75 protein-coding genes, 1 tRNA gene, 1 other RNA gene and 1 pseudogene are annotated in these 98,264 nt (G+C 72.4%); 31 read left to right on the forward strand and 47 right to left on the reverse strand.

The genetic code is table 11. The features are described 5' to 3' along the window. Positions 1-91: 91 nt before the first annotated feature. Positions 92-394 carry a hypothetical protein gene (locus ACIRO3_RS32365; protein WP_404142786.1) on the reverse strand — a complete coding sequence of 101 codons (303 nt, stop codon included), beginning with the start codon at positions 392-394 and terminating at the stop codon, positions 92-94. A 112-nt stretch (positions 395-506) separates the two neighbouring features. Further along, positions 507-2,855, reverse strand: a complete 2,349-nt coding sequence (locus ACIRO3_RS32370; RefSeq protein WP_404142907.1) for an immune inhibitor A domain-containing protein — start codon at positions 2,853-2,855, stop codon at positions 507-509. 461 nt (positions 2,856-3,316) lie between these two features. Here ACIRO3_RS32370 and ACIRO3_RS32375 point away from each other — a divergent pair, with 461 nt between their 5' ends. Further along, positions 3,317-3,610 (forward strand): hypothetical protein, encoded by a 294-nt coding sequence (locus ACIRO3_RS32375; protein WP_361771692.1) that lies wholly within the window; start codon positions 3,317-3,319, stop codon positions 3,608-3,610. 96 nt (positions 3,611-3,706) lie between these two features. Here the strand turns inward: ACIRO3_RS32375 and ACIRO3_RS32380 are convergent, their stop codons facing one another. Next, complete coding sequence (locus ACIRO3_RS32380) at positions 3,707-4,480, reverse strand: RDD family protein (protein ID WP_404142788.1); 774 nt, start codon at positions 4,478-4,480, stop codon at positions 3,707-3,709. A 112-nt stretch (positions 4,481-4,592) separates the two neighbouring features. After that, the gene (locus ACIRO3_RS32385) at positions 4,593-6,026 is read right to left on the reverse strand and encodes an RDD family protein (protein ID WP_404142790.1); all 1,434 of its coding nucleotides are present in this window, start codon (positions 6,024-6,026) and stop codon (positions 4,593-4,595) included. A gap of 272 nt (positions 6,027-6,298) precedes the next feature. Between ACIRO3_RS32385 and ACIRO3_RS32390 the strand changes: the two genes are divergently transcribed. Continuing rightward, the gene (locus tag ACIRO3_RS32390) at positions 6,299-6,778 is read left to right on the forward strand and encodes an SsgA family sporulation/cell division regulator (RefSeq protein WP_404142792.1); all 480 of its coding nucleotides are present in this window, start codon (positions 6,299-6,301) and stop codon (positions 6,776-6,778) included. A gap of 58 nt (positions 6,779-6,836) precedes the next feature. Here the strand turns inward: ACIRO3_RS32390 and ACIRO3_RS32395 are convergent, their stop codons facing one another. Continuing rightward, positions 6,837-8,219, reverse strand: coding sequence for an FAD-binding oxidoreductase (locus tag ACIRO3_RS32395; RefSeq protein WP_404142795.1), 1,383 nt, complete (start codon positions 8,217-8,219; stop codon positions 6,837-6,839). Between the two features lie 96 nt (positions 8,220-8,315). Here ACIRO3_RS32395 and ACIRO3_RS32400 point away from each other — a divergent pair, with 96 nt between their 5' ends. Beyond that, a complete protein-coding gene (locus tag ACIRO3_RS32400; protein ID WP_404142798.1) occupies positions 8,316-9,959 on the forward strand; it encodes a tetratricopeptide repeat protein in 1,644 nt (547 codons plus the stop codon). 48 nt (positions 9,960-10,007) lie between these two features. Here the strand turns inward: ACIRO3_RS32400 and hppD are convergent, their stop codons facing one another. Continuing rightward, positions 10,008-11,168: a 4-hydroxyphenylpyruvate dioxygenase gene (gene hppD, locus ACIRO3_RS32405; protein WP_361771698.1), complete on the reverse strand. Its 1,161-nt coding sequence runs from the start codon at positions 11,166-11,168 to the stop codon at positions 10,008-10,010. Between the two features lie 132 nt (positions 11,169-11,300). On the opposite strand from hppD, the gene ACIRO3_RS32410 reads away from it, so the two are divergent. From ACIRO3_RS32410 to ACIRO3_RS32445, 8 genes are all read left to right on the forward strand, one after another. Further along, on the forward strand, positions 11,301-11,771 hold the full coding sequence (locus ACIRO3_RS32410; RefSeq protein WP_267803306.1) for an Lrp/AsnC family transcriptional regulator: 471 nt from the start codon (positions 11,301-11,303) through the stop codon (positions 11,769-11,771). A gap of 30 nt (positions 11,772-11,801) precedes the next feature. Further along, positions 11,802-12,449 (forward strand): ABC transporter permease, encoded by a 648-nt coding sequence (locus tag ACIRO3_RS32415; RefSeq protein ID WP_404142802.1) that lies wholly within the window; start codon positions 11,802-11,804, stop codon positions 12,447-12,449. Beyond that, positions 12,442-13,704: a betaine/proline/choline family ABC transporter ATP-binding protein gene (locus ACIRO3_RS32420; RefSeq protein ID WP_361771700.1), complete on the forward strand. Its 1,263-nt coding sequence runs from the start codon at positions 12,442-12,444 to the stop codon at positions 13,702-13,704. The genes ACIRO3_RS32415 and ACIRO3_RS32420 overlap by 8 nt, the downstream gene beginning before the upstream one ends. After that, positions 13,701-14,567: an ABC transporter permease gene (locus ACIRO3_RS32425; RefSeq protein WP_404142806.1), complete on the forward strand. Its 867-nt coding sequence runs from the start codon at positions 13,701-13,703 to the stop codon at positions 14,565-14,567. The genes ACIRO3_RS32420 and ACIRO3_RS32425 overlap by 4 nt, the downstream gene beginning before the upstream one ends. Then, positions 14,568-15,545, forward strand: a complete 978-nt coding sequence (locus ACIRO3_RS32430; RefSeq protein ID WP_404142808.1) for a glycine betaine ABC transporter substrate-binding protein — start codon at positions 14,568-14,570, stop codon at positions 15,543-15,545. A 73-nt stretch (positions 15,546-15,618) separates the two neighbouring features. Continuing rightward, positions 15,619-16,233: an ArsR/SmtB family transcription factor gene (locus ACIRO3_RS32435; RefSeq protein WP_404142811.1), complete on the forward strand. Its 615-nt coding sequence runs from the start codon at positions 15,619-15,621 to the stop codon at positions 16,231-16,233. A 63-nt stretch (positions 16,234-16,296) separates the two neighbouring features. Then, positions 16,297-16,539, forward strand: coding sequence for a hypothetical protein (locus ACIRO3_RS32440; RefSeq protein WP_404142813.1), 243 nt, complete (start codon positions 16,297-16,299; stop codon positions 16,537-16,539). Beyond that, positions 16,536-17,882, forward strand: coding sequence for an MFS transporter (locus ACIRO3_RS32445; RefSeq protein ID WP_404142815.1), 1,347 nt, complete (start codon positions 16,536-16,538; stop codon positions 17,880-17,882). The genes ACIRO3_RS32440 and ACIRO3_RS32445 overlap by 4 nt, the downstream gene beginning before the upstream one ends. On the opposite strand, the gene ACIRO3_RS32450 is transcribed toward ACIRO3_RS32445, so the two are convergent. The 4 genes and pseudogenes from ACIRO3_RS32450 to ACIRO3_RS32465 form a co-directional block, all read right to left on the reverse strand. Further along, a complete protein-coding gene (locus ACIRO3_RS32450) occupies positions 17,812-18,609 on the reverse strand; it encodes a S16 family serine protease (protein ID WP_366149724.1) in 798 nt (265 codons plus the stop codon). The two genes, ACIRO3_RS32445 and ACIRO3_RS32450, sit on opposite strands and share 71 nt — an antisense overlap. A 185-nt stretch (positions 18,610-18,794) precedes the next feature. Continuing rightward, entirely contained in the window at positions 18,795-19,436 is a 642-nt protein-coding gene (locus ACIRO3_RS32455; protein WP_053684560.1) for an IclR family transcriptional regulator, read from the reverse strand. A gap of 394 nt (positions 19,437-19,830) precedes the next feature. Beyond that, positions 19,831-21,615: a DEAD/DEAH box helicase gene (locus ACIRO3_RS32460; protein WP_361771707.1), complete on the reverse strand. Its 1,785-nt coding sequence runs from the start codon at positions 21,613-21,615 to the stop codon at positions 19,831-19,833. A 504-nt stretch (positions 21,616-22,119) separates the two neighbouring features. Continuing rightward, positions 22,120-23,565 (reverse strand): annotated as a pseudogene (locus ACIRO3_RS32465) (MFS transporter); the annotation flags it as partial. 168 nt (positions 23,566-23,733) lie between these two features. Between ACIRO3_RS32465 and ACIRO3_RS32470 the strand changes: the two are divergent. Beyond that, positions 23,734-23,805, forward strand: a tRNA-Cys gene (locus tag ACIRO3_RS32470). Between the two features lie 77 nt (positions 23,806-23,882). Here ACIRO3_RS32470 and ACIRO3_RS32475 read toward each other — a convergent pair. The 10 genes from ACIRO3_RS32475 to ACIRO3_RS32520 form a co-directional block, all read right to left on the reverse strand. Continuing rightward, complete coding sequence (locus ACIRO3_RS32475; RefSeq protein WP_404142820.1) at positions 23,883-24,986, reverse strand: S8 family serine peptidase; 1,104 nt, start codon at positions 24,984-24,986, stop codon at positions 23,883-23,885. Between the two features lie 128 nt (positions 24,987-25,114). Then, positions 25,115-26,284 (reverse strand): type VII secretion-associated serine protease mycosin, encoded by a 1,170-nt coding sequence (mycP, locus tag ACIRO3_RS32480; protein ID WP_404142823.1) that lies wholly within the window; start codon positions 26,282-26,284, stop codon positions 25,115-25,117. A 21-nt stretch (positions 26,285-26,305) separates the two neighbouring features. After that, complete coding sequence (locus ACIRO3_RS32485) at positions 26,306-27,748, reverse strand: hypothetical protein (RefSeq protein WP_404142825.1); 1,443 nt, start codon at positions 27,746-27,748, stop codon at positions 26,306-26,308. Continuing rightward, positions 27,748-28,182, reverse strand: a complete 435-nt coding sequence (locus ACIRO3_RS32490) for a hypothetical protein (protein WP_404142828.1) — start codon at positions 28,180-28,182, stop codon at positions 27,748-27,750. Before ACIRO3_RS32490 ends, ACIRO3_RS32485 begins: the two co-directional genes overlap by 1 nt. A gap of 249 nt (positions 28,183-28,431) precedes the next feature. Next, positions 28,432-30,768, reverse strand: a complete 2,337-nt coding sequence (locus ACIRO3_RS32495; protein WP_404142830.1) for a xanthine dehydrogenase family protein molybdopterin-binding subunit — start codon at positions 30,766-30,768, stop codon at positions 28,432-28,434. Further along, positions 30,765-32,780: a 2Fe-2S iron-sulfur cluster-binding protein gene (locus ACIRO3_RS32500; RefSeq protein ID WP_404142833.1), complete on the reverse strand. Its 2,016-nt coding sequence runs from the start codon at positions 32,778-32,780 to the stop codon at positions 30,765-30,767. The genes ACIRO3_RS32495 and ACIRO3_RS32500 overlap by 4 nt, the downstream gene beginning before the upstream one ends. Beyond that, positions 32,777-33,715 (reverse strand): FAD binding domain-containing protein, encoded by a 939-nt coding sequence (locus ACIRO3_RS32505; protein WP_404142836.1) that lies wholly within the window; start codon positions 33,713-33,715, stop codon positions 32,777-32,779. The genes ACIRO3_RS32500 and ACIRO3_RS32505 overlap by 4 nt, the downstream gene beginning before the upstream one ends. Before the next feature lie 235 nt (positions 33,716-33,950). Continuing rightward, positions 33,951-35,597: a beta-N-acetylhexosaminidase gene (locus ACIRO3_RS32510; protein WP_404142839.1), complete on the reverse strand. Its 1,647-nt coding sequence runs from the start codon at positions 35,595-35,597 to the stop codon at positions 33,951-33,953. 165 nt (positions 35,598-35,762) lie between these two features. Then, positions 35,763-36,047: a DUF3039 domain-containing protein gene (locus ACIRO3_RS32515; RefSeq protein WP_053679372.1), complete on the reverse strand. Its 285-nt coding sequence runs from the start codon at positions 36,045-36,047 to the stop codon at positions 35,763-35,765. A 29-nt stretch (positions 36,048-36,076) separates the two neighbouring features. Next, entirely contained in the window at positions 36,077-36,637 is a 561-nt protein-coding gene (locus ACIRO3_RS32520; protein WP_267802598.1) for a YqgE/AlgH family protein, read from the reverse strand. Positions 36,638-36,900: 263 nt separating this feature from the next. Here ACIRO3_RS32520 and murA point away from each other — a divergent pair, with 263 nt between their 5' ends. Further along, complete coding sequence (gene murA, locus ACIRO3_RS32525; protein WP_053679376.1) at positions 36,901-38,241, forward strand: UDP-N-acetylglucosamine 1-carboxyvinyltransferase; 1,341 nt, start codon at positions 36,901-36,903, stop codon at positions 38,239-38,241. 138 nt (positions 38,242-38,379) lie between these two features. Here murA and ACIRO3_RS32530 read toward each other — a convergent pair whose 3' ends face one another. The 8 genes from ACIRO3_RS32530 to ACIRO3_RS32565 all read right to left on the reverse strand — a co-directional run bounded on the left by ACIRO3_RS32530 (position 38,380) and on the right by ACIRO3_RS32565 (position 48,212). Next, positions 38,380-38,661, reverse strand: a complete 282-nt coding sequence (locus ACIRO3_RS32530; RefSeq protein WP_007264399.1) for an HU family DNA-binding protein — start codon at positions 38,659-38,661, stop codon at positions 38,380-38,382. A 339-nt stretch (positions 38,662-39,000) separates the two neighbouring features. Continuing rightward, positions 39,001-40,404 carry an NAD-dependent malic enzyme gene (locus tag ACIRO3_RS32535; RefSeq protein WP_053679378.1) on the reverse strand — a complete coding sequence of 468 codons (1,404 nt, stop codon included), beginning with the start codon at positions 40,402-40,404 and terminating at the stop codon, positions 39,001-39,003. 457 nt (positions 40,405-40,861) lie between these two features. Continuing rightward, positions 40,862-43,168 carry a HelD family protein gene (locus ACIRO3_RS32540; RefSeq protein WP_404142843.1) on the reverse strand — a complete coding sequence of 769 codons (2,307 nt, stop codon included), beginning with the start codon at positions 43,166-43,168 and terminating at the stop codon, positions 40,862-40,864. A 128-nt stretch (positions 43,169-43,296) separates the two neighbouring features. Next, the gene (locus ACIRO3_RS32545) at positions 43,297-43,866 is read right to left on the reverse strand and encodes an ABATE domain-containing protein (protein WP_361771744.1); all 570 of its coding nucleotides are present in this window, start codon (positions 43,864-43,866) and stop codon (positions 43,297-43,299) included. Positions 43,867-43,929: 63 nt separating this feature from the next. Next, positions 43,930-44,451: a GNAT family N-acetyltransferase gene (locus ACIRO3_RS32550; protein WP_404142910.1), complete on the reverse strand. Its 522-nt coding sequence runs from the start codon at positions 44,449-44,451 to the stop codon at positions 43,930-43,932. Positions 44,452-44,525: 74 nt separating this feature from the next. Next, positions 44,526-45,674 carry a uroporphyrinogen-III synthase gene (locus tag ACIRO3_RS32555; RefSeq protein ID WP_404142846.1) on the reverse strand — a complete coding sequence of 383 codons (1,149 nt, stop codon included), beginning with the start codon at positions 45,672-45,674 and terminating at the stop codon, positions 44,526-44,528. A gap of 104 nt (positions 45,675-45,778) precedes the next feature. Further along, entirely contained in the window at positions 45,779-47,149 is a 1,371-nt protein-coding gene (locus tag ACIRO3_RS32560; RefSeq protein WP_366146898.1) for a nitrate/nitrite transporter, read from the reverse strand. A 97-nt stretch (positions 47,150-47,246) separates the two neighbouring features. Further along, entirely contained in the window at positions 47,247-48,212 is a 966-nt protein-coding gene (locus tag ACIRO3_RS32565) for a LysR family transcriptional regulator (RefSeq protein ID WP_404142849.1), read from the reverse strand. Between the two features lie 84 nt (positions 48,213-48,296). Here ACIRO3_RS32565 and ACIRO3_RS32570 point away from each other — a divergent pair, with 84 nt between their 5' ends. Then, on the forward strand, positions 48,297-49,556 hold the full coding sequence (locus ACIRO3_RS32570) for an MFS transporter (protein ID WP_404142851.1): 1,260 nt from the start codon (positions 48,297-48,299) through the stop codon (positions 49,554-49,556). A gap of 107 nt (positions 49,557-49,663) precedes the next feature. Here ACIRO3_RS32570 and ssrA read toward each other — a convergent pair. From ssrA to ftsE, 5 genes are all read right to left on the reverse strand, one after another. Continuing rightward, positions 49,664-50,052, reverse strand: a transfer-messenger RNA (tmRNA) gene (gene ssrA / locus ACIRO3_RS32575). 84 nt (positions 50,053-50,136) lie between these two features. After that, entirely contained in the window at positions 50,137-50,622 is a 486-nt protein-coding gene (gene smpB / locus ACIRO3_RS32580; RefSeq protein ID WP_053679392.1) for an SsrA-binding protein SmpB, read from the reverse strand. Between the two features lie 18 nt (positions 50,623-50,640). Next, complete coding sequence (locus ACIRO3_RS32585; protein ID WP_404142854.1) at positions 50,641-51,828, reverse strand: S41 family peptidase; 1,188 nt, start codon at positions 51,826-51,828, stop codon at positions 50,641-50,643. A 67-nt stretch (positions 51,829-51,895) separates the two neighbouring features. Then, positions 51,896-52,918 carry a permease-like cell division protein FtsX gene (ftsX, locus tag ACIRO3_RS32590; protein WP_361771723.1) on the reverse strand — a complete coding sequence of 341 codons (1,023 nt, stop codon included), beginning with the start codon at positions 52,916-52,918 and terminating at the stop codon, positions 51,896-51,898. Between the two features lie 9 nt (positions 52,919-52,927). Further along, on the reverse strand, positions 52,928-53,617 hold the full coding sequence (gene ftsE / locus ACIRO3_RS32595) for a cell division ATP-binding protein FtsE (RefSeq protein ID WP_053679398.1): 690 nt from the start codon (positions 53,615-53,617) through the stop codon (positions 52,928-52,930). 222 nt (positions 53,618-53,839) lie between these two features. Between ftsE and ACIRO3_RS32600 the strand changes: the two genes are divergently transcribed. Then, positions 53,840-54,028 (forward strand): hypothetical protein, encoded by a 189-nt coding sequence (locus tag ACIRO3_RS32600; protein ID WP_404142857.1) that lies wholly within the window; start codon positions 53,840-53,842, stop codon positions 54,026-54,028. A gap of 226 nt (positions 54,029-54,254) precedes the next feature. Here the strand turns inward: ACIRO3_RS32600 and prfB are convergent, their stop codons facing one another. Then, complete coding sequence (gene prfB / locus ACIRO3_RS32605; RefSeq protein WP_404142859.1) at positions 54,255-55,364, reverse strand: peptide chain release factor 2; 1,110 nt, start codon at positions 55,362-55,364, stop codon at positions 54,255-54,257. A 315-nt stretch (positions 55,365-55,679) separates the two neighbouring features. Between prfB and ACIRO3_RS32610 the strand changes: the two genes are divergently transcribed. After that, positions 55,680-56,729, forward strand: a complete 1,050-nt coding sequence (locus ACIRO3_RS32610; protein WP_404142862.1) for an isopenicillin N synthase family dioxygenase — start codon at positions 55,680-55,682, stop codon at positions 56,727-56,729. 82 nt (positions 56,730-56,811) lie between these two features. Here ACIRO3_RS32610 and ACIRO3_RS32615 read toward each other — a convergent pair whose 3' ends face one another. Continuing rightward, positions 56,812-58,062, reverse strand: a complete 1,251-nt coding sequence (locus tag ACIRO3_RS32615; RefSeq protein WP_404142865.1) for a serine/threonine-protein kinase — start codon at positions 58,060-58,062, stop codon at positions 56,812-56,814. Between the two features lie 181 nt (positions 58,063-58,243). Continuing rightward, positions 58,244-59,998, reverse strand: coding sequence for a serine/threonine-protein kinase (locus tag ACIRO3_RS32620; protein WP_361771726.1), 1,755 nt, complete (start codon positions 59,996-59,998; stop codon positions 58,244-58,246). A gap of 455 nt (positions 59,999-60,453) precedes the next feature. On the opposite strand from ACIRO3_RS32620, the gene ACIRO3_RS32625 reads away from it, so the two are divergent. The 5 genes from ACIRO3_RS32625 (at position 60,454) to ACIRO3_RS32645 (ending at position 69,638) form a co-directional block, all read left to right on the forward strand. Next, positions 60,454-63,450 carry an FHA domain-containing protein gene (locus ACIRO3_RS32625; RefSeq protein ID WP_404142868.1) on the forward strand — a complete coding sequence of 999 codons (2,997 nt, stop codon included), beginning with the start codon at positions 60,454-60,456 and terminating at the stop codon, positions 63,448-63,450. Between the two features lie 171 nt (positions 63,451-63,621). Then, positions 63,622-65,022: an ABC transporter substrate-binding protein gene (locus ACIRO3_RS32630; RefSeq protein ID WP_404142871.1), complete on the forward strand. Its 1,401-nt coding sequence runs from the start codon at positions 63,622-63,624 to the stop codon at positions 65,020-65,022. A gap of 93 nt (positions 65,023-65,115) precedes the next feature. Beyond that, positions 65,116-66,381, forward strand: a complete 1,266-nt coding sequence (locus ACIRO3_RS32635; protein ID WP_404142913.1) for an ABC transporter permease subunit — start codon at positions 65,116-65,118, stop codon at positions 66,379-66,381. Beyond that, positions 66,378-67,223 carry a carbohydrate ABC transporter permease gene (locus ACIRO3_RS32640; RefSeq protein WP_361771729.1) on the forward strand — a complete coding sequence of 282 codons (846 nt, stop codon included), beginning with the start codon at positions 66,378-66,380 and terminating at the stop codon, positions 67,221-67,223. Before ACIRO3_RS32635 ends, ACIRO3_RS32640 begins: the two co-directional genes overlap by 4 nt. A gap of 126 nt (positions 67,224-67,349) precedes the next feature. After that, on the forward strand, positions 67,350-69,638 hold the full coding sequence (locus ACIRO3_RS32645; RefSeq protein WP_404142874.1) for a CDP-glycerol glycerophosphotransferase family protein: 2,289 nt from the start codon (positions 67,350-67,352) through the stop codon (positions 69,636-69,638). Positions 69,639-69,661: 23 nt separating this feature from the next. On the opposite strand, the gene ACIRO3_RS32650 is transcribed toward ACIRO3_RS32645, so the two are convergent. Then, positions 69,662-70,273, reverse strand: a complete 612-nt coding sequence (locus ACIRO3_RS32650) for a TetR/AcrR family transcriptional regulator (RefSeq protein ID WP_404142876.1) — start codon at positions 70,271-70,273, stop codon at positions 69,662-69,664. A 147-nt stretch (positions 70,274-70,420) separates the two neighbouring features. Here ACIRO3_RS32650 and ACIRO3_RS32655 point away from each other — a divergent pair, with 147 nt between their 5' ends. Next, a complete protein-coding gene (locus tag ACIRO3_RS32655; protein ID WP_404142878.1) occupies positions 70,421-71,338 on the forward strand; it encodes an ABC transporter permease in 918 nt (305 codons plus the stop codon). Positions 71,339-71,345: 7 nt separating this feature from the next. Further along, entirely contained in the window at positions 71,346-72,155 is an 810-nt protein-coding gene (locus tag ACIRO3_RS32660) for an ABC transporter ATP-binding protein (protein ID WP_404142915.1), read from the forward strand. 68 nt (positions 72,156-72,223) lie between these two features. Here ACIRO3_RS32660 and ACIRO3_RS32665 read toward each other — a convergent pair whose 3' ends face one another. The 3 genes from ACIRO3_RS32665 to ACIRO3_RS32675 form a co-directional block, all read right to left on the reverse strand. Beyond that, complete coding sequence (locus tag ACIRO3_RS32665) at positions 72,224-77,191, reverse strand: NAD-glutamate dehydrogenase (RefSeq protein ID WP_404142881.1); 4,968 nt, start codon at positions 77,189-77,191, stop codon at positions 72,224-72,226. A 395-nt stretch (positions 77,192-77,586) separates the two neighbouring features. Continuing rightward, positions 77,587-78,258: an HAD hydrolase-like protein gene (locus ACIRO3_RS32670; protein ID WP_361771749.1), complete on the reverse strand. Its 672-nt coding sequence runs from the start codon at positions 78,256-78,258 to the stop codon at positions 77,587-77,589. Between the two features lie 38 nt (positions 78,259-78,296). Then, complete coding sequence (locus ACIRO3_RS32675; RefSeq protein ID WP_404142884.1) at positions 78,297-78,797, reverse strand: DUF6912 family protein; 501 nt, start codon at positions 78,795-78,797, stop codon at positions 78,297-78,299. A gap of 356 nt (positions 78,798-79,153) precedes the next feature. Between ACIRO3_RS32675 and ACIRO3_RS32680 the strand changes: the two genes are divergently transcribed. Then, complete coding sequence (locus ACIRO3_RS32680; protein ID WP_053679423.1) at positions 79,154-79,546, forward strand: Rv3235 family protein; 393 nt, start codon at positions 79,154-79,156, stop codon at positions 79,544-79,546. A 372-nt stretch (positions 79,547-79,918) separates the two neighbouring features. On the opposite strand, the gene secA is transcribed toward ACIRO3_RS32680, so the two are convergent. Next, on the reverse strand, positions 79,919-82,696 hold the full coding sequence (secA, locus tag ACIRO3_RS32685; RefSeq protein WP_361786748.1) for a preprotein translocase subunit SecA: 2,778 nt from the start codon (positions 82,694-82,696) through the stop codon (positions 79,919-79,921). Between the two features lie 226 nt (positions 82,697-82,922). On the opposite strand from secA, the gene ACIRO3_RS32690 reads away from it, so the two are divergent. Both ACIRO3_RS32690 and ACIRO3_RS32695 read left to right on the forward strand, forming a co-directional pair. Continuing rightward, positions 82,923-83,507 carry a GNAT family N-acetyltransferase gene (locus ACIRO3_RS32690; protein ID WP_404142887.1) on the forward strand — a complete coding sequence of 195 codons (585 nt, stop codon included), beginning with the start codon at positions 82,923-82,925 and terminating at the stop codon, positions 83,505-83,507. A 77-nt stretch (positions 83,508-83,584) separates the two neighbouring features. Then, positions 83,585-84,760 carry a DNA glycosylase AlkZ-like family protein gene (locus ACIRO3_RS32695; protein WP_366000720.1) on the forward strand — a complete coding sequence of 392 codons (1,176 nt, stop codon included), beginning with the start codon at positions 83,585-83,587 and terminating at the stop codon, positions 84,758-84,760. Positions 84,761-84,822: 62 nt separating this feature from the next. On the opposite strand, the gene ACIRO3_RS32700 is transcribed toward ACIRO3_RS32695, so the two are convergent. The 6 genes from ACIRO3_RS32700 to mtrA form a co-directional block, all read right to left on the reverse strand. After that, on the reverse strand, positions 84,823-85,602 hold the full coding sequence (locus ACIRO3_RS32700) for a response regulator transcription factor (RefSeq protein WP_361786739.1): 780 nt from the start codon (positions 85,600-85,602) through the stop codon (positions 84,823-84,825). Positions 85,603-85,793: 191 nt separating this feature from the next. Then, the gene (gene hpf / locus ACIRO3_RS32705; protein WP_366000718.1) at positions 85,794-86,489 is read right to left on the reverse strand and encodes a ribosome hibernation-promoting factor, HPF/YfiA family; all 696 of its coding nucleotides are present in this window, start codon (positions 86,487-86,489) and stop codon (positions 85,794-85,796) included. Positions 86,490-86,853: 364 nt separating this feature from the next. Further along, the gene (locus ACIRO3_RS32710) at positions 86,854-87,657 is read right to left on the reverse strand and encodes a ComF family protein (protein WP_404142890.1); all 804 of its coding nucleotides are present in this window, start codon (positions 87,655-87,657) and stop codon (positions 86,854-86,856) included. Positions 87,658-87,773: 116 nt separating this feature from the next. After that, entirely contained in the window at positions 87,774-89,624 is a 1,851-nt protein-coding gene (locus ACIRO3_RS32715) for an LpqB family beta-propeller domain-containing protein (protein ID WP_361786730.1), read from the reverse strand. Continuing rightward, positions 89,614-91,575: an MtrAB system histidine kinase MtrB gene (gene mtrB, locus ACIRO3_RS32720; RefSeq protein ID WP_404142893.1), complete on the reverse strand. Its 1,962-nt coding sequence runs from the start codon at positions 91,573-91,575 to the stop codon at positions 89,614-89,616. The genes ACIRO3_RS32715 and mtrB overlap by 11 nt, the downstream gene beginning before the upstream one ends. 13 nt (positions 91,576-91,588) lie before the next feature. Next, positions 91,589-92,278, reverse strand: a complete 690-nt coding sequence (gene mtrA, locus ACIRO3_RS32725) for a two-component system response regulator MtrA (RefSeq protein ID WP_200904315.1) — start codon at positions 92,276-92,278, stop codon at positions 91,589-91,591. A 234-nt stretch (positions 92,279-92,512) separates the two neighbouring features. Between mtrA and ACIRO3_RS32730 the strand changes: the two genes are divergently transcribed. The 5 genes from ACIRO3_RS32730 to ACIRO3_RS32750 are packed head-to-tail and all read left to right on the forward strand — an operon-like array spanning position 92,513 to position 98,075. Next, positions 92,513-93,862, forward strand: a complete 1,350-nt coding sequence (locus ACIRO3_RS32730) for a glycerophosphoryl diester phosphodiesterase membrane domain-containing protein (protein WP_404142896.1) — start codon at positions 92,513-92,515, stop codon at positions 93,860-93,862. A gap of 7 nt (positions 93,863-93,869) precedes the next feature. Continuing rightward, complete coding sequence (locus ACIRO3_RS32735; protein WP_404142899.1) at positions 93,870-94,550, forward strand: DUF4129 domain-containing protein; 681 nt, start codon at positions 93,870-93,872, stop codon at positions 94,548-94,550. Then, positions 94,547-95,806 carry a DUF4350 domain-containing protein gene (locus ACIRO3_RS32740; RefSeq protein ID WP_404142901.1) on the forward strand — a complete coding sequence of 420 codons (1,260 nt, stop codon included), beginning with the start codon at positions 94,547-94,549 and terminating at the stop codon, positions 95,804-95,806. The genes ACIRO3_RS32735 and ACIRO3_RS32740 overlap by 4 nt, the downstream gene beginning before the upstream one ends. After that, positions 95,803-96,765, forward strand: coding sequence for a MoxR family ATPase (locus tag ACIRO3_RS32745; protein WP_366000712.1), 963 nt, complete (start codon positions 95,803-95,805; stop codon positions 96,763-96,765). Before ACIRO3_RS32740 ends, ACIRO3_RS32745 begins: the two co-directional genes overlap by 4 nt. Then, a complete protein-coding gene (locus ACIRO3_RS32750; protein ID WP_404142904.1) occupies positions 96,765-98,075 on the forward strand; it encodes a DUF58 domain-containing protein in 1,311 nt (436 codons plus the stop codon). Before ACIRO3_RS32745 ends, ACIRO3_RS32750 begins: the two co-directional genes overlap by 1 nt. Positions 98,076-98,264: the final 189 nt, after the last annotated feature.

The raw sequence follows: 98,264 nt of genomic DNA on the forward strand, positions 1-98,264 counted from the left end.
CGAGTACGTCCAGTACACGGGTGCCCCTCCGCCTTGCCAGGCACGGCACCGGACACCGCGACCCCGACCGACAAGATCCGAAAGAGACGACCTAGCCGCCCAGGAGGGCGCGTATCGGGTGCCAGAGTTCCTGCGCCCGGTCGGGGGCGGAGCGCCACAGGAGGCCGTCGGGGTGGTGCAGGACGGCGGTCACCTCGTCCGGGGTCGGGGCCTGGTCGTTGCCCCGCAGGTAGACGGCCCGCATGCCGAGGTTCCGCAGCCTGGTCAGGGCGCGGGCCCGGTTCGCGGCGTGCACCAGCACGCGGACATTTCCACCCTCACCGGACGGCCTGGGCAGCGTGAGCGCGACCACCACGCTCCCGCCTGGCAATCTGACGAAACCTCCACCGGGCATGATCTTCAGCTCCCCCGTCAATAAGAAACTCAGCCCCCGCATCTAAACGCGATCGGCCGCCGCCCGCTAGAGGGCGACGGCCGATCATGCTTTGACCTGCGGCTTTACCGAACTACTTGACGGCGGGGCCGACCTCGATCGTCATCTGGAGACCATCGTAGGTCTCCTTGGCGATCTTGATCTTGGTGTTGGTGTCAGTGACCTTCACCGAGCCGGTCGGGTTCTCGTCGTAGTAGTACTTGCCCTTGTGGTCGTCGAAGACCATGTTGGCGGCCTTCGGCTTGATGAAGAGCTCCTGGTCCGCCTTGTGCAGCGTGAACGCGTCCGTGGAGTAGGCGCTGAACGTCGCGTCGTACGGCTGGATCTTGTTCCGCAGCAGCGTGCCGTCGGTCCACTTCATGGGCTTGGCGTTGGCGTCGATCGGGAGGATCAGACCCTGGCCCGGGTGCTGACTGGTGTTGTTGTCCTTCTGCGAGGTGTCCCACTGCCAGATGAGCAGGCCGTCCTGGTACGGGTAGTGCTCGACCCACTTGGGACGGGCGGCCGAACCGAAGTTGTACGGGCCGACCTTCAGCGTGGCGTCCGAGGACACGTAGCGACGGTTCTCCGCCAGGTAGTACTGCGCGTACTCCTTGGTGAAGTCGGCGCCGACCCGCGAGAAGCCCTTGCCGGTCCAGCCGTTGTCGCCGTTCTCGGCGCCGTCGGTGAACAGCGTGGCGCCGTCCGCGGTGATGTTGACGGCGTCGGCCGTGAAGCCCTTGCCGCCCGCGCCGCCGTCCGTCTGGTAGCGGAAGCGGACGTCGACCTTCTTGCCCGCGTAGGCGTCCAGCGGGTAGTTCAGGTTCTGCCAGGCGCCCGAGGCACCGGTCAGCGAGGGGTTGCCGCCGGCGTCGACCGGGATGGCCGTGCCGTTGGCGGTGCCGGCGAGGGCGGTCCAGTTGGCGCCGCCGTCCGTGGACACCTCGGTGTACAGGAAGTCGTACTCCGCCTCGATGTCCCACCAGCCCTTGAGGGAGAGGGCCGCGGAGGACTTGCCGGTCAGGTCGACCGAGCGGGTCAGGGTGTTCTTGAGGTCGTCACCCATGTTGCTCCACCACTGCGAGGAACCCTCGGCGGGAGCGACGATCTCGGTCTTGACCTTCTTCTTCGGCAGCTCGACGACCAGCGCCTGCTTGTCCTTGGTGTTGTACGCGGAGACGCCCAGCTTGTGGGTGGACTTCGTCGCGGCCTTCGCCTCGCCGTAGTTCAGCCAGCCCAGCTGGAGCTTGTCCCAGGCCGTCATGTCGCCCGGGAGGTCGCCTATGGACTCCTTGCCCGCGCCGAGCCAGGAGCCCGCGGACATCAGGGACCAGAAGCCGACGCCGTTCTCGCCGCCACCGGAGGTGTCGTAGAGGTCCGGCAGGCCCAGGTCGTGGCCGTACTCGTGCGCGAAGACGCCGAGGCCGCCGTTCTCGGGCTGCATCGTGTAGTCGCCGACCCAGATGCCGGTGCTGCCGATCTGGGTACCGCCGGCCTTGTTGTTCGCCGGACCGGTCTTGCCGGCGTCCGTGCCGTAGGCGTACCAGCGGTGCGCCCACAGGGCGTTGGTGCCCTGCACGCCGCCACCGGCCGACTCGTCCTCGCCCGCGTGGACGATCTGGAAGTGGTCGATGTAGCCGTCGGGCTCGTTGAAGTTGCCGTCGCCGTCGAAGTCGTTGCGGTCCCACTGGTCGTACTGCGCCAGCTGGGCCTTGATCTGCGCGTCGGTCTTGCCGGCCTTCTTCTGTGCCTCGGCCCAGGCGCCCACGCCGTCCTTGACGGTGTCCCAGACGTTGGCGCAGTTGGTCTGACCGCAGTAGTTCGAGCCGTAACGGGCCTCGTTGTACGGGATCTTGACCCAGTCGGCGACCTGACCGTCGACCGAGTAACGGCCCGAGGAGGTCTTCTCGTAGTAGGTCTTCAGCGAGTTCTTGCCGGCACCGGTACCGAAGTACAGGTCCTGGAAGTGCTTCTGGCTGTAGTCCTTCTGCCAGGCCGTGCTGTTGTCCAGCTTGCGGTCGGGCTGGGCGATCTGGTTGTGCAGCGGACCGGGGGTGCCGCCGTACTTGGGCGCGGGCGGCTTGGGGCCACCCGGACCGTCCGGGTCGAACATGGTCGTGCTGTCGACCTGGTCGCCGAACTCGACGAGGATCGTGAAGATCTTGTCGGTCTTCTCGCGGCCGAGCTCGACGTACTTCTTGTCGTCGAGCTTGACGACCTTGGAGGCGCCGCGCTGCTCGACGTTCTTCTTGCCGGACAGCACCTGGTCGAGGGCTGCCTCGCGCGCCTGCGCCTGCTGCTTGCTGAACGGTCCTTCGAGGTCGTGCTTGACCTGCTCCTTGGCGGGAGCGGACGGGTCCTGACGGTCGACCGCGGGGGCGTCCCTGCGGTCGACTGCCTGGGCGGCGGTGAAGAAGGCGCCGGTGGCCGCGGTGGCCCCCATCGTCACGGCGATGGCGACGGTGCGCAGGGCGAACCTTCTGGCGGAGTTGCTGGTCACTTGATGTCGTTCCCCTCCCGCGGCCGCAACGTAGGTCGGAACGTCTCCGAAGGAGCGGGGGGTTCCGCGCGGCGCGCGTCTCAAGTGACGACATTTGACCGGAGAGTCTCAAGAAAAGACAGACCTTGACTTGTTCCTTACAACTGCACTATGCGGTCAGGCAGTTCCGCTATTCGGACGTTCCCCGGCCATAGGGGGGCGAAGGGCACGCTTCGCGCCTCCGGGTCGGCCTTGAGGATGAACGGAGTATGACCCCGTGCGCCCCCCGTGCACCGGTACGGGACCCCGTCCGCGTGAGGCGACGCTTACCGACAGTTCCCCTCGGGCATCCCCACTCGTAGAGTCCCTTGACGCGCGATCGGGTCGAGCCGACTCCCCCTCCCCCCTTGAGGACGGAAATCGCCATGCCGCGTCCGACTGCCGCACAGCTCGCCTACGGGTCCGCCACCGTCGTCGTGTCGACGATCGCCATGCTGCTGCTCTCACAGACGAGCACGGGCATCGGCGTCGCGGTCATCTCCGCGGCCGCCCTCGGCCTCGGCCTGCTCGTCGCCCTCACCGTGCCCAACCCCCGCCGCCGCGGCCGGCACGCCGCCGGCGGGCCCGGGAACGCCCCTGCGGTCACCGCGGACGAGACTGCGGCCGCCCGGGTGCCTGAGCCCCGGGCGGCCGCCGCCGAACACCCCGTGCACCACTGAAACGGTCCGGGCACGGTCGCGCGGGCGGCCGTCCCCGGAGGGACGACCGCCCGCGCGGGCGGTGCTCGTGGGCGGGGCCTCGCGGCCCCGTGCGGCTCAACCCGACCGGACGACCACGGTCTTGGCCACCTTGTCGTGCAGGGCCTGCTTGTACGGCTTGTCGACGAGCATCGAGATGATCAGGGCGATCGGCCAGAGGCAGAAGCAGCAGACCAGCGTCGGGATCCAGAGCACCGCCGCGCGGGCCAGGGACGCGTTCGAGGTGGGCACGGAGCCGTCGTTGAGCATCGCGACGCGCAGGCCCAGCGTCTTCTTGCCGATGGTCTGGCCGTTCTTCTTGGTGAACCACCAGTCGTAGCCGACGTACGCGATGATCGAGATGAGCGTCCAGATCAGACCGCTGCCGCCGTAGGACTTGCTGATGACCTCGGTGACGTCCTCGCCCTTGTCCGTGTCGACCATGTAGCGGCGGTTCCCGAACGGCAGTTGGATCAGGAACAGCGGGACGGTGACGATGAGCAGGTCGATGACGCGGGCGCCGAGCCGCTTGCCGAAGTCGGCCAGCGGGGGCATCCCGGCGAGCGGGTCCGGCATGCCGTACGGGTCGCCTCCTCCGGCACCGCCGCCGTAGGGGGGCGGCGGCGGGGGCGGGTAGCCACCACCGCCGGAGCCGCCGCCGTACGGGGGCTGCGGGGGCGGGCCCCCGCCGGCGCCGGGGCCGCCCGGACCGGAGGGTGGCGGGTACCCGCCACCGGCGGGCGGCGGCGATCCGTACGGTGACCCGCCCGACGGAGGAGTCGGTTCCTGCGGCTTCTTGAGGAACGGGTCGTCCTCGGGCGGCGGGCCCGGCGGCGGCTGGTCGGTACTCATGGCCCGAGTCGAACCCGGGTACGGCGGCCCCGCAACGGGACGGCGTCCGTTCGGGGTACCACGGCCCACCGGCGCCCCACCGGCGCCCCCGGCAAGATCCGAAAGAGACGGCCTAGCGGGCCACGTACGTCTTCGCCGCCTTGTCGTGCCAGGCCTGCCGGCGGGGGCGGTCGCCCAGGCACCGCAGGCCTCCCGGCAGTCCGAGGAGCGCGCACACCAGCCAGCGGCGCAGGGCGGCGCCGACGGTGGGCGGGCGGAGGGTGGCGACGGCCAGGACCCGGACCCCGCACAGCTTCTTGCCCGGGGTGCGGCCCCACCGGGCGGTGGGCAGGGCCTCGTAGAAGACCCCGAAGAGCAGGACGGCGGCCAGGACGAGGGCCAGGTACCCGCAGACGGTCCCGTCGAGCAGCCACACGGTGGTGGCGCGGCCGGTCTCCCGCGCGGCCTCCACCTTGGCCTCGACGTGGGTCGTGACGGCCGGCACGAAGGGCACGGCGGCGCCCGCCGCGACGGCGGCGTACACCAGCGAGTCCAGGACGCGGGCCAGCAGCCGGCGCCCCAACCCGGCGGGGCGTACGGCACGTTGCGCCATCCGCTCGAAGACCGCCCGGTCCGTGCGGCGGGGCGCGGCCGGGGCCTCGGGGGCCGCCGGGGCGGGCGCCGGGGCGGGGACGGGCGCCGGGGTCACGGAGGCTGCCGGGCTCGCCGTGTCCCGGGCGGCCGGGGGTGCGACCCGTGCGGCCCCGTCGGCGCCCCTGACGGGGGCTTCGGGGGCCGCCGGGGGTCTCGGGGTCGCCGAGGACCGCCGGGCCGCCGCGACCGCCGCCTCGGGCAGACGGGGGGCCGCGGCCCCCGCGGTGGCCTCGGGCCAGGACGAGGTGAGCCCCGAGCCGGGTCCCCCGCCGCCGGGCGCGGCGGGCCAGTCGGTCTCGGGGACCGCCGCCCGGACGGCCGCCGGAGCGGGTTCGGGTACGGGGGCCGGCTCGGGTACGGGGGCCGGCTCGGGCGCGGAGGCCTGCGCGGGCACGGGGGCGGGCGCGGGCACGGGCCCGGGCCCGGGGGCCGGCGCGGCGGGGGCCGCCGCGGGCGACCGGGCCGACAGGATGCCGACGCCCTCCCCCGACGCCTGCGCGGGGAACCGTTCGGCGGCGGCCACGGCCGGCGTCCGGGCCGACGACGCCGCCCCGGTCCCGTACTCGGGCGCGCCCTCCTCGCGGTTGCCCCAGGACACCCGGACGTCGCGCGGGCCGCCGAAGCCGGCCTGGTGCGCGGGATCGGCCTGCCACCCGGCCGCGTCGGCCGCCTCGGCCGCCGGTCGGGACCCTCGTTCGGGCACCGGTTCGGGTCGGCGGCGGGGCTCGGGCGGCGCCTCGGTCGCGGAGGTCTGGTCCAGGAACACGGGGCCGGTCTCCTCCGCGGGGGCGGGACGGCTCGTACCGGGCACCCAGGAGGAGCCGTTCCAGTACCGGACGAACCCGGGGATGGACGGATCGGGGTAGTAGCCCTCTCGGGCCGCGTGCTCGCCGTCACCAGGGGAGGCCGTCAATGTCCCCAACTCCGATCGTGGCTTGAGGCTTGTGCAGGGCAGGACCATAGCCAAGAACCCCGGGCCGACAGGTCCGGTAACGGGAGATTCCAAGCCTTTGAGCGAACGTCACTCCAACCGAACGTTTTCGGTCAGACGACGGCTTTCGGCCAATCTGCGGCGCGATGACCGAAGTCGCGTCATGACCGGGCACCCGGCGCCTCTCTGCGGGTGTGGGGTCTCTCCCGCCCCCACACGCCGAAGGCGTCGAACCGCACCGAAGTGAGGCCGTCATGCACCACCCCGTCATCGAGCGCGAGTTGGAACTGAAGCTGGTCCTGTCCCCGGAGCGCAGCATCCCCGTCCCCGCCAGGCTTCTCTACCTGACGGACGACCCGTTCGCCGTGCACGTCGTCTTCCACACCGGCTCCCACACCCCGGTCAACTGGACCTTCGCGCGGGAACTGCTCGTCGAGGGGGTGTTCCGTCCGTGCGGTCACGGGGACGTCCGGATCTGGCCCACGAAGATCGACACCAAGCCCGTGTTGTGCATGGCGTTGAGTTCCCCCGACGGTGACGCGCTGCTGGAGGCGCCGGCGGGCGCGGTCTCCGCGTGGCTGGAGCGGACCCTGCGCGAGGTGCCGCCCGGCAGCGAGGCGGAGCGGCTCGGCCTGGACGCGGCGTTGGCCGAGCTGCTCACCCCCACGCCGGCCGACGACCTGTGGCTGCGCGACCCGTGGCCCTCGGACGAGTCGGCGGACGGGGACCTGTGACGCCCGGGCCGTCCCTCGCGCGCCCGGCCACCGCCACCGCACGGGATCGCGGGAGGGGTCAGAAGAGCTTGCCGGGGTTGAGCAGGCCCAGCGGGTCGAAGGCCTGCTTGACCCCGCGCTGGATCTCCAGCCCCACCGGACCGAGTTCCCGGGCGAGCCACTCCTTCTTCAGGACGCCGACCCCGTGCTCGCCGGTGATCGTCCCGCCCAGTTCCAGACCGAGTGCCATGATCGCGTCGAAGGAGGCGCGGGCCCGCCGGGCCTCGTCCTCGTCGGCGGGGTCGAAGCAGACCACCGGGTGGGTGTTGCCGTCGCCCGCGTGCGCGCAGACCCCGATGAGCAGGTCGTGCGTCCGGGCGATCTCCGCCGTGCCGTCCAGCATCTCGGCGAGCCGCGAGCGGGGCACGCACACGTCGTCGATCATCGTGGCGGGTCGCAGGGTCTCCAGCGCGGTCAACGACATGCGGCGGGCCTGCAGGAGCAGTTCCGACTCCGCCTCGTCCTCGGCGGGCACGACGGCCGTCGCCCCGGCCGCCGTGCACAGCTCCCCCACGGCGGCGAGGTCCTCGGGGGCGTGCGGGGTGTCGAAGGCGGCCAGCAGCAGCGCCTCGGTGGTCTCGGGCAGGCCCATCTTCCCGAGGGCGTTGACGGCGCGGACGGTCGTCCGGTCCATCAGCTCCAGCAGCGAGGGCGTCAGCCCGGCCTCCATGACGGCGCAGACGGCCGCGCACGCGGCGGCGGCCGAGGGGAACTCGGCGGCGAGCGCGAGCTGCCGGGGCGGCGCGGGGCGCAGTGCGAGGACGGCCTGGACCACGACGCCGAGGCTGCCCTCGGAGCCGACGAAGAGCCGGGTGAGGTCGTAGCCGGCGACGCCCTTGGCGGTACGCCTGCCCGTGCGCAGCAGCCGCCCGTCGGCCAGCACCACGTCGAGGCCGAGCACGTACTCGGCGGTGACCCCGTACTTGACGCAGCACAGGCCGCCGGAGGCGGTGCCGATGTTGCCTCCGATGGTGCACTGTTCCCAGCTGGAGGGGTCGGGCGGGTAGTACAGGCCGTGTTCGGCGACGGCGCGCGACAGGACGGCGTTGACGACGCCCGGCTCGACCACGGCGATCCGGTCGACGGTGGAGATCTCCAGGATCCGGTCCATCTTGACCAGGGACAGCACGATGCAGCCGTCGGTGGCGTTGGCGGCCCCCGACAGGCCCGTGCGGGCGCCCTGGGGAACCACGGGGACGCGCAGGGCGGTGGCGGTGCGCAGGACGTGCCGCACCTGTTCCACGGTCCGGGGCAGGACGACGGCGGCCGGGGTGCCGGCGGCGCAGAAGCTCGCCATGTCGGTGGCGTAGGAGGCGGTCACCCGGGGGTCGGTGAGGAGCGCTTCCGGGGGGAGGCCTTCGAGGAGGCGGGTACGGAGTCGGGTGGAGAGGTCTTCGTCCATGAGGCCAGCGTGGCACCCGGGGCCATCGGTGTGAACACGGCCGCGACCCTCTTCGGACACCTCGGCGAGCTCTTCATATTGACGCACAGTGAGCACATGGACCGTATCGACGAGGAAGCGCAGCAGCCCGCGCCGCCCGTGACCTTCACCGGCCGCAAGACGCTCGTGGCGGCCGCGGTCGCCGTGGTCCTGATCGCCGGGGCCCTGCTGATCCGCCCGGCCCGGACCGGTGACGACGCCCGCCCCCCGGGGCCCAGCGAGCGGGCCGCGTCCGCGGTCGGCCTGGGCACCCCGGCCGCGGCGGTGGACCTGACGGCCCTGGTCGCCGACCGGGAGAAGCAGGTCTCCCGGCATCCGGACGACGTGGCCTCGTGGGCCGTCCTCGGGTCCGCGTACCTGGAGCAGGGCCGGCGCACGGCCGACACGGCCTGGTACCCGAGGTCGGAGAAGGCCCTCAAGCGGTCGCTGGAGCTGCGGCCCGCCGAGCAGGGCAACTTCGACGCCATGACGGGCATGGGCGCGCTCGCCAACGCGCGCCGGGACTTCGGGACCGGCAAGAAGTGGGGCGAGTTGGTGCGGGCCCAGGCGCCGCGCCGGTGGACGGCGTACCCGGTGCTCGTGGACGCGTACACGGGCCTGGGCGACTACAAGGCCGCGCAGAAGGCGCTGGAACGGTTGGAGGAGCTCCACTCGGGGCTGGCCTCGAACCTCAGGGCCTCGCAGGTGTACCGGGACCGCGGCTGGCGCGAGGACGCGGTGGTGGCGCTGGAGCAGGCGGGGGGCGCGGCGAAGACCCCGGCGGAGAAGGCGTACGTGCTCTTCCGGCTCGGGGAGCTGTTGTGGGAGCGGGGTGACGCCGCGGAGGCGCTGGGCCAGTACGAGGCGGCGCTGCGGACGGACCCGGCGCGGGCGGAGGCGCTGGGCGGCCGGGCGCGGACGCTGGCGGCGCTGGGGCGGGGCGGTGAGGCGGTGCGGGACTACCGGCTGGCGCTGGGCCGCACGCCGGTGCCGCAGCTGGCGTTGGAGCTGGGCGAGCTGTTGGAGTCGCTGGGGCGGGCGGACGAGGCGAAGGTGCTGTACGACGCGCTGGGCACGATGACGAAGCGGGGCGGTACGCACGGGGTGAACGAGTCGGTGGTGCTGGGCCTGTACGAGGCCGACCACGGCGACCCGTCGGCGGCGGTGCGGCGGCTGTCGCAGGAGTGGTCGCTGAGCAAGAGCATGCAGGTGGCCGACGCGCTGGGGTGGGCCCTGCACCGGGCGGGCGATGACGCGGCGGCGCTGGAGTACGCGAAGAGGGCGACCGAACCGGGTCTGCGCAGTGCGGAGTTCGCCTTCCACCGGGCCATGATCGAACGGGCTCTGGGCGACGAGGCGGCGGCGCGGCGGCACCTGCAGGAGGCGATGCGGACCAATCCGCGGTTCTCGCCGGTGCGCTCGCCCCTGGCGAAGGAGGCGTTGGAGGCGGTGGGCCGGCCGCCGCAGGGCGGGCCGGAGAACCTCGAACCGCGCACCCCCTGGGTGGAGCCGGAACTCCCGAAGCCGAACAAGCCGAAGCCCGCGCCCGCCAAGCCCGCCCCGGCGAAGCCCGCGCCCGCGAAGCCGAAGTCGCAGCCGGCCAAGCCCGGGGGGCCGAAGCCCTCGAAGGCGGCTCCGGAGGCCGAACCGGCGCCGAAGCCGGAGCCGGCGAGGCCCGCCGCCCCGCGGCCGGAACAGGAACCGAAGCCGGAGCAGGACTGACGATCGTCCCCGGCGGGGCCCGAGGGCCCCGCCGGCGACGTCACGGTCCTACAGGTTGCCGCGCTTCTCCTGCTCGCGCTCGATCGCCTCGAAGAGGGCCTTGAAGTTGCCCTTGCCGAAGCCCATCGAGCCGTGCCGCTCGATGATCTCGAAGAAGACGGTCGGCTTGTCCTGGACCGGCTTGGTGAAGATCTGGAGCAGGTAGCCGTCCTCGTCGCGGTCGACCAGGATCTTCAGCTCGCGCAGGGTCTCGACGGGCACCCGGGTCTCGCCGGCCCAGTCGCCGAGGGTGTCGTAGTACGAGTCCGGGGTGTCGAGGAAGGCGACGCCCGCGGCGCGCATGGTGCGGACGGTCGCCACGATGTCGTTCGAGGCGAGCGCGATGTGCTGGACGCCGGCGCCGCCGTAGAACTCCAGGTACTCGTCGATCTGCGACTTCTTCTTCGCGATCGCGGGCTCGTTGATCGGGAACTTCACCTTGAGGGTGCCGTCCGCGACCACCTTCGACATCAGGGCCGAGTACTCGGTCGCGATGTCGTCGCCCACGAACTCCTTCATGTTCGTGAAGCCCATGACCTTGTTGTAGAACGCCACCCACTCGTTCATCCGGCCGAGCTCGACGTTGCCCACGCAGTGGTCGACGGCCTGGAAGGTCCGCTTGGCCGGCGGCGCGACGAGCGGTTCGACGGCCACGTAGCCCGGCAGGTAGGGGCCGCTGTAGTCCTTGCGCTCCACCAGGGTGTGGCGGGTCTGGCCGTAGGTGGCGATCGCGGCGAGGACGACGGTGCCGTGCTCGTCCTTGACCTCGTACGGCTCGTCGAGGCCGCGGGCGCCGTGCTCGACGGCGTAGGCGTACGCGGCGCGCGCGTCCGGGACCTCGATCGCGAGGTCGATCACGCCGTCGCCGTGGTCGGCGACGTGCTCGGCGAGGAAGCGGCCGTGGTCGGTGCTCGCCTTGATGACCGAGGTCAGCACGAAGCGCGCGCCGCCGTTGGTGAGCACGTAGGAGGCCGTCTCGCGGGTGCCGTTCTCCGGTCCGGAGTACGCCACGAGCTTCATGCCGAACGCGGTCGAGTAGTAGTGCGCGGCCTGCTTGGCGTTGCCCACGGCGAAGACGATCGCGTCCATGCCCTTCACCGGGAAGGGGTCGGCCTCACGCGCGGTGTGCGGGGTGGTTTCGGTTTCGAGGTTCGCCAGAGACTCAGTCATGAGCGCAGAGTCCCGCCGATCCACAAGCTGCGCAACAGTTTCGATTTTCTATGTACAGAATGCCCGATCCGGCCGCAGGATGGCTGAGAGATCTGTGCAGTATGACCACCCGCCGGCCGATCTGGGGGCACCATGGGAATCGACGAACTCGACGGGCGTCTCATCGTCCTGCTCGCCCGCGAGCCCCGGATCGGGGTCCTGGAGGCCTCGCGCCGGCTGGGGGTCGCGCGCGGCACGGCGCAGGCGCGGCTCGACCGGCTTCAGTCGAATGGAGTCATCCGCGGTTTCGGTCCACAGGTCGATCCGACGGCCCTCGGGTACCCGGTCACCGCCTTCGCCACGCTGGAGATCAAGCAGGGCCAAGGGGCCGACGTACGGGCCCACTTGACCGGGGTGCCCGAGGTGCTGGAACTGCACACCACCACCGGTCACGGGGACATGCTGTGCCGGCTCGTGGCCCGCTCCAACGCGGACCTTCAACGGGTGATCGACCGGGTCGTCGCGTTCGATGGGATCGTGCGGGCCTCCACGGCGATCGTCATGGAGAACCCCGTGCCCTTGCGGATCATCCCGCTGGTCGAGCAGGCGGCCGACGACGACTGATCCCCGGACAGACGGGCGAGGTGAGGCGACGTGAGCTTCTGGAGCTACCTGTCCAGCCGACGACAGCAACTCCTCGTCGACGCCTTCCAGCAGGTCAGCCTCGTCTTCCAGTGCATGGTGATCGCGACGGCCCTCGGCATCGCGATCGGCGTGCTCACCTACCGCAGCGGCTGGGGCGCCGGCCTCGCCATCACCTCCACCGCCACCATCCTGACGGTCCCCTCGCTGGCCATGATCGGTCTGCTGATCCCGATCGTGGGCCTCGGCGTCGCACCCGCGGTGATCTCCCTGACCCTGTACGGGCTGCTGCCCATCGTCCGGAACTCGATCGTCGGCCTGCGCGGGGTCGACCCGACGCTGGTCGACGCGGCCACGGGCATCGGGATGTCCCGGTCCGCCCGGCTGCTGCGGGTGGAGCTGCCGCTGGCCTGGCCGCCGATCCTGACCGGCATCCGGGTGTCCACCCAGATGCTGATGGGCATCGCCGCGATCGCCGCGTACGCCTCGGGCCCCGGTCTCGGCAACGAGATCTTCCGCGGGATCGCCTCGCTCGGCAGCGCCAACGCCCTCAACCAGGTCCTGGCCGGGACGATCGGCATCGTCATCCTGGCCCTCCTCTTCGACGCCGCGTACGTCCTGCTCGGCCGTCTCACCATCCCGAGGGGAATCCGTGTCTGAGCCGACGTCCGAGCCGACCCCGAGCCCGAAGGCAGCGACCTCCGGCGCGACCATCCGGCTGGAGAACCTCACCAAGCGCTACCACGGCAATCCCAACCCGGCCGTGGACGACGTGTCGATGGACATCAAGGCGGGCGAGACGGTCGTCTTCGTCGGCCCCTCGGGCTGCGGGAAGTCCACCACGCTCAAGATGATCAACCGGTTGATCGAGCCCTCCTCCGGCCGGATCCGGATCGGCGACGAGGACGTCACCGACATGGACCCGGTCAAGCTGCGCCGCAAGATCGGGTACGCGATCCAGTCCTCCGGGCTCTTCCCGCACATGACGGTCGCGGACAACATCGCCCTGGTGCCGAAGATGACCGGCTGGTCCAAGTCGCGGGTCAAGGACCGGGTCGAGGAGATGCTCGACCTGGTGGGCCTGGACCCCCGCGAGTTCCACGGCCGTTACCCCCGCCAGCTCTCCGGCGGCCAGCAGCAGCGGGTGGGCGTGGCCCGGGCGCTGGCCGCGGACCCGCCGGTGCTGCTCATGGACGAGCCCTTCGGCGCCGTCGACCCGATCACCCGCGACCACCTCCAGGACGAGCTGATCCGGCTCCAGCACGAGCTGCACAAGACGATCGTGTTCGTCACCCACGACTTCGACGAGGCCATCAAGCTCGGGGACCGGATCGCGGTCCTGCGCGAGCGGTCGCACATCGCCCAGTTCGACACCCCGGAAGCCATCCTCACCAACCCCACCGACGACTTCGTCTCCGGGTTCGTCGGCGCGGGCGCCGCCCTCAAGCGGCTCAACCTCACCCGCGTGCGCGACGTGGGCATCGCCGACTTCCCGACGGTGTCGGTCGACGACCCGCTCCAGTTGATCTTCAGCACGCTGCGCGGCGGCCGGCACAACGAACTGCTGATGCTCGACCGGGGCGGTCGCCCGTACAAGTGGCTGCGCCGCGGCGACCTGATGCGCGCCAAGGGATCGCTGGCCCGGGCCGGGCAGTTGGTGCACGACACCGTGACCCGGGACGCGACCCTGCACGACGCCCTGGAGGCTGTCCTCACGGACAGCGGGGGGCGGGTCGCCGTGACCGGGCGGCGCGGCGAGTACATCGGTGTCGTGGACATGGAGACACTCATGAACTCGGTGCACGAGATGCTGGAGGCCGACCGGCTCACCGCCGCGGAGCACGCGCACGACCTGGAGGAACTGCGCCACCACCGGACGGAACAGGAGCTGGAGGGCGGTGCGGGCACCTCATGACCACCGCCTCCCCGCAGCGCCCCCCGGGCGAACGTCCCCCCGGCGAGCACGAGGTCAAGGGCCTCCCGTTCCGCGACGAACTCGCGGAGGACCTCGACCGGCCCCCCACTCCCCCGCCTCCCGGTCCGTTCCGCCGGATCGGTTGGCGCAGGCTGGTGGTACCGCCCGTCGTCCTGGCCCTGGTGGTGCTGGCCCTGTACCTGTGGATCACCAACATCCCGCTCGACGTCATCGAACGGAACTCGCTGGGCGGCGGCAACGTCCGGCTCCGGCTGTGGCAGCACATCCAGCTCACGGCCATCTCCACCTTCTGGGTGCTGATCATCGCGATCCCCCTCGGCATCGCCCTCACCCGCGGCGCACTGCGCCGCGCCTCGCCGTTCGTGACCGGTCTCGCCAACATCGGCCAGGCCACCCCGGCCATCGGCCTGCTGGCCCTGCTGGTGATCTGGCTGGGCATCGGGCCGTCGACCGCGATCATCGGGATGGTCGCGTACGCCGTCCTGCCGGTGCTCTCGAACACCGTGGCCGGGCTCCGGGCCATCGACCCCCTGCTGGTGGAGGCGGCGCACGGGATCGGCATGTCCTCGACGGGCACCCTGCGGAAGGTGGAGTTGCCGCTGGCCGTCCCGCTGATCCTGGCCGGCGTGCGGACCGCGCTCGTCCTCAACGTCGGCACCGCGACCCTGGCCACCTTCGGCGGCGGCGGGGGCCTGGGCGACCTGATCACCTCCGGGATCCAGACGCAGCGGATGCCGGTGCTGATCGTGGGGTCCGTGCTGACGGTGGTCCTGGCCCTGTTCGTGGACTGGCTGGCCTCCCTCGCGGAGACGGTCCTGACGCCGCACGGCCTGGAGGCGTAGATGCGCACCTTCCGCGTACGGACCGCGACGGTCGCGGTCGCCACCCTGCTGGCGCTCGCCGGCTGCGGGCTCAAGAGCGGTTCCCCGATGGTGGACGACGTCCGTCCCGGGTCGGTCGGGCGGGGCGAGCCCCTGACGGGCGCCTCCCTGACGGTGACCTCGAAGAACTTCAGCGAGAACATCATCCTCGGCCAGATCCTCGGCCTCGTCTTCAAGGCGGCGGGCGCGGAGGTGCTGGACCGCACCAACCTGCCCGGCTCGATCAGCGCGCGCGAGGCCGTCCGCAAGGGCGACGCGGACGCCATGTACGAGTACACGGGCACGGCCTGGATCACGTACCTGGGGAACACCGAGCCCATCGACGATCCGCGGGGGCAGTGGGACGCGGTGCGCAAGGCGGACCTGCGCAACGGGGTGGTGTGGCTGCCGCCGGCCACGCTCAACAACACCTACACGCTGGCCATCAGCAAGAAGAACAACGCGAAGTACAAGCTGAGGACGATGTCGGACGTGGCGGCGCTGGCCCGCAAGGACCCGTCGGCGGTGACCTTGTGCGTGGAGAACGAGTTCGCCTCGCGGGAGGACGGGCTGCCCGGCATGGAGAAGGCGTACGGGATGCGGATCCCCACCGGCAACATCCGGAAGATGGACGCCGGGATCATCTACACCCAGGTCTCCGCGTCCGACTCCTGCCTGTTGGGCGAGGCGTTCACCACGGACGGCCGGATCAAGGCCATGGACCTGGACATCATGGAGGACGACAAGCGGTTCTTCCCCAACTACAACGCGGCGCCCGCCATCAACGCCAAGACGTTCGCAGAGCACCCCGTGATTGCGAAGCTGCTGGCGCCGGTGACGCAGCGGCTGACGACCGAGGTGGCGCGGGAGCTGAACGCCAAGGTGGACGTGGAGGGCCAGGACCCGCACGCGGTGGCGAAGGACTGGCTGCTGAAGGAAGGGTTCATCGAGGAGGGTTAGCCGCAGGGAGTTCCAAAGAGAACGTTGCAAAGAAACCCTTGCATAGGAATCTTTGCAACTCTATCGTGGAGCCATGCCCGAGAAGAACGCCCAGAACCCGCAGCCGATCGAGCCCGTCGAGCCCGTCGAGCCGCAGGTCCGCATGCTCGACGCGCACTCCCTGCGCGGCCTCGCCCACCCGCTGCGCATCCGCCTGTTGGGCGCCCTGCGCCTGCACGGCCCGGCCACGGCCTCCCGACTCGCCGAGCGCCTGGGCGAGTCCAGCGGAGCCACCAGCTACCACCTGCGCCAACTGGCCGCGCACGGGTTCGTCGAGGACGCGCCCGAGCACGGCAAGGGCCGCGAGCGCTGGTGGCGGGCCTCCCACGACGGCACGGGCTTCGACGAGTCGCTGATCCACGCCGCCGATCCGCAGACGCGGGTCGCCGCGGACGTCTTCCTGTCCGAGATCACGAAGATGCACGCGCAGGAACTCGCCACCTGGATGAGCGAGGCGTCGAGTTGGCCCCAGGACTGGCGCGCGGCCTCGGACATCAGCGACTTCACGCTCCGGCTGACGGCCGGACAGTCCCTCGAACTCATCCACAAACTGCACGACCTGATCAACAGCTACCGCGATCTGCCGCCGTCGGAGGGCACGGAGACGGTCCGTTTCCACACGCACGCCTTCCCGCGCCACACCGAGTAGCCGCCACACCGAGCAGCCCCCACCGCCTCGCCGACGCGGGCACCCGACAGAAGGAGTCCTGCCATGCACGCCTTCGCCCACACCGACCTGCACACCGCGCTCCACGCCGGCCGTACCGCCGAACTGGCCGCCGAGGCCGCCGCCTGGCACCTCGCCCGGAGCGCCGCCCCGGTCGCGCCCGGGACCTTGCCGGCCGTGCTCCCCGCGCTGCGCAACCGGCTCGGGGAAGCCCTGGTCGCCGCCGGCATCCGGCTCATGCGGCCCGCGCACGTCCACTCCCGCGTGGTGCGCGGCGGCGCCTCGTGAGCCGTCGCCCCTTCGCGGCCGTACTGGCCGCCAACGCGATCTCCACAGCCGGGAGTTCGCTCACCCTCATCGGCGTCCCGTGGTTCGTCCTGCAGAGCACGGGCAGCGCCGGCCGGGCCGGGATCGTCGCCTTCTGCGCCACCCTGCCCGTCATCGTCGCCGCGCTCGTCGGCGGCCCGGTCATCGACCGGATCGGGCGCCGCCGGGTCTCGGCCGTCTCCGACCTGATCTGCGCGCTGTCGGTCGGCGCCGTCCCGCTGCTGCACCACGCGGGGTTGCTGGAGTTCTGGACGCTGTGCGCCCTGATGGCGATCGGCGGCCTCGTCCACACTCCCGGGCTGACCGCGCGCTACGTCCTGATCCCCCACCTCGCCGAGCACGCCGGAACCACCGTCGCCAAGGCGGCCGGCCTGTACGACGCGGTCTCGCGCGGGGCCCGGATGGTCGGCGCCGCGGTGGCCGGCGTACTGATCGCCGGCTTCGGGGCCGAGACCGTACTGTTCCTGGACGCGGCCAGCTTCGCCCTCTCGGCGCTGCTCGTGGCCGCCTTCCTGCGCGGGATACCGGCCGCCGAGCCGCAACGCACCTCGGAGAAGGCCTCGTTCGCGGGGTACCGGGCCGAACTGGCCGAGGGATGGGCCTTCCTGGTCCGTTCGCGGCTGCTGACGGGCATCACCTTGATGGTGATGGTGACCAACGGCCTGGACCAGGGCTGGTCCTCGGTCCTGCTGCCCGTGCACGGCCGCGAGGCGCTCGGCGGGGCCACCGCCCTCGGCCTGATGGTCTCCCTGTTCGGCGGGTTCGCGCTGCTGGGCGCCCTGCTCTACGGGGCGTGGGGCGGGCGGTACCGGCCCCGGACGGTCTTCGCGGCGGCCTTCCTGCTGTGCGGGGCGCCCCGGTTCGTCGTGGCCGCGTTCACCGACACCCCGCTGCCGCTCGCGGTGACGATGGCGCTGTCCGGGCTGGGCGCGGGCGTGCTGAACCCGATCCTGACCACCGTGATGATGGAGAAGGTCCCGGACGCGCTGCGCAGCCGGGTGTCCGGGGTGACCACGGCGGGCTGCGAGCTGACGATGCCGCTGGGCGGCCTCGCGGCGGGCCTGCTGGTCGACGGGTTCGGCGCCGGACCGGCGCTCCTGGCCTTCGGCGGGGTCTATCTGCTGGCCACGCTCAGCCCGTTGGTGTTCCCGACCTGGGACGGCCTGAACGACCGACCGGGCCGGGTCGAGAGGACCGACCGGGACGACCGGGCCGTGCCCGCGCGGCAGGCCGTCAGCAGGACGGAACCGGCTGCCCCTTGTCCAGTGCCCGAAGGGCGCTCACCGCATCCGTCAGGGAAGTGACCGGGATCAGCCGAAGCCCCTCGGGAAGTTCGGACAGGGCGTCGGAGCACTCCGCCTTCGGTACGAGGAACACGCTCGCCCCGTCCCGCTTGGCGGCCTGCGTCTTCAACGCCACCCCGCCCACCGCGCCCACCTCGCCGCTCGGGCTGATGGTGCCCGTCCCGGCGATGTTCCGGCCGCCGGTGAGGTCGCCGCCGCTCCCGTCGCCGTCGAGCTTGTCGACGATGCCGAGGGAGAAGAGGAGACCGGCACTCGGACCGCCGACGTCGGCGAGGTTCAGCGTGACCTTGACGTCGTTGGGGTCCTTGTGGAGATAGCCGAGCGCGGCGGCGGAGGCCGTCGACTGCGACTTGGTCATTTCCTCCAGATTGTGCTCTTCGATCTCCCTGTCGTTCCCGCCCGAGGGATACACCGCGTCCTTGGGCATGACCGCCCGCGTGGTGTCGAACCAGTGGTCGACGAGTTCGGGCAGGCGCACCGTCGTGGAGGGACCGGTGGCCTGGATGGTGGTCATCCGGAGCTGCCCCTTGGTGTCCCTGGTGGGCGCGCCCGTGACGGCGATGACGGGCTTGCCGTCGCGCGAGCCCAGCACGTCGGCCGTGAGCCCGGGCTGGGCGATCACGAAGGGCAACGGCGCGAACGCCGCCACGGCCAACAATCCGACCAGGGGCAGGGCGCAGAGCGCCAGGGCGGCGGGACGCGGCAGACGTGTGAGGCGTGAGAGCACCCGGCCAATCTATCGGGCCGGGTCGGTCCCTCCCGCGTGACCCGGCACGCCGTCCGCGCGCGGGGCGCGCGCAAGACCCCGTACGAGGCTTCGTACGGGGCCGCGGGCGTCGCCCGGATCAGCGCAGGGCGGCGCGCTCGGATCGGCGCAGGGCTTCGCTCGTTCAGCGCAGGGCGTCGCTCGGCTCAGCGCAGGGCGTCGGCGACCTCGCGGGCGGCGTCCACCACGCGCGGGCCGACCCGCTCGGGCACGGCGTCGGCCAGCATGACGACGCCGACGCTGCCTTCCAGGCCGGTGATGCCGACCAGGGGGGCCGCCGCGCCGCTGGCGCCCGCTTCGAGTTCGCCGTGGGTCAGCGTGTACCCGGGCTCGATGAGCGTGCCCTGACGGGCGGCCAGGATGGCCCGCCCGGCCGCCCCGCGGTCCAGCGGGTGGCGGAAGCCGGCCCGGTAGGCCACGTGGTAGTCGGTCCAGGTCGGTTCGACGACGGCGACGGCGAGCGCCTCGCTGCCGTCCACGAGGGTCAGGTGCGCGGTGGCCCCTATGTCCTCGGCGAGGGACCGCAGCGCGGGCAGGGCGGCCTCGCGCACGAGCGGGTGGACCTGACGGCCGAGCCGCAGCACTCCGAGCCCGACACGTGCCCGGCCGCCGAGGTCGCGGCGGACCAGGGCGTGCTGTTCGAGCGTGGCCAGCAGGCGGTAGACCACGGTGCGGTTCACACCGAGGCGGTTGGACAGCTCGGTGACGGTCAGACCGTGGTCGGTGTCGGCGAGCAGCTTGAGGACCCGGAGCCCTCGGTCGAGAGTCTGGGAGGTTTCCGCAGTCACGACGCCTCTCCCTCTTTAGGTGGGCGGCGGTGACTCTCACGGGGTGGAGCGCTGCCGGTCCCTCGGCGACGCACGGAGAGGCCGCCGGTAGCGGCCATGGCACCGGCTGCGCTCCCGCGGCGGCGCTGCCACGGGGCGTTCGATGCGGGGACAGTATCCAGCAGGTTCGCTGAGCGGAAGGGCTCGTCCAGAATCCGGGCGCCTACTGCCCGCTTGTACCCATTTGTTCGAGCCGTTGTGTCATTTCGTAATCTTCCCCGGCAACTTCTCGCGCGTCTTCCCCGTCGCGCATTCACTTTCCGAACGGATTGCTCCGGTGGTGCCCGAAACGACGAGGGGGCCCGTGCGCGTCGGCGCACGGGCCCCTCCTCGTACCCTCCGGCGGGCGGCGACGTCACCGCATCCGGGTGGCCCACTCCTGGACCTTCTTGATCCGCTCGCGCAGCTGACCCGCCGTCGCCTCCGCGCTCGGCGGTCCACCGCACACCCGGCGCAGCTCCGTGTGGATCACCCCGTGCGGCTTGCCGCTCTGGTGGACGTACGCGCCCACCATCGTGTTCAGCGACTTGCGCAGCTCCAGCAGCTCCTTGTGCGAAACCACGGGCCGCCGTTCGGCCGGCAGTTCCAGCAGGTCCGCCTCGGAGTCCGGCTTGCGCCGGCTGTGGGCGATCTGCCGCGACTGCCGCTTCTGGAGCAGCATCTGCACCTGGTCCGGCTCCAGCAGCCCGGGGATGCCCAGGTAGTCCTGCTCCTCCTCGCTGCCGGGATGCGCCTGCATCCCGAACTCGGCGCCGTCGTACAGCACCCGGTCGAAGACGGCGTCGGACTCCAGCGCCTCGAAGGACATCTGCTCCTCGTCGCCGGTGTCCTCGTCCTCCTGTTTGTTCGCCTCGTCCATTTCCTTCTCGGACTCGGCGTACGGGTCTTCCTCGCCCTGCTTCTTCGGCTTGTCGAGGACGTGGTCCCGCTCGACTTCCATCTCGTTGGCGAAACCGAGCAGATACGGAATGGTCGGAAGAAACACGGACGCGGTCTCGCCGCGCCTGCGCGAACGCACAAATCGCCCGACTGCCTGCGCAAAGAACAAAGGAGTCGAAATGGTGGTGGCATAAACGCCCACGGCGAGGCGTGGAACGTCGACGCCCTCGGACACCATGCGGACCGCGACCATCCAGCGGTCGTCGTTCGCACTGAATTCGTCGATGCGCTTCGACGCGCCCGTGTCGTCGGACAGGACGACGGTCGCCTTCGTCCCGGTGATCTCCCTGATCAGCTTCGCGTACGCGCGCGCGGAGTCCTGGTCGGAGGCGATGACCAGGCCGCCCGCGTCCGGGATGCCCTTGCGGACCTCCGTGAGGCGCTGGTCGGCGGCGCGCAGGACGTTCGGCATCCAGTCGCCGCGCGCGTCGAGCGCCGTGCGCCAGGCCTGCGAGATGGCGTCCTTGGTCATCGGCTCGCCGAGCCGGGCCGCGATCTCGTCGCCGGCCTTGGTGCGCCAGCGCATGTTGCCGCTGTAGGAAAGGAAGATCACGGGGCGGACGACGCCGTCGCCGAGCGCGTTCCCGTAGCCGTAGGTGTAGTCGGCGGACGACCGGCGGATCCCGTCGTTCCCCTCCTCGTACGTCACGAACGGGATCGGGTTGGTGTCGGAACGGAAGGGCGTACCGGTCAGCGCGAGCCGCCGGGTCGCCGGGTCGAAGGCCTCCAGGCAGGCCTCGCCCCAGGACTTCGAGTCGCCGGCGTGGTGGATCTCGTCGAGGATCACCAGGGTCTTGCGCTGTTCGCACCGGTTGCGGTGCAGCATCGGCTTGACGCCGACGCCCGCGTAGGTCACGGCGATGCCGTGGTAGTCCTTGCTCAGCGGGCCCGCCGAGTACTCCGGGTCCAGCCGGATGCCTATCCGGGCGGCGGCCTCGGCCCACTGCTTCTTCAGGTGTTCGGTCGGCGCGACCACGGTCACCTGCTGCACCACGTGGTGGTGCAGCAGCCAGGACGCGAGGGTCAGCGCGAAGGTGGTCTTGCCGGCCCCGGGGGTCGCGACCGCGAGGAAATCGCGCGGTTGGGTCTCCAGGTACCGGTTCAGCGCACCCTCTTGCCAGGCACGCAGCTTGCTGGCGGTACCCCACGGCGCGCGGCCGGGGAAGGCGGGTGAGAGGTGGTGGGAGGCGGTAGTAGTCACGGTCTCCGGTTCGTGCTCTCGGTGTATCTGGTACGGGCGGGAAGCGGTCGTACGTAGGACAACCGGGCCACCTTACCGGCACGGGCCCGCCCCTCGCGGAGGGACAGGCCCGTGACCTCGGCGGGTGCGGCGAGCATCACATCCGCCGGGGCGCGGGGGCCCGCCCCCGCGTCCCCCGGGGCCGCCCGGCTCACCGCCGGGCGGGCCGCGCCGCGGTCAACTCCCTTGGGATCCACGCCGTTCGGGGCGGGCCAGATCCGCCGGCGCGCTGGGCGGAAGGCCCTCCCCCGGCGCCGGCGAGGCGGGCCGAAGGGCCTCCCCCGCTGCTGCCGGGGCGCTGGGCCGACGGGCCCCCTCCGGCGCCGGCGCGCTGGGCCGACGGGCCTCTTCCGGCGCCGGGGTGGTGGGCCGAGGGGCCTCTTCCGGCGCCGGGGCCGCGGGCCGAGGGGCCTCTTCCGGCGCCGGGGCGGTGGGCCGAAGGGCCTCCCCCGCTGCTGCCGGGGCGGCGTGCAGTCGGGTCGCCACCCACGCCCCCACCAGCGCCACGCAGGCCATCGGCAGGAAGACCACCACGAACGCCCCAGGATGCGAGGACGCCCCGTCGGAGGTCACCGCGTGCGCGGCCCCCACCGTTCCGCCGCCGAGCGCGGCGAACGCCGCCCCGCCGGCCGCCAACAGCACCACGTTGGCCAGCGCGTCGGAGATCTGCAGCGCGGCGGAGTTCGCCCCGGCCTCCTTCGGCGCCGACAGCTCCAGCAGCAGCACGCTCGTCGAACCGATCACCAGCCCCATCCCCAGGCACCCGACGGCCCAGGCCACCGCCAGCGTCCACACCGGCACCCAGGTCAGCAGCACCGTCGGGGCGGCCGCGATGGCGAACGTCACCAGTACCATCCCGACGACCATCAGCCGTTCCCGGTACGGCGCCATCCGCCCCTTCGACTGGACCCAGGACCCGCCCGCCCAGGTGAGTCCGCCGAGCGCCAACGAGAACCCGGCCAGGGTCGGGCTCAGCCCCCGCTGGGTGACCAGCATCAGCGGCACGAAACTCTCCGCCGCGATGAACGAACCCGCCGCCACCCCCCGCAGCAGCACCACCGACGGCAGCCCGCGCCGAGCCAGGTACGTCCCGCGCGGCAGCAGCCCCCGCGCCGCCGGCACCAGCAGCGCCGCGCCCGCGACGGCCGGCACGACCGAAAGCCACCGCAGGTCCTGGGCGGCGTACTGGAGCAGCGCCGCGCCCGCCGAGATCCCGAGGGCGAGCCGAATCCGCCGCCGGTCGAAGGCCACCGGCTCCCCGCCGCCGACCGGACCGGACGCGGTCCGCCGGATCGCCGGAATCGCCACGGCCAGCGGTACGACGACCAGCGCGGGGATCGCGAGGAACACCCAGCGCCATCCGAGGTGCTCGGTCACCGTCCCGGCGGCCAGCGGGCCGACGATCGACGGAACCACCCAGCTCGCGGCGAAGGCGGCCATGATCGCGGGCCGCAGCCGCTCGTCGTACGCCCGGCTGACGACCACGTACAGCGCGACGATCACCAGCCCGCCGCCGAACCCCTGCACGGCCCGCCCGAGCAGGAACACCCACATCCCGGCGGCCGTCCCCGACAACACCAACCCGCCGGCGAACGCCCCGATCCCCAGGGCGAGGGGCCGCAGCGGCCCCTGCCGGTCCGCCCACTGGCCGGACAGGACCATGCCGAACAGGCTCGTCGTGAAGTAGGAGGAGAAGGCGAAGGCGTAGAGCCCGATCCCGTTCAGCTCCCGCGCGGCGACCGGCATGGCCGTGCCCACGGCGGTCGCCTCGAAGGCGATGAGGAAGACGACGGAGATGATGCCGATGCTGAGCGTCCGGTACGCGGCCCCGAGGATCCCGCCCGGAGGCTCGGGGGACTCGGTCGAGACCGGTGCGGCGGTCTCGGGGACACGGGGTTCCAGTGCGCTCATCGCCCCAGCGTAAGGTCCATACCCCTGCTTCGTCCCTGTCCATTCGACCGATCCCGACTCCGCCTCCGGGCCTAGGACTGTGAACGGGGCATGGCAGTCACATTGCGGCACCCGCGCCGCCCTTCCACGGCCGCACCGGGCCTCGTACGGTCGTACTCGTCACCACACAGCCGTGTGCCCGAGTGGTTGAGGGACTCGCCTGCAAAGCGAGTTACGCCGGTTCGATTCCGGTCACGGCTTCGAACGCGAAGGGCTGCCCGGGAAGCACGTTCCCGGGCAGCCCTTCGTCATGGGGCGCGACACCGCTCGCTTCCGGGTCAGGCGGCCGTGCTGCGCCGGACGAGCACGGTGGTGACGACCCCGCCGACGACCAGAACGCCCGTCAGTCCGAGTCCGATCCACCACACGGCCTCGCGGAGCGAGGTCCCCTCGTCCGCCGCGGACTCCGTCGAGGGCCCGCCGGCGTCCGCCCCCGTCGCCGCGGCCGTGGACACGAAGTCGGGCAGCGGGTAGACGTCGGCCGGCCCGGGGGCTCCGGGGGTGGGCATCGCGACCCGGGGGCGGATGACCCCGTACCCGACCCAGTCGTTGCGCACCGAACCGTCCACGGGAACGCCGGCCGTGTTGAGCAGGACCCGGAGCACCTGGTTGCCGGTCCAGTCGGGGTGGGCGGACCAGAGCAGCGCGGCCGAGGCGGAGGCGAGGGCGGTGGCCTCACCGGTCCCGTGGCTCGCGCAGTACCCGGCCTTGCCCGGGCAGGGCGCGAGGATGTCGACGCCGGGCGCCGCCATGTCGACCTGGGGCCCCGTCAGCGACTCCGCGCTCGGCTCACCACTCGGGCCGACCGCGGCCACCCCCACCACCCCGGGCGTGGCCGCCGGATAGCGCAGCTCGCCCGGCCTCTTGGCCGCGATGGCGGCGGGGGTCGTGCCGGTGGTCGCGCCCTCGCCCACGGCGGCGAAGACCAGCTTGCCCTTGGACAGCGCGTACGCCACCGCGTCGGCCCGCGCCGGGTCGGCCGTCGGCGTGGACATGGAGATGTTGACGACCTTGGCGTCCGAGTCGGCCGCGCGGCGGATCGCCGCCGCCCAGGACGACCCTCCCGGCACGTCCTCCCGCGGCACCCTGATCGGCAGGATCTTCGCCCCCGGAGCGAGCCCGGACAGCCCTTCGCCGCCGGCGGCCTTGCCCGTACCGGCGATGATCGCGGCCATGGACGTACCGTGACCGTCCCGGTCCGTACGCTCGTCACCCTCGACCGCGTCGGGCGCAAGATCCGCGCCGGGCAACACCTGCCCCTCCAACTCGGGCACGCGCCCCACACCGCTGTCGATGACGGCCACCGTGACGCCCTTGCCCGTGCCGACCTTCCAGAAGTCGGCCGCCTTCATCACGGTGAGGTGCCACTGCTGCTCGCGCACGGTCGCCGCCCCGGCCGGCGCCCCCGCGACCCCGACCACCAACAGACCGGGGAGCAGCGGCCACGCCCACGTCCCACGCAGGAACCGCCGGTACTTCCGCGCCTCTGCCGCCGACCCCGCCAGCCCCGTCAACGCCTCGCACGCCGAACGACGACCGCCGCGACCGCCCCGCCGATGAACACGCAGGCACCCAACCCCAACGCGAGCCACGGAAGCCCCCCGCCGGACTCCTCCGCCCCGGCCCGCGCAGCGGGCGCCGGCTCGGCCGACTCGGAGGCCTTGGCACCCGGCACCCCGGAAGGCGCCTTGGCCGCCCCGGCGGCGGCGAGATCCGGCAGCGGATACACATCGGCCGGCCCGGGATCCCCGGGCGTCGGCACCGCGATCCGGGGACGCACGACGCCGTAGCCGACGTAGTCGTTGCGCTCGACGCCGTCCTTTGGCTTCCCGGCGGTGTTCAGCAGGACCCGAAGCACCTGATTGTTGCTCCAGTCGGGGTGCGCGGACCAGAGCAGCGCGGCAGACGCGGCGGCCAGGGCAGTGGCATCGCTGGTGCCGTGATTCTTGCAGAGTCCCGTCTTGCCGCCGCAGGCCGTGACAATGTCGACGCCGGGCGCCGACAGGTCTACAAAGGCGTTGTGTTGCGATTCCTTTGTGGCGGCACCGTTAGGGTCCACAGCGCCAATACCCACCACACCGGGCGTCGCAGACGGGAACTCGGCTCGGTTGGTCGAATCTCCGTCATTACCGACCGACGCAAAGATCAATTTCCCTTTGGCCAAGGCGTACTTCACCGCCTCAATCCGCTCTGGATCATCTCGTTCCGCACCCAACGACATGCTGATGATTTTGGCCTCTGAGTCTGCTGCGTACCGAATCGCTGCGGTCCAGGTGGGTGCTGTCGAGTTGAACTCATGCGGCACGCGAATGGGAAGAATCTTGGCATCCGGCGCAAGGCCGAAGGCGCCATCACCGCTTGGATGTTTTCCGGAGGCTGCAATCAACGCAGCCATCGTCGTACCGTGCGTTTCCAGGTCGGTACGCTCATCACCGACGTTTGATGTCGCGAAGTCTTTTCCCGGGATGACCTGGCCTTCAAGCTCCGGGATGTCATCCACCCCACTGTCGATGACAGCGACCGTCACACCCTTTCCGGTGCTGATCTTCCAGATTTCATCCACTTTCATGGCATCGAGGTGCCACTGCTTCTCGCGAATGGTCTCCGCATGAGCCGGGGTCGCAGCGACCCCGGCCAACAGCAGGCCCACGAAGACCGAGGTCGCCTTACGCTTGCGCATCCCGTGCAACGTCCATTCCGCTCAGTCGATGACCGGCGGCACAACACGACGGTCGGCCTGCCAAGTCTCTTCGTCCTCGGCCAGGTAATCGGGGCGTTCGCCGCCCTGCCCGTCACGCCGCCTACTCGGGTTTCGGACGCCCGGGCCACCGTGGCCCATCGGGCCCACGCCCGGCGCGACACCCGAACCGTTGCGCACGAGGCCCGAGCCACCTTGCGTGAACGGCTGGCCTCCCGCAGTGGAGCGACCAGCCGAACCGGGCTGCCGTCCGCCGACGACTCCCCCAGTCTCGATGGCAAGCCGACGGCCTACCGGCGAACCGCCCGACGCGCCGTGGGGGCCGCCACCGCCGGCACCCATGCCGCCGCCCATCATTCCGCGTCCGGTCTGACCGGCCTCCCCGCCGATGACGGTGCCGCGCGGGATACCTGCCCCATGCCCACTCGACGGCACGGCTCGGCCTCCCATGATCCCGCTGTCACGCGGAGGCAGTCCGGCTGCGCCGCCCACCTTGGCGCCGGGAGCAGCAGTCCCGGGAAACAGTCCGGAGCCGCCGACAGGGCCCAGGCCCCGGCCGGGCTTCACCAGTCCGCCGACCGGCGAAATCGGTCCAATCGGCATGACAGGGCCGCCGCCCGGGCTCACCGGTGCCACAACGCTGGGCATTGCGGTGGTCGGCGGAAGCGTCTTGTCTGGGAGGGTTCCCACACTGTCGAGACCAACGTTCACATTGCGGTCTGGAATGCCCGGAAGCGTGATCGGCGCAGGATCCGTTGACGAGGGTGGGGTGGAGATCGGCTGTTGCTGGTGACCGGACCCACTTGGCAACGCCCCCGGGCGCACCGATTGAGTGACAGGCCCGGAAACGCTCCCATCCGATTCCGATCCAGGGCCGCCACGAGGGCGCTCCAAGTCGGTCCGACCATCGCGCCCCTGGGGCACGAATTCCCCTGGCGGCGGCGGAAACGTCGGCACCTCGGCGGCGTTCATCTGTAGCGTCGACTGGTCGTAAGCCTCCGCCAGCATCTTCAGATTGCCCACCGCGATCAGGCGATCCGACTCCAGCACGGCGTGCGCGTCCCTGGCGATTTGCGCGGAATCGGGGTCGTTGTGGAACTTACGCGCAGCCTCGAGGTTTTCGAGCGCCGTGGTGCTGACGTCAGGCGTCAGGCTCTTGGCCCCGAACATGACATGGGAGGCGTGGTCCATCCACTTGCTGCCCGCCTCGCTGTAGTCGGCCAGCCGCAGCGTCGCATTGCCCGCCGAGTTCACCCAGTTCTGGTAGGCGAGGGAGGCTTCGCCCTCCCACCCGGACACCTTGTGGTCCTTGAGGGCGTTGCCGATCTCCCGAATGGATGTGGCCGCCAACGCCAGCAGGCGGGCACGTGAGGAGACCAATGGCGGGTCCAGGGAGGCAATCATGTCCAGCAGCTGTGGGTGGGTGTAGGCCTCGAAGTCCGTCATCAGAGCTCACCCTCCGACGTGCTCTCGCTCCCAGTGGCCGCCGGGGCGTCCTTCTTCTGGTTCGCGAGCGGGTCCCGCTCCGGCACGTAGGCCTTCCTCGCCTGCTCCGCGATGGCTCTCATCCGGGCCTTCGTGTCCTCGTCAACGCCGCTGTAGCCCTTACCCGCCGTCCTGATCGCGATACCCAGACCCTCGATCTGATCCGCCAGGCCCTTCGACAGGGTCGTCAGCTGCGTAAGTACGGTGTTGTACGACTTGAAGAGGAGATCGGCCTCCGCGAAGCCCTTGCCCAGCGCCCCTGCGGGGAGAGTCTTGGACTCCAGCCGGCCTGCGTCCGCCGAGGAGCCGCTGAGCTTCTCCAGCTGGGTGTCCACCAACTTCTTGAACTCACTCAGCGTCGCGTACTCGATCTCCAGTGCTTCCACGGGCCGCATCAGCGCGCCACCGCACGCGCGGTACTCGCCATGCGCGCCACCGCGCCGGCAGCTCTTGGAACCCGTCCGTCCTTTGCCACGTTGGCCTCCCCGGCTCCCCGTCATCCCCGTAGGCGGGTGCGAACACTGCCGCGCCCCGTCCCGTTCGCACGCATTCGCACGCGCGCGTGCGCACTCTCACCGATCACTCTAGCGACCGGTGCCGACAGCCCCAACCCTGGGGTTGCACGTGCAATGAGCTTCACACGGTCAGGAGTTGGGCGCCGCCACCGCCGCGGAGGGGCGGATCGGGAGCCTGTTGACCGGGCGTCCGGTGGCGGAGCGGACCGCCGAGGCCACGGCCGCCGGGGTCGTCACCACGGGGACGGCGCTCGCCGCCTTGGCCCCGAACGGGGCCACCACGTCGCGCTCCTCGACCAGTTTGACGATGCGGACCGCCGGCGCGTCCAGCGAGGTGGGCAGGGCGTAGCCGGTGAGGTCGGGGTGGCGGATGACCCCCGCGACCGAGCGGAGGTTCTCCGTGAGGGCCGCGCCCACGCCCTGGGTGACGCCCGCTTCGATACGGGCTTCGAGCTGGCGGGGGTTGAGGACCCGCCCGACGTCCTGGGCGACCGCGAGTTCGACGACGCGTACGGATCCCAGCTCGATGTCCACGTCCACCACCGCCCGGATCGCGCAGAACGCGAGCCCGACGAAGGCGTCGCCCTGGCCATCGGCGTCCAGGGGTTCGGTGGGGTGGGGCCGACACTGGGCGGTGGCCCAGAGTTCCTTGCCCTCTATCGCCTCGGCGACGGTCGTGGAGAACGCGCCGTCGTACGACGTGATCCGGCCGTCCGTGATCTGGAGCAGCTCGGTGGACATGCCCAGCTTGTGGGCCATCGGTTGGAGGAGCTGCGTACGGACCATCTTCGCCGCGCGTTCGACGGCCCCGCCCGACACCCACGTGTGGCGCCCGTGCGCGGCCGGCCCGGCGGGCGGCTGGTCGGTGTCGACGGGGGCCGTCACGACCTCGTCGACGCCCAGGACCTCCTGGACGATCTGCCGGGCGAGCGTGGCGAAGCCCTGGCCGGTGTCGACGGCCGCGCAGATGACGGTGGCCGCGCCGTCCACGACCTTCACGGTGGCGGTGGAGACCTCGTCGGTTCCCTCCGCGCCGAGCATGTGGACCATGCCCACGCCGTACCCGACGCCGCGCCGCACCGCTCCCGGTTCGCCCGCGCCCTCCGGGCCGCCGGGCAGCAGCCATTCGTCCTCGGGGGTGTCCTTCGGGAGTGACGGCAGCGGGTAGTCGCGTACCGCGCGCAGGAGTTCGGCGACCGGCGCGGGGCAGGTCACCGTCTGGCCGGTGGGCAGGAGGTCGCCGGTGGCCAGGACGTTGCGCATGCGCAGCTCGGCGCCGTCGAGGCCGAGGGCGGCGGCGAGCTTGTCCATCTGGCCTTCGTAGGCGGCGCACACCTGCATGGCGCCCTCGCCGCGCACGTGGCCCGAGGGCGGGTTGTTGGTGCGGACCGCCCAGCCTTCGACGAAGGCGTGCGGGACGACGTACGGGCCGCACGCGAAGGCCACGGCGGCGGCCAGCGATTCCGAGGACGAGTCGGCGTACGCGCCGGCGTCCATCAGGATCTGTGCCTCGACCTTGACGAGCCGGCCCTCCGCGTCCGCGTGGTGGCGGTAGCGCAGGAGCGTGGGGTGGCGGTGGGCGTGGCCGAGGAAGGACTCCTCGCGGGTGGCGGCCAGCTTGACGGGGCAGCCGGTGCGCAGGGCCAGCAGGCCGAGCGGCAGTTGGAAGGCGGGGTCCTCGCGGTCGGCGGTCGCGCCGGGGACGCCGGTGACGACGATCCGTACCCGGTCGGGATCCAGTCCGAAGCAGGCGGCGGCCAGGTCGCGGTCGGTGTGCGGGTCGGTGGAGGCGGTGTAGATCTCCACGCCGCCGTCGGGGCGCGGTACGGCCAGTCCGGCCTCGGCGCCGATGGGCGCCGGGTCCTGGCGGCCGATGCGGTACAGGCCCTCGACGACGACCTCGCCGGTCGCCTCCGGGTCGCCGTAGCGCAGCGGGATGTGCCGGATCAGGTTGCCGTCGGGGTGCAGGGCCGGAGCCCCGAACGCCTGCTCGGGGTCGGTGACCGCGTCGAGCGGCTCGTACTCGACGGCGATGGCGGCGGCCGCGAGGCGGGCGGTGTCGGGGTGGTCGGCGGCCACGGCGGCGATGGGTTCGCCGTGGTGGCGGACGATGTCGTGGGCGAAGACGGGCCGGTCGGCGATGCGGCGGCCGTGGGTGGTGGCGCCGGGGACGTCGGCGTGGGTGACGACGGCGCGCACGCCCGGCATGGCGGCGGCGGCCGTGGTGTCGACGGAGAGGATGCGGGCGTGGGCGTGCGGGGAGCGCAGCACGGCGGCCCACAGCAGACCTTCGGCCCACAGGTCGGCGGCGTAGGGGAACGTGCCCCCGGTCTTGGCCCGGGCGTCCGCGGACGGGACGGAGGCTCCGATTCCGCGCAGCGGTTCCTGCCCCTCCTCCCCGCCGGGGCCCGGGGTCGTCGTCACGGTGGCCGTGCTCGTCGCGCCGGCCGCGTCCTGCCCGCTCACGCCGTGCCTCCGTTGGGGTGGATGCCGCCCTCGCCGGGCGGGGCCTGGTGCGGGACGCGCGGCTCGGTGGCGGAACCGGTGCCGGCGCCGGAGCCCGGGCCGGTGCCCGGGCCGGATTCGCCGCCGGCGGTCGCCTCGCGCTCGGACACGACCTCGCGGACGGCCTCGATGACGCCCTTGTAGCCGGAGCAGCGGCAGAGGTTGCCGCAGAGCGCCTGGCGCGTCTCCAGCTCGCTCGGCGCGTGATTGCCTTCCAGCAGGTCATGGATGGTCATGGCCATACCGGGGATGCAGAACCCGCACTGCACCCCGCCCGACCTGCACAACGCTTCCTGTACGTCGGAGAGTTCCCCGTCCGTGGCGAGACCCTCGACCGTGCGGACCTCGCTGGACGCGGCCGTCGCGGCGGGCACCAGGCAGGAGGCGACGAGCCGGCCGTCCACCTGCACGGCGCATGCCCCGCACTCGCCCTGCGAGCACCCGTCCTTGGCGCCGGCGAGACCGAGTCGCTCACGCAGCACGTACAGCAGCGACTCGCCGATCCAGGCACCGGTGACGGGACGGTCGGCCCCGTTGACGCGCAGGACGTAGGAGGCCAGCGGATGCTCGTGATGGGCGACGGCCCCCGCGGTGTCTTCTTCGTACGTCGTCTCCCCGAGCGGGACACCGGCGGGGTCGCCCGCGTCCGGGAGCGCGTCGGCACTGTCCGCGGCCCCCTCGACCGGCACGGCCGGCGCGGGGGCTTCGGCGGGGCCGTCGGCGGGCTCCTGCTCGGGTTCGACGAACACGAGCCCGTGCCCGTCGGTGGCCTCCGGCCCGGCCGGGGCGTCCACGCGCCCCTCCCCGGACCCGGGCTCCGGCTCGACCACGTCGAACCCGCGCCCGTCCGTACCGAACCCGTCCCGGTCCACGGCGAAGCCGCGCCCGTCCGTACCGAACCCGTCCCCGTCCACGGCGAACCCGCGCCCGTCGGTGGCGAAGCGGTTCCCGTCCGACTCGAAGCCGCTCCGGCCCGCCTCGAACCCGCGCCCGTCCGTGCCGAACCCGTCCCCGTCCGTGGCGAACCCGCGCCCGTCCGTGGGTTCCGGAGCGCCGGCGTGGCGGTCCGGTCGTGTGAAGCCGTGCCCGTCGCCCGGGCCCGCCTCCGTGCCCGCCGGGCGCGGGCGTTCGCCCTCGACCGGGGTCCGCGCCGGGCCGTGGGCGGCGTCGATGTCCGGGGCCGGGTGCATCACCGGCTCCGGGTCGGGGAGCGGGGTGCCCACGCCGGGGCCGCCCAGCACCCTGGGGCCGCGCCCGGGAGCGCCGACCGGGCCGGCGCCGTGCCGCGCGGCGTCCCCGTCGTCACCGGGGAACGCGCCCGGGAGCACGCCCGAGCTCAGCGAGGTGTCGTACACGGGCGTCGCCCAGGGGGCGGCCGCGCCGCCCGGCAGGGTCGCCGGGGCCTGGCTCCAGTCGGCGGAGGACGCGCCGCCGGGCAGCGACCACTGGCCGGTGTCCCGGCCGTCGCCGGACTGTGTCGCGTCGGGGAACCGCCACTCGGCGGTGTCGCCGGATTCGGGGTGCACGGGCGTCTCGGCGGGATCCGTCGGCGCCTGGTCCTGGCCGGTCGCGCCGAAGACGGCGGCCACGGACGCGGGCAGCGGGATGGAGGCCGGGATCGGCCCCCGCGCCGGCGCCTGACCGGCCGCGGAACCCGGCGCGGAACCGTCCTGGACCGCCGCGGCCGTGCCCGCCTCGGGCCACTGGACCGGCATCGTCCAGGTCCCGGTGGCCGAGGGGTCGGCGGAGCCGGAGCCCAACGGCACGATCATCGGCGGCGGCACGTACCCGTGGCCGGGGGCCGCCAGCGGCTCCCGGTTGTCGAGCGCGTCCAGCATCTCCTGCGGCAGTTTCACGAAGGCCGTGGCGTCGGAGTCCATTTCGCCGCCGTGCGGCACCGGCTCCCAGCCCCAGCCGGCGTTCGCGTGCCCGGTGCCCCCGGTCGTTCCGCTCACGTTCTCGTTCTCACTCATGTGCTCAGTGCCCTCCCCAGGGCCCTCCGTGCCAGCACGGCCACCGTCCGCCGCAGGTGCAGCACGCCGGCAGCCACCGGTTCTCCCTGGTCGGGCACGCAGGCCGCGGCGACGTACTCGCCGAAGGCCTCCAGCGCCTCGGGGGCCAGGCTGCGGTCCCCGTCCCAGTCGATCAACGAGGCCACCCACTGTTCGGCCTCCAGCGGCCGCAGGGGCATCGGGGCGACCGCGCCGACGGCGCAGCGCACCCCGCGGCGCGCGGGGTCCAGCACGAGCCCCACGGACGCGACCGCGCGCCCGGGGCCCGTACGTCCCGTGGCCTTCAGGAACACCTGCGGCGCGTGCAGCAGGGGAACCCGTACGAATCCGATCAGTTCGCCCGGGCGGAGCATCTCGCGTCCGGCCAGCAGGTGGGAGACCGGGATCTCCCGCCGGGACACCCCGGAGTCGCCGAGCGCGGGCGGGCCGACGATGACGAGCACCGCTTCCAGCGCCGCCAGGACGGGCAGGGCGTCGCCGGTGGGGGCGGCCGTGGCGATGTTGCCGCCGAGGGTGCCCGCGTTGCGGATCTGCGGCGGTCCGGCGGCCCGGGCGGCGGCGGCCAGCGCGGGGATCAGGGCGGCGAAGTCGGGCCTGCCCATCCGGGCGTGGGTGAGGCCGGCGCCGAGCAGGGCGTGGCCGTCCTGGTACTGCCAGCCGCGGATCTCGTTGATCCGGCCGAGGCCGACCAGCGCGGCGGGCCGCAGCAGTCCGGCGTTGACGGCCGCCATCAGGTCGGTGCCGCCGGCGACGGGCACGGCCGCGGGCATGGCGGTGAGTGCCGCCACGGCCTCGTCGAGCGAGGTCGGCAGCGTCACGGACTGCGCCGCCCGGGGGTCCTGATGCCGCCGAGGCCCCGTGGGTGAATGCGATGCGTGCGGTGCGTGCGTGGTCAACCCGGCTGCCCCTTCCCGATGTCCCGGTCCCGGCGCTCACGCCTGTCCGCCGTACGGTACGTCCTCACCGCCGGGACGTGGCAACTCTGGCACATCTTCCGCACCGCCCGGCGCGAGGGTCGGCCGGACGCGCGCGGCCCGGGTCCGGCCCGCCCGCACCGCACGCTTTTGCCCGTATCGACCTAAATCGGGAAAGAGTTCCAAAGGACTTCAAACGATGCACCGGTTGCCTGAGTCACACGATCGGGGGCTCGCCCTCGATCGGGCGTCCGAGCACCCCGGGGCGCCGGTGCCGGGGCAACGGGCCGCCCGGCGGCCGGTAGTCGACCCCGAGGGCGTCCAGCCGCGCGTAGTGCGTCGCCATGCGCGCCTCGAACCCCGCCCAGTCCCGTTCCGCGGGCTCCGGCAGGTGTGACCAGACCACTTCGGCGAAGGCGGCCAGGCGCGGGAACACCTGGTAGTCGACCCGACTCTGGTTCTCCATCACCTCGGTCCACACGTTGGCCTGCGCGCCCAGCACGTGGGCGGCCGCCTCCGGCGACAACTTCGGCGGCACCGGCTCGAACCGGTACACGTCGGCGAGCGAGCGGACGTACCCGATCGGCATCGGCTCGTCCTCGCCCGGCGCCTGACGGTGGTCCAGGTACACCTGCTGCTCGGGGCACATCACCACGTCGTGGCCGGCCTCGGCGGCGGCGACGCCGCCCGCGTACCCGCGCCAGGAGGACACCGCCGCGCCCGGCGCCAGTCCGCCCTCCAGGATCTCGTCCCAGCCGATCAGCCGTCGGCCGCGTTCGGCGAGCCAGCCGTCGAAGTGCCGGATGAACCAGGCCTGGAGGCCGTCCTCCCCGTCCACGCCCAGTTCGCGGATCCGGGCCCGCGCGGTCGGGGAGGCGCGCCACTGCGCCTTGGGGCACTCGTCGCCGCCCACGTGCACGAAGGGCGAGACCTCCGCCGGGAAGAGTTCCAGCAGCTCCTCGAAGACGCCCTCGTAGAACCGCAGTACGGCCTCGGTGGGCGCCAGCACGTTCTCGCAGACCCCCCAGTCGTCCCAGACCCCGAGGGCCGCGGTGTCCACGACGTCGGTGTTGCCCAGTTCGGGGTACGCGGCGATGGCGGCCTGCGAATGGCCCGGCAGGTCGATCTCGGGGACGACCCGCACGTGCCGTTCCGCGGCGTACGCGACGATCTCGCGGATGTCGTCCCGGGTGTAGAAGCCGCCGTGCGGGGTCTCGTTCCACAGCGGCGACGCCCGGTGCCCCCAGCGGCTGCGCGGCCGCCACGCGCCCACCTCGGTGAGCCGGGGGTACCGCTCGATCTCGACGCGCCAGCCCTGGTCGTCCGTCAGGTGCAGGTGCAGCACGTTCAGCTTGTGCGCGGCGAGCAGGTCGATGTAGCGCAGCACCCCGTCCTTGGGCATGAAGTGCCGGGCGACGTCGAGCATCAGGCCGCGCCAGCCGAAGCGGGGGCCGTCGGCGATGTCGCCGACCGGCAGCCGCCAGACGCGGCCGGGCGCCGCGGGCGCCCGCCGGTGGACGTCGGGTCCGAGCAACTGCCGCAGTGTCTGCACCGCCCAGTACAGGCCCGCCGGGTCACCGCCTTCGAGGAGGATCCGGTCGCGGGTGACGTGCACCTCGTAGGACTCGGCGCCGGCGCGCGCGATGTCGGGGCGCAGCGCGAGCTCGATGACCGTGCGGCCGGCGTCCGCCGGCCCCGCGACGGATGCGGGAAGCTCCCAGCCGGTGGCGGCCGCGAGTTCGGCGCGCAGGCGACGGGCGGCACCCTCCGTGCCGGGGGGCGCCACGAGCACCGGGTCGGTCGGCTCGCACACGTCGTCGGTCGGGAAGCGCGCGTACCGCGGCTCCGGAATCAGGTCGGGCATGGGCGGGCCTCCACGGACATGCCGTTGCGTCATGCGCAACGCGCGTTTCACATGTCGCTTACCCGGCCGACCCTAACGCGCGCCCCGGGCGCGCAAAAGGTCCCCGGGCGCACATCGGCACCTCGGGGACCTCGGTCCTGCGTGGTTCGGGACGAACGGCTCGGACTACTTGTCCTTGCCGCCCTTGTCCTTGTCGCCGCCGGCGCCCATGGATTCGTAGATCTCCTTGCACATGGGGCAGACGGGGTACTTCTTCGGGTCCCGTCCCGGGACCCAGACCTTGCCGCAGAGGGCGACGACGGGGGTACCGCCGAGCGCGCTCTCCATGATCTTGTCCTTCTGGACGTAGTGGGCGAAGCGCTCGTGGTCGCCGTCGCCGTGGGACACCTGCGGCGTCGGCTCTACGAGGGTCCCCGTACCAGTCCCGCGCTCGGGCTCAAGAGTGCTCATGAAAGCCAGGGTACCGACCCCTGCCCGGCTCAGTTGAGCGACGGGTCGTCCGGATAGGTGGCGATCATCGCCAGCTCGCTGCGCTGGCGGCGGAGCACGGCCCTCCACAGCCGTTCGGGATCCGGGAAGGAGATGTCGCCCGGCTCGGAGTCCACGACGTACCAGGCCCCGCCGCCGAGCTCGTCCTCCAATTGGCCGGGGCCCCATCCGGAGTAACCGGCGAAGATGCGCAGGCCGCCGAGCGCGGCGGCCAGCAGCTCCGGCGGCGCCTCCAGGTCGACCAGTCCGATCGCCCCGTGCACCCGGCGCCACCCCAGGGGGCCCTCCTCGCCGGGGATCACCGCGATGCCGAGGGCGGAGTCCAGGCCCACCGGCCCTCCCTGGAAGACCACTCCGGGCGCGCCGGCCAGCGGCGCCCAGGGCATCAGGATGTCGACGACGCCCACCGGCGTGGGCCGGTTGAGGACGACGCCGAGCGAACCCTGCTCGTCGTGGTCGAGCAGCAGCACCACCGCGCGGTCGAAATTCGGGTCCGCGAGGGCGGGGGTGGCCACGAGCAACCGCCCTGTGAGGGAGGACACCTCGGTCATGCCGACATGATCTCGCACAATCGCCCTCCGGGGGGAGCGGGCGGCGCCATCGGATCACGCGCAGCTCAGGGCGCACGGCGGCAGAGAGGAGCGCGCCGCGTCAAAGCGCCCGGAACGCGACACTCCGCCACGATGCGGCAACAGAGTGTGTTGTGCCGAATTCATGACAGTCCTACGGCCGCGTCAGCCATACAAACAAGGGGGTGGCGACCCTTACCCTTTTCACTGGCCCCCCGCCCACCCCACTCCGGAACGCGAGATCCATGACCGGCACTGACGATGTCCTGCTTGTCCACGGCGGTACCCCGCTCGAGGGCGAGATCCGTGTCCGCGGCGCGAAGAACCTCGTGCCGAAGGCCATGGTGGCCGCTCTGCTCGGCAGCACCCCCAGCCGGCTGCGCAATGTTCCCGACATCCGTGACGTCCGGGTCGTGCGCGGTCTGCTCCAGCTCCACGGGGTGACCGTCCGCCCCGGCGAGGAGCCGGGCGAACTGGTCCTCGACCCCACGTACGTCGAGAGCGCGAACGTCGCCGACATCGACGCCCACGCGGGGTCCTCCCGGATCCCGATCCTGTTCTGCGGCCCGCTGCTGCACCGCCTCGGCCACGCCTTCATCCCCGGTCTCGGCGGATGCGACATCGGCGGTCGCCCGATCGACTTCCACTTCGACGTGCTCCGCCAGTTCGGCGCGACGATCGAGAAGCGCGAGGGCGGCCAGTACCTGGAGGCCCCGCAGCGTCTGCGCGGCTGCAAGATCCGGCTGCCGTACCCGTCCGTCGGTTCGACCGAACAGGTGCTGCTGACGGCCGTCCTCGCCGAGGGCGTCACCGAACTGAGCAACGCGGCCGTCGAGCCCGAGATCGAAGACCTCATCTGCGTCCTGCAGAAGATGGGCGCGATCATCTCCGTCGACACCGACCGGACCATCCGGATCACCGGTGTGGACGAGCTCACCGGCTACAACCACAAGGCGCTCCCGGACCGCCTGGAGGCCGCCTCGTGGGCTTCCGCGGCCCTGGCGACCCGCGGCAACATCTACGTCCGCGGAGCGCAGCAGCGCTCGATGATGACCTTCCTGAACACCTTCCGGCGGGTCGGCGGTGCCTTCGAGATCGACGACGAGGGCATCCGCTTCTGGCACCCGGGCGGCCCGCTGAAGGCCATCGCGCTGGAGACGGACGTCCACCCCGGCTTCCAGACCGACTGGCAGCAGCCCCTGGTCGTGGCCCTGACGCAGGCCTCGGGCCTGTCGATCGTCCACGAGACGGTCTACGAGTCCCGGCTCGGCTTCACCTCGGCGCTGAACCAGATGGGTGCTCACATCCAGCTGTACCGCGAGTGCCTGGGCGGTTCGGCGTGCCGTTTCGGCCAGCGCAACTTCCTGCACTCGGCGGTCGTCTCCGGCCCCACCAAGCTGCAGGGCGCCGACCTGGTCATCCCCGACCTGCGCGGTGGGTTCTCGTACCTGATCGCGGCGCTGGCCGCCGAGGGCACCTCGCGCGTCCACGGCATCGACCTGATCAACCGCGGCTACGAGAACTTCATGGAGAAGCTCATGGAGCTGGGTGCCAAGGTCGAGCTCCCCAACGGCGACCTGGTCTGACAGCACCGCCCCGGGGCCCCTCAGGGGGCCCTGGACAGGCCGAAGGGCGGCCACCCCGGTGGGGTGGCCGCCCTTCGGCTTTTGTGTGCGTACTACTGCCGTCCCGAGGGCCGTGCGGCCCTCGACACAAGGGCGGTACTACTTGCCCTTGGCGGCTTCCTTGAGCTTGGAGCCCGCGGAGACCTTCACGCTGTAGCCGGCCGGGATCTGGATGGGGTCGCCGGTCTGCGGGTTGCGCGCGGTGCGAGCGGCACGGTGGGTGCGCTCGAAGGTCAGGAAGCCGGGGATGGTGACCTTCTCGTCGCCCTTGGCGACGATCTCGCCGACGGTCTCGGCGAGCGCGGCCAGAACGGCGTCGGCGTCCTTGCGGGTCACCTCGGCGCGCTCGGACAGAGCGGCCACCAGCTCACTGCGGTTCATGTTGTACTCCCGTGTTCAACTTGCCTTAGAGGCGTGAGATCGAAGCCGATGCTGCCAGGGCCCTAGGACAGTCCCCGGACCCGGGTCTGAACGTCAGACCCTCTCGCCCGGTTACGCATCCTGCCCCCACCAGCGGCGGGAAAGCCAATCCGGCACCCGCCGGGGTCACACGAAAAGCGCCACTGTCACGCCGCGGTGACGCTCCGTCCGCATCCGATGGTCCGGTGGATGCGGACCGCGGGCCACGCCGGCATCCCCGCAACCCTAGAGGCGGGCGGGCGGGGCCGCATCTCGCGACGCGCCGGTATCAGGGGGCCGTGAGGGCCGTCACAGCGAGGTTCACGCTCCGGAGGCGGCCTTGCGAACGGCTCCGGCGACCGCTCCGGCGACCTTGTCGTTGAAGACGGACGGGATGATGTAGTTCGCGTTCAGCTCGTCCTCGCCGACCACGTCCGCCAGCGCGCTCGCGGCGGCCAGCATCATGTCCGTGTTCACGGTGCGGGACTGGGCGTCCAGCAGGCCGCGGAAGACGCCCGGGAAGACCAGGACGTTGTTGATCTGGTTGGGGAAGTCGGAGCGTCCGGTGGCCACGACGGCGGCCGTCTGACGGGCGACGGCGGGGTCCACCTCGGGGTCCGGGTTCGCGAGCGCGAACACGATGGCGCCTTCCGCCATGGCCGCCACGTCGTCGCCGTTCAGGACGTTCGGGGCGGAGACGCCGATGAAGACGTCGGCTCCGACCACGGCCTCCTTGAGCGTGCCCGTGTAGCCCTCGGGGTTGGTGTTGTCCGCGATCCAGCGCAGCGGGGAGTCGGCCGCCGCGTCGACGAGGTCGGGGCGGCCCGCGTGCACGACACCGTGGATGTCGGCGCTGACGGCGTTCTTCACGCCCGCCGCGAGGAGCAGCTTCAAGATGGCCGTACCGGCCGCGCCGGCGCCCGACATGACGACCTTGACGTCGCCAACTGCCTTGCCCACCACGCGCAGTGCGTTGGTGAGGGCGGCCAGGACGACGATGGCGGTGCCGTGCTGGTCGTCGTGGAAGACGGGGATGTCGAGGGCCTCGCGCAGGCGGGCCTCGATCTCGAAGCAGCGCGGCGCGGAGATGTCCTCCAGGTTGATGCCCGCGAAGCCGGGGGCGATCGCCTTGACGATCTCGACGATCGCGTCGGTGTCCTGGGTGTCGAGGCAGATCGGCCACGCGTCGATGCCGGCGAACCGCTTGAAGAGGGCCGCCTTGCCCTCCATGACGGGCAGCGCGGCCATCGGGCCGATGTTGCCCAGGCCCAGTACGGCGGAGCCGTCCGTCACGACTGCGACGGAGTTGCGCTTGATGGTGAGGCGCCGCGCGTCCTCGGGGTTCTCGGCGATCGCCATGCACACGCGGGCCACGCCCGGGGTGTAGATCATCGAGAGGTCGTCACGGTTGCGGATGGGGTGCTTGGACGCCATCTCGATCTTGCCGCCGAGGTGCATCAGGAAGGTTCGGTCGGAGACCTTGCCCAGGCTGACGCCCTCGATCCCGCGCAGTTTCTCGACGATCTCGTCGGCGTGCGCGGTGGAGGTCGCGGCGATGGTGACGTCGATACGGAGCTTCTCGTGACCCGATGCGGTCACGTCGAGGCCGGTGACCGATCCTCCGGAAGACTCCACGGCGGTGGTCAGCTGGGAGACCGCGGTACCGCTCGCGGGCACTTCCAGGCGGACCGTCATCGAGTACGAGACGCTGGGCGCCGTTGCCATGGCCGTGTTCCTCTTCTGTCCCTGGTTTTTCTGTACACACGGGGCCCCGGCGCACGGCTGGTGCGGCAGGACCTCTTGTCCGATCGTCCCACCTACCAGCCGGTAAAAGGTAACCAGCTACAAATTTCGGAAAGACACTTCCACCATACGAGATATGCCGGGCTCCCGGAAGGGCTTCCGGCCACGCAAAACAGGCCTGCCCCGGCACCGAAGTGTCGGGGCAGACCTGTTCTTCACGTATATGACACCGACCCGCCATGCTCGCCTCGCGGCAAGTGGTCGCTCTGAGCGACGAAGGTTGGGCCCGGGGGCTTGGATCGAGTCGGTGCCGTACCCAGGCTAACAAAGGATCGCCGGAAGCGACCCCCCTCCAGGCACTTGACTCTGGGACCACACCCCTGGCCGCGGGCCGATCGGCCCAGCGTCCGGCGGGCACGCCCGCCGGGACGCGGGCCGGCTACCGCCTCAGCAGCGTCGGGACGCCGTCCCCGTCGGGGGCGTCGCGTTCGGCCGATACCACCGTCAGCTGCTGCGTGGCGCGCGTCAGGGCCACGTACAGCACCCGCAGCCCCGCCTCCGACTCGTCCGCGATCTCCGCCGGGGACACCACCACCGTAGCGTCGTACTCCAGCCCCTTGGCCTCCAGGCTGCCCAGCGCGACCGCGCGTTCGCCCAGGTCCGCCAGCCAGCCGGTCGCCTCCGCCCGGCGGTCCATGGCCACGACCACGCCCACCGTGCCGTCCACCTGCTCCAACAGCCGCCGGGTCTCCTCCCGGACGCTCTCGCCGAGGTCGCCCGCGGCGGCCGTGAAGCGCGGCTCCAGCCCCGTGGACCGCACCGCGGTCGGCGGCTCCATCCCCGGCATGGCCAGTTTCAGCACCCGGGCCGCCACCTCCGCCACCTCGGCGGGGTTGCGGTAGTTCACGGTCAGCGTGAAGCGTCGGCGCGGCCGGGACCCCAGGGCTTCGTCGCGGGCCGCCGCCGCCTCCTGCGGATCCGTCCAGGAGGACTGCGCCGGGTCGCCGACGACCGTCCAGGTTCCGTGCCGGCCCCGCCGGCCCACCATCCGCCACTGCATCGGCGTCAGGTCCTGCGCCTCGTCGACGATGACGTGCGCGTACTCGGTGCGCTCCGCCGCGAGCCGCTCGGCCCGCTCCCACTGGGTCTCCTCGCGGGTCGGCATCAGCTCCTCCAGCCCGCTCAGCTGGTCCAGCGGATCGAATTCCCGCTTGCGCCTGGGCCGCGCGGGCGCCCCGAGCAATTGCTGGAGCTCGTCGAGCAGCGCCACGTCGTGGACCGACAGCGGCCCCTTGCCGTCCGGACCGATCCGGCGCAGCGAGCGGGCCAGCCGGCGGGCCTCGCGGGGGTTCAGGTCCCGGCGCGACCAGCGGCCGAGCCTGCGTTCGTCGGCCATCGCGGCCAGCACCCCGCGCGGGGTGAGCTCGGGCCACCAGGCGTTCAGGAAGTCGATGAAGGCGTCCTCCGTCGAGATGTCCTCGTCGAAGGCGGACCGCAGCTCGGCGGCGAGTTCCGGATCGCTGTGCCGGCCGTTCGCGCCGGACCTCGCGTAGAGGGCGTCCAGCAGCAGCTTGCGGGCGCGCGGGCGCAGCAGGTTCACCGGCGCGGTGCCGCCGAGCACGTTCTGCCGGATCCGGTTCAGCTCGTCGGCCTCCAGCTCCTGGCGGCGGCCGAAGGCCACCACGCGCAGCCGCTCCGGGGCCTCGCCCAGCTCCAGGGCGCCCCGTACGGCCTTGCGCAGCACCTTGAGCATCCGGGAGGAGCCCTTGACGCGGGCCACGGCCGGGTCGTCGTACGTGCTCGCCTCGGCCCCGTCGACGAGCGAGCCGAGCGCCCTGATGGCGACCTGGCCCTCCTCGCCGAGCGAGGGCAGCACGCCCTCGGTGTAGGCGACGAGCAGCGGAGTCGGGGAGACGATCAGGATGCCGCCGGAGTAGCGCCGGCGGTCCTGGTAGAGCAGGTAGGCGGCCCGGTGCAGGGCCACGGCCGTCTTCCCGGTGCCGGGGCCGCCGGCGACCTCCGCGACGGAGGCGGCGGGGGCCCGGATGACCAGGTCCTGCTCGGCCTGGATCGACGAGACGATGTCCCGCATGGAGTGCGTACGGGCCCGCCCGAGCGCCGCCATCAGGGCGCCGTCGCCGATGGCGGGCAGTTCCTCGCCGTCGAGGGAGGCGGTGACCTCGGGGCGCATCAGGTCGTCCTCGACACCGAGCACCTTGCGGCCCTTGGAGCGGATCACGCGGCGGCGCACGACCCGGCCGGGTTCCTTCGGCGTGGAGCGGTAGAACGGCGCGGCCGCCGGCGCCCGCCAGTCGATGACGAGCGGCGCGTAGTCGGAGTCGAGGACGCCGATCCGCCCGATGTGCAGGGTCTCCGCGATGTCGGCGGTGAGATCGGCTCGAATCGCGTCGTCGGCCGGCTCGACCGAGGTGTACGCGCCGTCCGGGCCGCGTTCCCCGTCCTTGCCGAGGACGAGGTCGATCCGGCCGAAGAGGAAGTCCTCGAACTCGTTGTTGAGCCGGTTGAGGTGGATCCCGGCGCGAAAGACCTGCGCGTCGCGCTCGGCGAGCGCGCCGGGCGTGCCGACCTGCCCGCGTTTGGCGGCGTCGTTCATCAGGAACTCCGCCTCGTGGATCTTCTCCTCAAGGCGTCGGTACACGTGATCGAGATGCGTCTGCTCGACCGCGATCTCCCGATCGCGGACGGAATCCGCCGTGCTGTCGACAGCGGCATTCTGCGCGGCCACCAAGGCCCCCTTCTGACGTGCATGGGCGACCGTCAACCGTACGCGAACCAGGGCCTTGTCCGCACGCCCGTTCCGGGACCGTCCGGGGATCGCCACGAACGGCCGTGTGCGGGGGGTGACGACAGGGCCTAGGCCGATCCGGCGGCGAGCACCCGCCGCCGGTGCCGGGCGACGCGTTCGCGGTTCCCGCACGACTCGCTGGAGCACCAGCGGCGCCGGTGGCCCCGCGAGGTGTCCAGGTAGACCCGGGCGCAGCCCTCGCCCTCGCAGGCCCGCAGCAGCGCCCGGTCCCCGGGGTCGGTCAGCAGTTCGACGGCGTCGCGGGCCACGGCCGCGAGCAGTCCGGGGCATTCCACTCCCGCGCACAACTCCCGTACGAGGTGCCCTTCTTGGTCCCGAACGGCACACAGGCCCGGGGGTGGACCGGCGGCCGCCGCGTTGACCCGGGCGAGTGCTCCCTCGTCGGGTCCGGCGCCGGCCAGTTCGGCCCGTACGAGGCTCTCCACGTCGGCGCGCAGCGCCCGGAAGGCCTCCACCCAGTCGGGCCCCAACCGGCCCAGCGGCGTCCGGTCGGGCACCAGCCCGGCCCCGACGAGCCACAGGCGCAGCTCGTCGCCGTCGCGGATGCCCTCGGCGTGCCGATGGGCGTCGAAGGTGGCCAGCAGGTCCAGGCAGACCCGCCCGGAGTCGAACCACATACCGGTCACCGCCTCGGTTGCCGTGGGCCGCCTCCCCAGAGTGCCCGCCCACCGACGAAGCGGCTAGAGGGCGGGCGGGTCGTCGTGCAGGATCCGTTGGAAGAGACGGTGGTCGCGCCAGGCTCCGTCGATGTGGAGGAACCGGGGCGCAAGGCCGTACTGCTCGAAGCCGGCCTTCGCCAACACCCGCTGCGAGGCCAGGTTGTCGACCAGCGTGCCCGCCTCGACCCGGTGCAGGCCCAGCTCGTCGCGGGCGATCCGGCACACCTCCTCGACGGCGGCGGTGGCCAGTCCCTTCCCGGCCCAGGCCTCGTCGATCCAGTAGCCGACCCCGCCGCTGCGCAGCGGTCCCAGGGCGATGCCGCCGAGGTTGATGCCGCCGACGGGCACGTCCCCGGCGACCAGGACGAACGGCACCGTGCGTCCGCCGTCCCGCTCGGCGAGCAGGCCCGCGATCCGTTCGCCCTGGCCGACCTCGGTGTAGAACCGCTCGTCCCGGTAGGGCTCGAAGGGCGCCATGTGGGCGCGGTTGCGCCGCAGTACGTCGGCCAGGCCGGCGGCGTCCTCGATCCGGACGCCCCTCATCTCCACTCCGTCAACGATCACGACGGCACGCTAACCCGGACCCTCCCGCCCCCGACACCCCCGGCCGGAGCCCCTCATCGCGCCGGCGGTACCCCGCAGTCTCCGACGCCTCCCGCGTCCACGGACAGCCGGTACCCCCGTTTGACCACCGTCTGGATCAGCCTCGGCGCCCCCAACGCCACCCGCAGCCGGGCCATCGCCGTCTCCACCGCGTGTTCGTCGCGTCCGGCGCCCGGCAGCGCCCGCAGGAGTTCCGCGCGGCCCACGACCCAGCCCGGCCGCCGGACCAGCGCCCCGAGCAGGGCCATCCCGGCCGGCGGCACCGGCCGCAGCTCGGTGTCGACCAGCACCGCGTGGCCCCGGATCTCCACCCGGTGCCCGGCGACCGGCAGCACCCGCGCCCGCGCCGGCAGTTCCCGGCAGAGCAGTTGGACCAGCGGCCCCAGCCGGAAGCGTTCCGGCTGCACCGTGACCACCCCCTCGGCCTGCAACGGGAGCGCGGTCACCGGCCCCACGCACGCCGAGAGCACGTCCCCGCGCAGCCCGGCCAGGACCGCCTCCCGCATCCCCAGGTGGTCGGCCCGGGACAGCATCGAGACCACGGCCGGGGCCGAGGTGAAGCTGACGGCGTCCACCGCGCCGGCGGCCACCGCGTCCAGCAGCCGGTCGAGCGGCGCCGGGTCCTGGGGCGGCATCCAGCGGTAGACGGGCACCACCACGACCTCGGCCCCGCCCGCCCGCAGGGATTCGACGAAGCCGGGCAGCGGTTCGCCGTGCAGTTGCAGGGCGATGCGCCGCCCGGCCACCCCCTGGGCGAGCAGCCGGTCCAGTACCTCGGCGAGGGACTCGGAGGCGGGCGACCAGGCCTCCACGAGCCCGGCGGCCCGGACGGCGCCCTTCACCTTCGGTCCGCGCGCGAGCAGTTCGGTGGCGCGCAGGCCGGCGAGCAGTTCCTCGCCGATCCCCCATCCGTCGGCGGCCTCGATCCAGCCGCGGAAACCGATGGCGGTGGTCGCCACCACGGCGTCCGGTGTGCGGTGGATCAGTTCCTTGGTGGCGGCGAGGAGTTCGCCGTCGTCGGCGAGCGGAACGATCCGCAGGGCCGGCGCGTGCAGCACGGAGGCCCCGCGCCGGCGCAGCAGGGCGATCAGGTCGTCGGCCCGCCGGGCGGCGGTGACCCCGACGGTGAAGCCGGCGAGCGGGCCGGTGTCCGAAGCGTCCATGTGGTGTCCTGCCTTGCCCGAGAGGTGCGCGCGTAACGGGGCCGAGCCTGCCAAGTCGCCGTGTCAGGCTCGGTTCCGTCGTATTTCGTCGCCGTTAACCGGCGTTACACCGAGGTGAGCTGTGGTTTCGCCGCCGCCTGCGGTCCGGTGGCGGGCGCGCCGGCCGGCCGGCGAAGGTATACCGCCCAGGTGACCGCGCAGCACACCGCGTAGAAGCCGAGGAAGGTCACGAAGGCGGCCGTGCCCGACCCGGAGCGCGAGAACGCCTCCCGGAACACCAGGTTGATGCCGAGCCCGCCCAGGGCCCCCACGGCGCCGATCAGCCCCATCGAGGCCCCGGACAGCCGCCGCCCGCGGGCGGCGGCCTCCTCGCCGCCCAGGCCCTGCGCCAGGGCCTTCGCCTGGAAGATGCCGGGGATCATCTTGTACGTGGAGCCGTTGCCGAGGCCGCTCAGCGCGAACAGCGCCACGAAGCCGACCAGGAACACCGGGAGCGACTCCCGTACGGAGGCCAGGATCACCACCGAGGTCGCGAGCGCCATCGCCACGAAGGCGGCCAGGGTGATCCGGGCGCCGCCGAGCCGGTCGGCGAGCGCCCCGCCCACCGGTCGCACCAGCGAGCCGAGCAGCGGCCCGATGAAGGTCAGCGAGGCGGCCTGGAGCGGGGTCCGGCCGAACTGGGTCTGGAGCACCAGCCCGAAGGCGAAGCCGTAGCCGATGAAGGACCCGAAACTGCCGATGTACAGGAAGGCCATGATCCAGGTGTGCGGGTCCCGCGCCGCGTCCCGGACGGCGCCCACGTCACCGCGCACCGGCGCCAGGTTGTCCATCCGTACGAGCGCCAGCGCGGCCGCGGTCACGATCAGCGGGACGTACGCCGCGAGCAGCAGCCGGGGGTGGCCGGCGCCGGCGGTGCCGATGACCAGCAGGGCCGCGAGCTGCACGACGGGCACGCCGATGTTGCCGCCGCCCGCGTTCAGTCCGAGCGCCCAGCCCTTCTTGCGCAGCGGGAAGAACGCGTTGATGTTGGTCATGGAGGAGGCGAAGTTGCCCCCGCCCACGCCGGTCAGGGCGGCGACCGCGAGGAAGGTGCCGTAGGAGGTGCCGGGTTCCATGACCACCAGCGCGGCCACGGTCGGCGCGAGCAGCAGCAGGGCGCTGACCACGGTCCAGTTGCGGCCGCCGAACCGGGCGACGGCGAAGGTGTAGGGGATCCGGACGAGGGCGCCGACGGCCGTGGCGGTGGCGATGAGGAAGAACTTCCCGGCCGGGTCGATCCCGTACGCCGGGCCCATGAAGAGCACCATCACGGACCACAGCGACCAGACGGAGAACCCGATGTGCTCGGAGAGCACCGAGTAGAGCAGGTTGCGCCGGGCCACCCGCTCCCCGGTCTCCCGCCAGAAGACCTCGTCCTCCGGATCCCACCGCTCGATCCAGCGGCCCCCCTTGCGCGGTGCGGTCGTACGGGTCATCACACGCCTCCACAGCTGTCGCGTCCGTGGTGCCGACCGTAGGAGGCGCGCGTTTCGGCCCGGGTCACCGCCCGATGACCGGCGGGAAACCTTGCACTCACCCGTCGGCGGGGCCGCCTGTGAGCGCCGCCGGCAGCAGGCTCCCGGCCGGCACCTCCAGCCAGCCGCGCTCGGCCGCCAGTTCGGCGGCCGCCCGGACGAGGGCGTCCAGGCCCGGGTGGCGCAGCCCCTTGCGCCACACCATCGACAGCGGGGACAGCGGCACGGGAGCGACCAGCGGGCGTTTGGCGCAGCCGGGCAGGTCGGTGAAGTCCACGGTGACCAGGACCGGGGTGCGGGTCTTGGCCATCACGCGCCCGAACTCCTCCTTGCCCACGGCCACCGGCGCGGGCGGCGCCGACGCGATCCCCCGCCCGTCGAACAGCTCCCGCACCAGCCGGGTCCACTCCAGGGTCCGCGGGTTGCCCGCCCCCGCGTACACGGTCTCCCCGGCCAGGGCCGCCAGCGGCACCCGCTCCAGCGCCGCCAGCGGGTGCCCGTCGGGCAGCAGCACGGCGAGCGGCTCGTACCGTACGAGGGTGTGGGCCAGGCGGGCGCGCGCCGCGGGCTCCAGGCCGTGCGCGTAGCCGAAGGACACGTCGAGGCGGCCCGCGGCGATCTCCGCCGCGGCATGGGTCAGCCCGCTCTCGAACCGGGCCATCAGCTCACAGCCCGGGGCGAGCGCGCGGGCCCGGTCCAGCACGCTGCGCGCGGAACTCGGGCCGTCGCTGTTCAGGTCGACCAGCAGCGGTCCGGGTTCGCTGAAGGCGGCGGCCAGTTCGGTGTGCGCGGCCAGCACCTTGTGCGCGAGCGGCAGCAGCCGCTGCCCGTCGGCGGTCAGTTCCACGGCGCGGGTCGTCCGGGTGAACAGGCCCGCGCCCAGGGTCTCCTCCAGCCGGCGGACGTCCCTGCTGAGGGCCTGCTGGGCGACGTACAGCCGGGCGGCGGCGCGGGAGAAGTGCAGTTCCTCGGCCACGGCCACGAACCCGCGCAGCAGGCGGGGGTCCACATCACGGGAGTTCACCCCCGGACACTAACAACGGAATGCGGTGAATCGGCCGGGAACAGGTGTTGGACCCGGCCGGGAGCCGGCCCGCAGCCTTGGGTCATGCCCGCCCCGACCCTGATGACCGTCACCGGCACCACCCTCGTCCTGACCGGCCCGCCGCCGCCCCCGCGCCGCCGCCCGCGCGCCTCCCGCGGCGGCCCCTACCGCCGCCTCTTCGCCCGACCCGGCACCCGCGCCTTCACCGCCGGCAACCTCGTCGCCCGGCTGCCCATGGGCATGTTCGGGATCAGCGCGGTGATGATGATCGCCGGCCAGCGCGGCTCGTACGCCCTCGCCGGCGCGGTCACCGCCACCGGCCTGGCCGCCACCGCGCTCGTCGCGCCGTGGACGGCCCGACTCGTCGACCGCTTCGGGCAGGCCCGGATCGCCGTCCCCGCCACCCTGATCGCGGTGCTGGGCTCGCTCTGCCTGATCGCGTGCGTCCGTACGCAGGCCCCGACCTGGACCCTGTTCGCCTCGTACGCGGCGACGGCCACCACCCCCAACATCGGCGGCATGTCCCGGGCCCGCTGGACCCTGCTGCTGCGCGACGCCCCGGCCGACCACCACACGGCGATGTCCTTCGAGCAGGCCGCCGACGAACTCTGCTACCTGCTCGGCCCGGTCGCCGCCGCCTCGCTGTGCACGCTCGTCTTCCCGGAGGCCGGGACCCTCGCCGCCGCGTCGCTGCTCCTCGTCGGCGTGCTGGTCTTCGCCGCCCAGCGCGCCACCGAGCCGCCGCCCACCGGGGTCCGACCCGCCCGCTCCTCGTCACCGCTGCCGGCCCTGCTGCCGCTCCTGGGCCTCTTCGCCGCCACCGGAGTGATCTTCGGCTCGATGGAGGTCACCTCGATCGCCCACCTCGACGCCCACGGCCTGGGCGCCGCCGCGGGCCCGGTCCTGGCCCTCCAGGCCGCCGGCTCCTGCGCCGCCGGTCTGCTCTACGGCACCCGGCGCCCGCGCGGCCTGCGCGCCTGCCTGGTCGTCCTGTGCGCGGCGATGGCCCTCCCCTGGGCGGCGGCCGGCGGTTCCCTCGTCCCGCTGGCCCTGGCCCTGCTCCTGGCGGGCGCGGCCACGGCCCCGACGATGGTGACGGCCATGTCCGAGGTCCACCGCCGCACGCCCGAGGGGCGCCTCAACGAGGGCATGACCCTCGCCGTCACCGCGATCCTCGCGGGCATCGCCGCGGGCTCCGCGGCGGCCGGCGCCGCCGTCGAACACCTCGGCACCACCTCCGCCTACGCCCTGCCGGCCGCGGCGGCCCTGGCCGCGCTCCTGCTCGGCCTCGCCTCCCGCGCGCCCCTGAGGCGTACCGGCTGACGGTGATGCCGTCGCCGGCGGCGCGACGCCGGCGGGCCCGAGGCCATGCCCCCGGGCATGACAAAGGCCCCGCAGCCGGAGCCGCGGGGCCTTTGCCCACATGGGATGAGTGGAGATGGCGGGAATCGAACCCGCGTCCAACGGTGCAGAAGCAGGGCTTCTCCGAGCGCATTCCGCTGCGCTTTTCTCAGCCCCGGAGATCACACGGACAAGTCTCCGACGGGCTCAGTCACTGTTTGATTTCCCTCAAACCCCCGTGACCGGGGCTAGAGGTTTAGATCCCTAGTTGACGCCAGGATCCGGACCGGGACCACTTCCGGGCTGACGCTCCTCACAGAGGCTTCAGCTCACTGTTATTAGGCAGCGAGGGTGAAGCGGGAGTTATCGCTCTTGGAGTTGGCGATTATTGTTTGCGACATATGGTTTACGAGATCATTGCCGCTTCCTCGGCTCGCTTCCCCTGCATCGACATCCGCTGTCGAAACCGATCATCCCCATGTTTTTTTATCAAGTGACCCCACCCGCGAGCGGGAGGCGCTGACGCCATCCTACGCGAAGTGGACCTCGGGATGCCAGGTGATTACACCGTGCCCCGCTGCTTGCGTCGGACGGCCGCCACGGCGCGGTTCGTCTCGCGGGTGTCCTGCTTCTCCCGCAGGGTCTGTCGCTTGTCGTACTCCTTCTTGCCCTTGGCCAGCGCGATCTCGACCTTCGCGCGGCCGTCCTTGAAGTACAGGGACAGGGGCACGATCGTGTGACCCGACTCCGACGACTTCGAGTCCAGCTTGTCGATCTCCTCCCGGTGCATCAGGAGCTTGCGCTTGCGCCGCGAGCTGTGGTTGGTCCACGTGCCCTGGCTGTACTCCGGCACGTGCACGTTGTACAGCCAGGCCTCGTTGCCCTCCATCGACACGAAGCCGTCCACCAGCGACGCCCGACCCTGACGCAGGGACTTGACCTCGGTGCCCGTGAGCACGAGACCGCACTCGTAGGTGTCGAGGATCGTGTAGTCGTGCCGCGCCTTCTTGTTCTGGGCGATCAGCTTGCGCCCTTTTTCCTTAGCCATAGTGCGGTCATTTTCGCACTACCGACCCACCCGAAGGCCACCCAATACCTTGTGGGCCCGCTCCTCGGTCCCCTCGGCCGCCGACAGGTCCGGGTCGATGCCGCTGCCGTCGAGGCTGCGGCCCGCCGGCGTGCGGTACGTGCCGACCGTCAGCTCGGCCACCGAACCGTCCGGGAGTTCCGTCGGCATCTGCACCGAACCCTTGCCGAAGGTGCGGCTGCCGACCGTCACCGCGCGGCCCCGGTCCTGGAGGGCGCCGGTGACCAGTTCGGCCGCGCTCATCGTGCCGCCGTCGACCAGGGCCACCAGCGGCCGCGCGGTGTCCCCGCCCGGCTCCGCGTACAGCGCCCGCTCCGCGCCCCGTACGTCGTACGTCGCCACCAGACCGCCGTCGAGGAAGGCGGAGGCGGCGGTCACCGCCTCGGTGACCAGCCCGCCCGGATTCCCGCGCAGGTCCAGCATCAGCCCGGCGCCCGGCGGGGCCGCGCGGACGGCGGCCCGTACCCGCTCCCCCGAACCCCGCGTGAACGAGGCCACCTTGATGACGGTGACGCCGTCCGCGAGGCGGCGCACCGTCACCGGATCCACGCGCAGCTGCTGCCGGCGGACGGTCTCGGTGAGGCCGGCGCCCGCGCGGCTGAGGCCCAACACCACCGGGGTGTCGGCCCGGCCGCGCAGCAGGGCCACCACGTCGGCGACGGACCGGCCCGTGACGCCCTGGCCGTCCACGCTCAGCAGCCGGTCGCCGGCCCGCAGCCCGGCCCGGGAGGCGGGGCTGCCGGGCTGTACCCGGTCCACCTCGATGCGGCCGTCGGCGCGGCGCTCGGCCCAGAGCCCGACACCGGTCCAGCGGCCGTCGAGGTCCTCGGCGAAGGCCGCGTACTCGTTCTGGTCGTAGACCATGCCCCAGCGGTCGCCGCTGCGGCTGACGACGTCCTGGGCGGCCTTCTTGCCGGACTTCCCCTCGGCCGCGGCCTCGGCGGCGGCGCGGGCGACGGCCTCCCGGTCGGCGGTGGCCGCCCCGGGCGCGCCCGGGGGGCCGTCGTGCGTACGGGTCACCAGGACCCCCGCGGTGTCCACGGCGTCGGCGCGGTCCCAGCAGCCGGTGCCCGCGGCGGTACCGACGGCCGCGAGGAAGGCCAACGTCAAAGCGGCCCCGCGACGCAGGTCGCGGGGCCGGAGACAGAGAGCGGGTAGGCCCGGCATGGCGCCGAGTCTAGGACAAGCCCCGCGGCGCCACGGTGGGTTGACCGGACCGCACACGGGGCGCTTGTCACACCTTCAGGTACTTGCGCAACGCGATGAACGCCGCCAGGGAGGGCATCAGCAGCCCGATCGCGAGCACCAGCGGCAGCTTGGTGAGGACGGAGTCCCAGCCGATGAAGTTGATCAACTCCAGCTTGTCGCGGAGCGTCACGCCGTGGTCGATCACGAAGTACTGGCCTGCGCCGAGCATCGCGCAGGCGAGCACCGCGCCGATGAGGCCGGCGACGGCCGCCTCCATGATGAACGGCACCTGGATGTAGAAGCTGGACGCGCCCACCAGCCGCATGATGCCGGTTTCCCGCCGACGGCTGAACGCGGAGACGCGCACCGTGTTGACGATCAGCAGCAAGGCCACGACCAGCATGATCAACATGATGCCGAGAGCGGCCCAGTTGAGGGAGCCGAGCAGGCTGAAGAGGCTCTCCACCTCGCGGTTCTGGTCCTGGACCGACTGGACGCCCTCGCGCCCCGAGAAGGCGCTCGTGATGACCCCGTACTGCTCCGGGTTCTTCAGCTTGACCCGGAAGGAGTCGGGCATCTGGTCCGGGGTGACGACCGAGGCCAGCGCGGTGTCCCCGTAGCGCTCCTTGTAGTGCTTGAACGCCTCGTCGGACGACTCGTACACGACGTTCTGGACGAGGTCGATCTTCTTCAGGTCGGTCTCGATCTGCTTCTTCTGCTCGTCGGTGACCGCGCCCTTCTCGCAGGGCTGCTTGGTCCGCTCCGGCCCGGCGTTGCCCTTGGCGGGGTCGGGCTTGTTCGCGTCGGGCTTCGCCGGGTCCGCCGCGGGCGGTTCGGCGGCCTTGGCGGCGTCGGTGGCGTCCTTGGCGTCGCTCTTGTTGCAGAGGTAGACCGTGACGTTGACCTTGCCGTACCAGTACCCCTTCATCGCGCTGACCTGGTCGCGCATGAGCAGGGAGCCACCGAACAGGGCCAGCGACAGGGCCACGGAGATGATGACCGCGAAGGTCATGGTGAGATTGCGACGGAGACCGACGCCGATCTCCGACATGACGAACTGGGCGCGCATGGCGTCCTTTCAGTGCTGGTAGCCGTAGACGCCGCGCGACTGGTCGCGCACGAGACGGCCCTGTTCGAGTTCGATGACGCGCTTGCGCATCTGGTCCACGATCTGCTGGTCGTGGGTCGCCATGATCACGGTGGTGCCGGTCCGGTTGATCCGGTCCAGCAGCTTCATGATGCCGACGGAGGTCTGGGGGTCGAGGTTGCCGGTCGGCTCGTCCGCGATCAGCAGGGCGGGGCGGTTGACGAAGGCGCGGGCGATGGCCACGCGCTGCTGCTCGCCGCCGGAGAGCTCACCGGGCATCCGGCTCTCCTTGCCCCCGAGCCCCACCAGCTCCAGGACCTGCGGAACGGCCTTGCGGATCTCGCCGCGCGGCTTGCCGATGACCTCCTGCGCGAAGGCGACGTTCTCGGCCACCGTCTTGTTGGGGAGGAGCCGGAAGTCCTGGAAGACGGTCCCCAGCTGGCGCCGCATGTGCGGGACCTTCCAGTTGGAGAGTTTGGCGAGGTCCTTGCCCAGGACGTGGACCTGGCCGTGGCTCGCCCGCTCCTCGCGCAGCACCAGCCGCAGGAACGTGGACTTGCCGGAGCCGGAGGAGCCGACCAGGAAGACGAACTCGCCCTTCGCGATGTCCAGCGAGACATCTCTGAGTGCGGGGCGGCTCTGCTTCGGGTAGGACTTGGAGACACTGTCGAATCGGATCACGGGTGCACCACGGTCGCCGGGAGTAGGTGAGCGTGACCATACGCGAACGGGCGCGGGGTGTGGACCCGGCATCCGGACTTGACCGATATGTCCAGCGCCTCGGGGCAGCCCGATCGCGATGGCCCGGACGGGCCGCGCCGAATGTCGTGGAAGCCGGCACAGTGGTAGGGGGAACGGACCCGTACCCCTCGCCGTTGTACCAGGGGACGAGAGGAGGAGCGCATGACATATGACCGGCTCGTGTGCGCGAACTGCGCCGCACCCGTCAACCAGGGCCGCTGCCCTGTGTGCCGGGCGAACCGGGAGCGCCTCCAGCAGGAGGGCCCCTTCGCCGGCCTGAATCCCATGGCGCTCATCGCGCTTCTGGTGGTGCTGGTGGCGGCTCTGGCGCTGGTGGCCCAGACCGCGTAGTGCAGACCGCGTAGTGCAGACCGCGTAGTGCAGACCGCGTAGTGCAGACCCGTAGGGCAGACCTGTAGGGCGAGCCCGCGCAGGTCTGATCGCGTTCTGATCGCGCAGTTCTTCCGCCGCGTCCCGATCGCACGCACGTGGAAAGGCCCGGACACCTTGGGGTGCCCGGGCCCTTCCACGTCCACGCCGTACGCGCCCTCAAGCGGTCCGGCGCGGTCCTGCGCTCTTAAGCGGTCTGCTCCTGCTGCTTGCGCCAGCGGATCCCGGCCTCCAGGAAGCCGTCGATCTCGCCGTCGAGCACCGCCTGCGGGTTGCCGACCTCGAACTCCGTCCGCAGGTCCTTGACCATCTGGTACGGGTGCAGGACGTAGGAGCGCATCTGGTTGCCCCAGGAGCTTCCGCCGTCCTTGAGGGCGTCCATCTTGTCCTTCTCCTCCTGGCGGCGCCGCTCCAGCAGCTTGGCCTGGAGCACGTTCATCGCGCTGGCCTTGTTCTGGATCTGCGAGCGCTCGTTCTGGCAGGAGACCACGATGCCGGTGGGGAGGTGCGTGATGCGCACGGCCGAGTCGGTCGTGTTGACGCCCTGCCCGCCGGGGCCGGAGGCGCGGTACACGTCGACGCGCAGCTCGGTCTCGTCGATCTCGACGTGGTCGCTGGTCTCGACGACCGGCAGCACCTCGACGCCCGCGAAGGAGGTCTGGCGGCGGCCCTGGTTGTCGAAGGGCGAGATCCGGACGAGGCGGTGGGTGCCCTGCTCGACGGAGAGGGTGCCGTAGGCGTACGGGGCCTTGACCACGAAGGTGGTCGACTTGATGCCGGCCTCCTCCGCGTAGGAGGTCTCGTAGATCTCGGTCGGGTAGCCGTGCCGCTCGGCCCAGCGCAGGTACATGCGCTGGAGGCGCTCGGCGAAGTCGGAGGCGTCGACGCCACCGGCCTCGGCGCGAATGTTGACCAGGGCCTCGCGCTCGGCGTACTCGCCGGAGAGCAGGGTCCGGACCTCCATCTCGTCCAGCGCCTTGCGCACGGAGACCAGCTCGGTCTCCGCTTCCGCGAGGGTGTCCGCGTCGTCCATCTCCTGGGCGAGCTCGAAGAGCACCGAGAGGTCGTCGATGCGACCCCGCAGGGTCTCGGTCTTGCGGACCTCGGCCTGGAGGTGCGAAAGCTTGCTCGTGATCTTCTGAGCGGCCTCCGGGTCGTCCCACAGGGACGGCGCGGCGGCCTGCTCCTCGAGCACGGCGATATCTGCCCTCAGCTTGTCGAGGTCCAGGACGGCCTCGATCGACCCCATGGTCGAGGAGAGGGACTTCAGCTCTTCGGAAACATCGACGACTGCCACGGGGTCCAGCGTAGCCGGTCGCGGGACGGCACTCTCCGGCCAGGCCGGCTCGGCCCGTGCGGATACGCGCTCGCACGGGCGTACGCTCAGCATATGACCGTCCCCCTCGTGAAGCGCCGCCATGTGGACCACATGCGTGTCACCACCACGAGCTGTCTGCCGCCGGACCTCGCACGAGCCTGATCCACCCCGATCCGACTTCGGTCCTGTACGCGGACACCCGGCCCCGGCGCCATCCCTGCCGTCGGCCAGTCCCGGCCGCTGCCCCGCCATACCTGGGGAACAGGACCCCGTGACATCCGAAACGGAGCCGTCATGCCGTCCGCGCACCCTTCCTCCTCCTCCCGTGCCGACTCTGGCACCACCTCCCTCGCGACCTCCCTCGCCGTCATCGACCTGTCCCGGGCCGACGACCCCGCAGAGCGCGAGGACTTCCTGCGGCAGCTGCACGCGGCCGCCCGGGACACCGGTTTCCTCTATCTGACCGGGCACGGGATCAGCGCGTCGGAAACCGCCCGCATCCTGGAGCTGACCAGAGCCTTCTTCGCGCTGCCGGAGGCCGATCGGCTGGCCGTGAGCAACCTCAACTCCCCGCACTTCCGCGGCTACACGCGGATCGGGCACGAGCTCACGGGCGGCGCCTCCGACTGGCGGGACCAGTTGGACGTCGGCGCCGAGCGGGCGGCGCCGGTGGTCGGACCGGACGACCCGGCGTTCCTGTGGCTGGAGGGCCCGAACCAGTGGCCGGCGGCCCTGCCCGAGCTCCGCACGGCCGTCCTGGACTGGCAGTCCCGCCTCGCGGCGGTGGCACACCGTCTGCTGCGCGAGCTGCTGACCTCGATCGGCGCTCCCGCGGACTTCTTCGACGCGGCCTTCGCCGACCGTCCGCACCTGCACACGAAGCTGATTCGCTACCCCGGGTCCGCCCCGACCGGCGCGGACCAGGGGGTGGGCGCGCACAAGGACTACGGCTTCCTGACGCTGCTGCTCCAGGACTCGGTGGGCGGGCTGCAGGTCGTACGGGAGGGCCGCTACGTCGACATCCCGCCGCTCCCGGGGGCCTTCGTGGTCAACCTCGGCGAGCTGCTGGAGATAGCGACGGAGGGCTACCTGCGGGCCACCGACCACCGGGTGGTGAGCCCGCCGGGGGCGCAGGAGCGCTTCTCGGTGCCGTTCTTCTACAACCCGCGGCTGGACGCGGTCGTCGAGACCGTCCCGGGCGCGTACCTGGGCGAGGCGCCGGGAGTGGCCCACGACGCGTCGAACCCGCTGCACGCCGAGTACGGGCGCAACGAGCTGAAGGGCTGGGTACGGGCCCACCCGACCGTGGCCCGGCGCTGGCACCCGGAGCTGGTCTCGGCGTAGGCGGTGCGGGCCGCGGTGCTGCCGGGTCCGGCGGACGTACGCCGGCCCGGCCGCACGGCGTGCGGGGGCCGGCGGCGGTCGGCTACGGGACCGCCGTGCCCGACTGCTTGTTGTCCTGCGGCGCGGGGCCCGCGTCCCCGTCGGACACCGCGAACCAGGTGCCCAGCCCGACCGCCGCCACCAGTGCCACCGCCGACGCGGACAGCACGAGCCGGCGCTTGCGGACCGTCTCGGCCCGGTGCCGGGCGGAACCCGGCCGGTGACCGCCCGCGGGGCGCGGGACCCGGGCCGTGCCCAGCGCGCCCCCGGCCAGCTCGTCCGGGCCGGGCACCCGCATCGAGGTGTGCGTGTCCCGGTTGGAGTCCGTCGCCGACCCGGGCACCAGCGGGACCACGCCCCGTCGCCGCACCGGGTCAGCCGACTTCTCCTCGGTCTGTTCCGGTTCCGTGTCGGCCTCGTCCGGCTCGTCCACGTCCAGCGGCGGGATTCCGGCCAGCATCGGCAACAGGTCCCGCAGCCGGGTCGAGAGTTCCGAGGCCCGCAACCGCGACGCGGGCGCCTTCGCGAGGCACTGCACCATGAGCTGCCACAGCTCTTCCGGGATGCCGGGCAGCGGTACGACGGTCTCGGTCACGTGCCGTCGGAGCACCGCCCCCGGGTGTCCGCCGCCGAACGGCGTGAACCCCGCGAGCAGTTCGTACAGCACCGTGGCCAGCGCGTAGATGTCGACGGCCGCGCGCGGCGGGAGTCCCTCCACGATCTCGGGGGCCAGGTAGTCCGGCGTGCCGATGATCCGGGTGGTGGGCGCCGAGGCCCGGCCCCCGGCGCTGCGGCGCGGCGAGTCGATCAGCTTCGCGACACCGAAGTCGGTCAGCAGCGCCGGGTGGGCGCCGCCGGGGCCGAGCGGCCCCTGCATGTCGAGCAGGACGTTCTCCGGCTTGACGTCGCGGTGCACCACGCCCGCCGCGTGCGCCGCCGCCAGCGCGTCCGCGACGTCGGCGACGATGGCCACGGCCGCCTCGGGGGCGAGCCGCCGTTCGCGGTCGAGCCGCGTGCGCAGGTCCGTGCCGCGGACGAGGTCCATGACGAGGGCGAGGTCGTTGCCGTCGACGACGAGGTCGCGGACGGACACGACGTGCGGGTGTTCCAGGCCGAGCAGCGCGCTGCGCTCCTGGACGAACCGTCCGACCAGCTCCTGGTCGGACGCGAGGTCCTCGCGCAGCAGTTTGACGGCGACGGGGCCTTCCGGCCCCTCGCCCAGCCACACCGTGCCCGCGCTGCCGCGCCCAAGGATCTGGTGCGCGGTGTACCGGCTGCCGATCTTCCGTGCCACGACTGCTCCCTCAGCGGCTGGCGTACGCACCAAAGCTACGCGGCCGGGTGGGGGTTGAACGCCCCGCATCGCGGCGACCTTCACTTCTGCGGGCGAAATCACGTCCCAGAAGTCGACAAATCCATGAAGTCGGCGCTACGGGGGGTGTCCCCGGCCCTCCTGGTGGACCGTCAATCGGCCGTCAGGGGGTGGAACCGCCGCCGGCGGAGTCGCCGATGGTGGTGACCCAGTCGACCGCGTCCGAGCCCCACGTCCACACCTGGTCCCACCAGCCGCGTCCGGTGCCGACCCATTCCTGGAGCGGGGTGAGCTCCCAGACCAGCCAGCCCGCCACGAAGAACAGCAGGATCATGACCAGGCAGCCCTTGAGGCAGCCGAGGCCGGGGATCCGGACCGGGTTGGCACTGCGGCGGCGCGGTTCGCGGGGTTCGCGCGGGGCCGGCTGCCGGGGCGGGGGACTTTGGGGCCGGCCGGGCTGCTGGTACTGCGGCTGCTGCTGCGGCGGCTGCTGGTACTGCGGCTGGTGGACCGGCTGGTGCTGCTGCGGCTGCTGGTACTGCTGCGGCGGCGGGCCCTGACGGTACGGCTGCTGCTGCGGCGGCTGCTGGTACTGGGGCTGGTGCGCGGGCGGCTGCTGGTACTGCTGCGGCGGCGGGCCCTGGCGGTACGGCTGCTGCTGGGGCCGCTGCTGGGGCGGCGGGGGCGCCTGGCGCTGCGGGCGGCGACGCAGCGGGTCCTCGCTCGGGTCGAGGTACTGCATCTGGGTCTGCTCGTTGCGGTCCCGGGCGGCCCGCATCTGCGACTGCCACGGGTGCGGCCCGTCCTGCACGGGCGGCATGACGGACGTCGGGTCCGGGCCGGCCGCGCCGGTGCTCGGCAGCACGGAGGTGGCGTCGGCCGCGCCGACCGGCGGCAGGACGCTGGTCATGCCGTTCGGGTCGTAGGCGCCCATCGGGGAGCCCGCGCCGGCGGGGAGCACCTGGGTGGCGTCCGCGACGCCGGGGGTCGCGGGGACCGGGGCGGGCGAGGGGTCGGGGGCGAGCAGCGCGGCGACGCCGAGCGCGGCCTCCACCTCGGCCGGCGAGGAGTGCACGCCGATGCCGGAGGCGACCACGCGCAGGCCGCGCGCCAGGCTCTCGGCGCTCGGGCGCTCGCCGGGCTCCTTGCGCAGGCAGTGCTCGATGACCGTCCAGAGCGGCTCGGGCAGGTTCGCGGGGCGCTGCGGGTCCTCGCTGAGGTGTCGGTGGAGCACTTCGAGCGCGGTGCCGCCGGCGAACGGCGGGCGGCCGGTGACCAGCTCGTAGAGCAGGATGCCCGCGCCGTAGATGTCGACGGCGGAGGTCTGGGGGCGGCCCTCGGCGGATTCGGGGGCCACGTAGGCGGGGGTGCCGACGAACTCGTGGGTGCGGGTCAGGCCCGGGGAGTCGGCGAGGCGCGCGATGCCGAAGTCGGTGAGCATCGGCTTCATCTGGCCGCCGCGCTCGTCGAGCAGGACGTTGGCGGGCTTCAGGTCGCGGTGGACCACGCCGTCGGCGTGGCTGGCGGCGAGCGCGTCCGCGATCTGGGCGGTCAGCAGGCTCGCGGCGACGGGGCTGAAGGGGCCGTTGTCGCGGATGTAGCGGTGCAGGTCCGGGCCGTCGATCAGGTCCATGACCAGGGCCAGCAGGTCGCCCTCGACGACGAGGTCGCGCGTGCGGACGATGTTGGGGTGGGTCAGGCGCAGCAGGACGGAGCGTTCGCGCAGGAAGCGCATCACGATGTCCGGGTCCTGGGCCAGCTCCTCCTTGAGGACCTTGATGGCCACGGTCTCGCCGGGCTGCCCGGCGACGGCTGCCTCCGCACCGGCGGTCTCCCGCTGGCGGGCACGCCAGACGGTGCCCGTGGCGCCGCGCCCGAGCGGCTCCTCGAGCAGGTATTTGCTGCCGACTGGCCGCACGTCTCGCGCTCCCCTGCTGTCGTCTGACTGTCGTCTGGTTTCGGCTGTTTCCGCCGCGGGTTTTCCGGCCCACTCTAGGGGGTGTCCCGGATGAAGACGCCGGGCACCGAGGGTTGGTTGCCGTACATATGTACGAAGAGTGAGTTTTACCGGGTATGCCGGAGGCGATTTTCCTTGGCTTTCGTCGACTCGCTTGTCCGTATTTGCGCGACGAGTGGATCGGGTCACGATCGATCAAGATCATTTGTTGCCGGGTGCCGGGCGTGTTGTCCGCGACAGGTGCGAGGATGCACCCGTACGGAACGGCGGGGACGGGAGCCCCTCCTTCCGGCAGACCTGACCGGACGACGCGTCCGTGCCGGGTGGGGGGTCATCGGGCCGGCACGTCCCGCCGTTCCCCTGCCGGGCGCACGCACCGTGCACTGCGCACCGCGCAGAAGGGACCGCTGACGGCGATGCAGATCCGGCTGACCGTCCTCGGGTCGCGCAGCGGCCACCAGACCTCCGGCGCGCCCGTCGGCTGCGACGTGCTCGTCACCGCGCCCGTGGGGACCGCGCTGGCCGCCGTCGCCTCCGGGCTCGCGGCGACCGTGGGCGGGCCCGACACCGGGGGCACCGTCGTGTTGTACGCCGGTACCGAACGGCTCGACCTCCAGCGGCGGGTCCTCGGCGAACCGCCCCTGGTGGACGGGGCCGTACTGGCCCTGCACGCCCCCGCGCCGGACGGCCTGCCCGCGCTCCCCGAGGACGGGCCGGCCACGCCCCAACTGCACGTGGTCGCCGGTCCCGACGCGGGCGGAGTGCACCTGCTGCATCCCGGGGCGGTACGGATCGGCCGCTCGGCCGACGCGGACGTGCCGCTGGACGACCCCGACGTGTCGCGGCTGCACTGCGCGGTGACGGTGATGTCGGACGGGCGGGTGGCGGTGGCCGACCTGGGTTCCACGAACGGCACGACCCTGGACGGCGCCCCGGTCGGGGCGCGGACGGTGCCGCTGGCGCCGGGGGCGCTGCTGCGGATCGGCGAGTCGACCCTCCGGCTGGCGGCCGGCGGCGCGCGGGCGGCGCTGCCCGTGGTGCCGGACCTGGAGGGACACCTGTCCCTGCCGGGCGTCGGCGGCCTCCCGGGCGCTCTCGGCGCCGATGTCGCCACTGGCAGCGGCGCCGGCGCCGGCTCCGATATCGGCACCCACGGCGCGGGCGCGGACGCCACGGGCGCGCCGTACGCGGGCACGCGCGCGCCGGGCCACCAGCCGGGCCACCAGCCCGCCCCGTCATCCGGCGCCGGCTTCGCACCCGGCCTCCCCGACTCCGACGCGACCGGCGGCGGGCAGGGCGCGAGCCCGGCGTTCGAGCCCCGGCGGCGCGGGATCGGGGCGTGGGCGCGCAAGTGGGTACGGGGCGAGGACATCGCCGAGCCGGCCGCCGAGGCCGATCCCGCGCCGACCGCGCGCCCCGCCGCCGACGATCCCGCCACCCTGCTGCTCGCCGCGCTCGGGCCCACCGGACGGCTCTGGTCCCGTCCGCCGGGCGTCCTCGACGTCGGGCTCGGCGCCGGCAGTCGGGTCGAGCTACGCGAGGCCGGGGCCCTCGGCATCGCCGGGCCGCGGGCCCGCCTCACCGGCGTGGCCCGGTCCGTGATCGCCCAACTCGCCGGACTGCACGCGCCGGGCCGGCTGGAGATCGTGCTGGTCTGCGCCGGCCGGGGCCGCGGCCTCCAGGAGCGGCGCGCCGACTGGGGCTGGCTCGGCTGGCTCCCGCACGTGCGGCCCGCGCACGGCCAGGACTGCCGGCTGCTCCTCGCGTTCGACCGCGACCAGGCCGCCGCCCGCGCCGGTGAGCTGACCCGACGGCTCGACGAGAGCCCGCTCGGCGCCGGCTGGGCCTCCGCCGGGCCGGAGGCGGTCCGCCGGGCGGCGAGCGCGTACGAGGGCCCGTACACCCTCCTCGTCCTCGACGGCGACCCCGGCGCGGGGCCGCTGCGCGACGTCACCGGCCGGTTGGCCTCGCACGGGCCCGCCGCCGGGATCCATGTCCTGGCCCTCGCCGAGGCGCCGGCCGCGACCCCGGCGAGCCCGGTCTCCGATACGTACGAGACGGCGTGCGCGGGCTCCCCCGCGTTCCGGGACTGCGGGACGGTCGCGCTGCTCAGCGGAGATGTCGCCACGGCGGTGCGGACCTTCGCGATCGTCGGCGGCAGACCCGTCCCGCCCGGTACGACCGCCGTGGCCGACGCCGTGTCCGCCGCGTGGGCGGAGCGGTTCGCCCGCGCCCTGGCCCCGCTGCGCGCGGAGTCCACCGGCGCCGAGGTCCAGCGCCCGGCGACCGCCTCGCTGCCGCAGACCGCGCGGCTCCTGGACGAGTTGGGGCTGGCGCGGGCCACCCCGGCGTCCCTGATGGCCCGTTGGGCGGCCGGCACGGAGCAGGGCCAGGGCGTCGGCGGGCTCGCCGAGGTGGTGCTGGGGACCGGCCTGCGCGGTGCGGTCGGGGCCGAGCTGGTCCAGGACGGCCCCCATCTGTTGGTCGAGGGGCCCGCCGGGAGCGGCCGGACCGAGCTGTTGCGTTCGGTGGCCGCCTCGCTCGCCGCCGCGGCCCGTCCGGACCGGCTGGGGCTCGTCCTGCTCGACGGGGCCGGCGGCGAGCGGGGTGACGGGCTGCTGCCCTGTACCGAGTTGCCGCACGTCTCGGCGCACCTCGTGGCCTCGGACCCGGTGCGGATGCGCGAGTTCGCGCAGGCGCTGGGCGCCGAGTTGAAGCGCCGGCACGAGCTGTTGGACGGGGTGCCGTTCAGCGAGTGGCACGCCCGGCGGGAGGTGTCCGAGCGGATGGTCTCGCCGCGCCGGCCCGCTCCGGGCGAGCTGAGCGGCGACGTCGACTCGCAGCGTTCGGGGACCCTGCGGCTGCGTTCGGCCGCCGCCCGTACCGATCCGGCGCCCGGTCCGGGGCCGCTGCCCCGACTGGTGCTGCTGGTGGACGACTTCGACGCGCTGGTCGCGCCGGGCCTCGGCAGCACGGGCCGGCCCGCCGCCGGTTCGGTGGTGCGGATCCTGGAGGGGGTGGCCCGCGAGGGTGCCCGGCTCGGGGTGCACCTGGTCGCCACCACGGCCCGCCCGGACCGCACGGCCGACACCGAGCTGGCCCGGCTGGCCAGGCTTCGGGTCGAGTTGGACGCCCCGGACCAGCCGGGGCCCGGTCGCGGTGTGCTCCGGTACGCGGACGGTCGATCGGTCCCCTTCCAGGGCGGCCGGGTCACCGGTCGGATCCCGCGGACGGCGACGTCGAGGCCGACCGTGGTCCCGGTGGAGTGGGAGCGGATGGGTGATCCGCCGGCCCGCCGCCCGGTCCGTGAGCTGGGCAACGGGCCCACCGACCTGGCGCTGTTGGCCAGCGCCCTGGAGCGGGCGTCGCGCCTGGTCTCGGCGACGCCGGTGCTGTTCCCGCCCGCCCCGTAGGCACCGCCCGCCCCTCCGGCCCCGCGCGCGGCGGGCTCCCGGGGCTCCCCTCGCACGCCGGTTCCCGGCCCCCGTACGCCCCGACGCGGTATTGCGGGGGTGCGCGGGGCGGCGTAGACCTTGTGGCACGGGACACACCATCAGCGCCGGACGGGCATCGGGGGCAGAACCATGCGCAGTCAGCAGGGAACCAGCCGTACGAAGAGCCGCAGGAAGCACCTCAGAAGCCGTACGAGGAGCCGTGCGTGGGCCGCGTTGATCGCGGCGGGCGCGCTGGCGCTCACCGGCTGCGGCGGCGGGGACAAGAAGGAGGGGGCGGCGCCCTCCGGCGGGGCGCCGACCGGGCCCCGGGTGGAACTGCCGCGTCTGGCCGGGGAGAAGTTGGAGGTCGCGGCGGTCTGGACGGGTCCGGAACAAGCCAATTTCACGAAGGTGTTGAAGGAGTTCGAGAAGCGGACCGGCGCCACGGTGACGTTCGTTCCGGCGCAGGATCCGATCGTCACCTTCCTGGGGACGAAGATCGCGGGTGGCGCCCCGCCGGACGTGGCCCTGCTCCCCCAGGTCGGGGCGCTGGTGTCGGCGGTGGAGAAGAAGTGGGCGCAGCCGGTGGGCCCGGAGGCGAAGGCCCAGCTGGACAAGAACTACTCGGACGGGTGGAAGAAGCTGGGCGCGGTCGACGGCACCCAGTACGGCGTGTACTACAAGGCGGCCAACAAGTCGCTGATTTGGTACAACGCCAAGGCCTTCGAGGCGGCGGGCGTGCAGCCCCCGGAGACCTGGAAGGACCTGTTGACGGCGGCGGACACGCTGTCCGCCTCCGGTACCCCGGCGGTGTCGGTGGCCGGCGCGGACGGCTGGACGCTGACGGACTGGTTCGAGAACGTCTACCTCTCCCAGGCCGGCCCGGAGACGTACGACAAGCTGGCGAAGCACGAGATCAAGTGGACGGACGACAGCGTCAAGCGGGCGCTGACCACCCTCGGCGAGCTGTTCGGCCGCAAGGACTTCCTGGCGGGCGGGCCGAGCGGGGCCCTGTCCACGGAGTTCCCGAAGTCGGTGACGCAGACCTTCACCGGTGGCGACCGGCCGGCGGCGGCGATGGTCTTCGAGGGGGACTTCGTGGCGGTGAACATCGCGCAGACGGAGGCGAAGGTCGGCGAGGACGCCCTGGTGTTCCCCTTCCCGGCGGTCGGCGACAAGGCCCCGGTGGTGTCGGGCGGTGACGTGGCGGTCGCGCTGAAGCCCTCGAAGGGCGCGCAGGCGCTGCTGACCTTCCTGGCCTCGGCGGACGCGGCGGAGATCCAGGCCCGCGAGGGCGGTTTCGTCTCCCCGAACAAGTCGGTGAATCCGGCCGCCTACCCGAACGCCATCCAGCGGGACATCGCGAAGGCGCTGATCGCGGCCGGCGACGACTTCCGCTTCGACCTGTCGGACCAGGCTCCGGCGGCCTTCGGCGGGACGCCGGGCGCGGGCGAGTGGAAGCACCTCCAGGACTTCCTGGCCAACCCGGCGGACGTGGCGGGCACCCAGGCCAAACTGGAGAGTGACGCGGCCAAGGCGTACGGGAACTGACCGGTGGCCATCAAAGTCGCCACCGAGGCGGAGGTCGTCGGCACGACGGTCGGCGGCAGGGGCGGGGCTTCCGCGGAGGCCCGGCGCCGCCGGCTGGTCGCGGCGGCGTTCCTCCTCCCGGCCCTGCTGCTGCTCGGCGCGCTCGTCGTGCACCCGATCGGCTACTCGGTCTACCGCAGCTTCTTCGACCGCACCGGCGACACGTTCGTGGGCGGCGGCAACTACCGGGAGATCCTGAACGACGACACGATCCGCACCGCCCTGAAGAACACCGCCCTGTGGGTGGTGTTGGCCCCCACGACGGCCACCGCCCTCGGGTTGATCTTCGCGGTGCTCACCGAACGGGTCCGCTGGGGGACGGCGTTCAAGCTGCTCGTGTTCATGCCGATGGCGATCTCGATGCTGGCGGCGGGCATCATCTTCCGGCTCGTGTACGACCACGACCCCGACCGGGGCGTGGCCAACGCGGTCTGGGTGGGGGTGCACGACACCTTCGCGCAGGCTTCGGCGTTCCCGAAGGCCCGTCCGGGTCGGGACTCGCCGCTGGCGCCGGCCGAGGGGGGCGGGTACGTGACGCGCGATCCCGTACGGGCGGGCGTGCCGGCGCTGCTCCCGCTGGTCGGCGTGGCCCCGGAGGCGCTGCCCGAGGGGACCCGTACCGCGCGGCCCGCCGCCGCCGAGGCCGGCAAGGTCACCGGGACCGCCTGGCAGGACTTCACCCGGGGCGGGGGCGGCACGACGAACGCGGTGGATCCGAGCGAGTCGGCTTACGCCGGGATGCGGATCGAGGCGGTGAAGGACGGCGCGGTGGTCGATTCGGCGTCGGCCCGCGCCGACGGCACGTTCACCCTGTCCGCGCGGGCCGACGGGGCGTTGCTGCGGCTGCCCGCCTCGAACTTCCGGGAGGCCTACGCGGGGGTCCAGTGGCTGGGTCCGACGCTGGTGACCCCGGCGATCATCGGCGCCTACGTGTGGATGTGGGCCGGTTTCGCGATGGTGTTGATCGGAGCCGGGTTGGCGGCCGTGCCACGTGAGCTGCTGGAGGCGGCGCGGGTGGACGGGGCGAGCGAGTGGCAGGTGTTCCGGCGGATCACCGTGCCGCTGCTGGCGCCCGTCCTGGCGGTGGTCCTGGTCACCTTGGTCATCAACGTGATGAAGATCTTCGACCTGGTCTTCGTGATCGCGCCGGGCGCGGTCCAGGACGACGCGAACGTGCTCGCGTTCCAGCTGTACCGCACCTCTTTCGGCACGAACGCCGACCCGGGGCTGGGCAGCGCCATCGCGGTGCTGTTGTTGATGCTGGTGGTGCCGGTGATGCTCTACAACATTCGCCGGATGCGCCGGGAGGCCCGCCGATGAGCGCACAGTCCCTCGCCTCCCGCGCGGCCGGCGGAGCGCTGCGGATCTTCCTGATCCTCGCCGGCCTGTTCTGGCTGATGCCCACCCTCGGGCTGCTCGTCTCCTCCTTCCTGTCCCCGACCGGCCTCAACGAGGGCGGCTGGTGGCAGGCGCTGAGCGCGCCCTCGCGGCTGACCGCCGACAACTACGAGCGGCTGCTGGCCGACGACACCATCACCGGCTCGCTGCTGAGCACCTTCGCGATCGCCGTGCCGGCGACGCTGCTCGTCCTCGTCCTGGGCGCGTTCGCCGGGTACGCCTTCGCCTGGCTGGAGTTCCCGGGCCGGGACTGGCTGTTCCTGCTCGTGGTCGGATTGTTGGTGGTCCCCGTGCAGGTGGCCCTGATCCCGGTGTCCGAACTCTTCGGTGCCATCGGCCTGTTCGAGACCACGGCCGGGGTGGTGCTGTTCCACACCGCCTTCGGGCTGCCGTTCGCGGTGTTCCTGCTGCGGAACTTCTTCGCGGAGATCCCCCGCGAGCTGTTGGAGGCGGCCCGTCTCGACGGGGCGGGGGAACTGCGCCTGTTCGCACGGGTGGTGCTGCCGCTCGGCGGTCCGGCGATCGCCTCGCTCGGCATCTTCCAGTTCCTGTGGGTGTGGAACGACATGCTGGTGGCGCTGGTCTTCGCGGACTCGGCGAATCCGCCGATCACGGTGGCGCTCCAGCAGCAGGTGCGGCAGTTCGGGAACAACATCGACGTGCTGGCGCCGGGCGCGTTCCTGTCGATGCTGGTGCCGCTGGTGGTCTTCTTCGCCTTCCAACGGCAGTTCGTCTCGGGGGTGATGGCCGGGGCGATCAAATGATCGGACCGGGAGCGCGAGGGCAGGCGCGTGCGGGCGGCCCGGTGTTGACGCGTGGCGTTGACGTCGGGTGACTCGATTGCCGCACCGCCCGTAACCCGATCACCACGGCGGGGGTTCCTGGGCCGAATGCCCGCGCCGACCCCTGGATGTGCCGTGCCCCGGTTCAGCGTCATCGTGCCCGCGTACAAGGTTCAGGCGTACCTCCGGGAGAGCCTGGACTCGGTCCTGTCCCAGTCCTGCCCGGACCTGGAACTGATCGCGGTCGACGACGCCTCCCCGGACGCCTGCGGTGCGCTCATCGACGAGTACGCGGCCCGGGACCCCCGGGTCACCGCCGTGCACCTGGCGCACAACCTGGGGGTGGGTCCGGCCCGCAACGCGGGTCTGGCCCGGGCCGCCGGCGACTACCTGATCTTCCTCGACGGCGACGACACCCTGGCGCCCGGCGCCCTCCTGGCCATCACCGACCGGCTCAAGGCCACCGGCTCCCCCGACGTCCTGGTGTACGACTACGCGCGCACCTTCTGGACCGGCGAGACCCTCCGCGACAGCCTCTCCCCCCACCTCCGCGAGGAGGGTCCGGCCAGCTTCCGGCTCTCGGACCGTCCGGCGCTGCTCGGCATGCCGATGGTGGTGTGGAACAAGGCCTACCGCCGCGAGTACGTGGAGCGCGAGGGCCTCGCCTTCCCGCCCGGCTTCTACGAGGACACCCCCTGGACCTACCCGGCGCTGCTGGCCGCCGAGTCCGTCGCCGTCCTCGATCGGGTCTGCGTGCACTACCGCCGGCGCCGCACGGGCTCGATCCTGACCACCTCCAGCCGGCGCCACCTCGACATCTTCGACCAGTACGACCGGGTCTTCGGCCACCTCGCCGGCCGCCCCGAGCTGGGGCGCTGGCGCGCCGCCGTGCACCGGCGGATGGCGGAGCACTTCTGCGCCCTGTACGCGGACCCGCGCCGGCTGCCGCGCGCGTGCCGGGCGGAGTTCTTCGCGCGGGCCTGCGCACTGCTGCGCCGCCACCGACCGCCGGGCCCCCGGATCCTGCCGCCGAACCTCTCCCGCACCGACCGGTTGCGGCACGCGCTGATGCGGCTCGGCGTGCGCCGCACGTACCGCGTGCTGTCGGTGCTGCGCGCCGGCGCGGCGGCCGCGGGGCGCGGGGGCGTCGCGGTGGGCCGGGGGCTGCGCGAGGCGGCGCTGCGGCTGCACTACCGCGTCCAGCGGATGCTGCCGTTGCGGCCGGAGCTGGCGGTGTTCTCGGCGTACTGGCACGGCGGTTACGCCTGCAACCCGGCGGCCGTGGAGGCCAAGCTGCGCGAGCTCGCGCCGCGGATGCGCACGGTCTGGGTCTGCGAGCCGCGGTACGCCTCGACCCTGCCGCCCGGGACGGCGGCGCTGCGGCCCGGCTCGGCCGCGTACTGGTCGGCCCTGGCACGCGCCGCGTACCTGACGACGAACGTCAACTTCGACCGGGGGCTGGTCAAGCGCCCCGGCCAGGTCCTGCTCCAGACCCAGCACGGCACCCCGCTCAAGCGGGTCGGCCTGGACCTCCTGGACCGCCCGGCGGCCACCCCGACGACGGACTTCGCGGGTCTGCTGCGGGGCGCGGACCAGTGGGACTACCTGCTCTCCTCGAACCGTCACTCGACGCTGGTGTGGGAGAGGGCCGTCCCGTCCTCGTACACGACGCTGGAGTACGGCTACCCACGCAACGACGTCTTCCACCGGGCCACCCGGGCCCAGGTGTCGGAGCTGCGCGAACGGCTGGGTGTCCCGCCGGGCTCGACGGCGATCCTGTACGCGCCCACGCACCGCGACTACCGGCGCAGCCGACCGGAGCACCTGGACTTCGAGCGGGTCCTGCGCGACCTGGGCCCGCGCTACACGATCCTGTCCCGCACGCACCTGACCTACGCGGGTTCGGCCCCGCCCGACACGCACCCCCGGCTGGTGGACGTCACCTCCCACCCCTCGGTGGAGGAACTCTGCCTGGCGTCGGACGCGTTGGTGACGGACTACTCGTCGCTGATGTTCGACTACGCCACCCTGGACCGGCCGATCGTGATCCACGCCGACGACTGGGAGGCGTACGAGGCCGCGCGCGGCACGTACTTCGACCTGCGGGCCTGTCCGCCGGGCGCGATCGCCCGCACGGAGGACGAGCTGGTCGACATCTTCGCGTCCGGCCACTGGCGGGGGTCCCGGTCGGCCCAGCTGCGGGCGGCCTTCCGTTCGCGGTTCTGCTCGCACGACGACGGCCACGCCGCCGAGCGGGTCGTGCGCCGCGTCTTCCTGGGCCAGGCCGTCCCGACCCCGCCTATCGTGCCCCTGGAGGAGCGCCGACCCGCCCCGGCGGCTCCCGCGCCGACCCCGGAGCCCGCGCCGACCTACCTCGCGGCGGGCCTCTGGACGTAGGGGCCCGGCCCTGACGACAGGACCTAGGCTCGCAGGCCCGCGACGACCGAGCGGGCCAGTTCGTCGAGGTAGGGGCCCTCCACGGGTTCGCGCACGACCACCTGACGCCAGTACAGCGGCCCGATCGCGAGGTCGAGGGCCCTGGACGGGTCGGTCCCGGCGGCCAGTTCGCCCCGGGCGACGGCCTCGGAGACGATCCCCTGCGCCATCCGCCGCTCGCCCGCCAGGAGGGCTCCCCGCACGGCGTCCGCGAGCTCCGGGTTCCGGACGGCCTCGACCAGCAGGTCGGGGATCACGGCGGAGGCGACGGGGTGCCTCAGCAGGTGGGACATGACCTCCAGCAGGGCCCGTACGTCCCCGTACAGCGATCCCGTCGCCGGCGCCGGCAGCCCGTCCCCGGCGAAGGCCCCCACGAGGTCCAGGACCAGGTGCAGCTTGGACTTCCACCGCCGGTAGACGGCGGTCTTGCCGACGCCGGCCCGGCGAGCGACGGCCTCGATGGACATCCGGGCGAAGCCGACCGACGCCAGTTCCGCCAGCACGGCCGCCCGGATCGCCTCGGTCACGTCCTGACGCAGTACGGCGGCCCCGGCGGGGGCCCGGCGGGCGGGGGCGGCGGCGGGCTCGGTGGTCATGCGCAGAGCATAGCCGCGCACGCCGCCCCTCACACGTCACGACGATACGGTTGCGTCCCGACGCTGCGCGCCCTAACCTCGCCGTAGCGACGATACGGGCCCGTTCCGTCGTCGCCGACGCCCGACCTCCGTCGAAAGCGACCCCCCGTGACCGCGACCCCCGTGACCGCGACCGCCCTGACCCACCAGGCTCCCCCGCCCTCGCCGGCGGAACTGGCGGTGGCCCACGGCCTGACCGTGAGCGGCGCCCGCCCCTCCCTTCCCCGCTACGTCGCGGGGCTCTGGGGCCGCCGCCACTTCGTGACGGCTCACGCCACCGCCCGGATGCACGCCACGTACAGCACGGCCCGGCTCGGACAGCTCTGGCACCTCGTGACGCCCCTGCTGAACGCCGCCGTCTACTACTTCATCTTCGGCATCGTCATGAGGGCCCGCCACGGCGTGCCCGACTACCTGCCGTTCCTGATCACCGGCGTCTTCGTCTGGGACTTCATCGGCAGCTCCGTCAACGCCGGCACCCGCGCCGTGCACGGCAACCTCGGTCTGGTCCGCGCCCTGCACTTCCCGCGCGCGAGCCTGCCCGTCTCCACCGTCGTCCAGCTCTTCCAACAGCTCCTCGTCACCATGGGCGCGCTGGTCGTGCTGCTCCTGGCCTTCGGGCAGACCCCCGGCCCGGCCTGGCTGCTGGCCGCGCCCACCCTGGTCCTGACGGCCGTCTTCTGCACCGGCTGCGCCCTGGTCATGGCCCGCGTCGGCGCCAAGAACCCGGACGTCAGCCAGCTGATGCCGTTCGTCCTGCGCACCTGGATGTACTCCTCGGGCGTGATGTGGTCCATCGACCGGGTGCTCGGCCAGGACCGCCTGCCGCACTGGGTCGAGACGGCCCTGAAACTCAACCCCGCCGCCGTCTACATCGACCTCATGCGCTTCGCCCTGATCGACGGCTTCGAGGCCGGATCGCTGCCGCACCACGTGTGGCCGATCGCGGTCGGCTGGGCGCTGCTCGCCGGCGTCGGCGGGTTCGTCTACTTCTGGAAGGCAGAGGAGGAGTACGGCCGTGGCTGACCTCACGATCCCCACCACCCGCCCCATCCCCACCCCGGGAGCCCCGGCACCCGAGACCCGCGTCCCGACCGTCATCGCCGACGAGGTCCACGTGGTCTACAAGGTGCACGGCGCCGGCGGCGGCAAAGGCGGCGCCGGCGCCGCCCTCGGCCGGCTCCTCTCCCGCCGGACCGTGCCCGCCGTCCGCGAGGTGCACGCGGTCAGGGGCGTCAGCTTCACCGCGTACCGGGGCGAGGCCATCGGCCTCGTCGGCACCAACGGATCGGGGAAGTCCACCCTGCTCAAGGCCATCGCCGGTCTCCAGCCGGTGACCGGCGGCACCGTCTACTCGCACGGGCAGCCCTCCCTGCTCGGGGTGAACGCCGCCCTGATGAACGACCTGACCGGCGAGCGCAACGTCATCCTCGGCGGCCTCGCGATGGGCATGTCCCGGCAGCGGATCCACGAGCGCTACGAGGACATCGTCGACTTCTCCGGGATCAACGAGCGGCAGGACTTCACCTCCCTGCCGATGCGCACCTACTCCTCCGGCATGGCCGCCCGCCTGCGGTTCTCCATCGCCGCCGCCAAGGACCACGACGTGCTGATGATCGACGAGGCCCTGGCCACCGGGGACGCGGCGTTCCAGCGCCGCAGCCAGGCCCGCATCGAGGAACTGCGCGAACGGGCGGGCACCGTCCTCCTCGTCAGCCACGGCATCGGCACCGTCCGCGCCACCTGCGACCGGGCCATCTGGCTGGAGGCGGGCGTGCTGCGCATGGACGGCCCGTCCGCCGAGGTCTGCGACGCGTACGAGGCCTTCAGCCGGGCGAAGTGAGCGCGGGGACGCCGAAGGGGCGCCCGGGCCGGTGAGAACCGGTCCGGGCGCCCCTTTCCCGCACTCGGCTAGACGTGCGCCCGCAGCAGGGAGCGCATCGTCCGCATCGCCACGGACAGGTTCGCCAGGTCGAAGTCGTCCGAGCTCCGGATCTCCTCCAGGGTCGTCCGCGCGCGCCCGATGATCGCCGCGTTCTTGTCCTCCCACGCCTTGAAGCGCTCCTCGGGAGTCGACTCGCCGTTGCCCACCGCCAGCACGTCGGCGGTCAGGGCCGCGTGCGCCGCGAACAGGTCCTCGCGGATGGAGGCGCGGGCCATCGACTGCCAGCGGTCGGACCGCGGCAGCTCGATGATCCGGTCCATCAGCCGGGTGATGTCCAGCCGGTCCGCGAGGTCGTAGTAGACCTCCGCGACGGCCGACGGGTCGATGCCCGTACGGTCCGCGATCGCGACGATGTCGAGCGTCGGGAAGGCGGACGAGAAGCCGGCCACCTTGGCCGCCAGCTCCTGCGGCACGCCCTCGCCGACCAGCTCGTCCATGATCGACCGGTACCACTCCAGGTCGGCGCCGCGCACCAGCTTGGGCAGCTCGTCCCAGACCCGCGCCACCCGCTCGCGGAAGAGCTCGATGGTCTCGGTGATCTCCAGCGGCTGCGGCCGGTTGTTCAGCAGCCAACGGGTACCGCGCTCGACCAGGCGCCGCGAGTGCAGCCGCACCCGGGTCTGGACGGCGGCGGCGACCTTGTTGTCGAGCGCCTCGACGTCGTCCCAGACCCCGGCCAGGCCGAAGATCTCGCGGGCCGAGAGCTGCGCCCGGACGATCTCCTCCGTGGACGCGCCGGTCTCCTCCCGCAGTCGGTGCAGGAAGGTCGAACCGCCGGTGTTGACGGTGTCGTTGACCAGCAGGGTGGTGGTGATCTCCCGGCGCAGCGCGTGCGCGTCGATCTGCTCGGGGAACTTCGCGAGCAGGGCGCCCGGGAAGTACGCGTGCAGCAGGCGGCGCAGGTACGGGTCGTCCGGCAGCCCGGTGGCGATCAACTCGTCCGCCACCGTGATCTTGGTGTAGGCGAACAGGACGGCCAGCTCCGGCTGGGTCAGCCCCTTGCCGTTGCTCAGCAGCTCGCGGATCTGCCGGTCCGTGGGCAGGAACTCCAGCCCGCGGTTGAGCAGCCCGTCCCGCTCCAGGCGGCGCATGAAGCGCTGCTGGGCGTGGAGCAGGCTGGGCGCCTGGGCGGCGCCGTTGGCCAGGGCGGTGTTCTGCGCGTAGTTGTTGCGCAGCACCAGCCGGCCGACCTCGTCGGTCATCTCGGCGAGCAGCTTGTTGCGCTGCTTGACGGTCATGTCGCCGTCCGCGACGACCGCGTTCAGCAGGATCTTGATGTTCACCTCGTGGTCGGAGGTGTCCACGCCGGCGCTGTTGTCGATGGCGTCGGTGTTGATCTTGCCGCCTTCGCCGCCGGCGCCGGTACGGGCGAACTCGATGCGGCCGAGCTGGGTCAGACCCAGGTTGCCGCCCTCGCCGATGACCCGGGCGCGGACGTCCGAGCCGTTGACGCGGATGGCGTCGTTGGCCTTGTCGCCGACGTCGGCGTGCGTCTCGGCGGTCGCCTTGACGTACGTGCCGATGCCGCCGTTCCACAACAGGTCGACCGGGGCCCGCAGGATGGACTGCATCAGGTCGGCCGGGGTCATCTTGGTGATGCCCGCATCGATGCCGAGGGCCGCGCGGACCTGCGCGTTGACCGGGATGGCCTTGGCCGTGCGCGGGTGGATGCCGCCGCCCGCGGACAGCAGCTCGGTCCTGTAGTCGGCCCACGAGGAACGCGGCAGGTCGAACAGGCGCCGGCGCTCGGCGTAGGAGGCCGCCGCGTCCGGGTTGGGGTCGATGAAGATGTGCCGGTGGTCGAAGGCGGCGACCAGGCGGATGTGCTCGGAGAGCAGCATCCCGTTGCCGAACACGTCACCGGACATGTCACCGACGCCGACGACCGTGAAGTCCTGCGTCTGGGTGTCGTGCCCGAGCTCGCGGAAGTGCCGCTTCACCGACTCCCAGGCGCCGCGGGCGGTGATGCCCATGCCCTTGTGGTCGTATCCGGCCGAGCCGCCCGAGGCGAAGGCGTCGCCCAGCCAGAAGCCGTAGGCCTCGGCGACCCCGTTGGCGATGTCGGAGAAGGTCGCGGTGCCCTTGTCCGCGGCGACGACGAGGTAGGTGTCGTCCTCGTCGTGGCGGACCACGCCCTGCGGCGGCACGACCTCGCCGGCCACCATGTTGTCGGTGATGTCGAGCAGCGCCGAGATGAAGATCTTGTACGAGGCGATGCCCTCGGCGAGCCACGCGTCGCGGTCCACCGACGGGTCGGGCAGGTTCTTGGCGACGAAGCCGCCCTTGGCGCCGACCGGCACGATGACCGTGTTCTTGACCATCTGCGCCTTGACCAGGCCGAGGATCTCCGTACGGAAGTCCTCACGCCGGTCGGACCAGCGCAGACCGCCTCGGGCGACCTTGCCGAAGCGCAGGTGGACGCCCTCGACGCGCGGGGAGTACACCCAGATCTCGAACGCCGGGCGGGGCGCCGGCAGGTCCGGGATGGCCTGCGGGTCGAACTTCATCGACACGTACGCGTGCTGCTCGCCCGCGTCGTTCAACTGGAAGAAGTTCGTGCGCAGCGTCGCCTTGATGAGGGTGAGGAACGACCGCAGGATGCGGTCCTCGTCGAGGGAGGCGACCTGGTCCAGGGCCCCGTCGAGTTCCTCCAGCATCGCGTCGATGAGCTCGGTGCCCGCGGCCTGTCGGCCGGGCGACATCCGGGCCTCGAACAGCGAGACCAGCAGCCGGGTGGTGTGGACGTTGTTGCGGAGGGTGTCCTCCATGTAGTCCTGGCTGAAGGGCGAGACGGCCTGGCGCAGGTACTTCGCGTACGCGCGCAGCACCACGGCCTGCCGCCAGGTCAGCCCGGCGCTCAGCACCAGGGTGTTGAAGTTGTCGTTCTCCGCCTGGCCCTGCCAGACCGCCGCGAAGGCGTCCTGGAAGCGCTCGCGGGCGTCGTCGCCGAGGTAGGCGTCGCCGTTCCCGGAGGTGACGGGCATCCGCAGACCGAAGTCGTAGATCCACGCGTTCGTCCGGTCGCTGCACCGCAGCTCGTACGGCCGCTCGTCGGTGACCTCGACGCCCAGCCGCTGGAGGACCGGCAGCACCGCGGACAGGGAGACCTGCTCGCCCTGGCGGTAGATCTTGAAACGGCGCTCGCCGGGGCCCGCGCCCACGGGCTCGTACAGCGAGAGGTCGAAGTCGCTGTCCCCGGCGGACAGTCGCTCCAGCCGGACCAGGTCGGCCACGGCGGAGCGCGGCGAGTGGTCGGCCTTGTACCCCTCGGGGAAGGAGCCCCCGTAGCGGCGCAGCAGTTCGGCGGCGCGCTCCTCGCCGGTCTCCGCGATGAGCGCCTCGCCGAAGCCGTCGGCCCAGGAGCGGGCCGCCTCGACCAGGCGGGCCTCGATGCGGTCCACGTCGGTGTCGGTCAGGACGGGCAGTTCCTTGCCCTGCGGGACGCGGACGACGAAGTGGATGCGGGAGAGGATCGACTCGGTGTTCCAGGCGGTGAAGTCGACGCTGGTGCCGTCGAGCTCCTCCTTGAGGATGTCGATCAGGCGCAGCCGGACGCCGGTGGTGTACCGGTCGCGCGGCAGGTAGACGAGCGCGGAGTAGTAGCGCCCGTACTCGTCCTGGCGCAGGTACAGCCGCAGCCGGCGGCGCTCCTGGAGGTACAGGACGGACGTGACGATGGCCTGGAGCTGGTCGACGGGGGTCTGGAACAGCTCGTCGCGCGGGTAGGTCTCCAGGATCTGGAGCAGGTCGCGGCCGTCGTGGCTGCTCGGCGCGAAGCCGGCGCCGTCGAGCACCTCGACGACCTTGCGGCGGATGACGGGGACCCGGCGCACCGACTCGGTGTACGCGGCGGAGGAGAACAGGCCGAGGAAGCGGCGCTCGCCCACGACGTTGCCGTCGGCGTCGAACTTCTTCACACCGACGTAGTCGAGGTACGAGGGGCGGTGCACGGTGGAGCGGCTGTTGGCCTTGGTGAGGACGAGCAGGCGGTGCTCGCGGGCCTTGGCGCGCGCGTCGGCCGGCAGCCGGTTGAAGGACGGCGAGACGGGGTGGCCGTCCTCCTTGCCGCTGTGCAGCGGGTCGGAGCGCAGGATGCCGAGGCCGGTGCCGGGCACGGCGGACAGGGAGTCCCCGTCGACGAGGTTGTACTCGCGGTAGCCGAGGAAGGTGAAGTGGTCGTCGGCGAGCCAGCGCAGCAGTTCGCGGGCCTCTTCGAGCTCGTACTCGCGCAGGTCGGGCGCGGTGGGCTCGTTCGGCAGTTCCTCCGCGATGCGCATCGCGGCGTCGCGCATCTTCTCCCAGTCCTCGACGGACTCGCGGACGTCGGACAGGACGCGCAGCAGGTCGGCGGTGATCTGCTTGAGGTCCGCCCGGTCGGTCTCGCGGTCGATCTCGACGTGGATCCAGGACTCGACGAGGGAGTCGTGGGGGCGCGCGGTCTTGGGCCCGTGGGCGTCGCAGTCGGAGCCGAGGATCTCGATCAGCTTGCCGGTGACGTCACGGCGCACGACGACCTGCGGGTGGATCACGACGTGGATGCCGCGTCCCTGGCGGGACAGCTCGTTGGTGACGCTGTCCACGAGGAACGGCATGTCGTCGGTGACCACCTCGACGACCGAGTGGCTGGAGGTCCAGCCGTTCTCCTCGACCGTGGGGGTGTGTACGCGGACGTTCGCGGTGCCCTGGGGGCGCTTCTCCGCGAGCCGGTAGTGCGAGAGCGCCGCACCGAACACGTCGACCGGGTCCCGGTCGGCGAGGTCCTCCGGCGCGGTGTGCAGGTAGTAGCGCTGGAGGTAGGAGAGCGTCGTGCCCCGGTCGGGCCGCTCCCCTTGCTCGGACCCAGACGGAAGTAGCCCCCCGGCCGGGCTGTTCTCAGCTACCCGGGCCGCCCGTGAAAGCAGCTCGGCCTTTGCTTCGTCCAGCTTGGTCTGCATGTCCTCTGGCTCCTGTCGCGCGCCATTGCGTGACGTAGGTGAAGGAAGGAATGACATGGCGGCGACGCGACGCGGGCCGCGAGGCGGGATGTCCGTTCGGGATCGACGCCATGTCGTCGAGAGAGGCCACCGGAAACGAATCGGCCAAGATCGGCACGTGGTTCCGGCAGCGGAGATCGGCGAAGGCCCGGGCACGTTCGTGCGCCGGGCGCGTGCCGGGGGCTTCAGTGCCCCCGAGGACTATCGCGCTGATCACGGGTACCAGGCTATCCCCACCCACCCCGTGCTCGTCATGAGCTGTATGTGTACAAATCCGGGGGTGGAACTTTGACACTCTGGACAGCGACGTGGCCGGCCCCACGTGCACGCCGCCGCCCGACACCCGCGTCACGTGCTTATTCGGCCATCTCGCGAGCTGTGGCGACGGCCTCGGCCAGGGTGTCCACGACGGGCACGCCGGCCGATTCGAGGCTGCTGCGGCTGTGCGAACCACCGGTGTACAGCACGGCCCGCGCGCCCACGTGGGCGGCCGCGAGGGCGTCGTCCACGGCGTCTCCGATGAGGACCGTACGGTCGGCCGTCACACCCGCCGCCGCCATGGCGGCCATATGGCGTACGAGATGGCCCGCCTTCGTGGTGTGCGAGGGCCCCGTACGCCCGTCGACGCGCAGGAAGTGCGCGTGGATGCCGTGCGTCCGCACGAGGGGCACCAGCTTGTCGTGGGGCGCGAGGGACAGCAGGGACTGCGTCGACCCGGCTCCCTGCCAGCCCCTCAGCAGCTCCAGCGCGCCCTCGGCGAGCCCGGCGGTCTCGGCGGAGGACCAGTAGTGCCGGTGGAAGGTCTCGTCCATGACGAGCCACTCCGCCTCGGTGGGCATCCTGCCCATCAGCCGCTCGTAGAACTTCGGGACCGGCACCACGTACAGCTCGCGGTACGTCTCCAGGGTGATCGGCGCGAAGCCGAACTCCGCGAAGGAGGCGTTGGTCGCGAGGATGACGGCGTCGATGTCGTGGAGCAGCGTCCCGTTCCAGTCCCACACGAGGTGCGGACCACCGCGCGTCTCCACGTCCACTTCCCTCGCCACGGTCACTCCGGTCGCTTCCGTCACTTCAGCAACCCCGGGATCTCCTGCACCCCGAACCACAGCAGCTCGTGGTCCTCGGCGCCGTCCAGCAGGGCAAGCGCCTCGCCGTCCCCCGCGTCGGCCGCCTCCACCGCCCCGACGGCGACCGTGACGTCCTCCAGCGCGTCGTCGGCGTCCATGTGCACTGCGGCGGCCACGGAGAGCCGTACGGAACTTCCCAGCGACACCTGCCCGAGGGCGGCCTCGTCGTTCCCGGGCGCGGCGGTCGCGGCCCGGTCGTCGACGTCGAACGCCACGACGACCCGCTTGCGCGGGGCGTCCGCGTCGGCGGCGATCATCCGCAGGGAGGCGAGGGCGGCCCGGCCGAGGGCCGCGTACTCCAGCTCCTCGATGTCGTCGGACACGTACCACTCGCGCAGCCCGGGAGTGACCGCGTAGGCGCGCAGCGGGGCGGGGCCCAGCTCGCCCGCCTTGTGCACCTCGGCGAGCCCGGGGACGGTCAGGGGGACGTACACGCGCATGGCCGGCTGCTTTCGGTAGTCGGGAACGCCCTCAGGATACGACCGGCCCGCCCGTTCGCCGATGCCCCCTCACCTCGGGCGGCCCCGACGGGCACGCCACCGCGCCCGGTGACGATGTCGGTCCCCCTTCGGGGTGGCGTGGCCGGGTCGCGGCGCGTCCACACCGCTCCCGCGACGGCCCGGCGGCGGGGGCGACGACCTCGGGGTACCCACCCGGATAGGTGAAGGCGGCCGGGGTCCGGGACGGCTGCCGGGACCCGTTGCGGAGCGTGTTCGGCGGCCCGTAGAAGTGAGCCGACCAAGTTACCGCCCGGTACCGCAGGTGCCCGGGCCCACACTCCCCGGGGACGACCACCATGACCAGGACGAGGACCACCACCCGCCCTCCCGGCCGCCACGACCAGCGCCACCCCGGGCGCCCCCGCACCGCGCGGGGCCCGCACGACTGGTTCGCCGAACGCCTCCTGGCGGTCCTCAGCGGCCGTCGCCCCGTCCACTCGCTGCTGGGCCACACCGTCGGCCCCGCGTACGAGCAACTCGTCACCCTGGCCCCCGCCGGCCCCCTGCGCGACCGGCTCCTCCCGGTCCTGCGTCACTGCGGCCGCTTCCACCCCGGGCCGGGGGTCATCGAGGCGTTCGCCCGCATCGCCACGGGCGACCGCGTCTCGGCGATGGCCTTCCGCCTGGAACAGGGCCCCGACCTCCGCTGGCGCTGCGCAGCCATCGAAATCCAGGGCCCCCGCCCCTGACCGAAACCCCGAACCCCACCGAGCCCCAGCCCCGCGGGGGACCGACACCGGCCAATTCCAGCCCCGCCGGCGTTTGAGGCGCGGGGTCCGGGGCGGAGCCCCGAAAGCCCGGCGCAGCCGGGGCCGCCCCGCGCAACGCCCCCGCACAGGCCCCTCACTCACCCCGCAGGGCACCCGCCCCGCACAGGCCCCTCACCCGCCCCACAGGGCACCCGCCCCGCAGGGCACCGCACCCGCCCCCGGACACAACGCCGCCGGGGCCGGACACCCGTACAACGGTGTCCGACCCCGGCGGGGCGTCACTCCAAACCCGACAGGCCCAACCGGCCCGACAGGCCCAACCGACCCGCCAGGCCAACGGCCCAGACGGGCCTACTTCTTGCGCCGCCGACCGCCGGAGGCCTTCTGCGCCTTGCGCCGCTCCGCCCGCGTCATCCCGTCGCCGTCACCGCCGCCCTCGCTCTCGAAGTCGCCCTCGACGACCCCGCCCTCGCCGTCCACCGACGGCGCGGAGAAGTGCAGGCGGTCCGGCCGCTGCGGCGCGTCCAGTCCCTTGGCGCGGATCTCCGGCTTGGTCAGGGACGGGCCGGCGTCCTGCACCGGAAGCTCCTCGACCTGCTGCTCGACCTGGACCTCCAGGTTGAACAGGTAGCCGACGGACTCCTCCTTGATGCCTTCCTGCATGGCGTTGAACATGTCGAAGCCCTCGCGCTGGTACTCGACCAGCGGGTCCTTCTGGGCCATCGCCCGCAGGCCGATGCCCTCCTGCAGGTAGTCCATCTCGTACAGGTGCTCACGCCACTTGCGGTCCAGGACGGACAGCACCACGCGCCGCTCCAGCTCGCGCATGATGTCGGAGCCGAGCGTCTTCTCGCGCGCCTCGTACTGCTCGTGGATGTCGTCCTTGACGGACTCGGCGATGAACTCGGCGGTGATGCCCGCACGGTCGCCGGCGGCCTCCTCCAGCTCCTCGACGGTGACCTTCACCGGGTAGAGCTGCCGGAAGGCGCCCCACAGGCGGTCCAGGTCCCACTCCTCGGCGAAGCCCTCGACGGTCTCGGCCGCGATGTACGCGTCGATGGTGTCGTCCATCATGAAGCGCACCTGCTCCTGCAGGTCCTCGCCCTCAAGGACGCGACGGCGCTCGCTGTAGATGACCTCGCGCTGGCTGTTGAGGACCTCGTCGTACTTCAGGACGTTCTTGCGCGTCTCGAAGTTCTGGGTCTCGACCTGCGACTGGGCCGACGCGATCGCGCGCGTCACCATCTTGTTCTCGATCGGCACGTCGTCCGGCACGTTGGCCATCGCCATGACCCGCTCGACCATCTGCGCCTTGAACAGGCGCATCAGGTCGTCGCCCAGCGACAGGTAGAAGCGGGACTCGCCCGGGTCGCCCTGGCGGCCGGAACGACCGCGCAGCTGGTTGTCGATACGGCGCGACTCGTGCCGCTCGGTGCCCAGCACGTACAGGCCGCCGAGGTCCTTGACCTCCTCGAACTCGGCCTTCACGGCCGCCTCCGCGCGGGTCAGCGCCTCGGGCAGGGCGTGCGCCCACTCCTCGATGTGCTCTTCCGGGTCGAGCCCGCGCTGGCGCAGCTCGGCCTCGGCCAGGTCGTCGGGGTTGCCGCCGAGCTTGATGTCCGTACCGCGACCGGCCATGTTCGTGGCGACGGTGACGGCGCCGCGGCGCCCGGCCTGCGCGACGATCGAGGCCTCGCGCTCGTGCTGCTTGGCGTTCAGCACCTCGTGCGGGATGCCGCGCTTGGAGAGCTGCTGCGAGAGGTACTCGGACTTCTCGACCGAGGTGGTGCCGACGAGGATCGGCTGGCCCTTCTCGTGCTTCTCCGCGATGTCGTCGACGACGGCGGCGAACTTCGCGACCTCGGTGCGGTAGATCAGGTCCGCCTGGTCCTTGCGGACCATGTCTCGGTTGGTCGGGATCGGGACGACCCCGAGCTTGTAGATCTGGTGGAACTCGGCGGCCTCGGTCATGGCCGTACCGGTCATGCCCGACAGCTTCGAGTAGAGGCGGAAGAAGTTCTGCAGGGTGATCGTGGCGAGGGTCTGGTTCTCGTCCTTGATGTCCACCCCTTCCTTCGCCTCGATCGCCTGGTGCATGCCCTCGTTGTAGCGGCGACCGGCGAGGATGCGGCCGGTGTGCTCGTCGACGATCATGACTTCGCCGTCGATGACGACGTAGTCCTTGTCGTTCTTGAAGAGTTCCTTGGCCTTGATGGCGTTGTTGAGGTAACCGACGAGCGGGGTGTTCACCGACTCGTAGAGGTTCTCGATGCCGAGCCAGTCCTCGACCTTCGCGACACCGGCCTCGTGGATGGCGACGGTGCGCTTCTTCTCGTCGACCTCGTAGTCGCCGGTCTCCTCGATGCCCTTGAGGGGCTGACCGGCCTCGCCCTTGGTCAGGCGGGTGACGAGCTTCGCGAAGTCGGCGTACCACTTCGTCGCCTGGTCGGCCGGGCCGGAGATGATCAGCGGCGTACGGGCCTCGTCGACCAGGATCGAGTCGACCTCGTCGACCACGGCGAAGTTGTGGCCGCGCTGCACCAGCTCGTCCTTCGACCACGCCATGTTGTCGCGCAGGTAGTCGAAGCCGAACTCGTTGTTCGTGCCGTAGGTGATGTCGGCGCTGTACTGCTCGCGGCGCTGGGCCGGGGACATGTTCGCCAGGATGCAGCCGACCTCGAGGCCGAGGAACTTGTGAACCCGGCCCATGAGCTCCGAGTCGCGCTCGGCGAGGTAGTCGTTCACCGTGATCAGGTGGACGCCCTTGCCGGACAGCGCGTTCAGGTACGCGGGGAGGGTGCCGACGAGCGTCTTGCCCTCACCGGTCTTCATCTCGGCGACGTAGCCGAGGTGCAGCGCCGCGCCGCCCATGATCTGGACGTCGTAGTGCCGCTGACCGAGGACGCGCTTGGCGGCCTCGCGCGTGGTCGCGAAGGCCTCGGGCAGCAGGTCGTCCAGGCTCTCGCCGTCCTGGAACCGCTGCTTGTACTCGTCCGTGAGGGCCCGCAACTCGGCGTCGGAGAGGTTGACGAAGTCCTCTTCGATGGAGTTGACCTGGTCCGCGATGCGGTGCAGTTTGCGCAGGATCTTGCCTTCGCCTGCACGCATGAGCTTGTTGAAGACGGACACCGAGGTTTGTCTCCTTGCCGGTCGGGCCTGGCACTGGTTCGTGCGCGGGCACGGAGGGTGGGCCCCACCGCAACGGCCATCGTAAGCGAGGACACGGTCGCGTCGGGAGGTCCGCACCATCCGTGGGGCACGGGTGCCCGGAATGAGAACGTACGGGGGGCACCGAAGGTGCCGGTGCCGACGAAAACTGTTGGCCGGCCGGGCCCGCCCGTACCAGAATCCGTGCATGGAGCCCACGACACTGACCACCGCGCGCCTGCACCTGCGTCCCTTCGTCCCGGCCGACGCCGACGAGGTCTACGCGGCCGCCCAGGATCCCGACGTCCAGCGGTGGACCCTCGTCCCCTCGCCGTACGAGCGGGTGCACGCCGACACCTTCGTGGGCGAGATCTCCCCGACGGGCTGGCGCGAGGGCACCGGTCACAGCTTCGCCGTGCGCCTCGGCCCGGACGGCCCGCTCGTCGCGGCCATCGGCGTGCACGTGCGCGTGGTGGACGGGGAGAACGGCTACGAGGTCGGCTACTGGGCGACCAAGGAGCACCGCGGCAACGGCTACGTGACCGAGGCCCTGGGCGCCGTCGCCCGCTGGGCCTTCACCGAACTGGGGGCGCCCCGCCTGGAATGGCGGGCCGAGGTCGGCAACGCGGGCTCGCGCGCCGTCGCGGAGAAGGCCGGCTTCCGGTTCGAGGGCCTCCTGCGCGCCGGCCTGGTCAGGGCCGGCACCGTACGGGACTGCTGGATCGGCGCCCTGCTCCCCGAGGACCTGGGGCTGCCCTCCCGGCTCGCCTACCTGCCCTCGCCCTCGGCGTGAGCGTCGGCGTGTATCGTCGGCGGGCCGCGATGTCGGTGGCGCCGTCTGATGTCAGTGGCGCCGTCTAGGGTGCGGGGATGACGACCGTGCCGCCGCCGACCGTGTCCCTGTCCGCCGACGAGGCCCGCCGGATCGCGCTGCGCGCGCAGGGCTTCCTGGGCGCGCCCGACCGCCGGGGCGGTGTCCGGGGCGTCCTGCGCCACCTGGGCGCGGTGCAACTGGACACGATCTCCGTGCTGGCGCGCTCGCACGAACTGATCCCGTACGCCCGCCTGGGCGCGGTCGGCCGCCCCGCCGTGGAGGCGGCGTACTGGTCGGACCGGCACGCCTTCGAGTACTGGTCGCACGCCGCCTGCATCCTGCCGATCGAGGAGTGGCCGCACTTCGCGTTCCGCCGGCGTGCCCGGCGGGCGCGCGGCCACCGCTGGCACGTCCTCCAGGACAAGGAGCGCTCCACGAAGGCGGTCCTGGACCGGCTCCGGGCCGAGGGCCCGCTCACCTCCACCGAGCTGGGCGGCGCCAAGAACGGCGGCGAGTGGTTCGAGTGGTCCGAGACCAAGATCGCGGTGGAGTGGCTGCTCGACACGGGCGAGGTGGTCTGCGCCGAGCGACGTGGCTGGAAACGCGTGTACGACCTGCCCGAGCGGGCCGTCCCGGACGCCCTGCTCCACGACGACCTGGACGACCGCGAGTGCCTGCGCCGGCTGGTGGCCCTGGCCGGCCGGTCGCTGGGCGTCGGGACCCGCGCGGACATCGCGGACTACCACCGCCTGGGGGGAGCCCAGTTCGACGCGGTGGTCGAGGAATCGGGTCTGGTGCCGGTGGAGGTGGCGGGCTGGTCCAAGCCGGCCTGGGCCGATCCGGCCGCCCTGGGGACCACGCCCCGGGGCCGGCACCGCACGACGCTGCTCTCGCCGTTCGACTCCCTGGTCTGGGACCGGCCGCGCACCGAGCGGATCTTCGGGTTCACCCACCGCCTGGAGGCGTACGTGCCCAAACCCAAGCGGATACACGGGTACTTCGCCATGCCGCTGCTGACCGGCGGGCGGCTCCGGGGCCGGGTGGACCCCGCCCGGGAGGGCACCACCCTGGTGGCCCGACAGCTCTCCCTGACCGGCCCCGCGGCCGCCCGCCCCATGGCCGAGGCGCTGCGCGAGGCGGCGTCCTGGGTCGGCTGCGACACGGTACGCGTCGAGCGGGCCGCCACCGCGGCCGAAGCGGCGGCCGTCACGGCGGAACTGGCAGCGCTCTAGCCCTCACCGGCACGGCGGGCACGGCGGGCACGGTCGACGCGGGGCACGGCGGGCGCAGCGGGCTACCGGATCTCCAGGATCTTCTCCCGCATCGCGTACACCACGGCCTCCATCCTGGAGTGCAGTTGCAGCTTCTCCAGGATGTTGCGCACGTGGTTCTTCACGGTGTTCTCGGAGATGAACAGTTCCTTCGCGATGTCGCGGTTGTTCATCCCGGTGGCGACCAGCTTCAGGACCTCCAGCTCACGGTCCGTCAGCCTCGGCGCCGGCACCAGCCGCCGCTCGTCCGTCCGCTGGATCATCGACTTGAACTCGGTGAGCAGTTTCGACGCCATCGACGGGCTGATCTGCGACTGTCCGTCCGCCACGGCCCTGATGGCCGTGGCCACTTCGTCCGTGGAGATCTCCTTGAGGAGGTATCCCGTCGCGCCCGCCTTGATCGCGTCGTAGAGGTCGGCCTCCTCGTCGCTGATCGTCAGCATGATGATCTTCGCGGAGGGGGCGACCTCCTTGATCGACGTGCACGCCTCGATCCCGCCGCGCCGGGGCATCCGTACGTCCATCAGCACGATGTCCGGCAGCAGGTCGGCGGCCTTGTCCACCGCCTCCGCGCCGTCACCGGCCTCGCCGACGACCAGGATGTCCTCCTCCTGCGCGAGGACGATCTCCAGCCCACGCCGGAAGAGTGCGTGGTCGTCGACCACGAGCACCCGAATGGGTTCCCCGGCCGTGTCACCGGATTCACCGGAACCGGCGACGCCCGCGTCCCCGCGCGTCCCCCGCTCCGCCTCACGACAGCCCGCGCCGTCGTCACCGCGCACCGGCCCGAAGCTGTCCGCCATCGTTCCTCCCCCTGCATGTGCTGAGCCGCCGGTCCAACCCGACGGGGTCGGTCGCCGCTTGACTGCTCGACATGATTCCATGCCCGCGCCACCGGGAGGGGGCCCGACGACGACCCGGCCGGCTCATACGAGCCGTACGGGTGCCCCCGCGGGACGCCCGCCGGCGTCCCACGAGGGCAATGGTCGAGTGCTCAGCCGCCGAGCGATCCACCCGCGCCGCCGCGCGGCTCCTCCGCGCTGGAGGCGCCGTCCGGGTTGACGTGGATGACGCCGTAGTCGTAGGCGTGGCGCCGGTAGACGACGCTGGGCAGCTTGGTCTCGGAGTCGACGAACAGGTAGAAGTCGTGACCGACCAGCTCCATCTCGTACAGAGCCTGGTCCAGCGACATGGGCGAGGCCGAGTGGGTCTTCTCCCGGACGATCAGCGGGCCTTCGCCCAGCACGTCCAGGGGTCCGACCTTGGTGGTCGGCACTCCGTCGGTCGCCTCGTCCGTGACGAGTTCGCCGTTGCCGTCGAGCTGCGCGACGCCCGGCACGACGTCGGCGACCTCGGCCGCCGAAAGCCGCCCGTTGCCGCGGCGGGTGTACCGCTTGTCGTGCTGCTTGCGCAGCCGGGCCTCCAGCTTGTCCTGAGCCAGGTCCAGCGCCGCGTAAGCGTCGGCGGCGGCTGCTTCCGCCCGAATGACGGGGCCCCGCGAGTGCAGGGTGATCTCCACGCGGTCGGAACGGTCGGCCTGCCGCGGGTTGTGCTCCTTGGACACCTCGACGTCCAAGCTGATCACCTTGGCGTCGAGCTTCTGGATCCGCTCGGGATTCAGCTTCTCTGCCACGTGCTTGCGGAACCGCTCGGGCACTTCGGTCTTGCGGCCCTTGACGACGATGTCCACGCAGAACTCCGTTCCCGGATAGCTCCGCCTTCAGGGGCGAAGCGTCTCCCTTTCGCACCAGACCCCGGTGTTCACCGGAGCCTCGGACTTGGCGACTTTCACCTCCTCCTCCCCCATCGGCAAGATCCACATCCCACCGACTTCGGAGTAGAGGGACACCCTCTGACCGAAGATCCCAAAGAAGATCCCGAAAACGGGCGGCTCGGTGCTCCGATGGCATGGGGCCCAAGGATCGCCAGTTCCTCACAACCGAACATATCCCTCAATGCCGGTTGTCGGCACCCGCTACCGGAACGTACCTCCGTTCAGGTGGTGCTTCCCTCTTACTACCTGCAACGATGCGCCTTCCCCACCAGTTCCTGAACTATTCGCAAGTTTTTCGTCCCGCACGGGTTGTCGACCGGATCCGAACGAAAGACTCCGCCGGTACGAAAGACTCCGCGGGCGCCGCCACCACGGCGCCGCCCACCACCCTCAGGCCGCCGGCCCGCAATGCCCGGGCCGCCTCCGCCAGCGTCGCCCCGGTCGTGATCAGGTCGTCCACCACCACGATCCGCGCCCCGGCCGCCGACCGCACCCCGGACGGACCCGCCACGAGGGCGCCGGCGACGTTCTCCCGGCGTTCCCGCGCCCCCAGGGCCGCCTGGTCCGCCACCCGCCTGCACAGCCCCAGTACGGGCACCACGCGCGCTGCGACCCCCTTCCCGCGCAGACCCGCCGACGCGGCCAGCGCGATCCTGCGCGCGGGATCGTGGCCGCGGGCCCGCGTCCGGTGCCGCGCGGAGGGCACGGGCACCAGGGCCACCTCCCCCGACCCCGCCGCGCCCCCGCCCGCCCCGCCCGACAGGGACGACAAGGACAGCGACGGCAAGGACAGCACCGCGGACGCAAGGGCGGCCCCGAGCGGGCCGGCCAGCGGCAGCGCGCCGCGCTCCTTGTGGGCCAGTACGATCTCGCGGACGGCGTCCGCGTACACCGCGCCCGCGTGCACCGCCGGCAGCCCCCGGGGCGCCGGCGACGGCCGCACCCGGCCCGCCCCCGCCCCGCCGAGCGCCTCCCGGCAGTCCGGGCACACCGACACCCGCGCGGCCCCGCAACCGGCGCAGTCCACCGGCAGGACCAGCCCGGACAGCTCCCGCCACCACTCCCGCACCCGAGGTCCCCGCACACCGAAACCCTGCCGGCGCGTCCCGGCGCCCCGCCACCCCTGTGGACAACCACCGGGCGGGGCGACCACCCGGATCCACCCGGATCCACCCGGATCCACGGGGACGCGGCCGAGGATCAGCCGGGATAGACCGGGGCCCGGCCGCCGGCCGCCACCGTGCGCCACTGCGCGCCCGGCGGCAGCCACACGATGCCGTCCTCGTCGGAGGAGGCCACCACGGGCTGCGCCTCGTCCTCGTACGCCCCGATACCGGTCAGGCCGGCCGCTCCGGGCAGGCTCGCCGCCACCATCGACCCGTCGGCCAGCATGTAGCGGGCCTGCGTGATCCCGCCGCTCTCCTTGCCCACGACCAGCAGCCTGCCGCGCGGCGCCCAGCTCATCGCCATCACGTCCGCCATCTGCGGGGCCGCCGGGCGCAGTTCGCGCACCGACACCGGAGAGACGTCGCCCTTGCGCTCGGGCCGCTCGATCCGGCCGATGTACAGGTTCTTGCGGTCGTCGTTCTTCTGGACGAGCAGCGCGATCCGCACCCCGTCCGGGGAGGCCTTCAGCCCGGTGATCTTCCCGTCGTCCAGGCCGGCGACGTCCACCTTCTGCGGTGTGCCGGTGCCGCCGGGCACCCGCCACAGCCCCTGGTTCTGCGGATCGAGGTCCGCGACCCACAGGTCGCCGTGCGCGTCCCAACTGGGGGCGGAAAGCCTGCCCTTGCTGGTCAGCAGCGCCTGCGGCATCGGGCCGGCGGTCGTCATGTTGACCACGTACAGCCCGCGCCCGTCCTCGGAGACGACCGCGGCCCGCTTCTCGTCGTAGGTGACGGCGGCGGAGCCCACCTTGAACGTGGTCGCCGCGGCCAACGGTCCGGGCACCAACTCGGGCTTCTCCTGCGGCTGTTGTTCCTCCGCGGCCACGTTGAGCGACATCTGGACGAGCCGGAAGTCCTTGTCCACGTAGTACTGGTGCACCTGGCTCGGCACCCGGTTGGCCAGCGGGGCGGCGGAGGCGCGCGTCACCCAGCACAGCGTGGTCTTGCCGTCGGCGCGCTGCAGTTCGACCCGGTCCAGCCGGGAGGCCGTCAGGTCCTTGATGGTGTAGAGCAGTTGGGTGGCCATCTTCTGGCACTGCGACTGCGGGACGTGCGCGGCCTTGTTGTCGAGCTTGAGCGGCACGCGCAGCGTGTTCTGGCCGTCCAGGGAAAGGGACTTGGTGCCCGGGGCCAGTTCCGTCCCGGTGAGGAAGCTGGTGGTGACGACCGGTCCGAGCCACTTGGACGGACCGGCGAGCAGCGACTGCACGGTCTGGGTGGTCGGGTCCATCCGCGAGTCGGGGTCGCTGCGCTGGCGCACGTACACGGGGTCGTTGACCAGCGTCCCGTCACCGAAGTAGTACTTGTTGACGGGCTTGTAGATGCGCTGGAAGTCGGATTCGCTGAGCACGAGGGTGCTGGGCGGCGTCGCGATCCGCCACTGGTCCTTGAACTTGACCAGCTGGAGGTACTCCTCGTAGCGGCCGCCGCCGGTCTCCGGCTGGTAGGCGCTGCGCTCGTCCACGGTCGCCAGCTTCTTGCCGGTGACCTTCCAGCGGTGCCCCTCGGACTCCTTGTCGCCCTGGACGGGGAACCGGTCGAGGCCCGCGGAGAGCACGGTGACCGACGAGCCGGGCTTCCAGTTCTTCGCCGCGTCGTCGGTCAGGTACTTGCGGGCGGTCTCCAGCTGCGGATCGTCGCTGGTCATCGCCTCCAGGAAGCCGTCGACGATGTCGGTCGGGCTCGCCTTGTCGGCCGGCGGCACGCCGAAGACCCGCACCTGGGAGTCGACGCCCTGCGAGGCCCGCACCTCGCGGACCTCGCCCGAGTCGGGCATGGAGGCACAGCCGGCCAGCAGCAGCCCGACCGCGCCGAAGGCGACGCCGGCCCGGGCGGTGCCCCGCCGCGGCGCCCGTGCGCGCGCGGGCTCGCGCTCAGCGTCCACCGGTTCCATCCTCCTGGGTCGCCTGGTCGGCCGGCCGGGCGACGACGCGCGCCCCGTTGCCGGGCAGCGCCGTCGGGTCCGCGGGTACCGGTACCGCTCCGGCGACGGCCGAGCGCGGCGGGATCGCGGAACGTTCGGCGGTGGAGGCCCCCGGGCCGCCCTGACCGCGTCCGTTGCCGTTGCCGCGGGCGTCGCCGCGGCCGGCGGCCTCTGCGACCGCCCTGGCCCGGTTGGAGCGCGAGTCCTCCGGCTCCAGGGGGATCGGGGATCCGCGCAGCGGTTCGTCGGCGGTCCTGGGCAGGGTGAGGCGGAACTGCGAGCCACCGCCGGGCTCGCCCCACGCCTGGAGCCAGCCGCCGTGCAGCCGTGCGTCCTCGACGGCGATGGACAGGCCGAGGCCGGTCCCGCCGGTGGTGCGGGCGCGGGCCGGGTCGGCCCGCCAGAAGCGGTTGAACACGCGGGTGGCCTCGCCCGGCTTCAGACCGACCCCGTAGTCCCGTACGGCGACGGCGACGGCCCCGCCCGCGGACGCCAGCCGCACCACCACGTCGCGGCCCTCACCGTGCTCCACGGCGTTGACGACGAGGTTGCGCAGCACCCGCTCGACGCGCCGCGAATCGGCTTCCGCTATGACGGGCTGGGTGTCGCCGAGGACGCGGATCCGGCTGCCCTTGTGCTCGGCGAGCGGTTCGGCGCCGTCGATGACCCGGCGGACGACCTCCCGCAGGTCGATGGGTTCCGCCTCCAGCGCGGCGGCGCCCGCGTCGAACCGGCTGATCTCCAGCAGGTCGGCGAGCAGCGACTCGAACCGGTCGAGCTGTCCGGCGAGCAGCTCGGCGGAGCGCGCGGTGACGGGGTCGAAGTCGACGCGCGCGTCGTGGATGACGTCGGCGGCCATGCGTACGGTCGTGAGCGGGGTCCGCAGCTCGTGCGAGACGTCCGAGACGAACCGCCGCTGCATCCGGGAGAGGTCCTCCAGCTGCTGGATCTTGGTGTGGAGGTTCTGGGCCATCTTGTTGAAGGCTTCGCCCAAACGGGCGATGTCGTCCTCGCCGGTGACCTTCATCCGTTCCTGGAGCCGCCCGGCGGAAAGCCGCTCGGCGATCCCGGCGGCCATCCGAACGGGGCTCACGACCTGGCGCACGACGAGCCACGCGATCGCGCCGAGCAGCACGACGACGAACACCCCGGCGGTGGCGATGGTGACCTTGATCAGGTTGAGGGACTCCTCTTCCTGGCTCAGCGGGAAGAGGTAGTACAGGTCGTACGGGGCGCCGTTGATGTCGGTCAGTCGTTTGCCGATGACCAGCGCGGGCTCGGGAGCCTTCTCCTCGGCGCCGGCGGTGTAGCGGATCTGGGAGAACGTCTTGAACGTTCCGGTGGCGTGGTTGACGGCCCGCCGCAGCGAGGCCGGGACGCTGGCCGTCGGATCGACGTTGCCGGAGGCGCGGGCGCCCTTGACTCCCTGGGCTCCGGGGCCGGGCCCGCTCTCCTCCCCGGTTCCGGCGCCGAGCGCGGCGACCTCGAAGGCCGTCTGGCCACCACTGGCCAGCTGCTTGACGAGGGAGTTCATCCAGGTGCTGGCGTCGCGCCCGACCTTGTTGTCGTTCGCGTCGGGCCCGTCCGCCGCGAACGGCGTGTTGGCCTTCTCCTGTGCGACCGCGAAGCCTCCCGCGGCCTGACTCTGGGCGGCCTCCTCCTTGGCGTCGAGGAGCCCCATGCTGACCTGGGCGATGACGACGAAGCCCAGCGCGAGGACCACGCCGAGCGACATCAGCAGGGTGGCCGCGACCACCCGGAGCTGGATGTTGCGCCGCCAGATCCGGACAGCCGGAAGCAGCGGCCGTCGTGCGAGGTGCACGAACAGTCGCAGCACAGGGGCGCCGGGTGCTCCGTCCTGGAGCAGCCGGCCGCCCCGCAAGACCCCCCTGCGGGGGCCTCCCGGGGGCATGCCGGCCTTCATGTCAGCTCGGCCCGGCCTTGTAGCCGACACCGCGCACCGTCACGACGATCTCGGGCCGCTCCGGGTCCTTCTCGACCTTGGAGCGCAGTCGCTGTACGTGCACGTTGACCAGCCGGGTGTCCGCGGCGTGCCGGTAGCCCCAGACCTGCTCCAGCAGCACCTCACGGGTGAACACCTGCCAGGGCTTGCGCGCGAGGGCGACCAGCAGGTCGAACTCCAGCGGGGTCAGGGCGATGGACGCACCGTCGCGCTTGACCGAGTGGCCGGCCACGTCGATGACCAGGTCACCTATGGTCAGCTGCTCGGGCGCGGGCTCCTCCGACCGGCGCAGGCGGGCTCGGATGCGGGCCACCAGCTCCTTCGGCTTGAACGGCTTGACGATGTAGTCGTCGGCCCCGGATTCGAGGCCCACCACCACATCGACCGTGTCGCTCTTGGCCGTGAGCATGACGATCGGCACTCCCGACTCCGCCCGGATCAGCCTGCAGACCTCTATGCCGTCCCGTCCGGGCAGCATCAGGTCGAGCAGGACCAGATCCGGTTTCGCCTCCCGAAAGGCAGCCAGCGCCTTGTCACCGTCAGCTACGAACGACGGCTCAAAACCTTCTCCACGCAGCACAATGCCGAGCATCTCGGCCAGCGCGGTGTCGTCGTCGACGACAAGGACTCGTCCCTTCATGCTTGACATCATCCCATTAGCTAATCGTTACCTGGCGGTGAGCTGTCCCACAGCCAAAAGGGCTGGAAATCGCCCCTCGGACCTGCGTGGTGATCAGGGCGACCAGTCTGCCCCGGATCCGGGCGACAATTGAAGGCGCGAGCGGCTCGGATTCCGGGGGAGGGCCGGTCCGCCCGACGTTCCCACGTGGCACGATGGCAGCCGAACCAGCGCCCCCGCCGCAGCAGACGCACGTGAAGGAGCGACATGAACGACTCTCCGGGCTGGGCTACGCCCGGATCCTCCCCTTCCGACGACCGCGACGGTCAGGACGACCAGGGGAGCCGCGGCTCGGGCGGCGAGGGCGCCGGCGGCGACGTACGGCCGCCCGCCCGGCCCGCACAGCCCTCCGACGACCCGCGCTGGTCCGCCGCCCAGCCGCCGCCCGGCCAGTGGTCGAGCCCCGGCACCGAGGCACCGGCCCCCACGCAGGCCCCCCAGCCCCGGCAGGGCCCCGGCTGGGGATCCCCCGGCCAACAGCCCGGCGCCCCGGGCGGACCCTCGTACGGATCCCCCTACGGCGGCCAGTACGGCGGCCAGCACGGCCCGTACGGTCACCCCGGAGCCCCCTGGGGCCCGCCGCCCGCCGCCAAGCCCGGCGTCATCCCGCTGCGCCCCCTGGGCCTCGGCGAGATCCTCGACGGCGCCGTCACCACCATGCGCAGCCACTGGCGCTCGGTCCTGCCGATCACCCTGTTCGTGGCCGTGATCGTCCAGGTCGTCGGCGTGCTCGTGCAGAAGTACGCCCCGGGGGACCTGCGGACGTACCCCCGCGGCGGTTCGGCGGCAGGCCTGTCCTTCGATGACGTCGCGGGCTCCATGGCGGTCACCGGCGCCACCTACCTCGTACAGATCCTCGGCACGATCCTGGCCACCGCCATGCTCACGATGATCTTCAGTCGGGCGATCCTCGGCCAACGCTCCAGCGTCGCCACCGCCTGGAGCGAATCCCGTTCGCAACTGCTGCGCCTGGTCGGACTCACCCTGATGCTGGGCCTCGCCCTCGTCGTGGCCGTCGCCGTGCTGATCGTGCCCGCGATCGTCTTCGAGAACTCGGACCTGGCGTTCCTGGCCCTGGTCGTGGTGGCCCCGGTCGCCGTGTGGCTGGGCATCGCCCTGAGCCTGGCCTCGCCCGCGCTGATGCTGGAGAAGAGCACCGTCTTCAAGGCCGTCGCCCGCTCCTGGAAGCTGGTCGGGGGCTCCTGGTGGCGGATCTTCGGCATCACCCTGCTGACCGGCCTCATCACGGCCATCATCACGGGGATCATCTACTACCCGCTCTCGATGATCGCCGTCTTCGGCTTCGGCAACGGCCTCGACGGCGTGCTGGACGGCACCGCCACCTCCTCCTGGAGCTACCTGATCTTCGGCGGCGTGGCCCTGATCATCGCGCAGACGATCACCATGCCGATCCAGGCCGGCGTCACCGTCCTGCTCTACGTCGACCAGCGCATCCGCCGCGAGGCCCTCGACCTGGAGCTCGCCCGGGCCGCCGGAGTCGACACCCACACCACCGCCGACCCGCACCCCGGCGCCGCCCCGGGCCACGGGGGCTGACGGACGGATGAGCACGGGGGGACTCATCACCATCGGCGCCGCGGCCCTGCTGCCCGCCGCCGAGACGCCACCACTGACGACACCGCGCGACGCCGCCCGCGAGGCCGCCGAACGCGAGCTGTCCAAGGCGGCCTACCACCGCGGCGACCCGGGCATGGTCGAGCGCGCCTTCGACAAGCTCTGGCAGTGGCTGGGCGACTTCCTCGACACCGCCTCCGGGGCGACCCCCGGAGGCGGCTTCGGCCTGCTCGCCGTCCTCGTCCTCGTCGTCCTGGCCCTCGCCGCCCTGTGGTGGCGCCTCGGTTCCCCCCGCCGCACCGCGGCCGGCCCGGGCCTCCTCTTCGACGACGGACTCCGCAGCGCCGCCGACCACCGGGCGAGCGCCGACGCCCACGCCGCCGCGGGCCGCTGGACCGAAGCCGTCCAGGAACGCATGCGGGCCGTCGTCCGCTCCCTGGAGGAACGCACCCTCCTCGACCCGCGCCCCGGCCGCACCGCCGACGAGGCGGCCACCGAGGCCGCCGTCTCCCTGCCCGCCCACCGGGACGACCTCCGCGCCGCGGCCCGCGCCTTCGACGACGTCACCTACGGCGGCCGCAGCGGCGACCCCGACACGTACGACCGCCTGCGCACCCTCGACATCACCCTGGAACGCGCCAAGCCGCTCCTGACGGGACCCACGGCATGACCGGCACCACCACCCCGAACCCCGCCGGCGCCCCCGGCTCCGTCAAGGACCCCGCCGCCGACCCCCGCACCCCGTCGGCCGGCGCGGCCACCGGCGGAACCCTGTGGTGGGTCCGCGCCCGCGGTCTCCTGCTCGCCACCGGCCTCCTGCTCGTCGGCGCCGTCACCATGGCCGCCCTCCACTCCGAGGAACGCCACGGCTACCTCGACCCCCGCTCGGCCGACCCGTACGGCAGCCGCGCCGTCGCCGAACTCCTCGCAGAACGCGGCGTCACCACCCGCGTGGTGACCACCGCCGCCGAGGCCGCCACCGCGGCCGGCCCCGACACCACCCTCCTGGTCACCGACCCGGACGTCCTCGGCGACACCCGACGCGGCGCCCTGCGCTCCGCCATGGACCTCTCCGGCGGCCGCACCGTCCTGCTCGGCGCCGGCGCCCGCAGCCTCGGCGACCTGGCCCCCGGAGTGCGCACCGCCTCGTACGCCGCCAAGGAGAACCTCGACCCCGGCTGTTCCCTGCCGGCCGCCGTGTCCGCGGGCCGCGCCGCCACCGGCGACAGCCTCCGCTACACCACCGACCTCCCCGGGGCGACCGGCTGTTACCCCAGCGACGGCCACCCGACCCTCCTCGTGCTTCCCGGCACCACCAAGGGCGGCGACACCGTCCTCCTCGGCTCCGAGTCGATCCTGCTCAACCAGGAACTCGCCCGGCAGGGCAACGCCTCCCTGGCCCTGCAACTCCTCGGCTCCCGACCGGAACTCGTCTGGTACCTGCCCGGCCTCGCCGACCAGAGCGGCGAGCCCGAGCCCTCCACCGAGGAGAAGTCCCTCTTCGACCTCATCCCGGCCGGCTGGGGCTGGGCCCTGCTCCAACTCCTCGTGGCCGCCGTGCTCGCCGCCCTCTGGCGGGCCCGCCGGCTCGGCCCCCTCGTCACCGAGAAACTGCCCGTCGCCGTCCGCGCCTCCGAGGCCACCGAGGGCCGCGCCCGCCTCTACCGCCTGTCCGGAGCCCGCGACCGCGCCGCGACCGTGCTGCGGGCCGCCTCCCGCGAACGCCTCGCCGCACTGGTCGGCGTACCGGCCGTACGGGCCCACGAACCCGCCGCCCTGGTCCCCGCCGTGTCCGCCCGCCTCTCGACGGACGGCCCCCAGGACCTCACCACCCTCCTGTTCGGCACCACACCCGCCGACGACGCGGCACTCGTCGCGCTCGCCGACCACCTCGACGCCCTCGAAAGAGAGGTCCGCACCTCATGACGGCCACCACGGACAGCGCCCGTTCCTCACTGGAAGCGCTCCGCACCGAGATCGCAAAGGCCGTGGTCGGCCAGGACTCCGCCGTCACCGGTCTCGTCGTCGCACTCCTGTGCCGGGGCCACGTCCTCCTCGAAGGCGTCCCCGGCGTCGCGAAGACCCTCCTGGTCCGCGCCCTCGCCGCGTCCCTCGAACTCGACACCAAGCGCGTCCAGTTCACCCCCGACCTGATGCCCAGTGACGTCACGGGCTCGCTGGTCTACGACGCCCGCACCGCCGAGTTCTCGTTCCAGAACGGCCCGGTCTTCACGAACCTCCTCCTCGCGGACGAGATCAACCGCACGCCCCCGAAGACCCAGTCGTCCCTCCTCGAAGCGATGGAGGAACGCCAGGTCACCGTCGACGGCGTACCCCGCAAGCTGCCCGAGCCGTTCCTCGTCGCCGCGACGATGAACCCCGTCGAGTACGAGGGCACGTACCCCCTCCCGGAAGCCCAACTGGACCGGTTCCTGCTCAAGTTGACCGTCCCGCTGCCCTCCCGCGAGGACGAGATCGGCGTCCTGACCCGGCACGCCGCCGGCTTCGACCCGCGCAACCTGCACGCCGCCGGTCTGCGCGCCGTCGCCGGCCCCGCGGAACTCGAAACGGCCCGCAAGGCCGTCGAGACGACCACCGTCTCCCCCGAGATCGCCGCGTACGTCGTCGACATCTGCCGCGCCACCCGCGAATCGCCCTCGCTGACCCTCGGCGTCTCCCCGCGCGGCGCGACCGCCCTGCTGGCCACCGCCCGCGCATGGGCCTGGCTCGTCGGCCGTGACTACGTGACGCCCGACGACGTGAAGGCCCTCGCCCTGCCCACGCTCCGCCACCGCGTCCAACTGCGCCCGGAAGCCGAGATGGAAGGCGTCACGGCCGACGCCGTCATCACCGCGATCCTGTCCCACGTACCCGTCCCGCGCTGATGGCCCTCACCGGACGCGCCGCCCTGCTCGCGGCACTCGGCAGCATCCCCGTCGGCATCCTCGAACCGAGCTGGACGGGGATGCTCGCGGTCAACGGCCCCCTGGCCCTGGCCTGCGCGCTCGACTACACCCTCGCGGTGCCCGTCCGCACGCTCGGCGTGGCCCGCTCCGGCGACACCTCGGTCCGCCTCGGTGAACACGCCGACGTCCATCTCACGCTCACCAACCCGGGTTCCCGCAAGCTCCGCGCCCGGGTCCGCGACGCCTGGCCCCCGAGCAGTTGGAGCCCCGGTGCCGAGAGCGCCGCGTCCCGCCACACGGTGTCGATCCCCCCGGGCGAACGCCGCCGGGTGACCACCCGCCTCTTCCCCACCCGCCGCGGCGACCGCCAGGCCGACCGCGTCACGATCCGTTCCCTGGGTCCCCTGGGTCTCCTGGCCCGGCAGGGCACCCACACCGTGCCGTGGACGGTCCGGGTCCTGCCCCCGTTCACCAGCCGCAAGCACCTCCCGTCCCGACTGGCCCGCCTGCGCGAACTGGACGGCCGTACCAGCGTCCTGACGCGCGGCGAGGGCACCGAGTTCGACAGTCTCCGCGACTACGTCCCGGGCGACGACACCCGCAGCATCGACTGGCGGGCCACCGCCCGCCAGAACAAGGTCGCCGTCCGCACCTGGCGCCCGGAGCGCGACCGGCACATCCTCATCTGCGTGGACACCGGCCGTACTGCGGCGGGCCGCGTCGGCGACGCCCCCCGCCTGGACTCCGCGTTGGACGCGGCCCTTCTCCTCACCGCCCTGGCCGTCCGGGCCGGCGACCGCGTGGACTTGCTGGCCCACGACCGCCGCCCGCGCGCCCAGGTCCAGGGCCGCTCGGCCGCCGACACCCTGCCCGCCTTCGTCAACGCCATGGCGACCCTGGAGGCGGAGCTCGTCGAGACCGATTCCCGTTCCCTGGTGTCCACGATCCTGCGCAGCGCCCCGCGCCGTTCCCTCGTGGTCCTCCTGACCACCCTGGACGCCGCCCCCATCGAGGAGGGTCTCCTCCCCCTGCTGCCGCAGCTCACCCAACGCCACACGGTCGTCCTGGCGTCGGTCGCCGACCCCCGGGTGACGCAGATGACCACGGCCCGCGGCAGCGTCGACGCCGTGTACGAGGCCGCTGCGGGCACCCAGACCCGTTCTCAGCGCGACCGCACGGCCGACCAGTTGACCCGCCACGGCGTCCACGTCGTCGACGCCACCCCTGACAACCTGGCCCCGGCCCTCGCCGACGCCTACCTCGCCCTCAAGGCCGCCGGCCGCCTGTAGCCCCAGCCTGGGGTGCACGACCGCTGCACGCTCGTCAGCCCGCGCCGGGCCCCACAAAGGCCCGGCCGGTTGAACCGCCGGTTCGTCTCCGAAATGGTCCGGAACGCAGAAAAGCCCCGCACCCTGAAGGGTGCGGGGCTTTCCCACAATGATTGTTCGGCGGCGTCCTACTCTCCCACAGGGTCCCCC

The sequence above is a fragment of the Streptomyces sp. NPDC102278 genome (assembly GCF_044766345.1).
Taxonomy (GTDB): Bacteria; Actinomycetota; Actinomycetes; order Streptomycetales; family Streptomycetaceae; genus Streptomyces.

What these genes read in the sequence shown, in the direction of transcription:
- ACIRO3_RS32365 (WP_404142786.1), bottom strand. Translation starts at nt 394, where the DNA reads ATGCCCGGTGGAGGTTTCGTCAGATTGCCAGGCGGGAGCGTGGTGGTC.
- ACIRO3_RS32370 (WP_404142907.1), bottom strand. Translation starts at nt 2,855, where the DNA reads ATGGGGGCCACCGCGGCCACCGGCGCCTTCTTCACCGCCGCCCAGGCA.
- ACIRO3_RS32375 (WP_361771692.1), top strand. Translation starts at nt 3,317, where the DNA reads ATGCCGCGTCCGACTGCCGCACAGCTCGCCTACGGGTCCGCCACCGTC.
- ACIRO3_RS32380 (WP_404142788.1), bottom strand. Translation starts at nt 4,480, where the DNA reads ATGAGTACCGACCAGCCGCCGCCGGGCCCGCCGCCCGAGGACGACCCG.
- ACIRO3_RS32390 (WP_404142792.1), top strand. Translation starts at nt 6,299, where the DNA reads ATGCACCACCCCGTCATCGAGCGCGAGTTGGAACTGAAGCTGGTCCTG.
- ACIRO3_RS32395 (WP_404142795.1), bottom strand. Translation starts at nt 8,219, where the DNA reads ATGGACGAAGACCTCTCCACCCGACTCCGTACCCGCCTCCTCGAAGGC.
- ACIRO3_RS32400 (WP_404142798.1), top strand. Translation starts at nt 8,316, where the DNA reads ATGGACCGTATCGACGAGGAAGCGCAGCAGCCCGCGCCGCCCGTGACC.
- hppD (WP_361771698.1), bottom strand. Translation starts at nt 11,168, where the DNA reads ATGACTGAGTCTCTGGCGAACCTCGAAACCGAAACCACCCCGCACACC.
- ACIRO3_RS32410 (WP_267803306.1), top strand. Translation starts at nt 11,301, where the DNA reads ATGGGAATCGACGAACTCGACGGGCGTCTCATCGTCCTGCTCGCCCGC.
- ACIRO3_RS32425 (WP_404142806.1), top strand. Translation starts at nt 13,701, where the DNA reads ATGACCACCGCCTCCCCGCAGCGCCCCCCGGGCGAACGTCCCCCCGGC.
- ACIRO3_RS32430 (WP_404142808.1), top strand. Translation starts at nt 14,568, where the DNA reads ATGCGCACCTTCCGCGTACGGACCGCGACGGTCGCGGTCGCCACCCTG.
- ACIRO3_RS32435 (WP_404142811.1), top strand. Translation starts at nt 15,619, where the DNA reads ATGCCCGAGAAGAACGCCCAGAACCCGCAGCCGATCGAGCCCGTCGAG.
- ACIRO3_RS32440 (WP_404142813.1), top strand. Translation starts at nt 16,297, where the DNA reads ATGCACGCCTTCGCCCACACCGACCTGCACACCGCGCTCCACGCCGGC.
- mycP (WP_404142823.1), bottom strand. Translation starts at nt 26,284, where the DNA reads ATGCGCAAGCGTAAGGCGACCTCGGTCTTCGTGGGCCTGCTGTTGGCC.
- ACIRO3_RS32485 (WP_404142825.1), bottom strand. Translation starts at nt 27,748, where the DNA reads ATGACGGACTTCGAGGCCTACACCCACCCACAGCTGCTGGACATGATT.
- ACIRO3_RS32490 (WP_404142828.1), bottom strand. Translation starts at nt 28,182, where the DNA reads ATGCGGCCCGTGGAAGCACTGGAGATCGAGTACGCGACGCTGAGTGAG.
- ACIRO3_RS32500 (WP_404142833.1), bottom strand. Translation starts at nt 32,780, where the DNA reads ATGAGTGAGAACGAGAACGTGAGCGGAACGACCGGGGGCACCGGGCAC.
- ACIRO3_RS32510 (WP_404142839.1), bottom strand. Translation starts at nt 35,597, where the DNA reads ATGCCCGACCTGATTCCGGAGCCGCGGTACGCGCGCTTCCCGACCGAC.
- ACIRO3_RS32515 (WP_053679372.1), bottom strand. Translation starts at nt 36,047, where the DNA reads ATGAGCACTCTTGAGCCCGAGCGCGGGACTGGTACGGGGACCCTCGTA.
- ACIRO3_RS32520 (WP_267802598.1), bottom strand. Translation starts at nt 36,637, where the DNA reads ATGACCGAGGTGTCCTCCCTCACAGGGCGGTTGCTCGTGGCCACCCCC.
- murA (WP_053679376.1), top strand. Translation starts at nt 36,901, where the DNA reads ATGACCGGCACTGACGATGTCCTGCTTGTCCACGGCGGTACCCCGCTC.
- ACIRO3_RS32530 (WP_007264399.1), bottom strand. Translation starts at nt 38,661, where the DNA reads ATGAACCGCAGTGAGCTGGTGGCCGCTCTGTCCGAGCGCGCCGAGGTG.
- ACIRO3_RS32535 (WP_053679378.1), bottom strand. Translation starts at nt 40,404, where the DNA reads ATGGCAACGGCGCCCAGCGTCTCGTACTCGATGACGGTCCGCCTGGAA.
- ACIRO3_RS32545 (WP_361771744.1), bottom strand. Translation starts at nt 43,866, where the DNA reads ATGTGGTTCGACTCCGGGCGGGTCTGCCTGGACCTGCTGGCCACCTTC.
- ACIRO3_RS32550 (WP_404142910.1), bottom strand. Translation starts at nt 44,451, where the DNA reads ATGAGGGGCGTCCGGATCGAGGACGCCGCCGGCCTGGCCGACGTACTG.
- ACIRO3_RS32555 (WP_404142846.1), bottom strand. Translation starts at nt 45,674, where the DNA reads ATGGACGCTTCGGACACCGGCCCGCTCGCCGGCTTCACCGTCGGGGTC.
- ACIRO3_RS32560 (WP_366146898.1), bottom strand. Translation starts at nt 47,149, where the DNA reads ATGACCCGTACGACCGCACCGCGCAAGGGGGGCCGCTGGATCGAGCGG.
- ACIRO3_RS32570 (WP_404142851.1), top strand. Translation starts at nt 48,297, where the DNA reads ATGCCCGCCCCGACCCTGATGACCGTCACCGGCACCACCCTCGTCCTG.
- smpB (WP_053679392.1), bottom strand. Translation starts at nt 50,622, where the DNA reads ATGGCTAAGGAAAAAGGGCGCAAGCTGATCGCCCAGAACAAGAAGGCG.
- ACIRO3_RS32585 (WP_404142854.1), bottom strand. Translation starts at nt 51,828, where the DNA reads ATGCCGGGCCTACCCGCTCTCTGTCTCCGGCCCCGCGACCTGCGTCGC.
- ftsX (WP_361771723.1), bottom strand. Translation starts at nt 52,918, where the DNA reads ATGCGCGCCCAGTTCGTCATGTCGGAGATCGGCGTCGGTCTCCGTCGC.
- ACIRO3_RS32600 (WP_404142857.1), top strand. Translation starts at nt 53,840, where the DNA reads ATGACATATGACCGGCTCGTGTGCGCGAACTGCGCCGCACCCGTCAAC.
- ACIRO3_RS32610 (WP_404142862.1), top strand. Translation starts at nt 55,680, where the DNA reads ATGCCGTCCGCGCACCCTTCCTCCTCCTCCCGTGCCGACTCTGGCACC.
- ACIRO3_RS32625 (WP_404142868.1), top strand. Translation starts at nt 60,454, where the DNA reads ATGCAGATCCGGCTGACCGTCCTCGGGTCGCGCAGCGGCCACCAGACC.
- ACIRO3_RS32630 (WP_404142871.1), top strand. Translation starts at nt 63,622, where the DNA reads ATGCGCAGTCAGCAGGGAACCAGCCGTACGAAGAGCCGCAGGAAGCAC.
- ACIRO3_RS32640 (WP_361771729.1), top strand. Translation starts at nt 66,378, where the DNA reads ATGAGCGCACAGTCCCTCGCCTCCCGCGCGGCCGGCGGAGCGCTGCGG.
- ACIRO3_RS32645 (WP_404142874.1), top strand. Translation starts at nt 67,350, where the DNA reads ATGCCCGCGCCGACCCCTGGATGTGCCGTGCCCCGGTTCAGCGTCATC.
- ACIRO3_RS32650 (WP_404142876.1), bottom strand. Translation starts at nt 70,273, where the DNA reads ATGACCACCGAGCCCGCCGCCGCCCCCGCCCGCCGGGCCCCCGCCGGG.
- ACIRO3_RS32665 (WP_404142881.1), bottom strand. Translation starts at nt 77,191, where the DNA reads ATGCAGACCAAGCTGGACGAAGCAAAGGCCGAGCTGCTTTCACGGGCG.
- ACIRO3_RS32675 (WP_404142884.1), bottom strand. Translation starts at nt 78,797, where the DNA reads ATGCGCGTGTACGTCCCCCTGACCGTCCCCGGGCTCGCCGAGGTGCAC.
- ACIRO3_RS32680 (WP_053679423.1), top strand. Translation starts at nt 79,154, where the DNA reads ATGACCAGGACGAGGACCACCACCCGCCCTCCCGGCCGCCACGACCAG.
- ACIRO3_RS32690 (WP_404142887.1), top strand. Translation starts at nt 82,923, where the DNA reads ATGGAGCCCACGACACTGACCACCGCGCGCCTGCACCTGCGTCCCTTC.
- ACIRO3_RS32695 (WP_366000720.1), top strand. Translation starts at nt 83,585, where the DNA reads ATGACGACCGTGCCGCCGCCGACCGTGTCCCTGTCCGCCGACGAGGCC.
- ACIRO3_RS32700 (WP_361786739.1), bottom strand. Translation starts at nt 85,602, where the DNA reads ATGGCGGACAGCTTCGGGCCGGTGCGCGGTGACGACGGCGCGGGCTGT.
- mtrB (WP_404142893.1), bottom strand. Translation starts at nt 91,575, where the DNA reads ATGCCCCCGGGAGGCCCCCGCAGGGGGGTCTTGCGGGGCGGCCGGCTG.
- mtrA (WP_200904315.1), bottom strand. Translation starts at nt 92,278, where the DNA reads ATGATGTCAAGCATGAAGGGACGAGTCCTTGTCGTCGACGACGACACC.
- ACIRO3_RS32730 (WP_404142896.1), top strand. Translation starts at nt 92,513, where the DNA reads ATGAACGACTCTCCGGGCTGGGCTACGCCCGGATCCTCCCCTTCCGAC.
- ACIRO3_RS32735 (WP_404142899.1), top strand. Translation starts at nt 93,870, where the DNA reads ATGAGCACGGGGGGACTCATCACCATCGGCGCCGCGGCCCTGCTGCCC.
- ACIRO3_RS32740 (WP_404142901.1), top strand. Translation starts at nt 94,547, where the DNA reads ATGACCGGCACCACCACCCCGAACCCCGCCGGCGCCCCCGGCTCCGTC.
- ACIRO3_RS32745 (WP_366000712.1), top strand. Translation starts at nt 95,803, where the DNA reads ATGACGGCCACCACGGACAGCGCCCGTTCCTCACTGGAAGCGCTCCGC.
- ACIRO3_RS32750 (WP_404142904.1), top strand. Translation starts at nt 96,765, where the DNA reads ATGGCCCTCACCGGACGCGCCGCCCTGCTCGCGGCACTCGGCAGCATC.